Annotated in this window: 101 protein-coding genes (2 of these 101 cut by a window edge); 52 read left to right on the forward strand and 49 right to left on the reverse strand. The window is 71.4% G+C overall.

Going from position 1 to position 112,403, the window contains the following annotated elements; all coding sequences use genetic code 11:
* From AC07EJ_RS19930 to AC07EJ_RS19940, 3 genes are all read left to right on the forward strand, one after another.
* On the forward strand, positions 1–62 hold the 3' portion of the coding sequence (locus AC07EJ_RS19930) for a DUF1906 domain-containing protein (RefSeq protein WP_389482170.1). It extends 1,216 nt beyond the left edge of the window; 62 of the gene's 1,278 nt are visible here — the last part of the coding sequence; the start codon falls outside the window, past its left edge; it ends in the stop codon at positions 60–62.
* Positions 63–151: 89 nt separating this feature from the next.
* Positions 152–574, forward strand: a complete 423-nt coding sequence (locus tag AC07EJ_RS19935) for a DoxX family protein (protein ID WP_389482172.1) — start codon at positions 152–154, stop codon at positions 572–574.
* A complete protein-coding gene (locus AC07EJ_RS19940) occupies positions 571–1,038 on the forward strand; it encodes a peroxiredoxin (protein ID WP_389482174.1) in 468 nt (155 codons plus the stop codon). The genes AC07EJ_RS19935 and AC07EJ_RS19940 overlap by 4 nt, the downstream gene beginning before the upstream one ends.
* 79 nt (positions 1,039–1,117) lie before the next feature.
* Here AC07EJ_RS19940 and AC07EJ_RS19945 read toward each other — a convergent pair whose 3' ends face one another.
* Together AC07EJ_RS19945 and AC07EJ_RS19950 are read right to left on the reverse strand one after the other, a co-directional pair.
* Positions 1,118–2,437 (reverse strand): radical SAM protein, encoded by a 1,320-nt coding sequence (locus AC07EJ_RS19945; protein ID WP_389482176.1) that lies wholly within the window; start codon positions 2,435–2,437, stop codon positions 1,118–1,120.
* A gap of 60 nt (positions 2,438–2,497) precedes the next feature.
* Positions 2,498–3,190 (reverse strand): pyridoxamine 5'-phosphate oxidase family protein, encoded by a 693-nt coding sequence (locus AC07EJ_RS19950; RefSeq protein ID WP_389482178.1) that lies wholly within the window; start codon positions 3,188–3,190, stop codon positions 2,498–2,500.
* A gap of 127 nt (positions 3,191–3,317) precedes the next feature.
* On the opposite strand from AC07EJ_RS19950, the gene AC07EJ_RS19955 reads away from it, so the two are divergent.
* The 6 genes from AC07EJ_RS19955 (at position 3,318) to AC07EJ_RS19980 (ending at position 10,976) form a co-directional block, all read left to right on the forward strand.
* A complete protein-coding gene (locus AC07EJ_RS19955; protein WP_389482181.1) occupies positions 3,318–4,553 on the forward strand; it encodes an ROK family transcriptional regulator in 1,236 nt (411 codons plus the stop codon).
* Between the two features lie 49 nt (positions 4,554–4,602).
* Positions 4,603–7,497, forward strand: a complete 2,895-nt coding sequence (locus AC07EJ_RS19960) for a glycoside hydrolase family 2 TIM barrel-domain containing protein (RefSeq protein WP_478884622.1) — start codon at positions 4,603–4,605, stop codon at positions 7,495–7,497.
* 136 nt (positions 7,498–7,633) lie between these two features.
* The gene (locus AC07EJ_RS19965; protein WP_393582937.1) at positions 7,634–8,554 is read left to right on the forward strand and encodes an SAM-dependent methyltransferase; all 921 of its coding nucleotides are present in this window, start codon (positions 7,634–7,636) and stop codon (positions 8,552–8,554) included.
* A gap of 35 nt (positions 8,555–8,589) precedes the next feature.
* The gene (gene mmuM / locus AC07EJ_RS19970; protein WP_393582939.1) at positions 8,590–9,513 is read left to right on the forward strand and encodes a homocysteine S-methyltransferase; all 924 of its coding nucleotides are present in this window, start codon (positions 8,590–8,592) and stop codon (positions 9,511–9,513) included.
* A 145-nt stretch (positions 9,514–9,658) separates the two neighbouring features.
* Positions 9,659–10,495 carry an oxidoreductase gene (locus tag AC07EJ_RS19975; RefSeq protein ID WP_478884623.1) on the forward strand — a complete coding sequence of 279 codons (837 nt, stop codon included), beginning with the start codon at positions 9,659–9,661 and terminating at the stop codon, positions 10,493–10,495.
* A gap of 67 nt (positions 10,496–10,562) precedes the next feature.
* Positions 10,563–10,976, forward strand: coding sequence for a VOC family protein (locus AC07EJ_RS19980; protein ID WP_389482191.1), 414 nt, complete (start codon positions 10,563–10,565; stop codon positions 10,974–10,976).
* On the opposite strand, the gene AC07EJ_RS19985 is transcribed toward AC07EJ_RS19980, so the two are convergent.
* Entirely contained in the window at positions 10,973–12,157 is a 1,185-nt protein-coding gene (locus AC07EJ_RS19985; RefSeq protein ID WP_389482193.1) for a M20 family metallopeptidase, read from the reverse strand. The genes AC07EJ_RS19980 and AC07EJ_RS19985 overlap by 4 nt on opposite strands.
* A complete protein-coding gene (locus tag AC07EJ_RS19990) occupies positions 12,154–13,602 on the reverse strand; it encodes an MFS transporter (RefSeq protein ID WP_389482195.1) in 1,449 nt (482 codons plus the stop codon). Before AC07EJ_RS19990 ends, AC07EJ_RS19985 begins: the two co-directional genes overlap by 4 nt.
* Positions 13,603–13,714: 112 nt before the next feature.
* Between AC07EJ_RS19990 and AC07EJ_RS19995 the strand changes: the two genes are divergently transcribed.
* On the forward strand, positions 13,715–14,731 hold the full coding sequence (locus AC07EJ_RS19995) for an Lrp/AsnC family transcriptional regulator (protein WP_389482197.1): 1,017 nt from the start codon (positions 13,715–13,717) through the stop codon (positions 14,729–14,731).
* A gap of 14 nt (positions 14,732–14,745) precedes the next feature.
* On the opposite strand, the gene AC07EJ_RS20000 is transcribed toward AC07EJ_RS19995, so the two are convergent.
* Complete coding sequence (locus AC07EJ_RS20000) at positions 14,746–15,438, reverse strand: helix-turn-helix domain-containing protein (protein ID WP_389482276.1); 693 nt, start codon at positions 15,436–15,438, stop codon at positions 14,746–14,748.
* A 51-nt stretch (positions 15,439–15,489) separates the two neighbouring features.
* Positions 15,490–16,665 carry a YihY/virulence factor BrkB family protein gene (locus AC07EJ_RS20005; RefSeq protein ID WP_393582944.1) on the reverse strand — a complete coding sequence of 392 codons (1,176 nt, stop codon included), beginning with the start codon at positions 16,663–16,665 and terminating at the stop codon, positions 15,490–15,492.
* 18 nt (positions 16,666–16,683) lie between these two features.
* Here AC07EJ_RS20005 and AC07EJ_RS20010 point away from each other — a divergent pair, with 18 nt between their 5' ends.
* Positions 16,684–18,330: an acyl-CoA dehydrogenase family protein gene (locus AC07EJ_RS20010; protein ID WP_389482202.1), complete on the forward strand. Its 1,647-nt coding sequence runs from the start codon at positions 16,684–16,686 to the stop codon at positions 18,328–18,330.
* Between the two features lie 324 nt (positions 18,331–18,654).
* Complete coding sequence (locus AC07EJ_RS20015; protein WP_393583135.1) at positions 18,655–19,929, forward strand: GAF domain-containing protein; 1,275 nt, start codon at positions 18,655–18,657, stop codon at positions 19,927–19,929.
* Between the two features lie 50 nt (positions 19,930–19,979).
* On the opposite strand, the gene AC07EJ_RS20020 is transcribed toward AC07EJ_RS20015, so the two are convergent.
* The 6 genes from AC07EJ_RS20020 to AC07EJ_RS20045 form a co-directional block, all read right to left on the reverse strand.
* Entirely contained in the window at positions 19,980–20,864 is an 885-nt protein-coding gene (locus tag AC07EJ_RS20020; RefSeq protein ID WP_389482204.1) for an SIS domain-containing protein, read from the reverse strand.
* 136 nt (positions 20,865–21,000) lie between these two features.
* Complete coding sequence (locus AC07EJ_RS20025; RefSeq protein WP_478884624.1) at positions 21,001–21,786, reverse strand: DeoR/GlpR family DNA-binding transcription regulator; 786 nt, start codon at positions 21,784–21,786, stop codon at positions 21,001–21,003.
* 154 nt (positions 21,787–21,940) lie between these two features.
* A complete protein-coding gene (locus AC07EJ_RS20030) occupies positions 21,941–23,128 on the reverse strand; it encodes a Gfo/Idh/MocA family protein (RefSeq protein ID WP_389482208.1) in 1,188 nt (395 codons plus the stop codon).
* A 60-nt stretch (positions 23,129–23,188) separates the two neighbouring features.
* The gene (locus tag AC07EJ_RS20035; protein WP_478884625.1) at positions 23,189–24,838 is read right to left on the reverse strand and encodes a type 2 periplasmic-binding domain-containing protein; all 1,650 of its coding nucleotides are present in this window, start codon (positions 24,836–24,838) and stop codon (positions 23,189–23,191) included.
* Between the two features lie 52 nt (positions 24,839–24,890).
* Positions 24,891–25,754: a carbohydrate ABC transporter permease gene (locus AC07EJ_RS20040; RefSeq protein WP_389482281.1), complete on the reverse strand. Its 864-nt coding sequence runs from the start codon at positions 25,752–25,754 to the stop codon at positions 24,891–24,893.
* A 104-nt stretch (positions 25,755–25,858) separates the two neighbouring features.
* On the reverse strand, positions 25,859–26,755 hold the full coding sequence (locus tag AC07EJ_RS20045) for an ABC transporter permease (protein WP_389482212.1): 897 nt from the start codon (positions 26,753–26,755) through the stop codon (positions 25,859–25,861).
* Between the two features lie 511 nt (positions 26,756–27,266).
* On the opposite strand from AC07EJ_RS20045, the gene AC07EJ_RS20050 reads away from it, so the two are divergent.
* The gene (locus AC07EJ_RS20050) at positions 27,267–31,151 is read left to right on the forward strand and encodes an endo-alpha-N-acetylgalactosaminidase family protein (RefSeq protein ID WP_478884626.1); all 3,885 of its coding nucleotides are present in this window, start codon (positions 27,267–27,269) and stop codon (positions 31,149–31,151) included.
* Positions 31,152–31,226: 75 nt separating this feature from the next.
* Here AC07EJ_RS20050 and AC07EJ_RS20055 read toward each other — a convergent pair whose 3' ends face one another.
* From AC07EJ_RS20055 to AC07EJ_RS20070, 4 genes are read right to left on the reverse strand one after another with little or no spacing between them, the layout of a single operon-like run.
* Entirely contained in the window at positions 31,227–32,030 is an 804-nt protein-coding gene (locus tag AC07EJ_RS20055) for an ABC transporter permease (RefSeq protein ID WP_478884627.1), read from the reverse strand.
* A 4-nt stretch (positions 32,031–32,034) separates the two neighbouring features.
* The gene (locus tag AC07EJ_RS20060; protein ID WP_389482218.1) at positions 32,035–32,916 is read right to left on the reverse strand and encodes an ABC transporter permease; all 882 of its coding nucleotides are present in this window, start codon (positions 32,914–32,916) and stop codon (positions 32,035–32,037) included.
* Positions 32,903–33,916, reverse strand: coding sequence for an ABC transporter ATP-binding protein (locus tag AC07EJ_RS20065; RefSeq protein ID WP_478884628.1), 1,014 nt, complete (start codon positions 33,914–33,916; stop codon positions 32,903–32,905). The genes AC07EJ_RS20060 and AC07EJ_RS20065 overlap by 14 nt, the downstream gene beginning before the upstream one ends.
* A 3-nt stretch (positions 33,917–33,919) precedes the next feature.
* Complete coding sequence (locus AC07EJ_RS20070) at positions 33,920–34,780, reverse strand: glycosyltransferase family 2 protein (RefSeq protein WP_389482222.1); 861 nt, start codon at positions 34,778–34,780, stop codon at positions 33,920–33,922.
* A gap of 172 nt (positions 34,781–34,952) precedes the next feature.
* On the opposite strand from AC07EJ_RS20070, the gene AC07EJ_RS20075 reads away from it, so the two are divergent.
* The gene (locus AC07EJ_RS20075) at positions 34,953–35,771 is read left to right on the forward strand and encodes a phytanoyl-CoA dioxygenase family protein (protein WP_393582953.1); all 819 of its coding nucleotides are present in this window, start codon (positions 34,953–34,955) and stop codon (positions 35,769–35,771) included.
* Between the two features lie 90 nt (positions 35,772–35,861).
* Here AC07EJ_RS20075 and AC07EJ_RS20080 read toward each other — a convergent pair whose 3' ends face one another.
* Complete coding sequence (locus AC07EJ_RS20080) at positions 35,862–36,608, reverse strand: SDR family oxidoreductase (protein ID WP_389482227.1); 747 nt, start codon at positions 36,606–36,608, stop codon at positions 35,862–35,864.
* Positions 36,609–36,704: 96 nt separating this feature from the next.
* Between AC07EJ_RS20080 and AC07EJ_RS20085 the strand changes: the two genes are divergently transcribed.
* Both AC07EJ_RS20085 and AC07EJ_RS20090 read left to right on the forward strand, forming a co-directional pair.
* Positions 36,705–38,015, forward strand: a complete 1,311-nt coding sequence (locus AC07EJ_RS20085) for an aspartate aminotransferase family protein (protein ID WP_393582954.1) — start codon at positions 36,705–36,707, stop codon at positions 38,013–38,015.
* A 183-nt stretch (positions 38,016–38,198) separates the two neighbouring features.
* The gene (locus tag AC07EJ_RS20090) at positions 38,199–39,395 is read left to right on the forward strand and encodes an RICIN domain-containing protein (protein WP_389482232.1); all 1,197 of its coding nucleotides are present in this window, start codon (positions 38,199–38,201) and stop codon (positions 39,393–39,395) included.
* Positions 39,396–39,451: 56 nt separating this feature from the next.
* On the opposite strand, the gene AC07EJ_RS20095 is transcribed toward AC07EJ_RS20090, so the two are convergent.
* Positions 39,452–41,011 (reverse strand): right-handed parallel beta-helix repeat-containing protein, encoded by a 1,560-nt coding sequence (locus tag AC07EJ_RS20095; RefSeq protein WP_478884629.1) that lies wholly within the window; start codon positions 41,009–41,011, stop codon positions 39,452–39,454.
* A 216-nt stretch (positions 41,012–41,227) separates the two neighbouring features.
* Here AC07EJ_RS20095 and AC07EJ_RS20100 point away from each other — a divergent pair, with 216 nt between their 5' ends.
* The 12 genes from AC07EJ_RS20100 to AC07EJ_RS20155 all read left to right on the forward strand — a co-directional run bounded on the left by AC07EJ_RS20100 (position 41,228) and on the right by AC07EJ_RS20155 (position 51,500).
* Positions 41,228–41,794: a GNAT family N-acetyltransferase gene (locus tag AC07EJ_RS20100; RefSeq protein WP_389482237.1), complete on the forward strand. Its 567-nt coding sequence runs from the start codon at positions 41,228–41,230 to the stop codon at positions 41,792–41,794.
* A gap of 188 nt (positions 41,795–41,982) precedes the next feature.
* The gene (locus AC07EJ_RS20105) at positions 41,983–42,066 is read left to right on the forward strand and encodes a putative leader peptide (protein ID WP_323136396.1); all 84 of its coding nucleotides are present in this window, start codon (positions 41,983–41,985) and stop codon (positions 42,064–42,066) included.
* Between the two features lie 118 nt (positions 42,067–42,184).
* Positions 42,185–43,882, forward strand: coding sequence for a nitrite/sulfite reductase (locus AC07EJ_RS20110; RefSeq protein ID WP_389482239.1), 1,698 nt, complete (start codon positions 42,185–42,187; stop codon positions 43,880–43,882).
* Positions 43,879–44,058, forward strand: coding sequence for a hypothetical protein (locus tag AC07EJ_RS20115; protein WP_326710508.1), 180 nt, complete (start codon positions 43,879–43,881; stop codon positions 44,056–44,058). The genes AC07EJ_RS20110 and AC07EJ_RS20115 overlap by 4 nt, the downstream gene beginning before the upstream one ends.
* Complete coding sequence (locus AC07EJ_RS20120) at positions 44,055–44,777, forward strand: phosphoadenylyl-sulfate reductase (protein ID WP_389482242.1); 723 nt, start codon at positions 44,055–44,057, stop codon at positions 44,775–44,777. Before AC07EJ_RS20115 ends, AC07EJ_RS20120 begins: the two co-directional genes overlap by 4 nt.
* Entirely contained in the window at positions 44,777–45,343 is a 567-nt protein-coding gene (gene cysC, locus AC07EJ_RS20125) for an adenylyl-sulfate kinase (RefSeq protein ID WP_389482245.1), read from the forward strand. The genes AC07EJ_RS20120 and cysC overlap by 1 nt, the downstream gene beginning before the upstream one ends.
* Positions 45,340–46,278 carry a sulfate adenylyltransferase subunit CysD gene (gene cysD, locus AC07EJ_RS20130; protein ID WP_389482247.1) on the forward strand — a complete coding sequence of 313 codons (939 nt, stop codon included), beginning with the start codon at positions 45,340–45,342 and terminating at the stop codon, positions 46,276–46,278. The genes cysC and cysD overlap by 4 nt, the downstream gene beginning before the upstream one ends.
* On the forward strand, positions 46,279–47,637 hold the full coding sequence (locus tag AC07EJ_RS20135) for a sulfate adenylyltransferase subunit 1 (protein WP_389482249.1): 1,359 nt from the start codon (positions 46,279–46,281) through the stop codon (positions 47,635–47,637). It abuts the gene before it with no gap.
* Between the two features lie 239 nt (positions 47,638–47,876).
* Positions 47,877–48,992 (forward strand): aliphatic sulfonate ABC transporter substrate-binding protein, encoded by a 1,116-nt coding sequence (locus AC07EJ_RS20140; RefSeq protein ID WP_389482251.1) that lies wholly within the window; start codon positions 47,877–47,879, stop codon positions 48,990–48,992.
* Between the two features lie 49 nt (positions 48,993–49,041).
* Positions 49,042–49,833 carry an ABC transporter ATP-binding protein gene (locus AC07EJ_RS20145; RefSeq protein WP_266675134.1) on the forward strand — a complete coding sequence of 264 codons (792 nt, stop codon included), beginning with the start codon at positions 49,042–49,044 and terminating at the stop codon, positions 49,831–49,833.
* On the forward strand, positions 49,820–50,743 hold the full coding sequence (locus AC07EJ_RS20150) for an ABC transporter permease (protein WP_389482254.1): 924 nt from the start codon (positions 49,820–49,822) through the stop codon (positions 50,741–50,743). The genes AC07EJ_RS20145 and AC07EJ_RS20150 overlap by 14 nt, the downstream gene beginning before the upstream one ends.
* A 7-nt stretch (positions 50,744–50,750) precedes the next feature.
* Positions 50,751–51,500: a sirohydrochlorin chelatase gene (locus tag AC07EJ_RS20155; RefSeq protein ID WP_389482257.1), complete on the forward strand. Its 750-nt coding sequence runs from the start codon at positions 50,751–50,753 to the stop codon at positions 51,498–51,500.
* A 62-nt stretch (positions 51,501–51,562) separates the two neighbouring features.
* Here AC07EJ_RS20155 and AC07EJ_RS20160 read toward each other — a convergent pair whose 3' ends face one another.
* Both AC07EJ_RS20160 and AC07EJ_RS20165 read right to left on the reverse strand, forming a co-directional pair.
* Positions 51,563–52,150, reverse strand: coding sequence for a TIGR03086 family metal-binding protein (locus AC07EJ_RS20160; protein WP_389482258.1), 588 nt, complete (start codon positions 52,148–52,150; stop codon positions 51,563–51,565).
* A gap of 52 nt (positions 52,151–52,202) precedes the next feature.
* On the reverse strand, positions 52,203–53,210 hold the full coding sequence (locus AC07EJ_RS20165; RefSeq protein WP_389482259.1) for a ketopantoate reductase family protein: 1,008 nt from the start codon (positions 53,208–53,210) through the stop codon (positions 52,203–52,205).
* 92 nt (positions 53,211–53,302) lie between these two features.
* Here AC07EJ_RS20165 and AC07EJ_RS20170 point away from each other — a divergent pair, with 92 nt between their 5' ends.
* A complete protein-coding gene (locus AC07EJ_RS20170) occupies positions 53,303–53,752 on the forward strand; it encodes a hypothetical protein (protein ID WP_389482261.1) in 450 nt (149 codons plus the stop codon).
* An 18-nt stretch (positions 53,753–53,770) separates the two neighbouring features.
* On the opposite strand, the gene AC07EJ_RS20175 is transcribed toward AC07EJ_RS20170, so the two are convergent.
* The 9 genes from AC07EJ_RS20175 to AC07EJ_RS20215 form a co-directional block, all read right to left on the reverse strand.
* Entirely contained in the window at positions 53,771–54,139 is a 369-nt protein-coding gene (locus tag AC07EJ_RS20175; RefSeq protein ID WP_389482264.1) for a nuclear transport factor 2 family protein, read from the reverse strand.
* Positions 54,132–54,683 carry a DUF1697 domain-containing protein gene (locus AC07EJ_RS20180; protein WP_389482284.1) on the reverse strand — a complete coding sequence of 184 codons (552 nt, stop codon included), beginning with the start codon at positions 54,681–54,683 and terminating at the stop codon, positions 54,132–54,134. Before AC07EJ_RS20180 ends, AC07EJ_RS20175 begins: the two co-directional genes overlap by 8 nt.
* A 127-nt stretch (positions 54,684–54,810) precedes the next feature.
* Positions 54,811–56,022 carry a S8 family peptidase gene (locus AC07EJ_RS20185; protein WP_389480473.1) on the reverse strand — a complete coding sequence of 404 codons (1,212 nt, stop codon included), beginning with the start codon at positions 56,020–56,022 and terminating at the stop codon, positions 54,811–54,813.
* Between the two features lie 344 nt (positions 56,023–56,366).
* Positions 56,367–57,329, reverse strand: coding sequence for a CDP-alcohol phosphatidyltransferase family protein (locus AC07EJ_RS20190; RefSeq protein ID WP_393582972.1), 963 nt, complete (start codon positions 57,327–57,329; stop codon positions 56,367–56,369).
* Positions 57,330–57,566: 237 nt separating this feature from the next.
* Positions 57,567–58,778 (reverse strand): macrolide-inactivating glycosyltransferase, encoded by a 1,212-nt coding sequence (gene mgt, locus AC07EJ_RS20195; RefSeq protein ID WP_389480469.1) that lies wholly within the window; start codon positions 58,776–58,778, stop codon positions 57,567–57,569.
* Between the two features lie 62 nt (positions 58,779–58,840).
* Positions 58,841–59,296 carry a MaoC family dehydratase gene (locus tag AC07EJ_RS20200; protein ID WP_389480467.1) on the reverse strand — a complete coding sequence of 152 codons (456 nt, stop codon included), beginning with the start codon at positions 59,294–59,296 and terminating at the stop codon, positions 58,841–58,843.
* An 88-nt stretch (positions 59,297–59,384) separates the two neighbouring features.
* On the reverse strand, positions 59,385–60,872 hold the full coding sequence (locus AC07EJ_RS20205; RefSeq protein ID WP_389480464.1) for an acyl-CoA synthetase: 1,488 nt from the start codon (positions 60,870–60,872) through the stop codon (positions 59,385–59,387).
* A gap of 11 nt (positions 60,873–60,883) precedes the next feature.
* On the reverse strand, positions 60,884–61,756 hold the full coding sequence (locus AC07EJ_RS20210) for an amidohydrolase family protein (RefSeq protein WP_389480486.1): 873 nt from the start codon (positions 61,754–61,756) through the stop codon (positions 60,884–60,886).
* A gap of 5 nt (positions 61,757–61,761) precedes the next feature.
* Positions 61,762–62,709, reverse strand: a complete 948-nt coding sequence (locus tag AC07EJ_RS20215; RefSeq protein ID WP_393582975.1) for an SDR family NAD(P)-dependent oxidoreductase — start codon at positions 62,707–62,709, stop codon at positions 61,762–61,764.
* Positions 62,710–62,897: 188 nt separating this feature from the next.
* On the opposite strand from AC07EJ_RS20215, the gene AC07EJ_RS20220 reads away from it, so the two are divergent.
* Both AC07EJ_RS20220 and AC07EJ_RS20225 read left to right on the forward strand, forming a co-directional pair.
* Positions 62,898–63,323: a MarR family winged helix-turn-helix transcriptional regulator gene (locus AC07EJ_RS20220; protein WP_478884630.1), complete on the forward strand. Its 426-nt coding sequence runs from the start codon at positions 62,898–62,900 to the stop codon at positions 63,321–63,323.
* 10 nt (positions 63,324–63,333) lie between these two features.
* A complete protein-coding gene (locus AC07EJ_RS20225) occupies positions 63,334–64,128 on the forward strand; it encodes an IclR family transcriptional regulator (protein ID WP_389480456.1) in 795 nt (264 codons plus the stop codon).
* A gap of 4 nt (positions 64,129–64,132) precedes the next feature.
* Here the strand turns inward: AC07EJ_RS20225 and AC07EJ_RS20230 are convergent, their stop codons facing one another.
* Positions 64,133–65,737, reverse strand: a complete 1,605-nt coding sequence (locus AC07EJ_RS20230; RefSeq protein ID WP_393582977.1) for an MFS transporter — start codon at positions 65,735–65,737, stop codon at positions 64,133–64,135.
* 241 nt (positions 65,738–65,978) lie between these two features.
* On the opposite strand from AC07EJ_RS20230, the gene AC07EJ_RS20235 reads away from it, so the two are divergent.
* The 3 genes from AC07EJ_RS20235 to AC07EJ_RS20245 are packed head-to-tail and all read left to right on the forward strand — an operon-like array spanning position 65,979 to position 68,160.
* The gene (locus AC07EJ_RS20235; RefSeq protein ID WP_478884631.1) at positions 65,979–67,046 is read left to right on the forward strand and encodes a Rieske 2Fe-2S domain-containing protein; all 1,068 of its coding nucleotides are present in this window, start codon (positions 65,979–65,981) and stop codon (positions 67,044–67,046) included.
* Positions 67,043–67,207 carry a hypothetical protein gene (locus tag AC07EJ_RS20240; RefSeq protein ID WP_393582981.1) on the forward strand — a complete coding sequence of 55 codons (165 nt, stop codon included), beginning with the start codon at positions 67,043–67,045 and terminating at the stop codon, positions 67,205–67,207. The genes AC07EJ_RS20235 and AC07EJ_RS20240 overlap by 4 nt, the downstream gene beginning before the upstream one ends.
* 2 nt (positions 67,208–67,209) lie before the next feature.
* Complete coding sequence (locus AC07EJ_RS20245) at positions 67,210–68,160, forward strand: PDR/VanB family oxidoreductase (RefSeq protein ID WP_478884664.1); 951 nt, start codon at positions 67,210–67,212, stop codon at positions 68,158–68,160.
* Positions 68,161–68,202: 42 nt separating this feature from the next.
* Here AC07EJ_RS20245 and AC07EJ_RS20250 read toward each other — a convergent pair whose 3' ends face one another.
* The 3 genes from AC07EJ_RS20250 to AC07EJ_RS20260 are packed head-to-tail and all read right to left on the reverse strand — an operon-like array spanning position 68,203 to position 71,275.
* Complete coding sequence (locus AC07EJ_RS20250; RefSeq protein WP_478884632.1) at positions 68,203–69,489, reverse strand: ABC transporter substrate-binding protein; 1,287 nt, start codon at positions 69,487–69,489, stop codon at positions 68,203–68,205.
* Positions 69,486–70,319 (reverse strand): carbohydrate ABC transporter permease, encoded by an 834-nt coding sequence (locus tag AC07EJ_RS20255; protein WP_389480482.1) that lies wholly within the window; start codon positions 70,317–70,319, stop codon positions 69,486–69,488. The genes AC07EJ_RS20250 and AC07EJ_RS20255 overlap by 4 nt, the downstream gene beginning before the upstream one ends.
* 17 nt (positions 70,320–70,336) lie before the next feature.
* Positions 70,337–71,275, reverse strand: coding sequence for a carbohydrate ABC transporter permease (locus tag AC07EJ_RS20260; RefSeq protein WP_389480445.1), 939 nt, complete (start codon positions 71,273–71,275; stop codon positions 70,337–70,339).
* Between the two features lie 192 nt (positions 71,276–71,467).
* Here AC07EJ_RS20260 and AC07EJ_RS20265 point away from each other — a divergent pair, with 192 nt between their 5' ends.
* Complete coding sequence (locus tag AC07EJ_RS20265) at positions 71,468–72,355, forward strand: phosphotransferase enzyme family protein (RefSeq protein WP_389480443.1); 888 nt, start codon at positions 71,468–71,470, stop codon at positions 72,353–72,355.
* Positions 72,356–72,548: 193 nt separating this feature from the next.
* Complete coding sequence (locus AC07EJ_RS20270; protein WP_478884633.1) at positions 72,549–75,401, forward strand: glycosyl hydrolase family 95 catalytic domain-containing protein; 2,853 nt, start codon at positions 72,549–72,551, stop codon at positions 75,399–75,401.
* 64 nt (positions 75,402–75,465) lie between these two features.
* Here AC07EJ_RS20270 and AC07EJ_RS20275 read toward each other — a convergent pair whose 3' ends face one another.
* The 4 genes from AC07EJ_RS20275 to AC07EJ_RS20290 all read right to left on the reverse strand — a co-directional run bounded on the left by AC07EJ_RS20275 (position 75,466) and on the right by AC07EJ_RS20290 (position 79,752).
* Positions 75,466–76,188: an exonuclease domain-containing protein gene (locus tag AC07EJ_RS20275; protein WP_478884634.1), complete on the reverse strand. Its 723-nt coding sequence runs from the start codon at positions 76,186–76,188 to the stop codon at positions 75,466–75,468.
* Positions 76,189–76,299: 111 nt separating this feature from the next.
* Entirely contained in the window at positions 76,300–77,556 is a 1,257-nt protein-coding gene (locus tag AC07EJ_RS20280) for an SAV2148 family HEPN domain-containing protein (protein ID WP_389480436.1), read from the reverse strand.
* Between the two features lie 101 nt (positions 77,557–77,657).
* The gene (locus AC07EJ_RS20285) at positions 77,658–78,965 is read right to left on the reverse strand and encodes a copper amine oxidase (RefSeq protein WP_393582989.1); all 1,308 of its coding nucleotides are present in this window, start codon (positions 78,963–78,965) and stop codon (positions 77,658–77,660) included.
* 52 nt (positions 78,966–79,017) lie between these two features.
* Positions 79,018–79,752, reverse strand: a complete 735-nt coding sequence (locus AC07EJ_RS20290) for a Tat pathway signal sequence domain protein (protein WP_393582991.1) — start codon at positions 79,750–79,752, stop codon at positions 79,018–79,020.
* Between the two features lie 214 nt (positions 79,753–79,966).
* Between AC07EJ_RS20290 and glgX the strand changes: the two genes are divergently transcribed.
* Positions 79,967–82,108 carry a glycogen debranching protein GlgX gene (gene glgX, locus AC07EJ_RS20295; RefSeq protein ID WP_389480428.1) on the forward strand — a complete coding sequence of 714 codons (2,142 nt, stop codon included), beginning with the start codon at positions 79,967–79,969 and terminating at the stop codon, positions 82,106–82,108.
* On the opposite strand, the gene AC07EJ_RS20300 is transcribed toward glgX, so the two are convergent.
* Positions 82,062–83,330: an MFS transporter gene (locus tag AC07EJ_RS20300; protein WP_478884635.1), complete on the reverse strand. Its 1,269-nt coding sequence runs from the start codon at positions 83,328–83,330 to the stop codon at positions 82,062–82,064. The two genes, glgX and AC07EJ_RS20300, sit on opposite strands and share 47 nt — an antisense overlap.
* An 81-nt stretch (positions 83,331–83,411) precedes the next feature.
* Between AC07EJ_RS20300 and treY the strand changes: the two genes are divergently transcribed.
* Together treY and AC07EJ_RS20310 are read left to right on the forward strand one after the other, a co-directional pair.
* The gene (treY, locus tag AC07EJ_RS20305; protein ID WP_478884636.1) at positions 83,412–85,871 is read left to right on the forward strand and encodes a malto-oligosyltrehalose synthase; all 2,460 of its coding nucleotides are present in this window, start codon (positions 83,412–83,414) and stop codon (positions 85,869–85,871) included.
* Positions 85,872–86,005: 134 nt separating this feature from the next.
* Positions 86,006–87,256 (forward strand): M14 family zinc carboxypeptidase, encoded by a 1,251-nt coding sequence (locus AC07EJ_RS20310; RefSeq protein WP_389480421.1) that lies wholly within the window; start codon positions 86,006–86,008, stop codon positions 87,254–87,256.
* Between the two features lie 45 nt (positions 87,257–87,301).
* Here the strand turns inward: AC07EJ_RS20310 and AC07EJ_RS20315 are convergent, their stop codons facing one another.
* The gene (locus AC07EJ_RS20315; protein ID WP_389480418.1) at positions 87,302–87,853 is read right to left on the reverse strand and encodes an FHA domain-containing protein; all 552 of its coding nucleotides are present in this window, start codon (positions 87,851–87,853) and stop codon (positions 87,302–87,304) included.
* A 197-nt stretch (positions 87,854–88,050) separates the two neighbouring features.
* Between AC07EJ_RS20315 and AC07EJ_RS20320 the strand changes: the two genes are divergently transcribed.
* Complete coding sequence (locus AC07EJ_RS20320; RefSeq protein ID WP_389480416.1) at positions 88,051–89,001, forward strand: GNAT family N-acetyltransferase; 951 nt, start codon at positions 88,051–88,053, stop codon at positions 88,999–89,001.
* Between the two features lie 136 nt (positions 89,002–89,137).
* The gene (treZ, locus tag AC07EJ_RS20325) at positions 89,138–90,886 is read left to right on the forward strand and encodes a malto-oligosyltrehalose trehalohydrolase (protein ID WP_393582998.1); all 1,749 of its coding nucleotides are present in this window, start codon (positions 89,138–89,140) and stop codon (positions 90,884–90,886) included.
* A gap of 303 nt (positions 90,887–91,189) precedes the next feature.
* On the opposite strand, the gene AC07EJ_RS20330 is transcribed toward treZ, so the two are convergent.
* The gene (locus tag AC07EJ_RS20330; protein ID WP_478884637.1) at positions 91,190–92,116 is read right to left on the reverse strand and encodes an aminoglycoside phosphotransferase family protein; all 927 of its coding nucleotides are present in this window, start codon (positions 92,114–92,116) and stop codon (positions 91,190–91,192) included.
* 5 nt (positions 92,117–92,121) lie between these two features.
* Positions 92,122–93,246, reverse strand: a complete 1,125-nt coding sequence (locus AC07EJ_RS20335) for a M24 family metallopeptidase (RefSeq protein WP_478884638.1) — start codon at positions 93,244–93,246, stop codon at positions 92,122–92,124.
* A gap of 215 nt (positions 93,247–93,461) precedes the next feature.
* Between AC07EJ_RS20335 and AC07EJ_RS20340 the strand changes: the two genes are divergently transcribed.
* On the forward strand, positions 93,462–94,289 hold the full coding sequence (locus AC07EJ_RS20340) for a metallophosphoesterase (RefSeq protein WP_478884639.1): 828 nt from the start codon (positions 93,462–93,464) through the stop codon (positions 94,287–94,289).
* A gap of 278 nt (positions 94,290–94,567) precedes the next feature.
* Here AC07EJ_RS20340 and AC07EJ_RS20345 read toward each other — a convergent pair whose 3' ends face one another.
* Together AC07EJ_RS20345 and cyc2 are read right to left on the reverse strand one after the other, a co-directional pair.
* Complete coding sequence (locus AC07EJ_RS20345; RefSeq protein ID WP_389480402.1) at positions 94,568–95,170, reverse strand: PDZ domain-containing protein; 603 nt, start codon at positions 95,168–95,170, stop codon at positions 94,568–94,570.
* Positions 95,171–95,444: 274 nt separating this feature from the next.
* Complete coding sequence (gene cyc2, locus AC07EJ_RS20350; protein ID WP_389480399.1) at positions 95,445–97,646, reverse strand: germacradienol/geosmin synthase Cyc2; 2,202 nt, start codon at positions 97,644–97,646, stop codon at positions 95,445–95,447.
* A gap of 144 nt (positions 97,647–97,790) precedes the next feature.
* Here cyc2 and AC07EJ_RS20355 point away from each other — a divergent pair, with 144 nt between their 5' ends.
* Complete coding sequence (locus AC07EJ_RS20355) at positions 97,791–98,261, forward strand: universal stress protein (protein ID WP_389480397.1); 471 nt, start codon at positions 97,791–97,793, stop codon at positions 98,259–98,261.
* Between the two features lie 67 nt (positions 98,262–98,328).
* Positions 98,329–100,395, forward strand: a complete 2,067-nt coding sequence (locus AC07EJ_RS20360) for a prolyl oligopeptidase family serine peptidase (RefSeq protein ID WP_478884640.1) — start codon at positions 98,329–98,331, stop codon at positions 100,393–100,395.
* Between the two features lie 61 nt (positions 100,396–100,456).
* Here AC07EJ_RS20360 and AC07EJ_RS20365 read toward each other — a convergent pair whose 3' ends face one another.
* Positions 100,457–101,305, reverse strand: a complete 849-nt coding sequence (locus AC07EJ_RS20365; protein WP_478884641.1) for a pentapeptide repeat-containing protein — start codon at positions 101,303–101,305, stop codon at positions 100,457–100,459.
* Positions 101,306–101,502: 197 nt separating this feature from the next.
* On the opposite strand from AC07EJ_RS20365, the gene AC07EJ_RS20370 reads away from it, so the two are divergent.
* The gene (locus AC07EJ_RS20370) at positions 101,503–101,964 is read left to right on the forward strand and encodes a hypothetical protein (RefSeq protein WP_389480390.1); all 462 of its coding nucleotides are present in this window, start codon (positions 101,503–101,505) and stop codon (positions 101,962–101,964) included.
* 19 nt (positions 101,965–101,983) lie between these two features.
* Here the strand turns inward: AC07EJ_RS20370 and msrB are convergent, their stop codons facing one another.
* The 4 genes from msrB to AC07EJ_RS20390 all read right to left on the reverse strand — a co-directional run bounded on the left by msrB (position 101,984) and on the right by AC07EJ_RS20390 (position 105,297).
* Positions 101,984–102,391 (reverse strand): peptide-methionine (R)-S-oxide reductase MsrB, encoded by a 408-nt coding sequence (gene msrB, locus AC07EJ_RS20375; protein ID WP_389480388.1) that lies wholly within the window; start codon positions 102,389–102,391, stop codon positions 101,984–101,986.
* Between the two features lie 13 nt (positions 102,392–102,404).
* A complete protein-coding gene (murC, locus tag AC07EJ_RS20380; RefSeq protein WP_389480385.1) occupies positions 102,405–103,799 on the reverse strand; it encodes a UDP-N-acetylmuramate--L-alanine ligase in 1,395 nt (464 codons plus the stop codon).
* Between the two features lie 106 nt (positions 103,800–103,905).
* The gene (locus AC07EJ_RS20385) at positions 103,906–104,379 is read right to left on the reverse strand and encodes an indole-3-glycerol phosphate synthase (protein ID WP_389480382.1); all 474 of its coding nucleotides are present in this window, start codon (positions 104,377–104,379) and stop codon (positions 103,906–103,908) included.
* Between the two features lie 144 nt (positions 104,380–104,523).
* Positions 104,524–105,297, reverse strand: a complete 774-nt coding sequence (locus AC07EJ_RS20390; protein ID WP_389480380.1) for a pyrimidine reductase family protein — start codon at positions 105,295–105,297, stop codon at positions 104,524–104,526.
* A gap of 37 nt (positions 105,298–105,334) precedes the next feature.
* Here AC07EJ_RS20390 and zapE point away from each other — a divergent pair, with 37 nt between their 5' ends.
* The 7 genes from zapE to AC07EJ_RS20425 all read left to right on the forward strand — a co-directional run bounded on the left by zapE (position 105,335) and on the right by AC07EJ_RS20425 (position 112,006).
* Positions 105,335–106,426 (forward strand): cell division protein ZapE, encoded by a 1,092-nt coding sequence (gene zapE, locus AC07EJ_RS20395; protein ID WP_389480378.1) that lies wholly within the window; start codon positions 105,335–105,337, stop codon positions 106,424–106,426.
* A gap of 146 nt (positions 106,427–106,572) precedes the next feature.
* Positions 106,573–107,973, forward strand: a complete 1,401-nt coding sequence (locus AC07EJ_RS20400) for an alkaline phosphatase PhoX (protein WP_478884642.1) — start codon at positions 106,573–106,575, stop codon at positions 107,971–107,973.
* Between the two features lie 54 nt (positions 107,974–108,027).
* A complete protein-coding gene (locus AC07EJ_RS20405; protein ID WP_389480374.1) occupies positions 108,028–108,960 on the forward strand; it encodes a polyphosphate kinase 2 family protein in 933 nt (310 codons plus the stop codon).
* 171 nt (positions 108,961–109,131) lie between these two features.
* Positions 109,132–109,995 (forward strand): ABC transporter substrate-binding protein, encoded by an 864-nt coding sequence (locus tag AC07EJ_RS20410; RefSeq protein ID WP_389480372.1) that lies wholly within the window; start codon positions 109,132–109,134, stop codon positions 109,993–109,995.
* A gap of 89 nt (positions 109,996–110,084) precedes the next feature.
* On the forward strand, positions 110,085–110,942 hold the full coding sequence (locus tag AC07EJ_RS20415; RefSeq protein WP_389480370.1) for a polysaccharide deacetylase family protein: 858 nt from the start codon (positions 110,085–110,087) through the stop codon (positions 110,940–110,942).
* A 44-nt stretch (positions 110,943–110,986) separates the two neighbouring features.
* The gene (locus AC07EJ_RS20420) at positions 110,987–111,172 is read left to right on the forward strand and encodes a hypothetical protein (protein WP_393583019.1); all 186 of its coding nucleotides are present in this window, start codon (positions 110,987–110,989) and stop codon (positions 111,170–111,172) included.
* 57 nt (positions 111,173–111,229) lie between these two features.
* Complete coding sequence (locus AC07EJ_RS20425; RefSeq protein WP_393583020.1) at positions 111,230–112,006, forward strand: peptidyl-tRNA hydrolase; 777 nt, start codon at positions 111,230–111,232, stop codon at positions 112,004–112,006.
* A 76-nt stretch (positions 112,007–112,082) separates the two neighbouring features.
* Here AC07EJ_RS20425 and AC07EJ_RS20430 read toward each other — a convergent pair whose 3' ends face one another.
* Positions 112,083–112,403: the end of a peptidoglycan-binding protein gene (locus AC07EJ_RS20430; protein ID WP_393583022.1), read on the reverse strand. It continues 573 nt past the right edge of the window; 321 of the gene's 894 nt are visible here — the last part of the coding sequence; the start codon falls outside the window, past its right edge; the stop codon is at positions 112,083–112,085.

A 112,403-nucleotide genomic window follows, 5' to 3' on the forward strand; every position in this document is an offset into this window, starting at 1 on the left:
TCCAGGAGACCTGGGGCGGCGCCAAGGTGAACATCGACCGCGACTATCTCGACGTCGGATAGGCCAGGGGCGACAGGGGCTCGGTCACGCAGGCTTCCCCAGCGCGCTTACTCCCGAGTAATATCGCGCGCCAGTCATCCGAGGAGGTTCCGTGCCCCGCCCCGCTTCCGGTTCCAGGCCCCGTTCCAGGGCCCGTTCGTCGTCCACACGCAAGTCCCTCGCGCTCGCCGGGCTGCTCGCCGGTGCCGGTGTGACGCACTTCGTCGCCCCGAAGTCCTTCGACGCCACGGTGCCCCGCGCGCTGCCGGGCTCCGCTCGCGCGTGGACGTACGCGAGCGGCGCCGTCGAGCTCGCGCTGGCGGCCGGAATCGCCCTGCCGTGGACGCGCCGCAGGGCCGCCCAGGCCACGGCCGCGTTCTTCGTGGGCGTCTTCCCCGCCAATGTGCAGATGGCGGTCGACTGGCGCGACAAGCCCGCGCCGCTGAGGACCGCGGCCCTCGTGCGGCTCCCCCTTCAGGTGCCGCTCGTCCTGTGGGCGCGCGGTGTGGCCAAGGCCCAGGAGGCCGGATCATGAGCAAGCGCGTCGAAGTGGGCGACACCGTCGAGGACTTCACCCTGCCGGACGAGAGCGGCGTTCCGACGCGGCTGTCCGAGCTGCTGAGCGAGGGGCCCGTCGTCCTGTTCTTCTACCCGGCCGCCATGACGCCCGGGTGCACGGCCGAGGCCTGTCACTTCCGGGATCTCGCGGCCGAGTTCGCGGCCGCCGGCGCGCGGCCCGTGGGCGTCAGCGGAGATCCGGTCGAGCGCCAGGCGGAGTTCGCCGGGAAGCACACGCTCGGCTTTCCGCTGCTCTCCGACCCGGAGGGCGAGGTCCGCGAGCGGTTCGGGGTCGCGCGCGGCTTCTCGATCGCGCCGACCAAGCGGGCCACGTTCGTACTCGGCCAGGACCGCGTCGTCCTCGAAGTGGTCCGCAGCGAGTTCCGGATGAGCGCCCACGCCGACCGCGCGCTCGCGGTGCTGCGCGAGCGGGCGGCCTGACCACGCCCGGACCGACCGCCCGGACAGAACGCCCGGACCGGGCGGGCGTGCGGCAGGCACCCGCGCCCGGTACTCGCGGCTAGCCGGCCGGCGCGGTCTCCGGCGCGAGGCTGTCCATGAAGGAGCTGACGGAGAACACGGCGCGGCCGGCGCCCGCGGGGCCGTAGCCGGGAGGGGAGGAGAGGCCGAACTCCTCCATCGTGGAGCGGTAGGCCTGCAGGAGCCTGATGTGGTACTCCAGCGGCGCGCCCTGCGGGTTGGCCTTGCCGAGCGGGGTGGTCGGCTCGGGGCACCAGGTGGTGAAGCGGGGCGTGATGCCGTGCGACATGAAGAAGCGCAGGCCCTCGGTGGTGGAGGCGATGGCCTCGTCGACCGTCGTGAAGCCGGACGGGGCGGCCATCTCGACGCCCGCGACGAAGTTCGGGATGACGTTGCGCGCGCCGAAGACGTCCGCCGAGTCGAGGATGCGCTTGTGCCACTCGTCGCGGCCGACGTAGCGCTCCTTGCCGGGGCAGTACAGCTCGAACAGGCGGCGGTCCCACACCTCGTAGTTCGGGTGGTAGATCTGCACGCCGTAGTCCTTGAAGCGCTGCACGTCGTCCTTGGGCAGCGCCTGCGCGACGACCTTGCCGATCCAACGGCCGGGGAAGTGCTCCTCGATGGCCTTGGCGTACAGGCCGTAGAAGTCGGCCTCGTCGCGGCCCTGGAGCTTGGAGGTGATCGCGCCGCCGGTGAGCGTGTAGGCGGTGGAGGCCTTCGCGGTGTCGTACTGGTCGATGATCGAGAGCGCTTCGAGGACCTCGTCGACGTCCTTGACGCCCGTGTACGGACGGCCGGCCGCCTTGTGCTGGCGCCAGTTGTGGTTGATGTCGCAGTACTGGCACTCCTCCTTGGCGCCGAAATACTGGCAGACGCGGAAGACGGTCAGGTAGATCAGGTAGCCCCACTGGATGGTGGGGGCCACCTCCATGACCGACTTCCCGTTGGAGAGCTTGTGCCGGTAGTACTCCGGCATCGGCGGGACGCCGACGTCCGAGATCCGCTTCCCGTCGAGGTAGAGGCCGAGCACCCCGCCCTCGTCGGCAGCGACGCGGTAGGGCGACGAGGGGTTCACGCGGACCGAGACGACCGTGCGGCGCAGGTCGTACGGGCCGCCGGTGAGGATGATCTCCTCCGGCGGGCGGCGCAGCGCGGCCTCGCCGAGTTCGGGGAGCGTGCCGTGGTCGAAGGAGAAGATGAAATAGGACTTCGGCTTGACGTCACCGGACTCGTTGTCGCTGAGCGCGGACTTGTCGAAGGCCACGCCGCCGCGCAGCAGGTCCTCCTTGAACACCGCTTCCCGCGGCACGTGCGGGAAGCGCTCCATCAGGTCCTCGACCAGCGCCGTGCGGCTCTGCATCCCGTTCTCCTCGCTCCAGAACCAGTGCTCGAGAACTCACGGTATGCCCCTGCTTGCCGGTCAGCCCTGCCGGGTCCCCGCGCGCGCCACGATGTGTGCCGGGGCGGTGATGCCGGGCGGCAGCAGCGGGTCGGCGGTGGGTGCGCCCCAGCGGGAGGTCAGGGGCAGGGTGCCGGCCCAGAGGCCGAGGGCGGCGTCGGGCCCGTCGCCGTCGTCGGGGGCACCCGTACGGATCTTGACGGAGGCCTCGTCGAGGGACATTACGAGGAGGGCCGTGGCGGCCAGCTCCTTGCGGCTCGGCTGCCGGGCGTACGTCCACTGGCCCGGGGTCGCGTGCTCGGTGAGGCGGCGCAGGCCCGCGAGTTTCTCGTCGGGGTCGGTGACCGTGCGCGGTACGCCGTGGATCATCGCGCTGCGGTAGTTCACGCCGTGCTCGAAGACGGAGCGGGCGAGGACCAGGCCGTCGACGTGAGTGACGGTCACGCATATCGGCGCGTCGGGTTCGGCGGCCAGGCTGCGGCTCGCCACCGATCCGTGCAGATACAGCTGGGAGTCGTCGCGGCCGTAGACGGTGGGGACGACGACGGGGCGGCCGTCGACGAGGACGCCGAGGTGGCAGACGAACCCCGCGTCGAGGATCGCCTCGAGATCGGTGCGTTCCAGGCTGCCCTGCTCGCGGAGCCTGCTGTGGCGGGTGCGGTCGGTCTGCGGGAGCGTGCGCGACAGCGTTGTCGCGTTCTCGGTCTGGGTCATGCGGTCGGACGGTACTCCGTGGCGATCACCCCCTCGCGGGCGGGGACTTTTGACAACCCCTTTTCTAACCCCTTGTCGAAAGGGTCCGGGCAGCCGTAGCGTCGAAGCCGGCCGAGGAGGGAACACGGTGAAGCGCACATCTCGCGACATCAGGACGGCGAACCGGTACGCGGTGCTGCGCCACCTCATCGCCAAGTCCCCTGCTTCCCGGGGCGAGTTGGCGGCGAGTGCCGGGCTCAGCCAGGCGACGGTCGCCACGCTCGTGGGTGAGCTCACCGCTCTAGGCCTGTTGGTCGAGGTCGGCTTCGAGGAGTCCGCGGGCGGACGTCCGCGCTCGCTGGTCGCGGTCGACGCGGCGGGCGGCGCGCTCGTCGGCGTCGACGTGGCCGAGACGTACGTCCACGCGGAGCTCTTCGACCTCGCGCTGGGCGTCGTGGCGCGCGCCGAGGAGGAGTTGCGGCCCGGCGGGTCCGCCCCGGAGGAGGTCGTCGGCCGGATCGCGGCGGCGGTCAGGACCGCGGTCGAGAGCGCAGCCGCCGCGGACGCGCGCCGGCCGCCCCGGGTGCTCGGCGTGGGCGTCACGATGCCGGGGCAGGTCGACCGCGAGCGCGGCGTCGCCGTCCGCGCCGCGAACTTCGGCTGGCGCGACGTGCCCCTGACCGCGCTGCTCGCCGAGCGCCTCCCGTATCCGGTCCACCTCGACAACCCGCTGCGGGCGGCGACGGTCGCGGAGCTGTGGTTCGGCGCCGCGCGCGGGCGCGACGACGCCGTGGTGATCAACCTCGGTACGGGTGTCGGCGCGGGCCTCGCGCTCGGCGGGACCCTGCACCGCGGGGTCACGAACAGCGCCGGCGAGTGGGGTCACACGACGCTCGTCCTGGACGGGCGGCCATGCAGCTGTGGCGACGCCGGGTGCGTGGAGGCGTACGTGGGCGCGCCCGCCATCATGCGGACCCTGCGTGAACTCGCCCCGGACAGCCCGCTGTTGACCGATGACGAGCAGACCGCGACGATCGGCGCGCTCGGCCGGGCGGCCGCCGCCGGCGACCCGGTGGCCCTGCGGGTCGTCCGGGAGACCGCCCGCCATCTCGGCGCCGCCGTCGCCGACCTGGTGAATCTGCTCAACCCCGAAGTGATCGTGCTCAGCAGCTGGGTGGCGGCCGCGCTCGGTACGCCGCTGCTCGCCGAGGTGCGCGAGGCCGTCGCCCGGCACGCCCTGGGCAGCCCGTTCGCGGCCACCGAGATCGTCCTGTCCCCGATACCGACCGACCCCGTGTGCCTGGGCGCGGCGACCTTCGCTCTGGAGGGCGTCCTGTCGTCGCCTGGCCCGACCGGCACCACACTCACCGCGCACACGACCTGACCGTCGCAGCCACGTGACCGTCGCACAGACCTGACCGTCAAGGAGAACGATGTCCCTCCCCGAGGTGTCCCTCCCCGAGGAATCCGCACTCCCCTACTACGAGCAGGTGTCCCCCGGGACCGGCGGTGTCGCGCCGCGTTCCTGGTACGCCGCCTCCGACGCCAAGTCCCTGTCTCTCAACGGCCCATGGCGCTTCCGCCTCTCGGCGACGGCCGACGGCCACGACGAGTCCTTCGCCCGCCCCGGCCACGACGCGTCCGGCTGGGCGGATCTGACGGTGCCCGGACACTGGGTCCTCCAGGGCGACGGGGCCTACGGCGCACCGGCGTACACGAACACCGTCTACCCGTTCCCCGTCGACCCGCCCCGCGTCCCGACCGAGAACCCGACCGGCGACCATCTGCGCGTCTTCGACCTGCCGGACGACTGGCCGTCGTCGGGAGCGACCGTACTGCGCTTCGAGGGGGTCGAGTCGTGTGCGCGGGTCTGGCTGAACGGCGAGGAGCTGGGCGAGTTCAAGGGCTCGCGCCTGCCGCACGAGTTCGCCGTCCAGGGCTTGCTGCGCGCGGAGGGCAACGTCCTGGCCGTACGCGTCCACCAGTGGTCGTCCGGCTCGTATCTGGAGGACCAGGACCAGTGGTGGCTGCCCGGCATCTTCCGTGAGGTCACGCTGCTGCACCGGCCCGACGGCGCGGACGCCGACTTCTTCGTGCACGCCGCGTACGACCACGGCACCGGTCAGGGCACGCTGCGGGTCGAGGCGAGCGCGGGAGGCCGTGTGACCGTGCCCGAACTCGGCGTCGACGTGGCGGCCGGGGAGCCGGTGACGCTGCCGGTGGAGCCGTGGACGGCCGAGGCCCCGCGCCTGTACGCGGGTGAACTGGCCACGCCCGGCGGGGAGATCATCCCCTTCCGCGCCGGTTTCCGCACCGTCGTCGTGGAGGACGGCGTCCTCAAGGTCAACGGGAAGCGGATCCTGTTCCGCGGCGTCAACCGGCACGAGTTCCACCCGGAGCACGGCCGCACCGTGGACGAGGAGACGATGCGCCACGACGTCCTCCTCATGAAGCGGCACAACATCAACGCCGTACGGACCTCGCACTACCCGCCCCACCCCGCCTTCCTCGACCTGTGCGACGAGCTCGGCCTGTGGGTGATCGACGAGTGCGACCTGGAGACGCACGGCTTCACCCATGAGGGGTGGAACCGCAATCCGGTCGACGACGAGCGCTGGACCCCGGCGCTCCTCGACCGGGCCGCCCGCATGGTGGAGCGCGACAAGAACCACGCCTCGGTGGTGATCTGGTCGCTCGGCAACGAGTGCGGCACGGGCGCGGGCCTGACCGCGATGGCCGGCTGGATCCGCGACCGCGACCCGTCCCGCCCGCTGCACTACGAGGGCGACGCGTCGTGCGCCGACACCGACGTCTACTCGCGGATGTACGCGGACCACGCCGAGGTCGAACGCATCGGGCGGTACGAGGACGAGGGCCCCGAGGCGCGCCGCCAACTCCCGTTCATCCTCTGCGAGTACGCGCACGCGATGGGCAACGGACCCGGTGGACTCTCCGAGTACCAGCGCCTCTTCGAGACGTACGACCGGCTCCAGGGCGGGTTCGTCTGGGAGTGGATCGACCACGGACTCGCACACGAGCGGTACGGGTACGCGTACGGCGGTGACTTCGGCGAGGAGCTGCACGACGGCAACTTCGTCTGTGACGGTCTCCTCTTCCCCGACCGCACGCCGTCGCCCGGACTCGTCGAGTACAAGAAGGTGATCGAGCCGGTCCTGATCGAGGGCGACGGGACGGCCGGCACGGTCCGCGTCACGAACCGCCACGACTTCGCGGACCTCGGCGCGCTCGCCTTCACCTGGTCGTACGAGGTGGACGGCGCACCGGTGGAGTCGGGCCCGCTCGCCGTGCCCGCGCTCGCCCCCGGCGGGAGCGCGGACGTCAAGCTGCCCGCCCCGCCGGACGCGGCGCGGGGCGCACAGACGCAGTGGACGGTACGGGCGGCGCTCGCCGACGACACGGCGTGGGCGGACCGGGGTCATGTGGTCGCCTGGGGTCAACTCCCCGTGTCGGGGCGGCAGTCGGTGGCTCCCGCGAGCGGGGTGTCGCCGGTGCGGGACGCGGATGTCATCAGGCTCGGCCCGGCCGTCTTCGACGCGCGTACGGGCGAGCTGCGGACCGTCGGCCAGGTACCGGTCGCCGGGGTGCGCCTCGACGTGTGGCGGGCGCCGACCGACAACGACGACGGCGCCGACTGGCAGGCGGGCCGGCGGTTCGGCCCGCTGTGGCGCGCGGCCGGGCTGCACCGCATGCGGCACCGACTGGACCAAGTCGCTGTGGAATCAGGGGCGTTGACGGTACGGACGCGGGTGGCGCCCGCGGCCGGCCAGTACGCGCTGGCCACGGAGTACCGCTGGACGGCGGACGACGCGGGCCGCCTGACCCTCACGGTCTCGGTGACCCCCGAGGGCGACTGGCAGGTGCCGCTCCCCCGTCTGGGCGTCCGCCTCGGCCTCCCGTCGTCCGCGACGCACGCGCGCTGGTTCGGCGGCGGCCCCGGCGAGGCCTACCCGGACACACGGGCCGCGTCGCAGATCGGCCTGTGGGAGGCGTCCGTCGACGAGCTCCAGACGCCGTACGTGCGCCCGCAGGAGAACGGCGCGCGGGCGGATGTGCGCCGGGTGGAGATCGGCGGCCTGCGCATCGACGGCGAGCCGGAGTTCTGGTTCACCGCCCGGCGCTGGACGAGCGAACACCTCGACGCGGCCGGGCACCGCACGGACCTGGTGGCCGGGGACACGGTCTGGGTGAACCTGGACCACGCCCAGCACGGCATCGGCTCCCAGTCCTGCGGACCCGGCCCACTGCCGCAGTACGTGCTCGACGTGGCCCCGGCCACGTTCGCCTTCACGTTCTCGGCGGTGGACTGATCCAGGAGGCGCACGGCGGCGAAGGCCTGTTCCGTACCCGGGAGTTGAGGGTGCGGGCGGGCCGGAGTCGATCACGAACACATGCGCGTAGGCGCTAGGTTGTCCCCACTACGACCAGCTACGAGGGATGGCCTTCATGGGCGACGACGCTCCCACGCACGACTCCGCCGAGCAGCTGCACAAGCGGATCGACAGCTCGAAGGCGCACCCGGCGCGGGTGTACGACGTCTTCCTCGGCGGCAAGGACAACTACGCGGCCGACCGGAACGCGGCGGCCGCCGCCCTCGCGGCGAACCCGCGCGGCTACCTCGACGTGCGGCACAACCGCGACTTCATGCGGCGCTCGGTGAACTACCTGACGCGTGAGGCGGGCCTGCGCCAGTTCCTCGACATCGGCACGGGCCTGCCGACGCAGGAGAACGTCCACCAGGTCGCCCAGCGCATCGCCTCCGAGGCGCGGATCGTCTACGTCGACAACGACCCGGTGGTCCTCGCGCACGCCCGCGCCCTCCTGGCGAGCGGCCCCCAGGGCGCGACGTCCTACATCGACGCGGACCTGCGCGATGCGGCGAAGATCCTCCAGGAGGCCGCGAACACCATCGACCTGGACGCGCCGCTCGCGCTCGGTCTCGTGGCGATCCTGCACTTCATCGAGGACGCGGAGGCGTACGACATCGTGCGCACGCTGGTGGAAGCGCTGCCCGTGGGCAGTGCGCTGTTCCTGAGCCACCTCACCTCCGACCTGAACGCCGAGAAGATCGCCAAGGTGGCCGAGACGTACCACGAGCGGGGCTTCACGTTCGTCCTCCGCTCGGCGGCCGAGGTCCGCCGGTTCTTCACGGAGAGCGGCCTGGAGATCGTCGAGCCGGGCATCGTGCCCGCCCACCACTGGCGCCCGGACCACGTCGCCGACCACGACACCGACCGCGCCGCCGCCGGTCACGACGAGGCGTACGTGGCGAGCCTGGACCCGATCGAGCAGACGATGTACCGCGACATCAACGACGTCACCGACGAGGACATCAACGTGTACGCGGCAGTCGCCTTCAAGCGCTGACCCCCTCCCGGCTCCACCGGGGTTAGCGTCGGTGTATGACGTCCCCCTCGTCACCCTCGCTCGCCGGAGCCCTCGCCGCAGGACCGGTCGTCCTGGACGGCGGGCTCTCCAACCAGCTGGAGTCCGCCGGGTACGACCTGAGCGACGCGCTGTGGTCGGCGCGGCTGCTCGCCGAGCGGCCCGAGGCGATCGTGGCCGCGCATCTCGCGTACTACGAGGCGGGGGCCTCGGTGGCGATCACGTCGAGCTACCAGGCGACGTTCGAGGGGTTCGCGCGGCGGGGGATCTCCCGTGGGCGCGCCGCCGAACTGCTCGCCCTGAGCGTCGAGTCGGCGCGCGAGGCGGCCCGTCGCGCGGCGGCGAAGGGGGTGCCGGGTCCGCTGTGGGTGGCCGCGTCGGCGGGCCCGTACGGGGCGATGCTCGCCGACGGTTCGGAGTACCGGGGCCGCTACGGCCTGACGGTGGCCGAGCTCGAAGCCTTCCATCGGCCCCGGCTGGAGGTCCTCGCCGCGGCCGGGCCCGACGTCCTCGCCCTGGAGACCGTGCCGGACACGGACGAGGCGCGGGCGCTGCTGCGGGCGGTGCGGGGGCTCGGCGTCCCCGCGTGGCTGTCGTACAGCGTCGCCGGTGACCGGACGCGGGCCGGGCAGCCCCTGGAGGAGGCGTTCGCGTTGGCCGCCGACGCTGACGAGATCGTCGCGGTGGGGGTCAACTGCTGCGCCCCCGAGGACGTGGGGCCCGCGGTGGCGCTGGCCGCGCGTGTCACCGGGAAGCCGGTGGTGGCCTATCCGAACAGCGGTGAGTCCTGGGACGCGGGGGCTCGCGCCTGGCGGGGCGCGGCCACGTTCACGGCGGACCGCGTGGCCGGCTGGGAGCGGGCCGGGGCGCGGCTGATCGGGGGCTGCTGCCGGGTGGGCCCGGACCGGATCGCGGCCCTCGCCGCGGCGGTACGTCACTGAGCGGCGCGGGTGGCCTCCCGTGCGGCCCGCGCATAATCACGGACGAGCGGCCCGCCGGTCGCCGTCGCGCGAGGTCTTGGACGGGCCACCGGTTCCGGCGAGAGGGTTGATCCAACGGGATCACACTTTGCACAGGGAGTTCGAGATGGCGAAGGTATGGCTGGTCACAGGTGCGAACAGCGGCTTCGGGCGGGCGATCACCGAGGCGGCCGTCGCCGCAGGCGACGTCGTCGTGGCCACCGCGCGCAACACGTCGGCCCTGGCCGACCTCGTCGCGGCCCACCCCGACCAGGTCGAGGCACTCACCCTGGACGTGACGGACACGGCCGGTATCGAGGCGGCGGTGGCGGACGTCGTCGCGCGGCACGGCCGGATCGACGTCCTGGTCAACAACGCGGGCCGCAGCCATGTCGGAGCCGCCGAGGAGACCACGGACGCGGAGCTGCGCGGCCTGTTCGACGTGCACTTCTTCGGGCCCGCGGCGCTGGTCCGCGCGGTCCTGCCGCACATGCGGGCGCGCCGTTCGGGGGCGATCGTGCAGATGAGCAGCATGGGCGGGCAGATGTCGTTCGCCGGGTTCTCCGCGTACAGCGGGACGAAATTCGCGCTCGAGGGCTTCTCGGAGGCGCTCGCGGCCGAGGTGGGGCCGCTCGGCATCAAGGTCCTCGTCGTGGAGCCGGGCGCGTTCCGCACGAGCCTGTTCGGCAACACGAGCGTCTCCGCGGAGCTCGACGGCTACGACGACTACGCAGACACGGTCGGCCCGACCCGGCCGATGGTCGGCGCCGGCGACGGCGAGCAGCCGGGCGACCCGGCGAAGGCCGCGGCCGCGATCATCACCGCGCTCGGGGCGGACGTGACGCCGCTGCACCTCCCTCTCGGCGACGACGCCGTGGACGCGGTCGTGGGCCACCTCGACGGGGTGCGCGCCGAGATCGGCGCCTGGGAGAAGGTGGCGCGGGGCACCGCGTTCAGCGACTGAGCGGGGGCGGCGGGCGGTGTCCGATTCGTTCAAGACCCGTGCGGGGGCGCGTGCCTACGGTGGGGCCATGACCGAGATCACCGCACGATTCGATGCCATCGGCGTCGTCGTCTCCGACATGGCGGCCGCCGTCACGTTCTACCGCCGCCTCGGCCTCGCGTTCCCCGAAGGAGCCGAGGAGCAGCCGCACGCGGAGGCCGTCCTGCCCGGCGGCCTGCGCGTGCTGCTCGACACCGAGGAGACCGTGAAGTCGTTCCACCCGTCCTGGCGGGCACCCGCCCGTGGCGCCTCCCGGCACGGGCTTGCCTTCGACTGCGGCGACGCGGCCGGGGTGGACGCCGTGTACGAGGAGCTGCTGGCCGCCGGGTACGGCGGCGAGCTCAAGCCGTGGGACGCGTTCTGGGGCCAGCGGTACGCCGTGGTCCTCGACCCGGACGGGAACGGGGTCGATCTGTTCGCACCGCTGGCCACCACGGGCTAAGAGGCGTCTGCCTGCCGCTTGCGCACCCCGTCGAGCAGCCGGTCGCGCTGTGCGTCGGACGTCGCGAGGTCGACGCCGACGAGGGCGAGGGCCGTGGCCCCGTCGAGCACCGCGAGGTCGGCGCCCGGGGTCTTGCCGTGGGCGGTGAACTCGGGGGTGTGCTGCTTGGCGCCGCCCGTGTCGTAGCCGACCGTGGGGTGGATGGTGGGGATGCGCTGCGAGACGTTGCCCATGTCGGTCGACGCCATCGTCTCGCCGTGCAGCGAGGTGACCGTACGGCCCAGCTCGGCGGCGGCCCGCGCGTAGGACCGGGTCATCTCCTCGTCCTGGCGCAGGTCGGCGAAGTCCCGTCCGTGCGTGCTCACTTCGAGCTCGGCGCCGGTGGCGAGCGCGCCCGCCTCGAAGCACGCCCTGACCCGCTGCCAGGCCTCCGCGAGCTGCTCCACGGTGCGGGCCCTGACCTCGTAGCGGGCGGCGGTGCGGGCCGGGATGACGTTCACGGCCTGGCCGCCGTCGGTGACGATGCCGTGCACGACGACGCCGGGCGGCAGCTGCTGGCGCAGGAGGCCGACGGCGGTCTGCGCGACGGTCATGGCGTCGAGCGCGTTGACGCCCTCCCAGGGAGCGAGCGCGGCGTGCGAGGGCCTGCCCCGGTAGGCGAGGTCCCAGGCGCCGATGGCCAGCGAGGAGGCGCCCACGGTGTCGGCGGGGGCGGCGTGCACCATCATCGCGGCGGCGACGTCGTCGAAGATCCCGGCGTCCATCAGGAGCACCTTGCCGCCGATGTCCTCCTCTGCGGGCGTGCCGATCAGCTTGACCGTGACGCCGAGTTCGTCGGCGACGGGGGCGAGGCCGAGGGCGGCGCCGACGGACGCGGCGCCGTTCACGTTGTGCCCGCAGGCGTGGCCGATGCCGGGCAGGGCGTCGTACTCGGCGCAGAACGCGATGACGAGGTCGCCGGTGCCATACGTGGCGACCACCGCGGTGGGCAGGTCGCCGGCGCCGCGGGTGACGGTGAAGCCGGCCGTTTCCATGAGGTCGGCGATCCGGGCCGCCGCGCGGTGTTCCTCCAGGGCGGTCTCGGGGTCGTCGTGCAGGGCGTGGCTGAGCCCCACGACGGGCTCGCGCCAGTTTCGTACGGCGCCGGTCACGGCCTTGCGCGCGGTCAGGATGTCGCTCATGCGAGGTCTCCGCTCGGGGCGAGGTGCTGTACGGGGGCGGCGTCGGCGCGGGGCGCGCGGTAGCGCAGGGCGAGGGCCGTGCCGACGACGGCGGCGCAGGCGCACGCGCCCCAGCCCCACAGGTAGCCGGACTCCGCGATGCGCGTGGTGCCGCGCACTGCGTGCGCGGTGAAGAAGCCGCCGATGACGGCGGCGCCGATGGCCGCGCCGAGGGAGAGGGCGAGTTCGTTCAGGCCGACGGCGAGCGCGGTCTCGTGCTCCTCGACGACCTCCGCCGACAGGGTCCGGGTGATCGATTCGAAGAGCCCGGTGGCCAGGCCCACGACCAGGGCGGACGTCACGTACTGGGCGAGGCTGTCGTGGAAGAGGGCCATGCCCAGGAAGCCGAGCGCGACGAGGACGCCGCCGGTGGCGAGCACGGCGCGGTCGCCGATGCTCCGGGCGAGGCGTGGGGTCAGCGTGGACCCGGCGAATCCGGCCGCGAGCATGGCGAGCGAGACGGTGGCGATCGCCTGCGGCCCCATGCCCATGCCGTAGCCGTTCTCGGACCGGTCGGAGCCGAGGAAGAGGGCGTTGGCGCCGAGGAAGCCGATCGTGCCGAACGCGGCGCAGAACGTGTAGCCGCTGACCATGGCGAGCCGCGGGTTGCTCAGCATGCGGACGCTGACCAGCGGGTTCTCGGACCGCCGCTCGACGGCCACCCAGGCCGCGAGGATGGCGACGGCCACGACGGCGAGGCCGATCGTGCGCACCGAGCCCCAGCCCCAGGTGCTGCCCTGCGCGAGGACGAGGACGAGCGCGACGAGGCCCGCGGTGAGCAGCGCCGCCGCGCCGTAGTGGAAGCGGCCGCCGCGCGGGATGTCGCTGTCCGGCAGTACGAGACCCGCGACGACGGCGAGCGCGGCGACGGGGACGGCGGTCCACAGCCCGGCCTCCGCGTGTCCCTCGCTGAGCGCGCCGGCCACGAGCCCGCCGACGCCGATCGAGAGGAGCAGGACGCCCACGAGGAGGGAGATCCCGGTGCGGTTCTGCTCGGGTGCGCGGGAGCGGAGGATGCCCACGAGGAGCGGGAAGAAGCCGACGACGGCGCCCTGGAGGCTGACGCCGACGGCGAGGGTCACGGCGGAGGGCCACGCGGCGATCAGGAGCGAGCCGCCCGCCACCATCGCGAGCGCCACCCGCAGCAGCTTGCGGTGTCCGTGCAGGTCACCGAGCCGGGACAGCAGCGGCGTCAGGACGGCGCAGGCGACCTGGAAGAGCAGGTAGATGTTGTTCTGCCCGACCGTCCCGATGTGCAGGCTCCGGCCGACCTCGGGGAGGAGCGGGGTCAGATAGCCCTGGACGATGCCGCTGAACAGGATGACGACGGCCATCGTCGCGACCATGGCCGGGCCGGCGCTCACCACTCTCGGCCCGCGTCCCGCTCCCGTTATGTGTGTGGACACACCTTCACCTCTGGATCTTCTGGTGGCCGGAACCGAATGTGGTGGCTACTGTGCGGGCCGAGGCACGGACGCCCCCGAATATTCATGGATTCGTACGTACGGAGTGCTTGTGATGCGAGAAACGGTCACCGCCAGCGAGCTCGACCTCGCTCTGGTGAACGCCCTCCAGCTGCGGCCCCGGGCGTCCTGGTCGGAGCTGTCACCGCTGCTCGGCGTGACCGCGAGCACGCTGGCGCGGCGCTGGGACCGGCTGACGCGGGCGGGGCTCGCCTGGGTGTACGCGGCGCCGGGCCGTGAGTTCACCCGCAACCGCTGCACGGCGTTCGTGCTGCTGCGGTGCCGGCCTCAGGAGCGGTCGCGGCTGATCGCCCGGCTGACCGCACTGCCGGAGGCGGTGACGATCGAGGTGACCGCTCCCGGCAGCTGCGACCTGCTGCTCGACGTGCTGGCCCCCGACCTCCCCTCGCTCAGCCGCTTCCTCACGCAGGAGCTGGAGCAGCTGCCGGGGATCGAGTCGGTCAGCGCCCTGCTCGCCACGTCGCTCTACGTCGAGGGCAGTCGCTGGCGGCTGCGCTCCCTCGACCCCTCGCAGCTCACTGCGCTCGTCGGTCAGAGCGCGGCGCAGGAGCCGGCGCGCGGGCTGGAACTCGACCCCGTGGACCGGGCCCTGCTCGGCGAACTCGTCCGTGACGGGCGGCTCGGCCTCGCCGAACTCGCCGAGCGCACCGAAACCAGCCCGCCCACCGTGCGCCGCAGGCTGCGCCGCCTCACGGACTCGGCGGTCCTGACGTTCCGCTGCGACATCGCGTCCGCGCTCGCCGGGCATCCGGTCCCGGTGTCGCTGCTCGGCCGGGTCCCCGCGCGGGACATCGGCACCGTCCACCGCACGCTCGCCGCGCTGCCGGAGTGCCGGCTGGTCGCGGCCGTGACGGGCTCCGCGAACATCTTCGCCACGCTGTGGGTGCACGACCTGGGTGACATCCAGCGACGCGAGACGGCGCTGTGCGCCCGGCTGCCCACGCTCACGGTGACGGACCGCGTCGTCGGCCTGCACACGGTCAAGCGCATGGGGCATCTGCTCGACGAGGAGGGGCGCCGGGTCGGGATCGAGCCGATCTCGCCCTGGTAGGGGCGGCGGCTTCGTCAGACGAGGCGGGTCAGCGGGACGCCCGCCAACTCCTTCACGTCGCGCGCCAGATGGGCCTGATCGGCGTACCCTGCCCGCGCGGCCGTCTCGGCGAGCGGCGCTCCCCCGCGGGCGAGCGCGAGGGCGCGCTGCAGACGCAGGACGCGGGCCAGGGTCTTGGGCCCGTAGCCGAACGCGGAGAGGGAGCGCCGGTGCAGGCTTCGGGGGCCGAGCCCCGCGCTGTCGGCGGTCTCGGCGACGGTGCGGCCCGCGCCGAGCGACGTCACGATGTGGGCGAGGACGGGGTCGGGTGGCGCGGCTCCCCGGTCGAGGGCCACGGCTTCGAGGGCGGCGGCCGGGTCCGGTGCCGCGTCGACGCGTTCGATGAGGCGCCGCACCTGGCCGGAGGGCCACAGGTCCGCGAGGTCGACGCGCCGGTCGCGCAGTTCGTGGGCCGGGACGCCGAGGACGGCGGGCGCGGTGCCGGGGAAGAAGCGGATGCCCGCGAACCGGGTGGCGCCGCTGATGCCGGACCGGTGGGCATGCGTGTCCGGTCCGGCGACGAAGAGGCGTCCCCCGGTCCACAGCAGGTCCATGCAGCCGTCGGGCAGGACGTCCGATTCGGGGCTTCGGCCGTCGCCGTCCGGGGTGACGGTACGGGTCCACAGGACCGCGCCCGCCACACTCCGAGCCGCCCTCTCCCGGTACACGTCAGCCACGTCTTCGAGGCTACGCCGCGTGCGCGGGGTGGCGTAGGCCGGTCAGTTGTGGTCGTGGCGGTCGTGGTCGCGCGGGTTGGGGTCCTGCGGATGGTCGCCGTTCTTGCGCACGTGCGTGCGCAGGCGGGACGACACGTCGTCCGGGGGCAGGAACTTCGACCAGCGCTCGGGGAACTCGGACGGCATGTCCGGGTCGTCCGCGTCGTCGGTGCCTCTGTGGCCCTCGCGGGCGGCGGAGCGGGCGATGTACTCCGCGGCCTGGGCGGTCCGCCACCGCTCGTTGGCGGCGCGGGCGACCGAGGTCGCGACGGACGGCCAGACCCGGTCGATGGCCGCGTTCACCGCGGCGCCGACGAGCACCGCGAACGCCGAGACGCCGATCCACAGGAGCACGGCGACGGGCGCGGCCAGGCCCCCGTAGATGGTGGGGCCCTCGATGGTGCTGGTGATGTAGAGGCGGAGCAGGAAGCTGCCCGGCACCCACATCGCGAGGGCCACGAGGGCGCCGGGTACGTCCTCGATCCAGGGCGAACGCACGGGCACGGACACGTGGTAGAGCGTCGTCAGGAAGACCACGGACAGGAGGAGGACGACGGGCCAGTACAGGACCTGGACCACGGTCTCCGACCACGGGACCAGGGCGATCACCGCGTCCGGGCCCGCGATCATCAGCGGCAGCGCGACCGAGCCGACGATCAGCGCGCCGAGGAACAGCAGGAAGGCGAGCAGCCGGGTCTTGACGATGCCGCGCACCCCGTCGAGCCCGTACATGACCGTCACCGTGTCGACGAACGTGGACACCGCGCGCGAGCCCGACCACAGCGAGAACAGGAAGCCGATGGAGATGACGTCCGGGCGGCCCTTCATCGCGTCGTCGAGGATCGGCCGGGCGATCTCCTTCACGCCCTGGTCGCTCAGGACGGCGCGCGACGCCTCCAGGATGTTGTCGCGGACGCCCGCGATCGTATGGGCGCCGGTCCAGGTGTCGACGTAGGCGAGCAGCCCGATGAGGGAGAGGAGCAGCGGCGGCACGGACAGGAGCGTGAAGAACGCCGCCTCGGCCGCGAGCCCCAGGATGCGGTATTCCATGCAGGAGTTGACGGTGTCCTTGAGCAGCAGCCAGGCGGTCCTGCGCTTCGACACATTGCGATAGAGGGCGCGGGCCCGGTGGAGTCGGCCTCTGCGTGGCCGATCGGGTGTTTCTTTTGCCTGGTGCACGTCCTTACCGTATCTGTCATGGCAGCCACCACCCACGCAGTGACCAACCAGGCTCCGCCCCTGGTGGGATATGACGTTTATGCCGCGGACAGGGCTCTCGCCGAGGGCGTCGAGCGACATCTGGAGCCCTCGCTCACGGCCGGGGTCCGCGAGGAACTCGGCGGCCTCGGCCGCGCCGCCGGATCCGCCCAGGCGCAGGAGTGGGGCGTGCTCGCGAACGAGAATCCGCCGCGGCTGCACACCCACGACCGCTACGGACACCGCGTCGACGAGGTCGAGTTCCATCCGGCCTGGCACCGCCTCATGGCGAAGGGTGTCGCGGCCGGACTCACGTCGGCCTGGTCTCGGCCGGGCGGCCATCTGCGGCGCGCGGCCGCGTTCCTGGTGTGGAGCCAGGTCGAGGCGGGCCACACCTGCCCGCTGTCGATGACGCACGCGGCGGTGCCCGCGCTGCGCGCCGATCCGGCGCTGGCCGCCGAGTGGGAGCCCCGGCTGACCTCGACGGTGTACGACGCGGGGTTGCGGCCCGCCGCTCGGAAGGCGGGCGCCGTGTTCGGGATGGGCATGACGGAGAAGCAGGGCGGCAGCGACGTCCGCGCGAACACGACGCGGGCGACGCCGCTCGCCGAGGACGGCACGTACGAGCTGACCGGACACAAGTGGTTCTGTTCGGCGCCCATGTCGGACGGGTTCCTCGTCCTGGCGCAGGCACCCGAGGGACTCACGTGTTTCCTGCTGCCGCGTGTCCTGGAGGACGGCACGCGCAACCCGTTCGCGATCCAGCGGCTCAAGGACAAGCTGGGCAACCGGTCGAACGCGTCGGCCGAGGTCGAGTTCGACGGGACGTGGGCGCGCCGGGTCGGGGACGAGGGGCGCGGGGTGCGCACCATCATCGAGATGGTCGCCGCCACGCGCCTGGACTGTGTGCTCGGTTCGGCCGCGATCATGCGGCAGGCCGTCGCGCAGGCGGTCCACCACTGCACCTACCGCGAGGCGTTCGGCGGCCGGCTCGTCGACAAGCCGCTGATGCGCAACGTGCTGGCCGACCTGGCGCTGGAGTCGGAGGCGGCGACGACGCTGGCGCTGCGGCTCGCGGCGGCCCAGGACGCCGTGCAGGACAGCGGGTCGGAGCAGGAACGGGCGTTCCTGCGGATCGCGGTGCCGGCCGCCAAGTACTGGGTGACGAAGCGGTGTACGCCGGTGGCGGCGGAGGCCCTGGAGTGCCTGGGCGGGAACGGCTACGTGGAGGAGTCAGGCATGCCGCGGCTGCTGCGCGAGTCGCCGCTCAACTCGATCTGGGAGGGGTCGGGCAATGTGCAGGCGCTAGACGTCCTGCGGGCGTTGCAGCGCGAGCCGCAGGCACTGAACGCGTTCCTCCAGGAGGTCGGCAAGGCGCGCGGGGCCGATCACCGTCTTGACGGCGCGATCAAGGGCCTGCTGACCGAACTCGCCGACCTGGAGGGCATCGAGGCGCGGGCACGCCGCGTCGTGGAGCGGATCGCTCTGGTGCTCCAGGGTTCGCTGCTGGTGCGTCACGCGCCGCCGGAGGTCGCGGACGCGTTCTGCGCCTCGCGGCTCGGCGGGGACTGGGGTTCGGCGTTCGGCACACTCCCGCACAGCCTGGACCTGCGGTCGGTCGTCGAGCGGGCGCGCCCCGTGAGCTGAGCAGCCGGCCCTGGGCCATGGTCTTGACGACTGAGGTTACGGGGGTGATGCTGCGCCGACACGGCATCACCCCCGCCCTACAGGCCCCCTTGAGGAGCTCCCGCGCCGCCGGAGCGGCACGGCTTCAGCTTCGACCGACGTACGGCTGTTCGCCAGAGTTGCAGAGGGTTGCAACTGTCGTGCCCGCCTTTCGGCCCCACGCGGGCCGGGGAAGCGGCACGATAGGCGAACGTCCCCACGCACTGGTCTGTTTCAAGAGGACCTGTTTCAGGAGGACCCGTGACGCAGAAGAACTCGACCGTCGATCTGGGCCGGCTGTCCACCATGGACTGCTCACTGGCCGCGCGGCTCCTGAAGGATGTCCGCGCCGCGACGCTGTCGGGGCAGCAGCCGCAGATCCTGCCGCGTCCGGTGATCGGCGAGTCCTGGGGCCGCATGCTCCGCAGCGGCGTCGACCCGGACCGTGACGTGCGGTCGGGGCTGCTGAACGTCGAGGAGATCGAGGAGCGCCGCCAGGCCTCCGGGCTCCTGGAGATCCTGCCGGTGCTGCGCGAGGCGCTGGTGACCGTCGCGGACGCGGCGCACCACATCATGGTCGTCTCCGACGCGGACGGGCGCATCCTGTGGCGCGAGGGCAGCGCGGCGGTCCTGCACAAGGCCGACCAGCTCGGCTTCGAACTGGGCGCGGACTGGGCCGAGGAGACGGTCGGGACGAACGGGGTGGGTACCCCGCTCGTGGCGCGGCGCCCGGTGCAGGTGTTCTCCGCCGAGCACTTCGTGGTGTCCCAGCACTCGTGGACGTGCACGGGGGCGCCGATCACGGATCCGCGCGACGGGCACCTGATCGGCGTCGTCGATGTGAGCGGGCCGCTGGAGACGATGCACCCGGCGACGCTCTCGCTCGTCGGGGCGGTGGCGCAGCTCGCGGAGGCGCGGCTGCGGGAGCGCCATGTGGCGGCCCTCGACCGGTTGCGGGCGGTCGCGGCGCCGGTCCTCGCGCGGATCGGCGGCCGGGCGGTCGCGGTGGACGTCCGGGGCTGGACGGCGGCGGTGACCGGGATGCAGCCGGTGGACCGGATCGCGCTGCCCAAGTCGCTGTCCGAGCTGTCCGAGCTGTCGGACGGGCGGGCCCTGGTGCCGACGCTGGGGATGTGTGCGGTCGCGCCGCTGCCCGGCGGCTGGCTGCTGCGGCCCGACGGGCCGGACGGGGCGGCCGAGCCGCTCGGCGGCACCCGTGTCGTACTGGACGTGAGCAGGCCCCGGCGCTGGTCGGTGACGGTGACGGACGGCACGCGGTCCTGGTCGCACGAGCTCAGCCCGCGCCACGCCGAACTCCTGTATCTGCTGGCCCTGCACCGCGGCGGGCGCAGCGCCTCGGGCCTTGCCCAGGACATGTTCGGCGACCCGACGCGCACGGTGACGGTCCGCGCCGAGATGTCGCGCGTACGGCGCTACCTCGGCAGCCTGCTCGGGCACCGCCCGTACCGCTTCCACGAGGAGGCGGACCTGGAGGTGGTGCTCCCGCAGAGCCCGGTGGACCTGCTGCCGCACTCGGTGGCGCCCGGGGTGCTGAGATCACGTTCGACGCCACCGCACTGAACCGGCCCGACAACAGCGGGTATTTCAAGGGCAGTTGAAGAGTTCGCCCTTCAGACCCGGGCGAGGATGACCGAGCGCGTGAGGTGGCGGGGCCGGTCCGGGTCACGGCCGCCGGCCAGCGCGACCGCCACCGCGAGGCGCTGCGTCCGCACCAGTTCGGCCAGCGGGTCGAGACCGCCGGCCACCCACATGCCGCCGGTGGCGTGCACCTCGTCGGCGAGGCCGGCGGGCGCGTCGCCGAGCATCCAGGTGGCGGTGCCCCGGACCGAGACGCTGATCGGGCCGTGGCGGTACTCGTGGGCCGGATAGGCGCCGGCCCAAGGGAGTTGGCTCTCGCGCATCTTGTGGGCCGCCTCGCCGGCGAGCCCCACGGTCCAGCCCCGGCCGAGGAACGTGAACTGTGTGCAGCCGACGAGCCACGGGGGCAGCGGCTCGGCCAGCGCGTCGTGCGCGTCGTCCACGACATCCTGCGAGTGCAGCCCGAAGTGGGTGCGCAGCACGGTGAGGGCCGAGGTCGGGAAGCGGGTCTGCACGACGGACTTCTCGTCGGCGAAGCCGAGGACGACCACGTCGTCGGCGGCCGACGCCACGGGGGTCGCGGCGTCCGTCGTGATCACGGTGGTCCTGACCCGTCCACGCAGCCCGGCGAGGAGGCGGAGCACCTCGGTGGTGGCGCCCGAGCGGGTCAGGGCGACGACCCGGTCATAGTGGCGTCCGGCCGGGAACTCCGAGGCCGCGTGGGCATGGGTCTCGCCGTGGCCGGCGTCCTCGCGCAGGGCGGCGGCAGCCTGCGCCATGAAGAGCGAGGTGCCGCAGCCGACGATTGCGACCCGCTCGCCCGGCTCGGGCAGCAACGCCCTCTGCTCCAGGGCGAGTTCGGCCGCCCGGTCCCAGCACTCGGGCTGGCTGTGCAGCTCGTTCTCGATATGACTCATGGCGCACCCTCACATCCCAGCGCATGCTTGGTTGTGCAAGTTATAGCGTGCTTTCAAGCATTTGGGATCAGCCAACCGCACCAAACCCGGCCGGGAGTCCATGGACGCGCACCAGAAGTCCATGCACCGGCCCACGTCACACGCAGATGACCTCGATGCCCTGCGCCGTGATCTCCTCGACGAGCGCCTCCGGGGCGTCCTTGTCCGTCACCAGGATCGACACCGCGTTCAGCGCGCACACCTGGGCGAACGCCCGGCGGCCCAGCTTCGAGGAGTCGGCCACCACGATCACCGTGCCCGCGCGTTCGGCGAGCGAACGGTTCGCGCTGGCCTCCGACTCGTCGTGGGTGGCCGCGCCGAAGTGCGGGTGGACCGCGTCCACGCCGAGGATCGTGTAGTCGAGGGCGAGGCTCTGCAGGACGGACGTGACGAGCGGGCCGACGAGTTCGTACGAGCTGGGCCGGGCCACTCCGCCCGTGACGACGATCTTCACATGGGGGCGGATCGCCAGCTCGTTGGCGATGTTGATCGCGTTGGTGACGACCGTGAGCGCGATGCCGCCCGAGGTGCCGCCCGGATCGGTCCGTACGGCAAGTTCCCTCGCCACCTCGGACGTTGTCGTGCCGCCGTTGATGCCGATGACGGAGCCCGACGGGACGAGTTCGGCCACCGCCTTGGCGATGCGCTGCTTCTCGTCCGCCTTGCGGGCCGTCTTGTAGCGCAGCGGCAGGTCGTAGGCGACGGAGCTCACCACGGCCCCGCCGCGCGTGCGGGTCAGCAGGGACTGCCGGGCCAGTTCGTCCATGTCGCGCCGGATCGTGGCAGAGGAGCAGCCCAGTCGTTCGGCGGCCTCAGTGACATCGAGATGGCCCTGATTGCCCAGTATTTCCAGCAGTTGGGTCCATCGGGCAGGTGCGCCCACTTGTTCCTCCTCGCGACGCGCGTAGCGTAACCCGCGCCGTTCTCCGCATCCAGACGTGATCATCCGCGCACGTACACGTGACCGTCTGTGTGCGCACGCAGGCGTGGACGGGCCCGCCCCTCCGACGGGCCCGCCCACGCCTGCGCTGTGGCTGCTACTCCCCCGCCTCGCGCGGCAGTTGACCGCCGTCGAAGTACGCGAGGAGCTCCGGCTCGAGCTCCGGGACGTCGTACGGCACGCCCCCTTCGCGCAGCGAGCGGGTGGCGAGCGCGCCCGCGGCGACGCTCATCCGGGCCGCGACGGGCGAGGTGTCGGTGAGGCCGCCCTCACGCGCGAAACGGCAGAACTCGTCGATGATGCGCTCGTCGGCGCCGCCGTGCGAGCCCTTCGCCTCGGGCACGCGGTACACGATGTCGGCGTCCTTGCGGTAGCCGCTCGGGCCGGTGTTCCAGACCCGGACCTCGTCGCCGGGGCTGTCCCCGAAGTTCTCCAGGCGGCCCTCGGTGCCGATGACCGTGTAGTTGCGGAAGTAGTCGGGGCTGAAGTGGCACTGCTGGTAGGCGGCGATGACGCCGTTGTCCAGCTGCATGTTCATCACCGACACGTCCTCGACGTCCACGACGTGGTGCAGGTCGTGGCGCTCCGTCGGCGGCCAGTCGAACTCCTTCAGCCAGCCGTCGGGGCGCGGGGTGTCCGGCTCGCGGCGCGGCAGGTCCCCGTAGACCATGAGGTCGCCGAGGGCGTTGACGCGCTTGGTGTAGCCGCCGGCCAGCCAGTGCACCACGTCCAGGTCGTGCGCGGCCTTCTGGAGGAGGAGGCCCGTGGTGCGGGTGCGGTCGGCGTGCCAGTCCTTGAAGTAGTAGTCGCCGCCGTACGAGACGAAGTGCCGTACCCACACGGTCTTCGGCTCGCCGATCTCGCCGCGCGCGATGATGTCGCGCATGAGGCGCACGACGCCCATGTGGCGCATGTTGTGGCCGACGTAGAGGCGGGTGCCGGTCTTGTACGCGGTGCGCAGGATGGTGTCGCACTGCTCGACCGAGATGCCGAGCGGCTTCTCGACGTACGCCGGCTTGCCCGCTTCGAGCGCCTCGCAGGCGATGGCCTCATGGGTGTCGTCGGGGGTGGCGACGATGACGGCGTCGATCGAGGGGTCTTCGAGGAGCCTTCGGTAGTCGTCGACGGCGCGGGCGCCCTCGTACAACTCCGGTACCTTCGCCCTGATTTCAGGGTCGAGGTCGGCCACCGCCGCCACGACCGACCCCTTGCCGGGGCGGTGCGCGGCGGTCGCCAGGTTCCGTCGCAGTCCGAGCCCGATGACTCCGATGCGCAGGTCTTCCACGTGCGGGTGTCCTGTTCTGTGTGCGATAAGCCTGGGGATGCGGGGCGGTGCGACGCGGTGCTACTTGCTCGCCGCGATAGCCTTCTCGAACTCGTCACGGATCGCGTTGCCCGCGTCGCGCTGCCACTTGGGCAGAGCTTCCTTCTTGAAGTGGGACAGCGGCTTGCGGCCGGACACAATGTCGATGATGGACACGCGCATCTCATCGGTTGATGAGGCGTACTTGTTCGCGTAGGTGTCCGAGAAGTAGCCCGTGGTCGGATTCGCCTTGCCCAGCTTCATCAGCGCGACCTCGGTCTCGTGGATGGAGCGGGTGGTGTCCGACTTGCCAGGCAGGTAGAGGGTCTGGGGAGCGTTGCCGAAGAAGTTGATGGCCTGCCGGGTGGTGAGGACCTCGGCGTTGCCCTTCTTGTTCAGCAGCACATCACCGTTCTTGGCGCGGGTGTGGTGCGTGCCTTCGAGGCCGTTGTCCAGGAAGAGCCGCTCCTCGGAGCCGAACGGGGCGCTGAGGTAGTTCATGATCTGAAGCAGGGTCTCGATACGGTCCTTGCTCACCTTGTTATTAATGGCGGTGAAGCCGACCGAGCCGTAGCCGTACCAGTAGCTGGGAGTCATGCCTTTCTCTGCGGCAAACGGGACGACGACCTTCTCCGGCCAGTCGTACATGTTGCTGTCGTTGAGGAAGCCCGGGAACGACTGGACGTGCAGTCCGAGGAACCCGCCCTCCATCTTCTCCAGCGTCGTCGGCAGGTTCGGGTCCGGCCAGAACAGCTGCGCCTTCTGGCACTTGATAGCGAACTCAATGGCCGCAAAGTACTCATCCGTCTCGTAGAAGTGGGTGAGCTTGCCGCCGTCCAGGCTCCAGGTGTTGGGCGCCCCGTGCCACATCGCAAACTGAACGATGTGGTTGTAGTAGGCCGGCTCGAGGACGTACTTCTTGCGCTTGACGTCAAGGAGTTCCTTCGCCTTGTCGAGGAAGTCCTGGGCGCTGTCGAACTGGACGCCGCCGACCGGCTTCCAGAAGTCTTCGTTCGCGACGTAGACCTGACCCTGTCGGCCGTACGGGACCGCAAGGCCCCAAATCTTGCCGTTGATTACGGCGGTCCGCCAGGCGAATTCCGGGATGTTGGCCAGGTTCGGGTACTTCTTGACCGCGTCGCCGGAGAGATACGAGGTGAGGTCGTGGAACTTCGCTTCGAGCAGGGCCGGGACGTTCTTGAGGCCTTGGTTCGGCGGGAACCACATCAGGTCAGGGAGGTCCCCGCCCGCGATGGTCGCGTTGAACTTCGCTCGGTAGACGTCGTCGGCTCCGAGGCCGTTCACAATCGTCATCTGCATGTCCGAGCCCAGGCGCTTGTTGAGCTCCTGCCAGTACGCGTTGCGGTTCATCGCCGGAGCCGCGGTGGTGAATGTCTCGGTGAGCGCGGTGAACGGCTTGCCGTCGCCCGGCTTCTTGGTGACGCTGCGGACAGGGTTCTTCGGGTAGCGAAGGTATGCCGGGTCCAGGCCCTGCGCGTTGCCCGCCAGATCTGGAGCCGGCACGTTGGCAGGAACGTACGTGGGCAGTTTGAGCTTGGCCGACGCCTTGGCGCCACCCCCCGACGCCGCGCCGGAACCACAGGCCGTGAGGGAACCCGCGCCTGCGACGGTGAGGCCGGCGACGGTCGCGGCACCGAGGAACCCGCGGCGGTTGAAGTCTCTGGAGGACATGACTCTCCTAAGGGGCGAGGAGCGGTTGAGGGCGGTGGCTCAGGGGGGTGACTCAGGCCTTGATGGCGCCGGTGAGGACGCCCTTGACGAAGTACTTCTGGAGGAACGGGTAGACCGCGATGATCGGCAGGACCGCGAGGATGAGCACGGCCATCGACAGGGAGGTGCTGGCGGGCAGCACGCTCACGCCGAGCGCCTTCGCGTTGAAGGTGTCGCCCTGGAGGACGTAGCTGCGCAGCACCACCTGGAGCGGCAGCTTGTCCGGGTCGTTGATGTAGAGCATCGCGTTGAAGAAGCTGTTCCAGTACGTCACCGCGTAGAACATGCCGACCACGGCGATGACGGCCTTCGACAAAGGCAGCACGATCCGGCACAGGATGGTGAGTTCACCGGCGCCGTCGAGGCGGGCCGCCTCGTGCAGCTCGTCGGGGATGCCCTGGAAGAACGCCCGGACCACGATGATGTTGAACGCGTTGAGCAGGATCGGCGCGATCATCGCCCCGTAGGTGTCGAGCAGTCCCAGCTCCTGCACCACCAGGTAGTTGGGGATGATGCCCGGCGTGAACAGGAACGTGCCGACGACGACAAGGAGCAGCGGCTTGCCCGCGAAGGTCCGCGGCCGGGAGAGGCCGTAGGCGAGCGCGATCGTGCAGAGCAGGCTGAGCGCCGTGCCGACGACGGTGATCCCGACGCTCACGACGGCGGCGCGGGTGATGACGCCGCCGGAGAGGACCACCCGGTACGACTCGAGCGTGGGGTGCGAGGGGAACAGCACGTAGCCGCCGTTCGCGGCGAGTTCGGCCTTGGAGGAGAGGCTGGTGCCGATGGCGAGCAGGAACGGATAGCCGACCGCCACGATCATCGCGACGATGACGATGAACTTCAGCGTCTGGGCCGCCGGGTTGGGCTGTTCCATCCAGGCGGGGCGCTCGGCGGAGCCGCGGCGCTTCCTGCTGCCGGTGCGGGCTTTGCGGCCCTCCTGGCTCTCGGGGCGCAGGGTGGTGGATATGGGCGCGGTGCTCACTGGTAGACCCCCTGCTCGCCGAGGCGGTGCGCGAACTTGTTGGCGAGGACGATCATGACGAAGCCGATGACGCCCTTCATCAGGCCGGCGGCGGTGGACATGCCCCAGTCGCCGTCGACGACGCCGTGGAAGTAGACGTAGGTGTCGAGGACTTCGGAGGCGTCCCGGCCGACGTTGTCGCGCTGGAGGAGGATCTGCTCGAAGCCGACCGACAGGATGTCGCCGAGACGCAGGATGAGCAGCATGATCATCACGGGCCTGATGCCGGGCAGCGTGATGTGCCACATGCGGCGCAGCCAGCCCGCGCCGTCCATCGCCGCCGACTCGTACAGCGAGGTGTCGATGGAGGCCATCGCGGCGAGGAAGATGATCGCTCCCCAGCCGGCGTCCTTCCAGACGCTCTGGGAGGTGATCAGGTAGATGAAGGTGTCGGGGTTGTTCATGATGTTCCCGACGTGCACGCCGTGCTCGTTCAGGTAACTCGTGACCGTGCCGGCGCCGCCGAAGATCTGCTGGAACATGCCGACGACGACGACCCACGACAGGAAGTGCGGCAGGTAGACGACCGTCTGCATGAGGCGGCGGGTCTTGTTGCTGATCAGCGAGTTCAGGAAGAGTGCGAGGGCGATCGGCGCGGGGAAGTAGAGGATCAGCTGGACGGCGCTGATCTTCAGCGTGTTCCAGACGGCCGTCCAGAACTCCGGCTGTTCGAGCAGGGCCTTGAAGTTGTCCCAGCCGACCAGCGGGCTGCCCTTGAAGCCGAGGTAGGGCTGGTAGTCCTGGAACGCGATGCTGTTGCCCGCGAGCGGCAGATAGAAGAACACCGCGAAGTAGAGGATGCCCGGCACGCACAGCAGGAGCAGGGTGCGGTCCTGCCTCAGCCGCTCGCGCAAGGTCCGCCGGCCGGTGGGCTTTCGCCCTTTCCCACCCGACGCCCCCTTCGTGCCGGGCGTCCCCTTCGTGCCGGACGCCTTCTTCCTGCCCGACGTTCCGGGTGCCTCGTGCGTTAGGTCGGGCGGGTTTTGCGATGTGGGCGTGGGCGATGCGGACGCAGCGGCCGACACATTCACCTCCTGCGTCGAGTGGCGAGCGGGGGTTGGTTTTCACAGGGCCCTCGCGGGGGCTGCGGCCCGGCGCGCGAGGTACCGGAATCTTGCGTCAGCCTGCCAACGAATGACAAGACTTGATTGGTAACTATTTAGATCTTGCAGCTTCACGCATGAAACGCGCAGGCAACGAACACGGCCACCTCAGGTTCACGCACCGCCCCCGACCTGGGCGAAGCTGCCGTTCCGTGTTTGGACTAACGCCCGCTGGTGTTTGGACTTTGGTGGAAATTGCTTCCTAGGGCGCTGGATCGCCCACTAGACAGTGCGTGTTCGCACCGTCGCAGCAGGGAGAGACATGAGCAGATCCCCAGGCAGACGCCGCCTCTCGGGAGCCGTCGGCGTTGCCCTCGCGCTGACCCTGGCGGGTGGTGCCGTCCCGGCCCTCGCCGACCCCGCGCACACCTCCTTCTCGGATGCGGAAGCGGCCGGCGACGGCGTGGCGATCACGTCCGGTGCCCTGTCCGTGAGCGTCGCGAAGGACTTCCCGCGCGTGCTCTCGTACACCGACCGGGCGAGCGGGGCGCGGCTGCTCGGCAGTACGAGTCCGGTCACCGAGGTGACGCTGAACGGCAAGGCGTACAAGGTGGGCCTCAAGACGGCGCCGAAGGTCACCGCCCACCGGGCCGCGTACACACTGGTCTTCCCCGATCTGCCCGGCGTCGAGATCGACGCGGCGCTGGAGGTCGCGGGCCGGGCCACCACCTTCAAGGTGACCGCCGTGCGGGACACCGGGGCGTTCCGGCTCGGCACGCTCGACATACCGGGCCACGACCTGATCTCGGTGGGCTCGACGGACACCGGCGCCGAGACCGCGTTCACCCGGCTCGACACCGACTCGACGCGCACGGCCGACGTGTTCGGCAAGGTCACGGCGTCCACCGCGCCCGACGCATCCCCGGTCGGCGCCTCGTACGCGATCGTGAACACCGGCTCGCTCGCGGCGGCCGTCGAGTCCAACTCGACGTACGACAAGCCCGCCGGAGCCACCGACGGCGACAACGCCCGCTTCTGGCACCAGGCCCGCAAGGGCGCCGACGGCAGCGTCCGCGTCGGTGTCTGGTCGGGCCAGTGGACCTACCGCGGTGCCGGCGCGCCCGCCCCGGAGAAGGAACTGCCCTGGGCGAAGGTCGTCGTGACGCCCGACGCCAACGGCGACAGGGCGGTGGACTGGCAGGACGGCGCCGTCGCCTTCCGTGACATCGGCATCAAGGTCAAGGGCGGCGACAAGACCCCGGACCGGGTGATCACCCATATCCCGTACAACTTCGCCAGCCAGGCCACGCACCCCTTCCTGCGCACGCTCGACGACGTCAAGCGGATCTCGCTCTCGACGGACGGGCTCGGCCAGCTGAGCATCCTCAAGGGGTACGCGTCCGAGGGGCACGACTCCGCGCACCCCGACTACGGCGGCAACATCAACAAGCGCGCGGGCGGTCTGAAGGACCTCAACAAGCTGCTCAAGGGCGGCAAGAAGTGGGGCTCCACCTTCGGTGTGCACGTGAACGCCACCGAGGCGTACGCGGAGGCGAACGCGTTCGAGGACAAGCTGGTGGACAAGTCGAAGCCCGGCTGGAACTGGCTCGGGCAGTCGTACTACATCGACCAGCGTCACGACATCAACAGCGGCGACCTGGCCAGGCGCTTCCAGCAGCTGCGCGACGAGACCGACTCCAACCTGTCGCTCATCTACATCGACGTCTACTACACGCACGGCTGGATCGCGGACCGGACGCTGACCGAGCTGAAGAACCAGGGCTGGGACATGGCCACGGAGTTCGGCAACAAGTTCGAGCGCCAGGCTCTGTGGTCGCACTGGGCCAACGACCTCGACTACGGGCCCAAGACGAACAAGGGCCTCAACTCGAAGATCATCCGTTTCATCCGCAACGGTGAGAAGGACGTCTGGAACGACGACCCGGTGCTCGGCCAAACCGCGCTGGTCGGCTTCGAGGGCTGGACCGGCGAGAACGACTGGAACGAGTTCTCCGCCAACGTCTGGGAGCGCAACCTCCCGGCGAAGTTCCTCCAGCACTACCGCATCACCGACTGGGACAAGAACGACGTCACCTTCACGGGCGGCGTCCGCGGCACCGTCTCCGACGGCAAGCGCGAGGTGTCCCTCGGCGGCGCCAAGGTGATCGACGGCGACTCCTACCTGCTGCCCTGGAAGTCGGAGGACAGCAAGCGGCAGGACAAGCTCTACCACTGGTCGAAGAAGGGCGGCACGAGCACCTGGACCGTGCCCCGACCCTTCGCGGGGACACGGCAGTTCACCGTCTACAAGCTGACGGACAACGGCCGCGTCAAGCAGTCCACCGTCAGCGCGAAGGACGGCAAGGTCACACTGACCGCGACCGCCGGACAGCCCTACGTCCTCTACCCCGACCACGCGCCGAAGCAGGCCGACGCCGACTGGGGCCAGGGCGGCAAGGTCAAGGACCCCGGCTTCAACGACATCGCCCTGGCCGACTGGAAGAAGACCGGACCGGTCACCAGTGACCGCGACGGCCTCGGCCACCGCGGGGCGGCGCTCGGCGGCGGCAAGGCGGCCGCGATCGAGCAGCGCGTCACCGGCCTCACGCCCGGCAAGCGCTACAGCGCGTCCGTGAACGTCGAGGTCGAGCCCGGCAGGACGCGGCCCACGACCCTCGCCGTCGGCGGCGCGAAGCTGACGGTGGACCGCTCGACCGCCAAGAACTACATCGCGGGCGACGAGCGGCACGGCACCTACTACCAGCGGGTCAAGGTCCACTTCACCGCGCCCGCCGGCGGCGCCACGACGCTGCGGATCTCCGCGGCGGGCGGCAGCGACGCGAAGGTCGGGCTCGACGACGTACGGATCGTGGAGAACGACCCCGCGACGAAGAAGGGGACGGTCGCGTACGACGACTTCGACGCCGTCGACCAGGGCTGGGGCCCCTTCGTGAAGGGCGAGTCGGGCGGTGAGAACGACCCGCGCACGCACATCGCGCAGAAGCACGCCCCGTACACGCAGGCCGGCTGGAACGGGAAGCTCATCGACGACGTGATCGGCGACGGTGAGTCCCTGAAGTCCCACGAGGAGAACGACGGCCTCGTCTACCGCACCACTCCCGCGTCCGTGCCCTTCGAGGCGGGCCACGCCTACAAGGTGGAGTTCGACTACCAGAACAGCCACGCGGGCGCCTACCAGTGGACCACCGGGTACGACACGGTCACCGGCGGCGAGCCGACCGGCGTGACCACCCGCAGGACCGCACTGCCGCAGCAGCGCACCACCGGCCACTTCAGCGAGCGGGTCGTCGGCGGCTGCGGTGACGTGTGGACCGGACTCACCAAGGCGGAGAACGCCCCCGAGGGCGCCGACTTCGTCCTCGACAACTTCACCGTCACCGACCTCGGCACCACCGACGAGCGCACCGCGTGCGCCACGCTCGGTCTCACCTCGGCCAACGCGACGCTGGAGCCCGGCAGCGCGAACAAGGTGACGGCGGCGTTCGCCAACCACGAGGCGACCGCGGCCAAGAACGTCGAGGTGACGCTCGACGTGCCGGAGGGCTGGAAGGCCGAGGCGGCCGGCGCGACGACGTTCGACTCCGTCGCCGCGGGCGCCAAGGCGACGGCGACCTGGAACGTCACACCGCCGGCGGACGCCGAGTACAAGAGCTACCCGCTCACCGCGAAGGCGTCGTACGAGGCGGGCGACGGCACCAAGTCCCTCACCGACGGCATCTCGATCCACACCCTCGCCCCGCCGCCCACCAAGGACACCTGGGTGAGCGACATGGACTGGGTGTCGGCGGAGAGCGGCTGGGGGCCGCCCGAGAAGGACCTCTCGAACGGCGAGGCCGGCTCCGGCGACGGGCAGCCGATCAGCATCGGCGGCACGGCCTTCCCCAAGGGCCTGGGCACGCACGCGCCCGCCGACGTGAAGTTCTACCTCGGTGGGAACTGCGAGGCGTTCACGGCTCAGGTGGGGGTCGACGACGCCCAGAAGACCGCGGGCTCGGTCCAGTTCAGCGTGCTGGCGGACGGCAAGAAGGTCGCCGAGAGCCCGGTCCTCAAGGCGTCGGACAGCGCGTACAAGCTGGACGCCGACGTCTCTGGCGCGAAGTACGTCGAGCTCGTCGTCGGTGACGGCGGCGACGGGAACGGCAACGACCACGCCAGCTGGGGCGGAGCGAAGTGGCTCTGCGGCTGAGGTGACACCGTGAGGAACGAGGGGCCCCGCATGCTTTCGGCGTGCGGGGCCCCTCACCGTGTCCGTACGGGCCGCTCAACCCGCGCCCTGGTACCGCCGTAGCCCGGCCCGCCAGATCAGCCCGGCCGCCGTCAGCGTCGTCGCGCCGCCGAGCAGCAACAGGGCGATACGGCCGAGGAGTTCGAGGCCGCCGGAGGCGAGGGCGAGCGTCGGGTAGTAGCTCAGGAGGCCGAAGGGCAGGACGAACGTGAAGACGAACGCGACGGCGGAGTCGTAGAGGGTGAGGGGGAACTTGGCGAGGTCGGCGGTGTTGCCGACCAGGAGGGAGACGCTGTTCTGCTCCGCGCCGTCCCAGAAGACGAGGCTGTTCGTGGCGAGGTTGAGGGAGCCGACGACGAGCACGCCGTTGCAGACGGCGACGACGAGTACGGCGAGGGACGCGGCGCTCACGGCGAAGGCGCCGTGCCGGGCCGCGAGGACGAGGAGCGTCAGGCCGAGGACGACGTCCCCCGCGCCCGCCGGGTTCGCCCGCAGCGTGCACAGCTGGAGGAGCGGCGACAGCGGCCGGGTCAGGAACCGGTCGAACTCCCCCTTCACGACGAGGTGCCGCAGCTCCCACACCCCGTCGAAGAGCATGACGCACAGGCCGCGCGGCACGATCGCGAGCGCGTACGTCACGGACAGCTGCCAGATCGTCCACCCGGCGATGTCCGGGACCTGCCGCAGGATGATCCACACGGTCCCGAACCCGGCGGCGTGCAGACAGAACGCGCCGAGCACGCCGATCACGAAGTCCGCCTTGTACTCCAGCTGCGACTGGAGGCGGATCCGGTACAGCTTGGCCACGGACGCCACGTATCTCAGGCTGGGGCTCGGCACCGGTTCATCCTCCGTTGACGGTCAGGTGGTGGCGCGCCGCCCGCCACAGCCGGACCGTGAGGGCCACCATGACCGCGGCCCAGGCGAGTTGACGCGCCAGGGCGAACAGGGCGTCGTCACCGGTGAGCCGGCCCAGGTACATCTGCACCGGCGTGGACACGATGGCGCTGAACGGCAGCCACTCGGCTACGACGCGCAGCGGCGCCGGGAAGAGGGCGAGCGGGACCATGCCGCCCGCCATGAAGGTGGTCACGGCCTGGCGCGCCAGGATCAGGCCGTACGCGCTCTCCGTCCAGAAGCACAGCAGGCTGGTGAGAAAGCAGAGCATCGCGTTGACGGCGACCCCGACGGCCAGGGTGAGCAGGAAGAGCAGGGCGGCGGCCGGCGAGTGCGGGGGCAGGGCGTGCAGGAGTACTCCGCCGATGAACGCGGTCCCCGCGAGGGCGCCCGCCATGTGCGGGGTACCGGCGCCGAGTGCCCTGACGAGTTGCATCACCGGATAGTTCACGGGCCGTACGAGATCGAGGGCGACCTGACCGCTGCGGATGTCCCGGTGCATCTGCATCTCGGCCTGGAAGGCGAGGAGTTGGCCGAGCGCGTAGGAGAGCAGGACATAGGTGCGCATCTGGTCCCAGGTGTATCCGCCGACACTGGTGGCACCGGCGAAGATCGAGCGCCAGAGGTAGTAGAGGACGGCCGCCCAGACGGCGTTGCCCGCGAGGTCGACGAGGACGGCGCGACGGTGGGCGAGGGCCTGCTGGAGGGAGGCGAGGTAGAGCGAGCGGTACGGGGGGCGGACGACGGGGCGTACCGGGTGCGCGGGGGCAGGGTGTACGGGTACGGGGCGTCCGGCGTGCGCGGGCTCGGGTGTCCTAGAGAGCGGCATCCACTCCGCCCTCGTACAGGTTCCGGATGATCTCCTCGATGCTGGGCGCGCCGACCTGGATGTCGTCCACAGGGAGGGTGGCGAGGGCCTCGGCGATGACGTCGCGGGTGGCGAGGGTGCCACGGTCGTGGCTGATCTCCAGGGTGTTGGCGTCTCTTTGACTGACCGTCACCTGCGAGCCGAAGCGCTCCAGCAGCGGCGCCGCGGTGAGCCGTGCGGCGCCGCTCACGGTGACGGTGCGGCGCGTGCCGTAGCGGGCGAGCATGTCGGTGACCGGCATGTCGAGGAGGATCCGCGCGCGGTCGATCAGCACGATGCGGGTGCAGAGCGACTCGACGTCGCCGAGGTCGTGGGAGGTGAGCATGACGGTGACGCCGCGCTCGCGGTGCAGGGTGGCGAGGAACTCGCGGAGCCGCGCCTTCACCGAGACGTCGAGGCCGATCGTGGGTTCGTCGAGGAAGAGGACGGGCGGCGCGTGCAGCAGCGAGGCCGCCACGTCGCACCGCACGCGCTGGCCGAGTGAGAGCTGGCGGACGGGCCGCTCCAGGAGGTCCTCGATGCCGAGGAGTGCGATCAGTTCGTCGAGGCGGGTGTCGAACTCCCGCTTCGGTACGAGGTAGATGTCGCCGAGCAGGCGGAACGACTCGCGCACGGGCAGGTCCCACCACAGTTGGGTGCGCTGCCCGAAGACGACGCCGATGTTGCGCGCGTTCGCGACCCGGTCCTCGTACGGGACGACGCCCGCGACGCGCAGGTCGCCCGAGGTCGGGGTGAGGACGCCGGTGAGCATCTTGACGGTGGTCGACTTGCCGGCGCCGTTCGGGCCGACGTAGGCGACGCTCTCACCGGGCGCGACCGCCAGGTCGACGGCGTCGACGGCGGTCCGGTCCTCCCACTCGCCGCGGACCAGGTGGCGCAGCGCCCCGCGCATCCCGGGCCGTTTCCTCGCGACGCGGAACCTCTTGGTGAGGGCCCGCGCCTCGATGATGTGCTCGGCCACCACTCAGCTCACGGCGCCGAAGTCCGCGCTGATGTCCTCGCCGCGCAGGGTCCTCGCCGGGTAGGAGAGGGCGAAGATCGCGTGCGGCGGTCCCGTCTCGAGGTCGTCGTCGACGTTCTCCCCGGCGAGGATCCGGCGCGCCAGGTACTGGCACGAACTGCCGTACACGTCGGGGTGGTTGGCCACGATCGTGGCGCGCAGCGCGAGGTCGTGGACGCGGTGGCGGGCGAACATGCCGTCGACGCTGGTGCGGTAGTGGAGCAGCGGTTCGGGGACGGTCGTCATATGGCCGCCGTGCTTGCCGACGGCGATCCAGAAGTTCCAGTCCTCGTACGCGGGCATGCCCTCGTGGTAGCCGCCGGCGCGCTGCCACGCGGAGCGGCGGAACATGGCGCAGTACGGCGCCTGGTTCACCGACGTCGACGCGTCGAAGTCGTAGTCCGGGTACTCCCAGATCCGCTCCTCCACGCCGAAGGAGCGCAGAAAGGGCCGGGCGACCTCGGCGGTCGGGTCGCGGTCCAGGGCGGCGGCGAGCTTCTCCAGGGCGTGCGGCTCGTAGTGGTCGTCCGCGTCGAGGCAGGCGACGTAGCGGCCGCGGGCCACGGATATGCCGAGGTTGCGGGCGCGCCCGAGGCCGCCGTTGCGGGTGAACACGAGGGTCACGGCCAGCTCGGGGTGGGCCGCGGCGAAGGTCTGGGCGACGTCGCGCGAGGTGTCCGTGCTGCCGTCGTCGACGATCACGAGTTCCCAGTCGGCCGTCGTCTGGGCGCGGACGCTCTCGAGCGCCCGCGGCAGCATCCGGTCGTAGTTGAAGCAGGTGACGACCACGGAGACGAGTGGGGTGCGGGTTGAGTGCTGCTGCATCTGGCCTTCCTGACCCGGGATGTTGCAGGAACGCACAGCAGTATGCACGAAACTGCTCGATTGAGAGTCCCTGCGTGCAAAAACAAGCAACTATCGCTACGGTTCCTTTCTGTTCGCCACGCGACCACCTCCCACAACAGGGCACAAAAAGCACCAAGTTGAAGGAAGGCCAATGGGGATCACGGGAATCATGGGCAGCGACACCGCGCTCACCGCACAGGACCGCAGACAGTTCGAGGAGGAGGGCTATCTCGTCCTGCCGGGCTTCCTCCCCGCCACCCTCGCGGACCGCGCGAAGGCCGAGGTCGACCACTGGGTGGACTCGGGTGCGCGGCAGCGGTCCATAGCCTCGGCCGTCTCCCCCGACGAGTACGGGCTGCCGCCCCTGATGGAGCTGGAGATGGAGGCGCACGGCCGGATCCTGGCCCACCCGCCGCTGCTCCGCCTCCTCGCCGGACTGATCGGCGGGCCCTTCGCCTTCCACCACCTGCACAGCGACCGCCGCCCGCCGAACGCGCCCGGCAAGGACTGGCACCACGACTACGAGCTCGGCCCGCGGGCGGAGCGCACGCACACGATGATTCACGCCCTGCACTACCTCGGCGGGCTCGACGACTCCGTCGGCGGACTCGCCGTACTGCCCGGCTCGCACCGCGAGACCGCCGCCAAGACGGCCCGCGCCCACCTGGGCACGTCCGAGCTGCCGGGCGAGGTCTTCATCAGCGAACTGCCGCCCGGCTCCACGGTGTTGATCCACTCGGCCCTGTTCCACACCCGCCGCACGGCCCCCCACGGGGAGAGCCGCGAGCGGTACATGGTGGACAGCTCCTACGCGCAGACGGGGGTGCGCTGGCGGCCGGTGAAGCCGTACTGGCGGCACATGCTCGCCCGCGCCCGGGAGCTCGGGCTCGCGGGCGACGAGTGGCCGGAGCTCTTCGCCGAGCGCCACTTCACGGAGTACGAGACCGCGCAGGCCGGGCGCCGGGGATGACGGACGGGACGGGGCGGACGAGAGGGCCTAGGGTCTTTCGTTTGGATCAGGCCAGACCCCGCGAGCCCGGCGTGATCCAAACGAGAGGCCCTAACCGCGGCCGACGTACGGCATCGCGCTCGGCATCACCGTGACGGACTGGATGTTCACGTCCACCGGGAGCTCGGCCATGGCGGCGACCATGTCGACGACATGGCGGATGTCCATGGTCGGCTCCACCCGCCGGCTGCCGTCCGCCTGGAGGACGGCGGGCTGCGGCCGGTCGGCGGGAGTCACGTTGCCTATGTCGATCTGCCCGCAGGCGATGCCGTGTTCGCGGCCGTCGAGGGAGAGCGAGCGGGTCATCCCGGCGACGGCGTGCTTGGCCGCGGTGAACGCGATCGAGTCCGGGCGCGGCACGTGCGCCGACGGGGCGCCGTTGTTGATGATCCGGCCGCCGCGCGGGCTCTGCTCCTTCATCATCCGGAACGCCGCACGCGAGCAGAGGAAGGTACCGGTCGCGATGGATCCCATGACGCGGTGCCAGTCGTCGGCCTCGACGTCCTCCGTGGGGATGTACGGCATCGTCTCCGCGGCGTTGTTGAACAGCAGGTCGACGCGGCCGAACCGCTCGCCCACGGCGGCGAAGAGCCCCGCCACCGCCTCCGGGTCGGTGATGTCCGCGGGGAACGGGACCGCGCGGTCCGCGTGCTCCCCCGCATCCGCGGCCGTCGCCTCGAGGAGCGCCTCGCGGCGGCCCACGAGGACGACCGACCAGCCCCGCGACAGGAGCCCGAGCGCGCAGGCCCGACCGATTCCGACGCCGGCGCCGGTGATGACGGCCACCTTCTCGACCATGTCCGTGTTCCCCTCTTCAACATTTCAGGATCTCTCGGGCATGGAGTCTCACTCCCACCGGAATCTGTGTCAACGCCTTGAAAACAGGAGGAATTGATGGCATATCACAAGAGCCGCGAGCTCTTCGAGCGCGCCCGAGGGTCGCTCGCGGGCGGCACCAGCTCCTCCTCCCGCATCACCACCACCGGGTCGGAGCCCCATCCGCTGTACATGGAGAGCGGCTCCGGTGCGCGCATCAGGGACGTGGACGGCAACACCTACGTGGACTACCTGCTCGCCTACGGCAGCGCCGTCCTCGGCCACGCGAACCCACTGCTCACCGACGCCCTCTCCACGGTCCTGGCGAGCGGCACGATGTTCGGCACGTGCAACGTCCCCGAGATCGAACTCGCCGAGAAGATCCGGGAGTCGGTGCCGTGCGCCGATCTCGTGCGCTACGCCAACTCCGGCTCCGAGGCGGTCCAGGGCGCGATACGGGCCGCGCGCGGCTTCACCGGGCGCTCCCTCGTCGTCAAGTTCGAGGGCCACTACCACGGCTGGACCGACACGCTCGCGGTGTCCAGCAAGTCGACGCGGGAAGAAGTCGGCCCGTACGAGGCGCCGTTCGCGAGGCCGCACTCGCGCGGCATCCCGCAGGGCGTGCTCGACGACGTGGTGGTCTGCCCGTGGAACGACGCCGAGGTCCTGCGTGACGTCCTCGACGCGCACCGCGGCCGGATCGCCGCGGTCATCTGCGAGCCGATCGTCGCCAACAACGCCTGCACGATGCCGGTCCCGGGCTATCTGGAGACCCTGCGCGCGGAGTGCACGCGGCGCGGCATCGTGCTCGTCTTCGACGAGGTCTGCACGGGGTTCCGCACCGGACCCGGCGGCGCGCAGGCCCTGTTCGGGGTCGTGCCCGACCTCGCGGTCTACTCCAAGGCGCTCGGCGGCGGGCTGCCCATCTCGGCGTTCGCGGGCTGCCGGGAGATCATGGAGCAGGTCGGCGACAACCGGATCAAGCAGGGCGGCACGTACAACGGTTCGCCCCTGTGTGCCACGGCCGCCCTCGTGACCGTCACCCGGCTCGCCGACCCCGCGGTCAGCGGCCGGATCGACGAGGCGGGACGGCGCGTCATGGAGGCGGTGCGCCGGGCGTCCCGCGACCACGGCGTGCCGTGCGCGGTCCAGGGGGTCGGCGCGATGTTCCAGATCGTGTTCTGTGCGGACGGCGCCCCGACCCGTCACTACCGCGATCTTTTCGCCGCCGATCTGGACCGCTACGAGCGCTTCCGCCACGAGCTGCTGGTGCGCGGCATCCATGTCAACGTCTACGGCCTCGCCTGCTGGTTCGTCTCCGCCGCGCTGGAGGAGGACGACATCCAGCGCACCTGCGAGGCCGTGGACGAGGCGTTCGCGGCGCTGTGACGACCCCGTGCGCTCCCTCTTGCCCCGCGCCGCCCGATGCCGCAGGATGTGCCCGGCGCGCTTGATCATGCTCGAAGTTCCGAGTTTTCAATCAGCTTCACGCATGGAACTCAGGAACTCCCGCACAGCGCAGCCTTACGCGCTCTCTTCACTCATCCACCTCCATCACAGGCAGGTCTTTCGATGACTGGACGCTTCACCCGTTCCCTCAAGCGGCGGTCCGTGCCGCTCCTCGCGGCGCTCGGCCTCGCCGCCGGAGCCGGCCTGGCCGCCGCCCCCGCGGCGAACGCGGACGACACCACCGGCACGACCCCGGGGACGTACACCTACTACTCGTTCCCGTCGGCGGCCGACGGGCTCAGCGAGGTCACCTGGTCCACGACGGTCGAGAAGGACCCCGGCTACAACGCGAACACCTTCTGGAGCCACCAGTTCGGCTTCAACGTCGGCAACGGCGCCTACATCGGGATGCAGCGCAACGGCGGCGACAAGCCGACGTTCCTGTTCTCGGTGTGGGACAGCTTCGAGCGCAAGCCCGGCTCCGAGGGCAGCTACTGCCTCCAGTTCGGCGGCGAGGGAGAGGGCTCCAGCTGCCGCATGAACCACGACTGGGAGGAGGGGCACACCTACACCTCCACGGTCGCCTACGAGGGCGACGGCTGGTTCGGCGCCACGATCCACGACAGGACCACGGGCGAGTCGTTCAAGCTCGGCAGCGTGCAGACGCCGGCCACCGCCATCAAGTCCACGGGCCTGATCGACTGGGTCGAGTATTTCGAGTGGAACGACCCCCGGGCGACCTGTTACGACCAGCCGTACTCGGACGCCCACTTCGGCCTGCCCACGGGCACTGCCGTCGGCGCCGGCGCGGCCGTCGGCTCGGTGACCAAGACGAAGAGCAACCCGCCGTGCTCCTCCGCCGTGGACGCGCGTCCCGACGGAAGCACCAACCAGCGCCTGTCGCTGGGCAATTCGAAGCGCGCCGAGATCTCCGCGCCCGACGACAAGTGCCTCGCCCCGCGCGGCACGGCGAAGGACGGCACGGCCCTCACGCTCGCCGCGTGCAAGGACAACGGCCCCGGCGCCTTCGAGCAGTCCTGGGTCCTCGCCGCCGACGGCACGGTGCGGCTGCCGTCGGACTACTGCCTGACGGCGAGCGACAAGAAGAGCGTGCGCATCACCGACTGCGGGGGCGACATCACGGTCGGCGGCAAGGTCACCGACCCGGCCAAGCTGTGGAAGTACAACCCGGGCAGGAAGACCCTGGTGAACCAGGCGACCGGGCGCACCCTCACCCGCGACGGCTCCGGCGTGAAACTCGCACCGGCCGGAGCGGGCACGCAGCGCTGGAACGCGCCGGTGCCCGTCAGCGCCCCGTAGGACGCCCCCGACCCGGATCAGGGCGCCCCGACCGGAATCAGGGCGCCCGTCGATCGTCACCGGGCGGACGAACTCCCATTCCACGCGCCGATGTTGGGCGCCGCTCCCGGCACCACCGGGTTGCCCGCGAAGTCGCGGGTGCCCGCGTCGGCGAGCGGCGTGCCCGCGCCGAGTGCGGGCGATCCGGCACGCAGGGCGTAGGCGGCCGCCGCGTCCCCGTAACCCGTGGCCGTGCCCGGCCGGGTGAGGAGCGGGTCGGCGGTGGTGCCGCCCGGGTCGGCCGGCGCCGCCCCGATCCCGTACAGCGCGTTGTGGGACGCGGTGACGCCGCCGGAGCGCAGGGTGAAGGCGGCCGTGCCGGCGCCCTCCTTCACGACGAGGTTGTTGTCGAAGGCGATCTCGTGCCGGCTGGTGGTGTTCTCGTTGACGACGGTCTGGCTGACGCCGTCACCGACGTAGATCGTGTTGTGCAGGAAGCGGACCCCGGAGAACGAGCCGCGGCAGGTCTCGATGCCCCTGAAGTGGTCGTTCTGGCTAATGTTGAAGCGGATCATGGCGTCGCCGAGAGTTCCGTCGGCACTGCAGACGAGGAAGAAGCCGCCCGCGTTGTCGTGGCTGTAGTTGTACTGGAAGACCGTTCCGAACGAGCCCTCGTCCACGTCGTACGCCATGCCGTCGCGGGTCGTCTCACCGCCGGACGTCTCGTTGTACTGGAAGACGGTGCCGTCCGCGTCCCACGGCCACATGCCCGCGTTGTATCCGGCCGAGCGCCGCTGGAAGCCGTGCAGGGTGTTGTGCTCGACCAGGGCGTCCTTGGTGGCGGTCATGACGATGCCGTCCCCGCCGAGGTCGTTCAGGGTGTTGCCGCGCACGACGACGCCGGTGGACGGGACCCAGTGCGGGCCGCTGGGGTCGTAGCCGCTGATGGCGGGCCGCTGGTTCCAGCTGGACGCGAAGAAGATGCCCTCGCGGTCGACGGTCCGCAGGGTGTTGTTCTCCACGCGCACGTCGTCGTAGCGCGTCTCCTTCGCCGACCCGGTGACGGAGAAGAGGATGCCCGCGGAGCCGTCCACGTCCTTGGTGTCGTCCCCGCGGATGTCGTGGATGTCGAGGCCGGTGAGGCGGTAGTGCCTGCCGGTGCCGTAGTCACTGAGGACGACGCGCACGCCGCGGCGCTTCGTGCCCGGGTTCGCCGCGTTGGTGATCTCCAGGTCGGAGACCTCGATCCACTGCGTGTCTTGCAGGAGAACGGTGTCGGGGGCGCCCGCGCCGTCGATCACCGGTTTCGCCCCGGTGCCGTAGGGGGCGATGCGGACGGGGCTGCCGGGGGCGCCCGCGCCGTTCGGGGCGAGCGTGCCCGTGCAGCGGGTGCCGCGCTTGAGGAGCACCTGGTCGCCGGGGCCGAGGTGCTGGGCGTTGACGGCAGCGAGCGTGCGCCAGGGCGCCGCCCGCGTGCCCTTCTGCGGGCCGGCCCCGGCCCGGCAGTCGACGTAATGGGCTCGGGACTTGAGCGGGGAGGCGGCCGTGGCGGCGGGGGCGGCCGCGAGGGCCGTGACGCCGGCGGTCGCGGCTGCGCAGAAGGCGACGAGCGCGGCGCTGACACTGCTGCGTCTCATGACGTACCTCCGTGGGTGGTTGCGGGTGCCGGAGAGGAGGGAGTCGCCCGGCGGGACGGCTCAGAGCGTGCCGCCCGGCCCGGCCCGACTCCATGGACTTACCGAGACGGTTCCTGGACATCCGCCCGGCCGGTTGCGCGTGCGTGCGTGCGGCGGGTCTGCCCGTATCGCGGACCGCCTTGGCCTGCCCGCGGGGCTCGTGATTGCCTGACGCACATGAGCAACATCGCTGTGACCACCTGGTCCCTGGAGCAGACCGCTCCGTCCGACCTCCGGCCGGCCCCCGCACCCGAGGGCGACGACCTGCGCATCGTGCGCGCCGAGGTGCCCTCGCCGGAGTTCAGCCGCTTCCTGTACGCCTCCGTCGGCGGCGACATCCTCTGGACCGACCGGCTGAGCTGGACGTACGCGCAGTGGCAGGAAGTCCTGGCGCGGCCCGGCACCGAGACGTGGGTGGCGTACGAGAAGGGGACCCCGGCCGGTTACGTCGAGCTGGAGGCGCAGGACGACGGCGTGGTCGAGGTCGTCTACTTCGGCCTGATCCCCGCCTTCCGGGGCCGCCACATCGGCGGTCACCTCCTCTCCTACGGCGTCGAGCGCGCCTGGGACCTGGCCGAGCGGTGGCCGGACCGCGCGCCGACGAAGCGGGTCTGGCTGCACACGTGCAGCAAGGACGGCGAGCACGCGATGGCCAACTACGAGCGGCGCGGGTTCCGCCTCTTCGACACGAAGGTGGAGGAGGAGCCCGAGGTGGCGACGCCGGGGCCGTGGCCGGGGGCGTAGCCATCCCGTGGGACACGAGGGGCGTCGCGGGTCACCGCGCCGCCCCTTCGCGTATCCGCCGGCCACTGGCCGGTCCATTCCCGTGCCACCCAGTGACCCAGGACACACCTGTCCGCGATGCGAGACAGTCTCGTCCACTTTATGGACAGTGGTGGACTGGGCCGAAAGTCCCATGACACGCTTCCGCCATGGATCGAGCTGGAATTGCCTTGGTGAGTCGACGACACGTCGATCTCTGCCGCATGTCCAGCGCCATGTGTCCGGTGAGCTGACTCCACCAGCACCGCCGCACTTTCTCCCCGTACAGCACCCTGCGCACCGCCGCGCCCTCGCGCGAAGTGTGCTGGTCAAAGCTGCCAGAGCCTCCGCCCGCCTGAAGGACGTACACCCATGGCTGCCACCCCTGAAAAGCCCACGACCGCCGCGCCGCGCCGCAAGGTGAGCCGTCACCGCGGCGAGGGCCAGTGGGCCGTGGGTCACTTCACGCCGCTCAACGGCAACGAGCAGTTCAAGAAGGACGACGACGGTCTCAATGTGCGGACACGCATTGAGACGATCTACTCGAAGCGCGGCTTCGACTCCATCGACCCCAACGACCTCCGGGGCCGGATGCGCTGGTGGGGGCTCTACACCCAGCGCAAGCCCGGGATCGACGGCGGCAAGACCGCGATTCTGGAGCCGGAGGAGCTGGACGACGAGTTCTTCATGCTCCGTGTCCGCATCGACGGCGGCCGGCTGACCACCGAGCAGCTGCGCGTCATCGGCGAGATCTCGCAGGAGTTCGCGCGCGGCACCGCCGACATCACCGACCGGCAGAACATCCAGTACCACTGGATCCGCATCGAGGACGTGCCGGAGATCTGGCGGCGCCTCGAAGCGGTCGGGCTCTCCACGACCGAGGCCTGCGGTGACACGCCCCGCGTCATCCTCGGCTCCCCCGTCGCCGGGATCGCCGCCGACGAGATCATCGACGGCACGCCCGCCATCGACGAGATCCAGCGGCGCTTCATCGGCAACCCGGACTTCTCCAACCTGCCGCGCAAGTTCAAGAGCGCGGTCTCCGGGTCCCCGCAGCTCGACGTGGCGCACGAGATCAACGACATCGCGTTCGTCGGCGTGAACCACCCCGAGCACGGCCCCGGCTTCGACCTGTGGGTCGGCGGCGGCCTGTCCACCAACCCCAAGCTGGGCCAGCGCCTCGGCGCCTGGGTGCCGCTCGACGAGGTGCCGGACGTCTACGGCGGCGTCATCGGCATCTTCCGCGACTACGGCTACCGCCGCCTGCGCACCCGTGCCCGCCTGAAGTTCCTGCTCGCCGACTGGGGCACCGAGAAGTTCCGGCAGATCCTCGAGGACGACTACCTGCAGCGGAAGCTGGTCGACGGCCCCGCGCCCGAGCAGCCCGCCGGCACCTGGCGCGACCACCTCGGCGTGCACCGCCAGAAGGACGGCCTCTTCTACGTCGGCTTCGCGCCCCGCGTCGGCCGCGTGGACGGCACGACCCTCACCAAGATCGCCGAGGTCGCGGGCGCCCACGGCTCCGGCCGGCTGCGCACCACCGCCGAGCAGAAGATGATCGTGCTCGACGTGGCCGAGGACCAGGTCGAGTCGCTGGTGGCAGCGCTGGAGGCGCTGGACCTGAAGGTCAACGCGTCGCCCTTCCGGCGCGGCACCATGGCCTGCACCGGCATCGAGTTCTGCAAGCTCGCCATCGTCGAGACCAAGGCGCGCGGCGCCTCGCTCATCGACGAACTGGAGCGTCGCGTCCCGGAGTTCGACGAGCCCCTCACCATCAACATCAACGGCTGCCCGAACGCCTGCGCCCGTATCCAGGTCGCGGACATCGGCCTCAAGGGCCAGCTGATGCTGGACCAGGACGGCAACCAGGTCGAGGGCTACCAGGTGCACCTGGGCGGCGCGCTGGGCCTGGAGGCCGGGTTCGGCCGCAAGGTCCGGGGACTGAAGGTCACCGCGGCCGAGCTGCCCGACTACGTCGAGCGGGTCCTCAAGCGCTTCCAGGCGGAGCGCGAGGACGGCGAGCGCTTCGCCACGTGGACCGCGCGCGCCTCCGAGGAGGCACTGTCGTGAGCGAGCGCGCCGCACCCTTCCACTGCCCCTACTGCGGCGACGAGGACCTGCGTCCGAACGAGACCGGTCACGGCGCCTGGGAATGCGCGGCATGCAATCGGGCCTTCCAGTTGAAGTTCCTCGGTCTGCTGACCCGGGGAGTTCAGCGCAACGACGGTGGAGGGGAAGACATATGACGACCACTCGGACCACGCAGGTCACCGACCGGACCGAGCCCGACCTGCGGGAGCTCGCCGAGCGCGCCGGGCGCGACCTGGAGGACGCGTCCGCCCTGGAGATCCTCACCTGGGCGGTCGACACGTTCGGCAAGCGCTTCTGCGTGACCTCCTCCATGGAGGACGCGGTCGTCGCCCACCTCGCCTCGCGCGCCAGGCCCGGCGTGGACGTCGTCTTCCTCGACACCGGCTACCACTTCGAGGAGACCATCGGCACCCGGGACGCCGTCGAGGCCGTGATGGACGTGAACGTCATCACGCTCACGCCCCGGCAGACCGTCGCCGAGCAGGACGCCGAGTTCGGGCCGAAGCTGCACGACCGCGACCCCGACCTGTGCTGCGCCATGCGGAAGGTCAAGCCCCTTGAGGACGGCCTGAGTTCGTACACGGCGTGGGCCACGGGCCTGCGCCGCGACGAGTCCCCGACGCGGGCGAACACCCCGGTCGTCGGCTGGGACGAGAAGCGCCGCAAGGTGAAGGTCTCGCCGATCGCCCGCTGGACGCAGGACGACGTCGAGGCGTACGTCGCCGAGCACGGCGTGCTGACCAACCCCCTCCTCATGGACGGCTACGGCTCCGTGGGCTGCGCCCCCTGCACCCGGCGCCTCCTCGAGGGCGAGGACGCACGGGCCGGCCGCTGGGCGGGAAGCAACAAGACCGAGTGCGGGATCCACGGCTGATGCCCGGGACCACAGAGACTTTGGAGAAGCAAGTGACCGGAGCCACCGTCTGGCTCACGGGTCTGCCGAGCGCGGGCAAGACCACCATCGCCAACGAGCTCGCCGAGCAGCTGCGCAGCGACGGCCGCCGCGTCGAGGTGCTCGACGGCGACGAGATCCGCGAGTTCCTCTCGGCGGGCCTCGGCTTCAGCCGCGCGGACCGCGACACGAACGTGCAGCGCATCGGCTTCCTCGCCGAACTCCTCGCCCGTAACGGCGTGTTGACGCTCGTCCCGGTGATCGCGCCGTTCGCGGACAGCCGCGAGGCGGTACGCAAGCGCCACCAGGCCGGCGGCACCGGCTACCTGGAGGTGCACGTGGCCACGCCCGTCGAGGTGTGCTCCGTGCGCGACGTGAAGGGCCTGTACGCGAAACAGGCGGCGGGCGAGATCTCCGGGCTCACCGGCGTCGACGACCCGTACGAGGCGCCCGAGTCGCCCGACCTGCGCATCGAGTCGCACACCCAGACCGTGCAGGAGTCCGCGGCGGCGCTCTACGCGCTGCTCACCGAGAGGGGTCTCTCATGACGACCGTCGCACCCACCACAGGCGAAGAGACCGACAGCCCGTACGCGCTCTCGCACCTGGACGCCCTCGAGTCCGAGGCCGTGCACATCTTCCGCGAGGTCGCGGGCGAGTTCGAGCGGCCGGTGATCCTCTTCTCCGGCGGCAAGGACTCCATCGTGATGCTGCACCTGGCGCTCAAGGCGTTCGCGCCGGCGCCGGTGCCGTTCACGCTGCTGCACGTCGACACCGGGCACAACTTCCCCGAGGTCCTGGAGTACCGCGACCGCGTCGTGGCCGAGCACGGCCTGCGGCTGCACGTCGCGTCCGTGCAGGACTACATCGACCGCGGCGTCCTCAAGGAGCGCCCGGACGGGACGCGCAACCCGCTGCAGACGGTGCCGCTGACGGAGAGGATCCAGGCGGAGCGCTTCGACGCCGTGTTCGGCGGCGGGCGCCGCGACGAGGAGAAGGCGCGCGCCAAGGAGCGCGTGTTCTCCCTGCGCGACGAGTTCTCCCAGTGGGACCCGCGCCGCCAGCGCCCCGAGCTGTGGCAGCTGTACAACGGCCGGCACGCCCCCGGCGAGCACGTGCGCGTCTTCCCGCTGTCCAACTGGACCGAGCTCGACGTGTGGCAGTACATCGCCCGCGAGGGCATCGAACTGCCGGGCATCTACTTCGCCCACGAGCGGGACGTCTTCAAGCGCTCCGGCATGTGGCTGACCGCCGGTGAGTGGGGCGGCCCCAAGGAGGGTGAGAGCGTCGAGAAGCGCCTCATCCGCTACCGCACGGTCGGCGACATGTCGTGCACCGGCGCCGTCGACTCGGACGCGGCGACGCTGGACGCCGTGATCGCCGAGATCGCCGTCTCCCGGATCACCGAGCGGGGCGCGACCCGCGCCGACGACAAGATGTCCGAGGCCGCGATGGAAGACCGCAAGCGCGAGGGGTATTTCTAAATGAGCACCACCACAGAGCAGTTGGCCGATCTGTCGGCCACCACCCTGCTGCGGTTCGCCACCGCCGGTTCCGTCGACGACGGCAAGTCCACGCTCGTGGGCCGCCTGCTGCACGACTCCAAGTCGGTCCTCACGGATCAGCTGGAGGCGGTCGAGCACGCGTCGCGCAACCGCGGCCAGGAGGCGCCCGACCTGGCGCTGCTCACCGACGGCCTGCGCGCCGAGCGCGAGCAGGGCATCACCATCGACGTCGCCTACCGCTACTTCGCCACGTCCCGGCGCCGGTTCATCCTGGCCGACACCCCGGGCCACGTGCAGTACACCCGGAACATGGTGACCGGCGCGTCCACGGCCGACCTCGCCGTCGTCCTCGTCGACGCCCGCAACGGCGTCATCGAGCAGACCCGCCGGCACGCCGCGGTCGCCGCGCTCCTGCGCGTCCCGCACGTCGTGCTCGCCGTTAACAAGATGGACCTCGTCGACTACGCCGAGTCCGTCTTCGCGTCGATCGCCGAGGAGTTCACGGCGTACGCGTCCGACCTGGGCGTTCCCGAGATCACCGCGATCCCGATCTCCGCGCTCGCCGGTGACAACGTCGTGGAGCCGTCCGCGAACATGGACTGGTACGGCGGCCCGACCGTCCTGGAACACCTGGAGACGGTCCCGGTCAGCCACGACCTGACGAGCTGCCACGCGCGCCTGCCCGTCCAGGTCGTCATCCGCCCGCAGACCGCCGACCACCCCGACTACCGCGGCTACGCGGGCCAGATCGCGGCCGGCACGTTCCGCGTCGGTGAGTCCGTCACCGTGCTGCCGTCGGGCCGCACGTCGAAGGTCTCCGGGATCGACCTGCTGGGCAAGGCGGTCGACGTGGCGTGGACGCCGCAGTCGGTGACCCTCCTCCTGGAGGACGACATCGACATCTCGCGCGGCGATCTGATCGTGCCGAGCGGCGACGCGCCCGCCACCTCGCAGGACGTCGAGGCGACCGTCTGCCACGTGGCCGACCAGCCCCTGGCCGTCGGCCAGCGCGTACTGCTCAAGCACACGACGCGCACGGTCAAGGCGATCGTCAAGGAGATCCCCTCGCGGCTCACCCTGGACGACCTGTCCCAGCACCCCGAGCCGGGGCAGCTGGTGGCGAACGACATCGGCCGCGTCAAGATCCGCACCGCCGAGCCGATCGCGCTCGACGACTACGCCGACTCGCGCCGCACCGGCTCGTTCCTGCTCATCGAGCCGGCCGACGGGACGACGCTCGCCGCCGGCATGGCGGGCGAGGCGTTCGGGGGCAAGCCGCAGGCCGCCCGCGCGGAAGAAGCCGCGCAGGCGACGGACGAAGACGGCTGGGACTTCTAGTCATGACCCCCATCACCCTCGTCGACGTATACGCGACGTTCGCGAAAGAGGGCGGCCGCGTCGGCAGCGGCACCCTCGGCGCGGGCCAGGGCGGGGTCGGGCGATGTGCGCGATGACGTACGCGCACTGCCTGCGCGCCCACACCCCCCGCGACCTGTTCGTACGAAGACGAAACCCTGCCGACCTCCCGGCCACGCCCTGAGAGCGTGACCGCCGGGCCAACGAGAGGACCACCTCCCGTGCCTGCCAACTCCGCCTCCTGGCGCCGCGGCCTCGCCGCCGTCGCCGCCCTGCCGCTCCTCGCGCTCGCCGCGACGGCCTGCGGCTATGGCTCGCAAGCCAAGGACGACACGTCCGACAAGACGAACGTCGCCGCCAAGGGCAAGAAGCTCTCCGCCGACACCGTGAAGATCGGTTACTTCGGGAACCTGACGCACGGCACCGCCCTGGTGGGCAACCAGAAGGGCTTCTTCCAGAAGGAGCTCCAGGGCACGCAGGCCAAGTACCAGATCTTCAACGCGGGCCCGTCCGAGATCGAGGCGCTCAACGGCGGCTCCATCGACATCGGCTGGATCGGCCCGTCGCCGTCGATCAACGGCTTCACCAAGTCCCAGGGCAAGAGCCTGCGCATCATCGGCGGTTCGGCGTCCGGCGGGGTGAAGCTCGTGGTCAACCCCAAGAAGATCAAGTCCCTGGACGACGTCAAGGGCAAGAAGATCGCCACCCCGCAGCTCGGCAACACGCAGGACGTCGCGTTCCTCAACTGGATCGCCGAGAAGGGCTGGAAGGTCGACGCCAACAGCGGCAAGGGCGACGTCTCCGTGGTCCGTACGGACAACAAGATCACCCCGGACGCCTACAAGTCCGGCTCCGTCGACGGCGCCTGGGTGCCGGAGCCGACCGCGTCCAAGCTCGTGGCCGAGGGCGGCAAGGTCCTCCTCGACGAGTCGGATCTGTGGCCCGGCAAGAAGTTCGTGATCACGAACATCATCGTGTCGCAGAAGTTCCTCAAGGAGCACCCGGACGTCGTCGAGGCCGTGCTGCGCGGCTCGGTGAAGACGAACGCGTGGATCAACGCCAACCCGGACGAGGCGAAGGCCGCGGCCAACAAGCAGCTGGCCGCCGACTCCGGCAAGGCACTGCCCGCGGACGTGCTCGACCCCGCCTGGAAGTCGATCCAGTTCACAGACGACCCGCTGGCCTCGACCCTCGACACCGAGGCGGCGCACGCGGTGAAGGCGGGCCTGCTGGAGAAGCCCGACCTGAAGGGGATCTACGACCTCGCGCCGCTGAACAAGGTCCTCAAGGCCGAGGGCAAGGGCGCGGTCGCCGACGCCGGCCTCGGCGTCAAGTAACCGCGTCAGGCAAGCCCGTAATCGCTTGAGTTCCCAGGAGGTGACGACCATGGCAACGACCCTCGCCAAGGCCGCGGACGGCGGCACGCAGACCACCGGCCACGCCGCGCGGATCGAGCACGTCTCGAAGTCCTTCGCCACGCCCGCCGGGCAGCAGCTGGTACTGGACGACATCACGCTCGATGTCGCTCCGGGCGAGTTCGTCACCCTCCTGGGAGCCTCGGGCTGCGGGAAGTCGACGCTGCTCAACCTGGTCGCGGGGCTCGACCGGCCCTCGTCCGGCGAGATCAGCACGCAGGGCCGGCCGGCCCTGATGTTCCAGGAGCACGCCCTCTTCCCGTGGCTGACCGCGGGCAAGAACATCGAACTGGCCCTGAAGCTGCGCGGCGTCCCGAAGGCGGACCGCCGCACGCGGGCGGAGGAGCTCCTGGAGCTCGTCCGCCTGAACGGCGCGTACGGCAAGCGGGTCCACGAGCTGTCCGGCGGCATGCGCCAGCGCGTGGCGATGGCGCGGGCGCTCGCGCAGGACAGCCAACTGCTGCTGATGGACGAGCCGTTCGCCGCGCTCGACGCCATCACGCGTGACGTGCTGCACGACGAGCTGACCCGCATCTGGCGCGAGACGAACGTCTCCGTCCTGTTCGTCACCCACAACGTCCGCGAGGCGGTGCGGCTCGCCGAGCGGGTCGTGCTGCTCTCGTCGCGGCCGGGCCGGGTGGCGCACGAGTGGCGGGTGGGCATTCCGCAGCCGCGCCGCATCGAGGACACCGCCGTGGCGGAACTGTCCGTCGAGATCACCGAACAACTGCGTGGGGAGATCCGCCGCCATGGCCAGCACTGAGACGACGACCGCGAGCAAGGACACGGGCGCCGTCAAGGACACGGCCCCCGGGCAGGACCTGGCCGGTCTCGAAGCGGGGCTCGACGCCCTGGAGACCGTGCACACCGCCCGTACCCCGCTGCGCCAGACGCTGGTCCAGAAGGTGCTGCCGCCGCTGACGGCGGTGCTCCTGGTCCTGGTGGTGTGGCAGGGACTGGTCTCGTTCAAGATCGTCGACGACCCGAACAAGCTGCCCTCGCCGTCCGCGGTGTGGGACGAGGTGTCCGCCGCGTGGATGCAGGGGACGCTCCTCGACTACATCTGGACGAGTGTGTCGCGCGGCCTGCTCGGCTTCCTGCTGGCGCTGGTGATCGGCACCCCGCTCGGCCTGGTCGTCGCCCGGGTCCGGTTCATCCGGTCCGCGATCGGCCCGATCCTGTCCGGCCTCCAGTCGCTGCCCTCGGTCGCCTGGGTCCCGCCGGCCGTGATCTGGCTGGGCCTCGACAACAAGATGATGTACGCCGTGATCCTGCTCGGCGCGGTCCCCTCGATCGCCAACGGCCTGGTGTCGGGCGTCGACCAGGTGCCGCCGCTGTTCCTGCGGGCCGGCCGCACGCTCGGCGCGACGGGCCTGCGGCACACCTGGCACATCGTGCTGCCGGCCGCGCTGCCCGGTTATCTCGCGGGTCTTAAGCAGGGCTGGGCGTTCTCGTGGCGCTCGCTGATGGCCGCGGAGATCATCGCCTCGTCGCCGGACCTCGGTATCGGCCTCGGCCAGCTCCTGGAGAACGGCCGCAACGCCAGCTCCATGTCCATGGTCTTCCTGGCCATCTTCCTGATCCTGATCGTCGGCATCGCCATCGACCTGCTGATCTTCAGTCCCCTGGAGCGGCGCGTCCTGCGCAGCCGCGGTCTCCTGGTGAGGAGCTGACCCAGCCATGTACCAGCGCCCCGCCCGCCCGGTTCTGCTCGTGATCGCACACGGCAGTCGCGATCCGCGCCATGCCGCGACGGTCCACGCGCTCGTACGCGAAGTGCGGGCGCTGCGGCCGGGGCTTCGCGTGGAGACGGGGTTCCTGGACTTCAACGTTCCATCGGTGAACGGCGTCCTGGAGTCCCTGGCGGCCGAGGGTGTGCGCGATGTGGTCGCGCTCCCCCTGCTCCTGACGCGCGCGTTCCACGCGAAGGCGGACATCCCGGCGGTCCTGCGGCAGGCCCCGGCCCGGCTGCGGATCCGCCAGGCTGAGGTGCTCGGCCCCTCCCCGCTCCTGACGGCAGCGCTCGAACGCCGTCTGTACGAGGCCGGGCTCACCCCGGCCGACAAGCCCACGACCGGGGTCGTCCTGGCCTCGGCGGGCTCCACAGACCCGGAGGCGATCGCAGTGATCGCTGAAATCGCGCGGGAGTGGCGGCACACCGGTTGGTGCGCCGTGCGACCTGCGTTCGCCTCCGCATCTCTGCCCCGCACGGAGGACGCCGTGGCCGGGCTGCGCGCCGACGGCGTCCGCCGGGTGGCGGTGGCCCCCTACGTCCTGGCCCCCGGCTTCCTCCCGGACCGCATCGCCCGCGGCGCCTTCGAAGCGGATGTCCTCGCGGACGTACTGGGCCCGGCGCCGGAGGTGGCGCGGCTGCTCGTTCGGCGCTATGAGGCGGCGACGGTACGGGAGTTGGCGGCGGTGGGCGCCTGACGCGACGCGTCAGATGCCCGGACCGCTGCCCCTTGTCCCCGTCCCTCTCTTCCCGGAGTGACTCAGCGCGGATCCCGCCCGCTCAAGGCCACCACCCGGTGGAACAAAGGTGCGTCGTCCGGCACCGGGACCGCGTCGGCGAAGCCGTCGTACTTGCGGTATTCCTCCGCGTTCGCCTCGACGACGTCGAGCAGGAGGCGGGCCGTGTCGCCCGGGACCTGGAACTTCTGGCCGGTGGCGTGGGCCACGTCCCAGCCGTGGAGGGCCAGTTCCGCGACGAGCAGGCGGGCGACCTCGGGCGCGGGCGTCTTCGCGAAACCCAGGTCGATCTCGCCCTCCCACGCCCGCGGGTCGGACCAGGCGGCGACGGCCCGTGCGAGCTGTGCCGCGTAGGCCTCGGCCCAGTCGGCGTTCGCGGTGAAGTCGCGGGCGGTGAGGTCGTCGGGGAGCTGCTTGCGCAGCGCCCGGTGCTCCAGGCCGTGCGAGGAGTAGAGGACCCAGTGGTTGACGAGGGTGCGGACGTCCCAGTCGCCGCATCCGCTCGGCTCGGGCAGGCGCACCGCGTCGACGCCCCGCGCGACCCTGGCGGCCTCCGCGGCGCATTCCTTCATCGACGTGTACTCGATCATGGAGGTGTACTCGTTTTCCATGCGGAAAGCGTCTCGCGCGGGGGCCGCCGGCGGCTTGAAGAAATGCGACAGGTCAGCGAGTCGCCGCGTCGGCCGCCGCCACGAGGTCCGCGACCGTCATCGACCCGGCCGGGCGGCGCTCGCGGGCGAAGCGGTCGGCGAGCGACTGCAGCATGTCGTTGACCGGGGTCGGCACCCCGTACAGCCGTCCGAGCAGCCCCATCTCGCCGTTGAGGTAGTCGGACTCGATGGTGCCCGTGCCCCGGCTGAGGGACTGCCACGACGAGCCGCCGCTGCGCTCCGAGCCGTCGAAGGGCTCGAAACAGATCTTGTCGCCGCGGGACTCCTTCTCCTCCTCCTGGGAGGCGAACGCGATGCCCGCCGCGGCGAGCACGGCCTCGCCCTCCGCTCGGGCACGCCGATGGAGGGCGATCCCCTCCTCGCTGGTGAGCACCCCGGACACGGCCTCGATCGCGTTGGCCAGGTTGCCGAGGAGCTTGGCGTACTTCCAGCGCATCACGTCGGGCACGACGGGCGACTCGAAGAGGGACTTCTCCAGGTCGGCGGAGATGCGGCGGGCCGTCTCGTCGGTGCCTCCGGGGAACCGGCCGATGTGCAGGATGCCGGTGAGCGGAGTGCCGGCGGCGGACACGACGCCGGGCTCGACGAAGGTGGCGGGCAGCCACACGCACATGCCGTACACGCGCCGGAAGAGCCGCAGCGCAAGGCGCTCGCTCTCCACTCCGTTCTGTGCGCAGACCAGCGGCAGGCGCTCGGCCGCGGTACCGCCCCCGGCGACCGGCCGCCCTGCCCAGGCGTCGAGCGCGGCGACGCTGTCCTGTGTCTTCACGGCGAGCACGAGCACGTCGTCCGGGCTCAGTTCGCCGAGCTCCTCGGGCCCGGCGACGACCGGGAGGCGGTGGATGTGCGGGCCGTCGGGGGTGACGAGCCGCAGCCCGTGGTCCCGCAGTGCCTCGTACTGCGTGCCGCGAGCGACGAGGATGACGTCGTGCCCGGCCTGGGCGAGCCGGCCGCCGATGGCGCCGCCGACCGCTCCTGCTCCGACAATGAGATAGCGCATGCCAACGAGCCTGTCACAGAAGGCTGTAGGGGCCATTCACGATCAGGTAAACCCTCGCGCCGCTCGCACGCCGGCGTGCGAGCCTGCTCCCCGTGCGCACCCGATTGGCTCTCTGGGGGGCCGGACTCCTCTGTCTGCTCGTGGCGGTTCTGGGCGGCTGTTCGGCCTCCCGGCAGTGGCGGCAGGCCGAGCGGATCGACGCGGCTCCGGTCCGGGTCACCGGAGTCGTCACCGCCGTCGAGCACGTACCGAAGAGCGACGACGAGCAGGTGATCGCCTACGAGGTGCGAGGTCACCGGCACACCGTCAGGAGGTCGCTGGGTACGGGCCCCGGCACCCCCGGGATCGGTCACCGGGTGTGTCTGGAGGCCGACCGCGGCCGCCCTGACGTGGTGCGGCTCTGCGGCGAGCGGTACCCGTCGGGCGACGACATGTATCCCACGTACGTCCTGGTCGCGGTCGCCGGAGCCATCGGGGCCTGCGTCGTCGCGGGCGTCGCCGTCGGCCTCCGCCGCGGCTCCCGCGCACAGCCCGCGCCCTGACCTGACCGCCCGCCGCGCTCACTCCCGGCTGTACGGCGTCCCCTGATGGAAGTACAGCAGCCAGTCCTCGTCTGACTGCCGCCACAGTGAACTGCGGTGCGCACAGGCGCCGTTGCGGTCGGTGTCGAAGGTCAGGTGGACGAGGCCCGGGGCGAGTCGCACGCCCTTCATCCGCGAGACGGTGAGGGGCCGTACGCCCGGTTCGGTCGTCGCGGAGAGCTCGGCGATGATCGAGGCGCGGTCCCAGCGGCGGCCCGAGGCGCCGAACTCGAAGTAGTCGGGGTGCAGCAGCGCGCCGAGGAGCTCCGCGGAGCGGCGCACCTCCGGGTCGAGCAGCCGCAGTTCCCCCTCGATGGCGGCCTCGACGGCGGTGTCCAGCTCAGGCACCGGTCATCTCCACGAGCTTGACGACGGTGTTCCAGTTGCGGGAGGTGGCGATGAGGCCCTTGTTGAGGGCCGGCCGGGAGAGCACGGCGCCGAGCTTGGAGCGGCCGAGACCGTCGGGGGCGTACAGGTACAGCTCGCGCGGGCCGAGCCGGAAGTCCTCGGGGGCGAACTCGGCCGGGTCGACGGAAGCGAACCGCTCGGGGTCGACGGGACCGGAGAAGTAGGTGACGTGCAGTTGCCTGCCTTCGAGCGAGTCGGCGGGGAAGGGGCACGCGTCCGCGACCGACGCGAGGTAGGCGTGGTCGCGCACGATCACGTCCACGGCGAAGCCGAAATCCTTCTCGATGGCCGCGCTCAGCTCGGCCGCGAGGCTCTCCTCGTCACCGTGGCCGCTGGTGAACGTCGCGTTGCCGCTCTGGAGATACGTCTGTACGTCGCCGTGCCCGAGCCCTTCGATCAGGGGGCGAAGCCGCGCCATCGGGACCTTTTTGCTGCCGCCCACATTGATGCCGCGGAGCAGTGCCGCGTACGCCTTTGTCGCCATGGGGACACGATAGAGCCTGCCTTCGGGCCCCGACCGGATCAGCGCGGGGCCCGAGGACAGGCACTGGGCGGCCGCCGCGCCCCGTGGGGGAGGGCGCGGCGGCCGCCGGTCAGGGGTGTTGCTCGTGCTACTCGACGATCTTGAGGAGCTTGTTGGGCGTGCCCTCGCTCGCGTTGGAGATCTTGTCGGGGGTCGCGCCGTCGGTCAGCGCCTTGGAGACGTCCGCGGGGGTCGCGTCCGGGTGACCGCTCAGGTAGACGGCGGCGGCGCCCACGACGTGGGGGGTCGCCATCGAGGTACCGGAGATGGTGTTGGTGGCGTCGTCGCCGGTGTTCCAGTCGGAGGTGATGTCCGAGCCGGGGGCGTAGATGTCCACGACGGAGCCGTAGTTGGAGAAGTCGGACTGCTCGTCGTCCTTCGTGGAGGAGGCGACGGTGATGGCCTCCTTGACGCGGGCCGGGGAACCGGCGGACGCGTCGGTCGACTCGTTGCCCGCCGCGACCGCGAAGGTGACGCCGGAGGCGATGGCCTTCTGGACGGCTGCGTCGAGCGCTTCGTCGGCGCCGCCGCCGAGGGACATGTTGGCGACGGACGGGCCCTGGTGGTTCTTGGTGACCCAGTCGATGCCCGCGACGACCTGCTCGGTGGTGCCCGAGCCCTCGTTGTCGAGGACGCGGACGGCGACGATCTTCGCCTTCTTCGCGACGCCGTGCGCGTCACCGGCGATGGTGCCGGCGACGTGCGTGCCGTGGCCGTTGCCGTCGTCGGCGTTGTCGTCGTTGTCGATGGCGTCGAAGCCGGAGGTGGCGCGGCCGCCGAAGTCCTTGTGGCTGATGCGGACGCCGGTGTCGATGACGTACGCGGTCACGCCCTCACCGGCGCTGTCCGGGTAGGTGTACTTGTTGTCGCCCGCGGTGTCGGCCTGGTCGATGCGGTCCAGACCCCACGACGGCGGATTGTCCTGGGTCGCGTCGATGTGGAATTTCTTGTTCTGGACGACCTTGGCGACCGACGAATCGGCGGCGAGGCGCTTGGCCTCGGTCTCCGAAAGGTCGTTCACGGAGAATCCGTTGACGGCGGAGGAGTAGGCGCGCTTCAGCTTGCCGCCGTACTCCTTGGCGAGGTCCTGCTTGCCGTTCTTGTCCGTCTTCTGGTCCAGCAGCACGATGTAGCTGCCGGAGACGGCGCCCTTGGCGTCGAGGCCGTAGACCTTGCCCTCGGCGGGGGTCGAGGCGCCGGCCAGGGAGCCCGCGAAGAGGGTCACTCCGACCGCGGTGGCAGCGGTGGCTATCGCCGCGGTGAGCTTGACCGTGCTGCGGGCACGCTTATGAGTTGCCATGAAGAGGGGTCTCCTCGTGGTTTCTGTGGGGGGTTTGTGGGGGGTTTGCTGATGGTTCTCAACGATCCCCCGGCAATCTCCGGAAGATCTCCGGGGGTTGGCACGAAACACTGTCCGATTGACGCGACCAGATCAAGACCTACATACAGCTGTGACTTGTTCAACAAGTCTTCGTAATAACAATTCGGGCTTCGGCCGACACTTCGGACCCCGGGAATTCCCCATAGATGTGGACGAGAGCGTGAGGGTGTGACGACGGCGTACGGCTGAGGTACGCGTCGGGGGTGCCCCGCGGGACCGTCAGGTCCGGCGGGGCACCCCCGTAGGTTCGAGCACCCTCGCGTTCAGGCCGCCGCGGCCTGCCGCCCGCGCGCCGCGAACGAGTCGATCGTGCGCGTGAAGTCGCGGGTCGACAGCAACAGCTTGTAGATGATGGCGAGTTCGAAGACGAGCAGCAGCGCTCCGGACACGACCGTCGCCCACAGGACCTGGTCGATCAGCGGGCCGATCATGAAGACGCCCATCTGGAACTCGATCCCGCTGATCAGATGGGTCCGGATGCGGTGCCGCAGCAGGAACGAGCGCATCCGCAGGTATACGGGGAAGCGGCTCCTGAACTCCTGGTGCAGGTCGACCACTTGGGGTGCGGGCCTGGGTGCGGCCTCCTCCACGATCCCCTCGGCCGAACGTGCCTTCTGGAGGTCCTGCTCGATGTCCGCCTCGGGGTTGTCGCGCAGCAGGTCCTCCATGAAGGCGAGCTCGGCCTCATTCTCGGCGCGCCGCGCCTCCTTCACCCGTTCCTTGATCTGCTTGCGCATGGAGTGGCGGATCTTGAAGATCTCCAGGGAGTTGATGTAACGCAGGGTGTCGAGGCCGACGACGGCCAGGGCGAGCCAGATGTAGAGCTCGTCACCGGTGCGTTCGTACTGGCCCGCCATGAGCGCGACCCCGCACACCATGACGCGGATGCGGTCGAAGACGAAGTCCAGCCAGGCGCCGAAGACGGACCCCTGGCCGGTGAGCCGGGCGACCTTGCCGTCCATGCAGTCGAGGATGAAGGACAGGTGGTAGACGACGGCGCCGGCGATGAGCCAGCGCCAGTCGCCCAGCCAGAAGAAGACGGCGGAGCCGAGGCCCAGGACGAAGGCGCCCCAGGTGATCTGGTTCGGGGTGATCCTGGTGCGCATCGCGGTGAGCCGCACCAGCGGCGTGGCCACCGGGTCGACGAGCAGCACGGTCCACCACGCGTCGCGTTTCTTCTGGGTGATGCGGCGCACCTCGTGGAGGGGCGGTATGTCTCGGCGCATGGCTGGTCAACTTCCTGGCGTTCGAGGTGAGTTCATCTCACGCTAGAAAGCCCTTCACGCAAGGTTCAAGTAGCGCAGCGTGCAACCTTTGACCGGGGGTAACGGTCGAACCCCGTGACCAAGTCGATGACTCCACCAGGCACCACCTGCGTTACCCGAGCGTTATGGAATGACCCGACCGTTACCTGATGTGCGCGATCGCTTCACGCCTGACGTGGAACCGGACCGCCCTTCTCTTCACGCCTCCCGCGCCACCAAGCCGGCTTCCTGCTCGACGAGGTCGGCCGCACGCTGCGTACCGCCCTCTCCCGCCATCTCCGTCTTGATCTCCTGGAGGCGGCGCGCCACCTCGGGGTCGGACACCAGGGCGAGCACCGTTTCCCTGAGCTTTTCGGGCGTGGCCTCCTCCATCGGTACGTGGCGTGCGACGCCGAGCGCCTGGAGCATGTCGGCGTTGCCGAACTGGTCGACGGCCTGCGGGACCGCGACCATCGGCGTCGCGGTGCCGAGGCCCTCCTGGCTGCCGCCCGCGCCCGCGTGCGTGATGAAGGCGTCGGCCTGCCTCAGGATCGCCAGCTGCGGCACCCAGGAACGCACCTCGACGTTCGCGGGGATCTCCCCGAGCTCCTTCTCGTCGGTGAACTTGCCGACCTGGAGGACCATGTGCCAGCCGGGGAGCCCGCCGAACGCCTCGATGCAGGCGCGATAGAAGGCGGGCTGCTTGGTGAAGGTCGAGCCGAGCGAGACGAGGAGCACCTTCTCCGCGCCGGCCGGTCGCTGCCAGCCGCCCTGCGCCGAGCGGTCCCCCTGGCAGGCGCCGACGAAGGTGTAGCGGCGCTCGTCGACCCGGTCGGCGTTCGGCTGGAGCGCCTTGGGGATGAGGACGAGGCAGCGGTCGGGGCGGCCCATGAAGTCCTCCACCGAGATGTCGATGCCGTTCGACCGGATCCAGTGCTCGAAGTTCTCGTAGAACGCCTTGCCGCGCGGCGTCTGCTTCAGCGGCTCGAACATCGGCTTGCCGACCTCTTCCTCGTAGCCCTCCCAGGCGACGAGGTTCGGTGAGAACTGCACGATCGGGACGTTCCACCGGTGGGCGAGCACGCGGGCCGGGTACGCGGTGATGTCGTAGAGGACGAGGTCCGGCTCGTCGTTCTCGTAGAGGTCGACGATCTGTGGCAGCGCCTGGATCGCGTCGGTGAGGAAGGGTTCGATGTTGTCGATCAGCTCCGTGCCCCACGCGTCCGGGTCGCCGTCGGTGGGCAGCGTCGATTGCCAGATCTTGGGCTCGGCCCCCGCCTCGGCGACCTTCTCGGCGAACTGCGGCGGGATCGCGTACGTGACGCGGTGCCCACGGGCCACGAGCTCCCGGATCACCTCGATGCTCGGGTTCACGTGCCCGTGAGCGGCGATGGAGAACATGGCGATATGGGCGTTCCTGGGGACGGTCATGACGTCACCGTAAGCGAGACGAACCGTCTCGTGCAAGTAAATTACGCCGCCCTCGCCGACCTCTACGCGTAGAACCGGGAGACGCTCTGCAGGACGCACGCCGGCTTGGCCGCTCCCTCGATCTCGATGGTCCCGTCGACCGTGATCTGCACACCGCCCGGCACGTCCTCGACCGCGGAGAGGCGCGCGGCCAGGCGGATGCGGGAGCCCGCGGGCACGGGGGCGGGGAAACGGACCTTGTTCAGGCCGTAGTTGACCTTGGTGGTCACGCCTTCGACGTCCAGGAGCTCGGTGAACATCGGGATGAAGAGGGAGAGCGTCAGATAACCGTGCGCGATGGGCGCGCCGAACGGGCCCTCCTTGGCCCGCTCGGGGTCGGTGTGGATCCACTGGTGGTCGCCGGTGGCGTCGGCGAAGGTGTCGATCCGCTCCTGCGTGACGTCGATCCATTCACTGGTACCCAGGTCGCTTCCGGCGAGCTTCTTCACTTCGGCCAGGCCGTTGACGGTGATGCCCATGCGGGGCTCCTTCGATGGGTGGTGATGAGGGGGCTGATGCGGGTGCTGATGCCGGCGTCGCCGAGGTGGCGATGAGGGTGCTTCAGGGTCATGAAGTGCCGTGCAGGCGGCGGACGTCGGCCTTGACGAGCTTTCCCGAGGCGGTGCGGGGCAGGGCGTCCACGACGACGGCGGTCTTCGGGATCTTGTAGGGGGCCAGGCGCCCGGACAGCGACGCGAGGACCTCGTCCGGGTCGGGCGCACGGCCTTCGCGGGCGACGAGGACCGCCCTGCCGACCTCGCCCCACTTCTCGTCGGGTACGCCGATGACCGCGCACTCCGCGATGTCCGCGTGGGCGAGCAGCGCGTCCTCTACCTCGGCGGGGTAGATGTTCTCGCCGCCGGAAATGATCATGTCTTTGAAGCGGTCGACGATGGTGACGTAGCCGTCCGCGTCGATCCGGGCGGCGTCCCCCGTCCGGAACCAGCCTTCGGTGAACGCGGTGGCGCTCTCGTCGGGCAGCCCCCAGTAGCCGGGCATGACGTGCGGCCCGCGCACGAGGACCTCACCGGTCTCCCCCGGCTCCACCGGCGCGAGATCGGGCCGCGCCACGCGTACGTCGCTGAAGAAGTGCGGCACGCCCGCCGTGCCCGCTTTGCTGACGGCGTGCTCGGCGTCGAGGAACAGCGTGCCGGGCGCCGCCTCGGTCATCCCGTAGCCCTGCAGGAAGGTGAGTCCGCGCTCCTGGTAGGCCGCGATGAGCGGGGTGGGGACGGGCGAGCCGCCGCAGTTGAGCATCCGCAGCGAGGACAGGTCGGCGTCCGGCCAGCCCGGTTGCCTTGTCAGCTGGTCGAACATCGTAGGGACACCGAACATGAAGGTGACCCGGTGGCGCTCGACGAGTTCCAGGGTCGCCGCCGGGTCGAACGAGCCCACCAGGACGCAGGTGCCGCCCTTGAGCAGCACCGGCAGGGTGAGCATGTTCAGGCCTGCGGTGTGGAAGAGCGGCGCCGCCACGAGCGCGATCTCGTCGGCGATCAGGTCCTGGTCGACCAGGACGTTGACCGCGTTCCAGGTGAGGTTCCCGTGCGTGAGCATGGCGCCCTTGGGGCGGCCCGTCGTCCCCGAGGTGTACATGATGATGCACACGTCGTCGGGTCCGACCTGCTCGTCGATCGGGAGCGCGGGCGCGGCGGCCAGCAGGTCCTCGTACGCCGGTCCGTCCGCCGCCACGGCGGTGCGGATGCCCGGCAGGTCACCGGTGCGCGCGGCGGCGTGCAGCAGCACCGTGGCGCCGGAGTCCCGTACCTGGAAGGCGAGTTCGGGCTCGGCGAGCCGGGTGTTGAGGGGTACGAAGACTGCGCCGAGGAGCCCCGTGGCGAACAACGCCTCAAGGAACGACGGGTGGTTGGGGCCGAGGTAGGCGACCCGGTCGCCGCGCCGGACGCCGAGCTCCCGCAGGGCGTGGGCGAGCCGGGTGGTGCGCTCGTGCAGCACGGCATAGCTGACGGTGGTGGTGCCGTGGATCAGTGCGGTGCGGTGCGGGGTCTTGCGGGCCCGGCGTGCGGGCCACGACCCCAGTCCCTCGTTGCGCATGTCCGGCCCCTTTACGGTTTCGCCAGCCCGAGCAGCCTGGCGGCGTTCTCCTTGAGGATCTTCGGCCGGACCTCGTCCTTGATCGGGAGCTTCGCGAAGTCGGCGAGCCAGCGGTCGGGGGTGAGGACGGGATAGTCCGAGCCGAAAAGGACCTTGTCCTTCAGCAGGGTGTTGGCGTACTGGACCAGCTGCTGCGGGAAATACTTCGGCGACCAGCCGGAGAGGTCGATGTGCACCCCGGGCTTGTGGGTGGCCACGGCGAGCGCCTCGTCCTGCCAGGGGAACGACGGGTGCGCGAGGATGATCTTCAGATGGGGGAAGTCGGCGGCGACGTCGTCCACGTGCATCGGGTTGGAGTACTTCAGGCGGATGCCTCCCCCGCCGGGCACGCCCGCGCCGATGCCGGTCTGGCCGGTGTGGAAGAGCGCGACGGCGCCCGTCTCCTCGATCACCTCGTAAAGCCCGTACGCCATACGGTCGTTGGGGAAGAAGCCCTGGATGCTGGGGTGGAACTTGAAGCCGCGCACCCCGTACTCCTCGACCAGGCGCCGGGCCTGCCGGATCCCGGCGCGGCCGCGGAAGGGGTCGATGCTCGCGAAGGGGATCAGCACGTCGGGGTTGGCGTGCGCGGCCTCGGCGACCTCTTCGTTGGGGACGGGCTCGGTGCCGGTGGCGGACTCGGCGTCGACGGTGAAGACGACGGCGGCCATGCGGCGCTCGCGGTAGTAGGCGGCGGTCTCCTCAAGGGTGGGCTTCCGGTTCCCCTCGACCTTGAAGTAGGCGCTGGACGCGGCGTGCAGCTCGTCGTCGAGCGAGGCCCGTCCCTTGGACGACACCTCGGCGTGCGTGTGGACGTCGATCGCGGTGAGTTCCGCCAGGTCGATGCCGCTCATGCCGTGACCACGCCCTCGGGGGCCTTCGGGAGGCGGGGCGCGGGGATGCCGACGGTCTGCGGCTCGCGGCCGACCGACGTGTGCCAGGTCTCGGCGATGGTCCGCGGGCTCCAGCCGCCGTCCGCGTAGGCGACGGACACCTCCTGCGGGTGCGACCACAGGGTGAGCTTGTCGCCGCCGATGCCGATGCACTGGCCCGTGACGTCCCGGGCCGCGTCAGAGGCGAGGAAGGGGACGAGCGCGGCGCAGTCCTCCGGCGTGCCGAAGCCCTCGCCCCGGCGCAGGAAGCCCGGCAGCGGTTCGCCGCCGCGCAGCGCGTCGACATAGGGGGCGAAGGCGGGGATGGTCTCGGTCATCGCGGTCGCGGCGACCGGCACGACGGCGTTCACGGTGACGTCCGCGCGGGCCAGCTCCATGGACCAGGTGCGCACCATCGCCGCGATCCCGGCCTTGGCCGCCGCGTAGTTGGTCTGCCCGAAGTTGCCGCGCTGGCCGGCCGGCGAGGCGACGAGCACCAGGCTGCCGCCCTCGCCCTGCTCCCGCAGGCGCACGGCGGCGGCTCGGGCGCAGGTGAAGGTGCCCCTGAGGTGGGTGGTGACGACGGCGTCGAAGTCGTCGTCGGTCATCTTCCACAAGACCCTGTCGCGCAGGATTCCGGCGTTGGTGACCATGACGTCCAGCCGCCCGAACTCCGAGACGGCCCGGCCGACGAGGCGCTCGGCGGCCTCGGTGGTGCCCACGGGGACGACCTCGGCGACGGCCCGGCCGCCGGCCTCGGTGATCGTCTTGACGGCCTGCGCGGCGACGTCCGCGTCGATGTCGTTGACGACGACGCTCGCCCCGGAGCGGGCGAGGGCGGTGGCGTAGGCGAGACCGAGTCCGCGGCCGCTTCCGGTGACGACGGCGACCTTGCCGGAGAGGGAGATTGAGGGTGTGTCAGGCACTGGGTGGGTCCTTCCAGGTACGGGTACCGGCCGACGAGAAAGACGCTATGGCCAATCATTGTTGTCGTCAATAGTTGCCGTGAGCCTTGAAGTCCTTCATGCTGGAGCCTCACGCACGACCTCACGCACCCCCGTGCCCGCACGGACCGACCCCGGAGCCCGACATCACTGACGAAGAGGCGCCCTGGATGCGCGCGCTGCACGCCGACACCGGCTATCTCCTCTACCGGCTCGGGCTGCACTCGGGCCGGCTGTTCAACGCCACGCTCGAAGAGTTCGGCCTGCGGCTGCGGCACTACGCGCTGCTGCGCTACCTCGCCACCGTGGAGGGCGCCCTGCAGCGCGAGCTGAGCGAGCGGCTCGGCTACGACCCGAGTGCCATCGTGAGCCTCGTGGACGACCTTCAGGAACTCGGCCTGGTGGAGCGCGGACCCGCGCCCGGCGACCGGCGCAGCCGCATCGTCGCCCTCACCGGCCGCGGCAAGGACGTCCTGCGCGACACCGACAAGGGCAGTCGGCGCGTCACCGACGAACTGCTCGCACCCCTCGCTCCCGGGGAACGGGCCACGTTGCAGGCCCTGTTGGCGCGGGTCGCGGAAGCGGACCGGGGCTGACCCTCCGGTCATGACAGAGCCGCCGGACATGACAGAGCCGTCGCAGGACTCCGCGGGCGCGGCGCGCGGCCGTTCCGCGGCGGAGCGTCTCCTCGCGGTGCTCGGCGCGTTCGACCACCGCAGACCCGCGCTGTCCCTCACCGAGATCGGCCGCAGGGCGGGACTCCCGCTGGCCACCGCCCACCGTCTGGTGGGCGAACTCACCGCGTGGGGCGCCCTCGAACGTGACGCTGCGGGCAGTTACCACGTCGGGCTGCGGATCTGGGAACTCGCGGCGCTGGCCCCGCGCGGCCCCGCCCTGCGCGAGGCAGCGCTGCCGTTCCTGGAGGACCTCTACGAGGCGACCCACGAGAACGTGCATCTCGCGGTGCGCGACGGCCTCGACGTCGTCTACATCGAGCGGCTGTCCGGCCGCCATGCGGTCGGCGTCCGCAGCCGGCCCGGGGCGCGCTGGCCGCTGCACGCGACGGGCGTCGGGCTCGTCCTCCTCGCCCACAGCGCCAAGTCCTTCCAGGACCAGGTCTGCGGACGGCCGCTCGCCGCCTTCACGCCGCACACCCTGTCCGACCCGGCCGGCCTGCGCCGCGCCCTGGCCGAGGTGCGGCGCACCGGCTGCGCGGTGGCCGACCGTCAGATCACCGACGACGCGGTCTCGGTGGCCGCGCCCGTGCGCGGGCCACGCGGCGACGTCGTGGCCGCGGTCTCGCTCGTGGTCCCCTCGGCCGGGACGCAGCCGCACTCGCTGGTCCCGGCCGTACGGCTCGCGGGGCGCGGCATCTCGCGCGCGCTGGGCTGGCGACCCTGACGCGTCAGGAGGAGACGGCGGCGGCCGGACCGTCGGCATCCCGGACGGCCGTGTCCGCGCCTTTCTCCAGGCCCTTCCCCAGGCGCTTGCCCCGGGCCGGGCGCAGGGCGACGAGTACGAGCAGCGCCGAAAACGCCGCGGCCGTCCCGCAGACGACGAACCCGATCGCGTAGCCGTGGCCCAGCGCCTCCAGGGCGTAAGGTCCCGCCGCCCCGGGTGGTGAGCCGGCCGGTACGGAGTTCAGGGCGAGCGGGCCGCCCTCGGCGAGGACCTCCCCGGCCGCCGCTCGCGCGCCCGGCGCCAGGTCCGATGCACCGATCGCGCCGTCCAGGTGGGACGCCGCCCGGCTGAGCGCCACCGCGCCGATGACCGCGGGACCGAGGGTGAAGCCGAAGTCGCGCAGCAGGTTCGTCGAGGCGCTGGCCATGCCTGCGAGGTGGGCGGGGGCCGCGTTGACGGCGGTCGCCGTCACGGAGGAGACGGTGAAGGCGAAGCCCACCCCGACCAGGCCGAGCGGCAGGATCAATGAGGGCAGGGCCCGGTCGGTCACGCGCAGCGAGGCGGCGACGAAGTCGCCCGCGGCCATCAGGACCAGGCCGCCGGCGAGCAGCGTACGCGGCGCCACCCGGGCGAGCAGCCGGGTGGTCAGCGGGGTGAGGAACGGGGTGATGCCGTTGAGCAGCAGGAAGGCGAACGCGGTGCGCAGCGGGCTCTGGTGCTGGATCGGGCCGAGCCGGATGCTGGCCGCGTAGGCGGTGCCGAGGAAGGCGAACATGCCCACGACGGTGACGGCGGAGGCCACCGCAAACGACCGGTCGGCGAACAGGTCGAGGCGCAACAGCGGTGAGCGCGCGCGCAGTTCGGCCACCACGAACAGACCGAGAAAGACGGCGGCGACCAGGAAGGCGGTCACCACGGGCACGGAGGCCCAGCCGTCGTCCGGCCCCTGGATCACCCCGTAGAGCAGGGCGAACGCGCCGACGCCGATGGTGATCTGGCCTCCGATGTCCAGCGAACGGCCCTCGGGCGCGCGGGAGTCGTGGGCGAGCAGGAGGCTGGTGAGGGCGCTCACCGCCGCGATGGCCGTCACCACGGCGAAGGCCCACCGCCAGGAGCCGTAGGTCCCGGTGATCCCCCCGAGCAGCGGGGCGAGGAAGCCGCCCGCGGACAGACTGGACGCCCACAGGGCGATGGCGCGGGTGCGGCCCGCCGCGGTGGTGCTGCCCGCGGCGATCATCGCCAGCGAGGTGGGGAACAGGGCCGCGGCGCCGAGCCCGGCGAGCGCCTGCCCGGCCCAGAGCTGGTGCACCCCCGCACTGGCGGCGGCCACCGTCTCGCCGATACCGAGGAGCACGGCGCCGCCGACGAGCAGCCGTTTACGCCCGAAGAGGTCACCGAGGACACCGAAGGTCAGCTCCAGGACGGTGACGGGGAGCAGGAACGCGTCGGATATCCAGGTCAGTTGGGAGCCCACCGGGTGCAGATGCTCCTGGAAGAGGCCGTTGAGGGTGGCCGGAAGGGCGATGCCGATCTGGGCGAGGCAGACCGCGAAGCATCCGGCGATCAGAGTTCCGGCGGTGAAGCGGCCGGTGATTCTCCGTGCGCGCATGGGACATCCCTGGGTCGAAGGTTCAGGGGAACGGAGTGCGGGGGTGCCGCCGGGAGTACCGGCGAATGCGTGGAATGTAGAGCGCAATAATTGCGGAGGTCAATAATTAGAGCCCGCCGGAATTCTCCGGCTTCCGCCCGGCGGAAGAGCCGTTGCCGCGACCTCGCCCCCGTCACGACGCTGGTGGCACACCACGGCACGGCGAAGCAGAGCCGCTTCGCCCTTCAGGGACGGGAGTGCCATGTCCGAGTTCGCGCGCAACCAGTGGTACGTAGCGGCGTACGGGACGGAGGTCGGGCGGGAGCTGCTCGCCCGCACCGTCCTCGGCGAGCCGATCGCCTTCTACCGGACCGAGGACACGGGCGAGGTCGTCGCCCTGGCCGACCGCTGCGTGCACCGCCGCTTCCCGCTCTCGCAGAGCAGGCTCGACGGCGACAAGGTGGTCTGCGGCTACCACGGCTTCACCTACGACACGACCGGCACCTGCGTGTACGTCCCCGGCCAGAAGCGCGTCCCCCGTACCGCCAGGGTGAGTTCGTACCCGGTGGCCGAGCTGGACTCCTTCGTGTGGGTGTGGATCGGCGACCCGGAGCTCGCCGACCGGACGACGATCCCGCGGGCCCCGCACCTGGCCGACTCCGCGCACTGGACGACGGTCGGCGGCATGGAGCCCATCGACGCCGACTACGGCCTGCTCGTCGACAACCTGATGGACCTCTCCCACGAGACGTATCTGCACGGCGGCTACATCGGCACGCCCGAGGTCGCCGACACCCCCATGACGACCGAGGTCGACGAGGGCGCGGGCGTCGTCCGCGTCAGCCGGCACATGGACGACGCCGAGTGTCCGCCGTTCTACGCCAACTCCACCGGCATCAAGGGCCGCATCACGCGCTGGCAGGACATCGAGTACCACGCCCCGTGCCTGTACCTGCTGCACAGCCGCATCGCCCCGCAGGGCGTCCTGCCGCGTCCGGACGGCACCGACCCGGACGCCTTCCACGTGGAGATCACCTACGCGATCACCCCCTCCACGCGGAACCAGGTCTACGACTTCTGGGCCGTCTCCCGCGACTTCGGCCACGGCGACGAGGAGATGTCCACGTTCCTGCGCGACTTCAACCACGAGGTCGTCATGCAGGACGTGAACGCGCTGAACCTGCTCCAGAAGACCCTGGACACCGAGCCCGTCGGCTACCAGGAGCTCAGCATCAACATCGACACGGGCGGCCTCGCCGCCCGCCGGATCCTGTCCCGCCTCGCCGCCGAGGGCGACCGGTCCCAGGCCCCCGACACCGTCGCCCGATGAGCCGCCCGCCCACCGCCGAGGTGTACCGCGTCGACTGGGTCCCCGGCACCGACGAACTGCACGGCATCTGCCACTGCGGGGCCGAGCACGACACACAGGATCCCGAGGCGATGTGGCAGTGGATGCTGTCCCACCCCGATCACCAGGAGGACGACCGGTGACCGTGACCCCGCCCTACGAAGCCGACCTCGTCGTCGCCGCTCGCACCGAAGAGGCCGACGGCGTCGTATCCCTGATGTTCCGTCACCCCGAGGGGGCGACACTGCCGCCCTGGGAACCGGGTGCCCACGTCGACCTGGTCCTGACGGACGACATGGTCCGCCCGTACTCGTTGTGCGGCGACCCGGCCGACCGCACCACCTGGACGATCGCGGTCCTCCACGAACCACTCGGACGCGGCGGATCGGCGTACGTCCACGAGAAGCTGACCCCGGGCGCGGTCGTCCGCGTCCGGGGGCCGCGCAACCACTTCCCGCTCCACGACGCACCGGGATACCGCTTCGTGGCGGGCGGCATCGGGATCACCCCGATCCTTGCGATGGTCGCCGCCGCCGAAGCGGCGGGCGCCGAGTGGAGCCTGCTGTACGGCGGCCGGACGCGCGGCTCGATGGCGTTCCTCGATCAACTCTCCGCCTACGGCGCGAAGGTACGCGTCGCGCCGCAGGACGAGACGGGCCTTCTCGACCTCGACGGGTATCTCGGCCCGCCCGACACGGACGGCGACGGCACCCTGGTCTACTGCTGCGGCCCGGGACCGCTCCTCGACGCCGTCGAGGCCCTGGGCGCCGCCCACACCGAGCGTTTCCGTCCTGCGCAGGACGGACCGGACGGCTCCGGCGGCACGGACCACGCCTTCGAGGTCGAGCTGCGGCGCTCCGGCCGCACCCTGACCGTGCCGCCCGGCCGCAGCATCCTGCACACGGTCCAAGAGGCGGGGATCGAGGTGCTGTACTCCTGCGCGGAAGGCACCTGCGGGACCTGTGAGACCGACATCGTGGAGGGCACGGCGGACCACCGGGACTCGGTGCTCACCGCCGACGAGCGGGCGGCGGGCGAGACGCTGATGATCTGCGTCTCGCGCTGCCGGGGCCCCCGCCTCGTCCTCGACCTGTGACCCTCTCTCCCTCTCCCTCCCTCTTTCCCTCCGCGTCCCGCCCTACCGCTGATACCTCGCGAGGACCAGATTCCCGTCGTTCACCAGGCGTTTGCGCAGTTCACCGAGGCCGATCGAGCCGCTGTAGTACTCCTGGAGCGCGGGCGTCGCGACCTTGTCCTTCCACTCCGCGTAGCCGCGCACCGACTGCGCGGGGGCCGAGCGGAGGTCACCGGCGAGGGCCGTGCCGGTCGCCCAGTCGTTCTTCTGTGTGCGCAGGGCCGGGTCCTTGAGGGCCTCGGTGCCGGTGGGCAGCATCCAGTCGCCGAGCGCGAGGCGCACCATGTTGGGCGGCCGCAGCAGGAAGTCGATGAACTGCGCGGCCTCCTTCTTGTGCGGGCTGTCCTCGGCCACGGACAGGGTCTGCGGGGAGACTCCCTGGGCGAGACCGTCACGTCCCGCGGGCGCCGGGAGGACCTGCCAGTCGAAGCCCTTCGGTGCCTGCTGGACGATCTGCTGACGGTAGGAGAAGCCGAGCGGGACCATGGCGTACTTGCCGGCGAAGAAGCCGGGGAGCGTGTCGGAGCCGCCCATGCCGAGCGTCGCGCCCGAGGCGCTGCCGTCGGTGTCGACCTGGTCGTGGACCGTGCGGGGCACGACCTGGTCCGCAGCGTCGAAGCGGACCGTCACCTTGCCGTCCGCGCCGCGGTGGAACATGCGCCCGCCGGCCGAGAGGGAGAGGTTGAGGGTCGCCGAGACGGGCTCCTTCAGCGGCCACGCGACGCCGAACTTCTTCTTCCCGCTCAGCTTCTTCGTGATGGTCCTGAACTCGTCCCAGGACCAGGGCTTCGCGGGTGTCGGGATGCGCACGCCCGCCGCCTTGAGGATCTTCGCGTTGGCGATGAGGACGCGCGGCTCCTGGAGGAACGGCACGCCGTAGACGCCGTCGCCGAAGGTCGTGGTCTCCCAACTGTGCTGCGGGATGTCGGACTTGAGGCGGGCGGGCAGCAGGTCTCGCAGGTCGGCGAGGTAGCCGCCGTACGCGAAGTCCGCGAGGTCGTCGGAGGCGTCGTGGATGACGTCGGGCGCCTCCCCTCCCTCGAAGGAGGTGAGCAGCTGGTCGTGAACGCTGTCCCAGCTGCCCTGGACGTACTTGACCTGGATGTCCGGGTGGGTCGCGTTCCACTCCTTCACGAGCTGCTTGTTGGCGTCGACGGACTCCTTCTGCCAGGCCAGGGACTGGAATTCGAGAGTGACCTTGCCGTCGTCGTCCGTTCCGCCCGAGGAACAGCCGGTGAGCAGCAGGGCCACGGCCGCGGTGACGGCGGCCAGCCGGGATACGCGCCTCATGACTTCACCGCCCCGGTCAGCATCCCGCCGGTGAGTCTGCGCTGGATCAGCGCGAAGATCACCAGCGAGGGCAGGGTCGCGAGGAACGCGGCGGCGGCCAGCGGCCCCAGGTCGGCGACGCCCTCCGCGCCGAGGAAGTGCGTCAGGATCACCGGCAGCGTCTGCCGCTCCGGGGTCTTCATCAGGACGAGCGCGAAGAAGAACTCGTTCCACGCGGTGATGAAGGCGAACAGGGACGTCGCCACCAGGCCCGGCGCAAGCAGCGGCGCCGTGACGGAGACGAGCGTGCGCAGCTTTCCGGCTCCGTCGACGGCGGCCGCCTCCTCCAGCTCGGGCGGCACGGCCCGGACGTAGCCGACGAGCATCCACAGCGCGAAGGGCAGCGACCACACGACGTAGACCATGGTCAGGCCGGGCAGCGAGTTGATCAGGTGCAGGTTCTTCAGGATCAGGAAGAGCGGGATGATCAGCAGGACGAACGGGAACGCCTGGCTGACCACCACCCAGCCCGTCGCCGCACGGGACAGCAGCGAGCGGTGGCGGGCCATCACGTATGCCATCGGGGTCGCGATGACGACGGCGATCAGGGCCGCGCAGACCGCGACGAGCACGGAGTTGGCGGCGGCCCGCAGGAGGGGCTGCTCGTCGAAGGCCTGCCGGAAGTTGGCGAGCGTGGGGTCCTTGGGTATCCACGTGGGGTGCAGGCTCGCGAGTTCGCGGGGCGGCTTGAACGCCGTGGAGATCAGCCACAGGAACGGGAACGCGAGGAAGACGAGATAGGCGAGCAGCGCGAGGTACTGGCCCGCGCGCGCCGGCCTGCTCGGCCGGATGCCTGTCCGGGTACGGCTCACTGCTCGTCGCCTCCCTTGAGCCGGCCCACGAGGTAGAAGGCGAGGATGATGGAGATGACCGCGACCATCACGCAGCCCATCGCCGCCGCGTAGCCGAACTGGCCGTAGCGGAAGGCCTCTTCGTAGGCGAAGAGCATGGGCAGCCGGGTGCGGCCGCCCGGACCGCCGTTGGTCAGGACGTAGACCAGGGCGAACGAGTTGAAGTTCCAGATGAAGTTGAGCGCGGTGATGGCGAGGGCGACCGGCCTGAGCGCGGGCCACGTCACGGCGCGGAAGCGGCCCCAGGCGCCGGCGCCGTCGAGGGCGGCGGCCTCGTGGAGTTCGCGTGAGGTGTTCTGGAGTCCGGCGAGCAGGGCGACGGTGGTCTGCGGCATGCCCGCCCAGATCCCGACGACGATCACGGCGGGCAGCGCGGTCGCCAGGCCGGTGAGCCAGTCGCGTCCGTCGCCGAGGCCGAGGTCGCGGATGGTCTCGTTGAGGATGCCCGCGTCGGGGTTGTAGACGAGGCGCCACATGATGCCGACGACCACCTCGGGCATCGCCCAGGGAATGATCGCGAGCGCCCGTGCCAGCCAGCGGAAGCGGAGGTTCTGGTTGAGCAGGAGCGCGAGGCCGAGCGCGAGCAGGAACTGAGGGACGGTCACCCCGACCGCCCACAGCAGGCCGATCCGGAACGAGTCCCAGAACAGCGTGTCGTGCAGCAGGTCCTGGAAGTTGAGCGCGCCCACCCATTGGGTCGGCGCCGTGCGGCCCGCCTGCGAGTCGGTGAACGCCAGCGCGATGCCGTAGAGGAGGGGCCCGACGCTGAGCACCAGGATCGGGATGAGGGCGGGCAGGACCAGGAACCAGGCGGCGCCTCGGTCCGCCGGGCGCCCACCGCCCGGTGGCCCTGGCGCGCGCTTCCCCGTCCGCGTCGTTGCGGTCGCCAATGTCACGTGTCCGGCTCCTTCGGGCGACTGGGTGTGGCACCGGCCGCCCCGGCGGCCTCCGTCATCGTGCTGAGGGACCCGTGACTCGTCAAGCCGGTGCGCACGACGTTGTCCGTTACGGCGTGGACCGGGGCGTATGCGCATGTGGAACGGGTGCGAGACTGGGCCCGGACCAGGGGAATCGGCGGGAGGCAAGTGATGGACGAGGCGCAGGCGCGGAAGGTGCTCGCGGCGGCGGGGATCCCCGGCGGGCAGCGGGGCGACGGGGCGGAGGGCGGCGGGCGGGAGGCCGAGCTGCTCGCGCTCGGCGAGAACGCCGTGTTCGCGCTCGGCGACCTGGTGGTCAAGGTGGGCCGCGACCCCGAACTCCTGGAGCGGGCCCGGCGCGAACTCGCCGTCGCGGGCTGGCTCGCCGGCCAGGGAGTGCCGGCCGTACGGGCCGCCGAGCCCGAGCCGCTCCTCGTGGACGGCCACCCGGTGACGCTGTGGCACCGCGTTCCGGCCGCGCTGCGCCCCGCCGAGCCGCGCGACCTGGCCGAGCTGCTCCGCCTCGTGCACGCCCTGCCCGCGCCGCCCTTCGCGCTGCCGCGCCGCGAGCTGCTCGGCGGCGTCGAGCGGTGGCTGCGGCTCGCGGGCGACGCGATCGACCCCGCCGACGCCGCGTATCTGCGCGAGCGGCGCGACGGCTTCGCGGACGCGGCGGCGGCGCTCGTCCCGCACCTGACGCCGGGCCCGATCCATGGGGACGCGCTGCCGCGCAATGTGCACATCGGCCCCGACGGGCCCGTCCTCGTCGACCTGGAGACGTTCTCCGCCGACCTGCGCGAGCACGACCTGGTCGTCATGGCGCTCTCCCGCGACCGGTACGGCCTCGACCCCGAGGCGTACGACGCGTTCACGCGGACGTACGGCTGGGACGTGCGGGAGTGGGACGGGTGCGCCGTGCTGCGCGGCGCGCGCGAGACGGCGAGCTGCGCCTGGGTCGCCCAGCACGCGCCGACCAACCCCAAGGCGCTCGCGGAGTTCGGGCGCAGGGTGGCGTCGCTGCGGGACGGGGATCCGGCGGTGCGTTGGTACCCGTTCTGAGGGCGGCCGCCGGGGGCGCGTGACTGAACCTCCGCCCGGGAGTGGGTCGTTGGGGTCCCACCCAGGAGTGGGTGGTTGGACTCCCGGGCGGGAGTTGTTGGACTTTCGCTCCGAATTCATCCGATCTCTTTCCTGCGGTGGGGTCCTGGAGCAAGGTACGGCGGAGTTGGCCGACCCTTGCTTGGAGGACCTGATGCCCACGCACCCCGAACCTGGCTCCACCGAACCCGGCTCCCCCGTCTCCCGCCGCTCCGTCCTCAAATACGGTTCAGCCATCGGATCTCTCCTGGCCCTGAGCCAGGTCCCCGCCTTCACGGCGCAGGCGGCGCCGAGACCCGGCGGGCACCCGGCCACGCCTCGCCTCGTCCCCGAGGCCGACGCGCTCGCGCTGCGGTACGGGTCCCCGGCCGCCGAGGACCAGCTCATGCGGGAGGGGCTACCCATCGGCAACGGCCGCCTCGGGGCCGTCGTCTCCGGACACCCCTCCCGCGACGTCCTGTCCGTCTCGGACATCACCCTGTGGTCGGGCGGGGCGAACGACGCACTGGAGTCGGACGGCCAATTCCCCTACGACACGGCCCACTTCGGCTCGTACGGGGTCCTCGTCAAGGCGTATCTGGAGGTGCCGGGGCACGACCCGTCCGCCGTGAGCGGCTACCGGCGCCGCCTCGACCTCAGCAACGGCCTGATGACGGTGGAGTACGAGCTCGGGGGCACCCGCTTCCGGCGCGAGGTCTACTGCAGCCACCCCGACGACGTGATCGTCGTCCGGCTCACCCGTGTCGGCGGCGGCACCTGGAGCGGACGCCTCACGCTGACCGGGACGCGCGGTGAGCCAGTCGCCGTGGAGCCCGCCACCGCGTCCGCCGGTTTCGCCGCGAAACTCGACAACGGCCTCGCGTACGCAGCTGTCGCGCGGGCCGCGACGCACGGCGGCGGCACGGTCGGCGCGAACGGCTCCTCGGTCACCTTCGAGGGCTGCGACGAGGTCCTCCTCGTCCTGAGCGGCGGCACCTCCTACTCGCCCGGGGCCGAGGGGTTCATCGACCGCGACGCCGACCCGCGCGCCACCGCCACCGCGCGTACCGCCGCCGCGGCGAAGCTCGGCGCGCCCCGTCTCCTCGCCGCCCATGTCGCCGACCACCGCGCCCTGTTCGACACCATGAGCGTGGACCTGGGTGCGTCCACCGACGCGCAGCGGGCCCTGGACACCGACAAGCGGCTGCTGGCCCGGCAGGCCTCCGGCGGCCGCCCCGACCCCGAACTCGAGGCCTCGTACGTCCAGTTCGGCCGCTACCTCACCGTGTGCGGCTCGCGCTCCTCGCTGCCGCTCAACCTCCAGGGCCTGTGGATCGACCGGAACGACCCGGCGTGGATGGCGGACTACCACACCGACATCAACCTCCAGATGAACTACTGGCCCACCGACAGGACCGGCCTGCCCGACTGCTTCGACGCGCTCGCCGACTACTGTCTCGCCCAGGTCCCGCACTGGGAGAAGCGCACCCGCGAGCTGTTCAACGACCCCCGCAACGGCTTTCGCAACACGAGCGGCGCGATCGCCGGCTGGACCACCGCGATCTCCACCAACACGATGGGCGGCCCCGGCTGGTGGTGGCACCCGGCGGGCAACGCGTGGCTGTGCAACTCCCTTTTCGAGCACTACGAGTTCACACTCGACCGGCGCTACCTGGCGAAGATCCTGCCGCTCCTGGAGGGTGCCTGCGCGTTCTGGGAGAAGCGGCTCGTCACGACGACGGTGAAAGACCCGAAGACCGGGGCGGACGTCGAGGTCCTCGTCGACGACCACGACTGGTCGCCGGAGCACGGCCCGACCGACGCGCGCGGCATCACGTACGCCCAGGAGCTGGTCTGGCAGCTCTTCGAGAACTTCCGCACCGCCACGGCGGCCCTCGGCACGTCCAAGGCGTACGCCCGCCGCGTCACCGCCCTCCAGGACAGGCTGTACCTGCCGCGCGTCAGCCCCGCCACGGGCTGGCTGGAGGAGTGGATGGGTGGCGCGAACCTCGGCGAGACGCAGCACCGGCACCTCTCCCCCTTCGTCGGCCTGTTCCCCGGCGACCGCGTCAGCCGCGACCGCAGCCCGCACGACGTCCTCGTCGGCGTCGACAAGGGGCTCACGGCCCGCGGGATGGACTCGTTCGGCTGGGCCTGCGCGTGGCGGGCGCTGTGCTGGGCCCGAATGAAGGACGCGGAGAAGGCCTATCAGCTCCTGGGCACCGTCCTGCGCCCCTCCGTCAACCACAGCAACGGCACCGCGCCCAACTTCTTCGACATGTACCAACTGGGCGGCGACAGCTCGGTGTTCCAGATCGACGCCAACTTCGGCGCGACGGCCGCCGTGATCGAGATGCTGCTCTACTCCCGGCCGGGCCTCGTCGAGCTGCTGCCCGCGCTGCCGGTCGCGTGGGGCGCGTCGGGCAAGGTCACCGGGATCGGCGTGCGCGGCGGGTTCACGGCCGACCTGGAGTGGAAGGACGGCGTGGCGACGAAGCTCCGGCTCACCTCGACCGGCGGCCGCACCACGCGCGTACGGGCCGGCTCCTGGTCGAAGGACGTCACCCTGAAGCCGGGGGCGAGCATCTCCCTGACCCCCTCGTACGCGTCTCAGCGCTACGTCCTCGTCAACCGGGCCGACAGCCGCCTGGCGATCGAGGTGTCGGGGACCGCCGAGTCCGCGCCCCTGGTCCTGGGCGCGCGCACGGGCGGCGCGGCGCAGCAGTGGAAGTTCGCCGAGACCCTGGACGGCGGCCACCGCCTCACCAACGTGCACTCCGGACTGACGGCGGACGTCAGCGGCGGCCAGGCCACGGAGAACGCCCCCGTCGTCCAGTACCGGGCCACCGGCGCCGACAACCAGCACTGGCGCCCGGAGCCCACCGACGGCGGCCATGTCCGCCTGGTGTGCGTCCGTACGGGCAAGTCCCTCGGGGCGGCGGGCGGTTCGGCTGCGGCGGGGGCGGCGGTCGTCCAGCAGACGTACACGGGCGCGGCGTCACAGCAGTGGCGACGAGTGGCCGTGTAGGCGGCAAGGGGCGGGGGCTTCATCTGGCCCGGCCGGTGGCGCCGTGAAGCCCCCGCCCCACCACTCAGACCCCGGGCCCCGTCAGCTCCCGCATCGGCCACGTCGCCTCGACCACCGCCTGCGCGTCCCCCTTGCGGCGCAGGAAGGACTGGAAGTCCGTCGCCCACTGCGCGTACCACTCGATCTGGGATGCGTGGAGCCGCGCCGGCCCGAGGGAGGCGACCTTCGGGTGGCGGCCGGCTATCGCGGCGGCGAGGCGCGCGGCGGCGAGGGCGTCGGCGGAGGCGTCGTGCGCGGATTCGAGCGTCACGCCGTACTCCTGGCACACCGCCTCGAGGTTCCGCTTGCCCTTGCGGTAGCGGTCCACGGAGCGGTCGATCGTGTACGGGTCGATCACGGGCGCCGGGTCCACGCCGCCGAGCCGCTCCCGCAGCGACGGCAGGCCGTGGCGGCGCAGCTCGGCGGAGAGCAGGGTCAGGTCGAACGTGGCGTTGTACGCGACGACGGGCACGCCCGTGCGCCAGTACCCGACGAGCGCCTCGGCGATGGAGTCCGCGACCCGGTCGGCCGGCTCACCCTCGGACGCCGCTCTCTCGTTGCTGATCCCGTGCACGGCGACCGCGTCGGCCGGGATCTCGACCCCCGGGTCGGCGAGCCACTGCCGGTGTCCCAGCGGCCTCGCGTCCTTGACCTCTATCACCGCGCCCGTGACGATGCGCGCCTCGCGCGGATCCGTCCCCGTGGTCTCCAGGTCGAAGCCGACCAGCAGCTCCTGGTGCCATCCCATCGCGGCCCCCTTCTTCATGGTGCGTCCCCGTGTCTCCCCCAGTGGTCACCACGATGACATGGGGCACTGACAACGGGCCGGGGACCTTCCGCTTACCGCCGCGCGGCGGGGTCAGGACACGGGCCGGGCGTCCGCCCACGCCAGCTCGAATTCCTCGCGATACGTCGGGAAAAGTCCGGCTTCCTCCCCGTCGCGGGGAGCGTTCGCCTTCAGCACGCGTCCGGGGCCGCGCAGCACGAGGACCGGCGCCTCCATGCCCCTGGCCCGGCGCAGATACGACTGGACGACCCCGACGCCGTCCGACCCGTCGCCGTCGACGAGATACGCGGTGAACCGTGGCGTCTCGTCGTAGACCTGGATCTCGAACGCGCCCGGGTCACGCAGCCGGGCCCGGACCCGGCGCATGTGCAGGATGTTCATCTCGACGGCGCGGCTCAGCTCGCCGCGCTTGAGGCCCAGCTCCCGCTCCCTGCGCTTGACGGCGCTGGAGGCGGGATTGAGGAAGAGCAGCCGCACCCGGCAGCCGGACTCGGCGAGCCGGACGAGGCGGCGGCCCGAGAAGTTCTGCACCAGCATGTTCAGGCCTATGCCGATGGCGTCGAGGCGGCGGGCGCCGCCGAAGATGTCCTCGGCCGGGAACTGGCGAAGGAGCCGCACCCGGTCCGAGTGCACGCCCACGACGTCGGCGTACCGGTCGCCGACGAGTTCCTCGACGGCGTCCACGGGGAGCCTGCGGGCGGACGGCACGTCGGAGCCCGCGCCGAGCATCTCCAGGAGCCGCCCGGAGGCGCGCTCGGCCTGAGCGAGGACGGCCTCGGACAGGGCACGGTTGCGGGAGACGACGTTCCGCGTCACCTCTAGCTCGTCGAGGGCGAGTTCGACGTCGCGGCGGTCGTCGAAGTACGGCTCGAAGCAGGGCCAGTGCTGCACCATCAGCTCGCGCAGCTGCGGCAGGGTCAGGAAGCTGAGGACGTTGTCGTCGGCCGGGTCGAGGAGATAGCCCTTGCGGCGGCTCACCTCACGGACGGCGACGGCCCGCTGGACCCACTCCTGACCGGCGGGCCCGGCGGCGGCCACGACCCAGTCGTCGCCGTGGACGGGTTCGTAGATGGGGCGCAGCACGGCGGCCACCACGGCCCGCAGCCGCTGTTCGACCAGATTCAGCCAGATGTAGGCGCGGCCGGCCCGCTGCGCGCGCGTGCGCACCTCGCTCCAGGCCTCGGCGCCCCAGGCGAACTCCGACTCCGGTCCGATCTGGGATCCCATGTCCATGGGCCGCGCCAAGGACACCGCTCCGGGCGGGACGTCAGCGGAGCTCCCCTCGTGACCTGCGTCACCAGGGGGCAGCTCCAGCCCACCCGAGCTCACCCACGCACCGCCTTCCGCTCCCCCGAGCACTCCCCAGCAACGATCAAGGAAGGGTACTCCGGTAGCGGTCGGCGGTGCAGCCGGATGGGCAGGGCAGTTTCTCAACTACCGTTTCTGGGCACGCCGTTCTGGTCCGCGAGGTCGGCGGGAGTGAGCGGATTCATAGCGGTCACGTCCCTGGGGGCCAGTGAGAAGCCCTGCCAGTGGACCGGCATGGGCTGCTGGTCCTCGTCCCGGGCGATGTGGTGGAACCCGATGTTGACCCAGGTGATCGGGTGCGTGAGCGTCTGCCCGCCGACCCACTTGTCGACGCTGGCGCCGCCGCAGTGCCCGGCCGGGTTGTCGCTCGCGTACTGCTCGCACTTCTTGTACTCGGTGAAGTACACGTCGTGCTTGGTGAACGAGCGGCCGGGGAACTTGGCCGTGCGGCCGGGCACGAACTCGTAGGACCTGGGGTGGCCGTCCTTGTTCTTGCCCGCGGTGCTGACGACCCGCCACCAGCGCATGTCCTTGGCGTCACCGGCGAGTTCCTTGGTGACGGGGGTGCGGGTGGTCTTCGTGGTGGGGCTGCCGTTGCCGCGCGGCGCGGTGACCTTGGAGTCGTACTGCTCGACCTTGCTCTTGGGGGAGCCGTCGAGGCCGAAGTTGAGCCGCCAGAAGACGTTGTGGGCGTGGCTCTCGGCATAGGCACGGGCGCCCTTGCCGATCGGCCAGCCCTTGCCGTCCGTGCCGTTGTAGTCGTACGGGGAGAGGCTGCCGGTCGCGCCGACGTTCGACGTGATCGTCCCGTCCGAGGAGAACCGCCACTCGGTGATGTACTCGTACCAGGACGCCTTGTTGACCGTGTAGACGAGGAGGTCCTTGCCCTGGGCGGTGTAGACCTTGCCGCTGCCGCCGGTGCTCTCGTCGTCGTTGAGCCGGTACGCGTGCCCACGCGCGCGCGTGGTGGTGCACAGGCCCTGCACGTTGCCCCGGTCGGGCACCTTGACGGTCTTGATGGTGCCGCCGGGGCACTCGCCGGGCTTCAGGTTCTGCAGGGCGTACCCGAAGTCGGTGCCGGTGACGTCGTCGTACTCGTTCGCGCCGTCGTCGTAGGGGACGTGGACCTGCGCGAGGCGGGCGCTGGTGAGGACGGCGATCGGCTTGGGCTCGTCCTTGGGCTGATAGCTGACGTTGTCGAGGACGAGCCCGGACAGCGTGTTGTAGTGCCAGCACATGCGCCAGGTCGTGCCGCCGTCGAGGACCTGCTCGATCTTGTACGCGGTACTGCAGGCCGGGGCCGCGGCGGCGGGGGCCTGCGGGGCGGCGGTGGCGGGGCCTGCGGCGCTGACGGCGGTGCCGAGCAGCGCGAGGGTCGTGAGGGCGACGGCGGCCCGGGAGCGGGCGCGCCGAAGTCTGTTGACGTGCATACGGAATGGCTCCTTCAAGCAGGAGGAGAGGGAAAGGTCGAGGGCCTGCGGCTCAGCCGAGGCGGCCGACGGTGCGGGCGCTGAGGTCGACGACCAGCGCGCGGGTGTCGATCCACGGCCCGTTCCTGACCTTGGTGACGACGCGCAGGCACCGGTGCTCGCCGCAGGCGGTGAGGCCGGACGGGACGTGCGCGACGGTCTCCTTGCGGAAGACCATGCCGCTCAGCTCGAGCTGGTCCGTGCCCGTCAGCTGCTTGCCGGTGGCGTCCTTGTAGTCGTTCTTCAGGCCGGCGCCGAGCGGGTTCGCGATGAGGAGCTGGGTGGCCTCGCGCAGTTCCCCGGGGCTCGGCGGCGGCTGCACGCCGTGCGCCGTGTCGGTGTTCTCGACCTTGCCGCTGTCGAGGTTCACGGTCCGGGTCACGACCGTGTCGGCCTTGTAGTCGTAGTAGACGACCTCGGCGCGGCGCTCGGCGGCCTGCGCGCCGCTCTGCGTGGGGTCCACCTCGCTGAGGTTCGTGGACAGGTGCTGCGGCCCCCGGTCGCCCTCGACGTCCCGCGCGCTCCTGCGCAGTCCGTTGCTCGCCACCGCGATCTGTTCGGCGCGCTTGATCTCGTCGTCGGTGAGCGGGTCCCTGCCGACGCCCTTGTCGCCCTCGTGTGGCGCGGCCTCCACCACGCCGTCCTTCGGGATCGCGTCCTGCTGGGCGGAGCCGGCCTTGGCCTGGTCACCCGCGCCCGCCTCCCCCGGCAGGGTCACGCCCAGCAGCACGGCGGTCGCCGCGGCCACGACGGCCGCTCCCGCCATCATTTTCCCCAGATGGCGTCTTGCGAGCTCTCGCACATCTTCCCCCTGTTGTCCCCGCGGCCCCACCTGTGGGCGGACGGGTATGCGTGGTCTTCCTGTAAGAGGGGCCCAATTCCTAGGTGGTTCCGTCACTTTCGGGAAGACTCTGGCGGAAGTCGCCCGGGGCATCCGGGCCGGAAGTGGAAGAGTCGTACCCATGCAGGTCTGGCCTGGACAGGCGTATCCACTCGGTGCCACTTACGACGGCGCCGGCACCAACTTCGCGGTCTTCTCGGAGGCCGCCCGGCGCATAGAGCTGTGTCTGCTGCACGACGACGGGTCGGAGACCGCGGTGGAACTGCGGGAGACCGACGCCTTCGTGCGGCACGCGTATCTGCCCGGCGTCATGCCGGGCCAGCGGTACGGCTTCCGCGCGCACGGCGCGTACGCCCCGGAGCGGGGGCAGCGGTGCAACTCCTCGAAGCTGCTCCTCGACCCGTACGCGAAGGCGATCAGCGGCCGGATCGACTGGGGCGAGGCGGTCTACGGGTATCCCTTCGGGTCGCCCGACAAGCGCAACGACCTGGACTCGGCGCCGCACACGATGTCCTCGGTCGTGGTCAACCCGTACTTCGACTGGGGCGACGACCGTTCGCCGCGCACGGAGTACCACCACACGGTGATCTACGAGGCCCACGTGAAGGGCCTCACGATGACGCACCCGGCGCTCCCGGACGAGCTGCGCGGCACCTACGCGGCGCTCGCGCACCCGGCGATCCTGGAGCACCTCACGGAGCTGGGCGTGACGGCCCTCGAACTGATGCCGGTCCATCAGTTCGTCAACGACCACCGGCTGGTGGAGACGGGCCTGAACAACTACTGGGGCTACAACACCATCGGCTTCTTCGCGCCCCACAACTCCTACGCCTCCTGGGGCGACCGCGGGCAGCAGGTCCTGGAGTTCAAATCGGCCGTACGCGCGCTGCACCAGGCCGGGATCGAGGTCATCCTCGACGTCGTCTACAACCACACGGCCGAGGGCAACCACCTGGGCCCGACACTGTCCTTCAGGGGCCTGGACAACGCCTCGTACTACCGCCTCGCGGACGACCGGCGCTACTACATGGACACGACGGGCACCGGGAACTCGCTGCTCATGCGGTCGCCGCACGTCCTCCAGATGATCATGGACTCGCTGCGTTACTGGGTCACCGAGATGCACGTCGACGGGTTCCGCTTCGACCTGGCGGCCACGCTGGCACGGCAGTTCCACGAGGTGGACCGGCTGTCGTCGTTCTTCGACCTCGTGCAGCAGGACCCGGTGGTCTCCCAGGTGAAGCTGATCGCCGAGCCGTGGGACGTCGGCGAGGGCGGCTACCAGGTCGGCAACTTCCCGCCGCTGTGGACGGAGTGGAACGGCAAGTACCGGGACACCGTCCGGGACCTGTGGCGGGGCGAGCCGCGCACCCTCGCCGAGTTCGCCGGGCGGCTGACCGGTTCGTCCGACCTCTACCAGGACGACGGCCGCCGCCCGCTCGCCTCCATCAACTTCGTCACGTGCCACGACGGCTTCACGCTGCGCGACCTGGTCTCGTACAACGAGAAGCACAACGACGCGAACGGCGAGGACAACCGCGACGGGGAGAGCCACAACCGGTCGTGGAACTGCGGCGTGGAGGGCGACAGCGACGACCCCGGGGTGCTCGGTCTGCGGGACCGTCAGGCCCGCAACTTCATCGCCACTCTGATGCTCTCCCAGGGCGTGCCGATGCTCAGCCACGGGGACGAGCTGGGGCGCACGCAGAACGGCAACAACAACGCCTACTGCCAGGACAGCGAGCTGGCCTGGGTGCGCTGGCCCGAGAACCCCGAGAACCCCAAGAACCCCAAGAACACCGGGCAGGACTCCCTGCTGGCCTTCACGCGCGCGATGGCGCGGCTCAGGCGGGACCACCCGGTGTTCCGCAGGCGCCGCTTCTTCCACGGGCGGCCGGTCGAGGGCACCCACGACGATCTGACCGACATCGCGTGGTTCACGCCGGAGGGCGAGGAGATGACGCGGGACGACTGGGGCGCGGCGCAGGCACGGGCCCTGTCGGTGTTCCTGAACGGAAACGCGATCTCGGAGCCGGGCCCCAGGGGCGAGCGCATCTTCGACGACTCGTTCCTGCTGCTGTTCAACGCCTCGCCCGACGCGTTGGAGTTCCTCGTGCCGGTCAATCACGGGCGCCAGTGGGAGGTCGTCGTGGACACGGCGCTGCCCGAAGGGGTGCCGCAGGGGACCGGCGCGAAGGTGCAGGCCGGTGACCGTCTCACGCTCCTCGACCGGAGCCTGACGGTGCTGCAACGGCCGGCGTGACTCCCGGTCCCGCGGGGGTCTTGACGAGGAGCGCGACGCCGAACGCGAGGGCCGCGGCCACGCTGCCGACCGTGAACGCCGCGGCGGGGCCGTGGGACTGGGCGAGGCGGCCCGCCACGGCGAGTGTGACCGCCTGCCCGCCGACGAAGGCGCTCGAGGCGAACGTCATGCCCTCGGCGATCCGTTCGCCGGGCACGGCGCGTTCGGTGAGTCCGAAGCCGGTGATCAGATTCGGCGCGAAGACGGCGCCGAACACGGTCACCGCCACGTACAGGCCCGTCATGCTCTGTGCGCCGATCAGCAGGAGGGACAGGAGCGCGGCGGCGGCCGTGGTGACCCGCCAGCGCAGCGCGAGCCCGAAGCGCTCCGGCACGGCGGCCATGGACAGGCCGACGACGGCGCTCATGACACCCATGGCGGCGTAGACGAGGCCCGCCTGGTCCTCCTGGCCGAGCTTCTGGGTGAGCGCCGTGATCCCGGCCCCGCAGCCGCCCAGGAGGACACCGAGGAAGACGAGGCCGAGGCGCACGAGCCCGACCTCGCGCGGCATGCGGGGGCGCCGGTCCCTCGGCTCCTTCAGGGCGGGGGCCGCCACGGGGCGGACCGCCGTCGCCGTCGGGTGCAGCGCGAACGCCGTGCCGCAGCCGGCGACCAGGAGAGCGGCGGCCCCGAACGCGTACGCGGGGTGGCCGACGAAGGCCGCGACGCCGATCAGGGCGGGCCCGATGACGAACGACAGCTCGTCCATGGTGCTCTCCAGCGAGAGCACCGTGTTCACGACGCGCTCGTCCGCACCCCCGCGGCGGACGAGCGCGACGCCCCGGGCCCTGGCCAGCGGACCGATCCCTGGCACCGTGGCCCCGGCGAGCACGCCGAGCGCCATCAGGAGCGGCGTGGAGAGCCCCGCGAGGGCGCCGAGCGTGTAGCAGGCGATCGCGAGGGCGTTCAGCAGCGAGCAGCACAGCACGACGCTCCGCTGACCGTGCCGGTCCGCGAGCCGGCCGACGACGGGCCCCATGGCCACCTGGCCGAGCGCGAGCGCGCAGGCCACGGTCCCTCCGGTCGCGAGGGAACCGCTCGTCCTGGTGACCAGCAGGACGCTGCCGAACAGGATCACCGCCAGCGGCAGCCGCCCGAAGAACGAGATCACCGGGAGCAGCGCCCCGGTCGCCCCGAGCACCTCGCGGTATGTCGCCGACGTTCCCCCCACTGCCTGTGCCATCGTTCGAAACTATCGACGGCGCCGGTGACATATGCATGCGGCGATGACACGAAAGACGCCGGGGCGGGTACGTAGGTTCGCATGACGCGCATGACACCGGACCATCACGGGGGCGAGGTCCCCGCCCCGCCCACGGCCACGTACCGGCTGCAGCTCCAGCCGTCCTTCCCGTTCGCCGCGGCCGCCGGCGCCGTCCCGTATCTGGCCTCGCTGGGTGTCTCGCACCTGCATCTGTCGCCGGTCCTGGAGGCCGTCCCCGGTTCCACGCACGGGTACGACGTCGTGGACCACGCGCGCGTGCGGGACGAGCTGGGCGGTGAGGAGGGGCTGCGGGCGCTCGCGCGCACGGCGCGGGAGCACGGGCTCGGCCTGATCGCCGACATCGTGCCCAATCACATGGCGTCGGCGGCCGGGCTCAACCGGCCGCTCCAGGAGGTACTGCGGGACGGGCCGCACTCCCCGTACGCCCACTGGTTCGACATCGACTGGGAGGCGCAGGACGGGCGGGTCCTGCTGCCCGTGCTCGGCCACCGGCTGAGCCACGAGCTGGACCACCTGGAGGTGGACGGCCGTGTGCTGCGCTACTACGAGCACGCGTTCCCGCTGCGCGAGGGCACGGAGACGCTGCCCCTTCCGGAACTGCTCGACGCGCAGTGGTACCGGCTCGGCTGGTGGCGCCTGGCCCGCACCGAGCTGAACTACCGGCGCTTCTTCACCATTTCGGACCTGATCGGGGTCCGCGTGGAGAACCGGGAGGTGTTCGACGCCACGCACGAAAAGATCGTCCAGCTGCTGCGCGAGGGCGTCCTCGACGGGCTGCGCGTCGACCACCCCGACGGCCTGGCGGACCCCGGCGCGTACCTCAAGGACCTCGCCGACGCGACCGCCGGGCGCTGGACCGTCGTCGAGAAGATCCTCGGCGAGGACGAACAGCTGCCCGCCGCCTGGCCGGTGGCCGGCACGACGGGCTACGACGCGCTGCGCCGGATCGACGGCCTGTTCACCGACCCGTCGGGCGCGGACGAACTGCTCGGCCTGTTCCGGCGCTTCACGGCGGCGCCCGCCGACCGGGGCGGCGACTGGGACGCCACGGCGCGCCGCGCGGCGTACAAGGTCGTCACGCACGAGCTGGCGGCCGAGGTGGACCGCCTCACGCGCGAGGCGGTCAGGTTGTGCGCCGCCGACGCGGCCCTGCGCGACCACGCTCCGTGGGCCCTGCGCGCCGCCGTATCCGAACTCCTGGTGCGCCTCGACGTGTACCGGCCGTACGTGACCGGGGGCGCGGACCCGGAGAGCGTGCTCACGCCCGGGGACGCCGAGGACGCGAAGGGGGTGTTCGCCATCGCCGAGGAGGCCGAGGCGGTGGACACCGTGCGCGAACTGGCACTCGGCAGGCGCGGGTCGGGCCCCGAACACGACGCGTTCCGGGCGCGGTTCGCGCAGACGGCGTCCGCGCTGCGGGCCAAGGCGGTCGAGGACACGGCTTTCTACCGGCACGCGCCCCTCCTGTCCGCGACGGAGGTCGGCGGTACGCCGCAGAGCCCGGCGGTGGACCCGGAGTCGTTCCACGCGTACTGCGCGCGCGTGCAGCGCGACTGGCCGTACACGGGCACCGTCCTGTCGACCCACGACACCAAGCGCAGCGCCGACGTGCGGGCCGGGATCTCCGTGCTCACGCAGTGTCCCGGGCGCTGGGACGGGCTCCTCGCGGACGTCACCGAGCGGACCGCGCGCGAGGGCGGCGCGAGCGCGCCCGATCCCCAACTGGCCTGGGCGGCCTGGCAGACGGCGGTCGGGTTCGATGACCGGGACGGCGAGCGGCTCCAGGGCGCGATGCTCAAGCACGTGCGCGAGGCGGGGCTGCACACGAGCTGGACCGAGCCGGACGCGGACTACGAGAAGGCGGTGCGCGACTTCGTGGCGGCGGGCCCGTGCGGGCCGCCCAGTCAGGCCGTGGCCGCGTTCGCGGACTCGTTGCGGCCCCATGTGCGGGCGAACGTCCTGGGGGCCGCTCTCGCCCATCTGACGATGCCGGGGGTGCCGGATGTCTACCAGGGGACGGAGCGCGAGTACCGGGCGCTGGTGGACCCCGACAACCGGGCGCCGGCCCACTTCGACCTGGAGCTACTGGAGCGGCTCGACTCCGATGAGGGGTCCGAGCCCGACGACCTGCCCGGCGAGCTGTGCGAGGAACTGTCCGACGAGCTGTCCGACGAGAAGCTGGCGCTCACTGTCGCCGCGCTGCGGCTGCGCCGGGCGCATCCGGACTGGTTCGGCGGCGAGTCGACGTACGAGCCGCTGGCCGCGCGGGGGGCGGGCGCCGCGCACTGTGTGGCGTTCGCGCGCTCCGGGGAGGTCGTCGCCGCCGTGACCCGGCTGTCCCTGCGCCTCGCGGAGGCGGGCGGCTGGCGCGACACGGAACTGTCGCTCCCGGAGGGTCACTGGGTCGACCTCCTGGCCCCGGGAAGGGAGTTCACGGGCCACGCGCGCGTGGATGACCTGTTCACCCGGCTTCCGGTGGCGCTCCTCGTACGGGCGTAGACGGTCGACCGAGGAGCACCGGCGGCGGCTTCGGGCCGGGGCCGCACCAGCAGTGAGGCACTGGATGCCGCCTTCTTGACAGGTGCCGCGCAGCGTGGGGTACTGCGGATGCGACGCGGGGAGCACCAACGGGGGTGAGTCACCTGACGGAGCAGCGCTACCCGAATGTGGCCGAACTGGTCCAGTCAGCACGGGAGCTGGCGACTCACCGACCCGACCTGTGCGTTCTACGCCAGGTCGGTACCTCACGCGCGGGCCGGCCGCTGCACCTGTTGTCGGTGGGGCACGACCACCGCGCGGTGCTCGTGGTCGCCGGTGCCCACGCGAACGAGCCGACCGGTGGTTCCACCCTACAGCGGCTTGCCGAACGCGCCTTGTTGGAGCGGGAGTTGCGCACCGACTGTTCCTGGCACTTCCTGCTGTGTGCCGACCCGGACGGCGCGGATCTGCATCGCACCCCCGCGCCGCGCACCCTGCTCGACTACCACCGGCACTTCTTCCGCCCCGCGGGCCCCGAGCAGCCCGAGTGGTCGCCCTCCGTACTGCCGCCGGACCGGCTGCCGCCCGAGACGCGGGCCCTGACCGCAGTCATCGACGAGCTGCGCCCCTTCCTCCAGGTGTCGCTACACGGCACCGATCTGGGCGGCAGCTGGGTGCAGTTGACGCGCGACATACCGGGGCTCGCGGAGCCGTTCGCCAAGTCGGCGGCGGAGCTGCACATCCCGGTGGAGACGGGGGCGTCGGACGCGGCGGGCTGGCCCGCTGCGGGCCCCGGCGTCCATGTGATGCCGGAGCCCGGCGCCGAGGCCGCGTTCCCCAGCCTGCCGGACGACGCCCGGCACAGCACCTGGCACCACGCCCACCGCTACGGCGGCCGCACCGCGATCGTCGAGGTGCCGATGTGGGCGAGCGACCTCGTGGACGACCCGGCGCCGCACCCCGCCCCCGACCGGGCGCTGCGGCGCCTCGCGCACCGGCTGAGCCGGGACACCCTCCTGGTGGAGGAGATCCTCCGGTCGGCGCTGCCCCGGCTTCCCGAGGTGGACGTGCCGCTGATGCGGGCGGCGCGGTGGGCCGTCGCGCTGGTGCCGGGCCTCGCGGACGACTGGCTGAAACCGCCGCCGCCGGACGCCACGATGGCGTACGTGGGGAGCATCGACGCGTTCTCCAGACGGCTGCCGCTGCGGGCCGCCGCGATGCTCCTGCGGGTCCTGAAGGAGGCGGACGACCCGGACGCGGAGCGTCTTGAGCAGTTGGTGACGCACTGGTGCGATGCGTTCGCGGAGCGGTTCAGGGCGCGGTGGGTGCCGCTGGAGCACCAGGTCGAGCATCAGGCGCGTACGACGGTCGCTGCGGTGCGGCACACGCTCGCGGCGGGCGACTGAATGCGGACATCCCTTGAATCGACCGGAGTCGACAGTGCTCGCGGCCTAGTCGGCGGACAGCCGGAACGACATCCGTCCGAAGGCGACCTGGTCGCCGTCCTGGACGACTGCCGCCCCGACGACCCGCCGCCCGTTGACGGACGTGCCGTTGGTGGAGCCGAGGTCACGCAGCACCCACATGCCGCCCTGCCTGCTCAGTTCGGCGTGCACGCGCGAGACGGTCTCGTGGCTGAGGCGCAGCCCGTTGGCCGGGTCGCGCCCGATGCGCAGCGGGTACGGGCTGTCCGGCCGCGGCAGTTGAAGCTTCGGGAGCCGCTCGCCCTGCCACGCCCCGCGCAGCCGCACAGTGAACCCCGAGACCGCTGCCACGGTGCCGAAGACCATCCGGGACCAGCGGCCCTCGGTGTGCAGATCGGCGGTGAGCGCGGCGAGTTCGTCGGACCGGCGGGCGGCGAGGGCGAGTTCCATGCGCCGTACGAACGTGTCGTGCGACAGCCTGCCGAGTGCGGCGCCCTCGCGGAGTTCCCGCAACGCCCTGTCGCGCTCGGCGTCGGACAGCCGCGCGGGATAGGTCTGGTGCTCGGACGAGGAGGCCACGTACGTGATTGTCGGGCAGCGCGGCCGGGGTGTCCAGAAAACCACGAACTTCAACCCGTCCCCCGTACGGCCTTGACCAGCAAGGACGGTGGCCGGACGCGGTGGAGGGGAAAACCGGGCGCGTACGGCGCGTGCCCGCTGCTACGTTCGGCGGCCCGGACCGCCGCCGGGCGCGTTCGCGTAGACCAGGAGAATTCTTGACCACTGCACCGCAGGGAAGCCCGCACCCGACGCACGGCGACGCGGATCTGGTCGTCCGCGCGCTGGCCGAGGAAGACGTTCCGCTTTTCCGTACGTTCGACGATCCGGGCCTCGTGGGCCGTGTCATCACCGGCGTCGGCTTTTCCACCGTCGCCGAGGGCGGCGACTACCGCCCCGAGTGGACCTGGGTCGCCCTGCGCGAGGGGCGCGTGGTCGCGCGTGCCGCCTGGTGGGGCGGCAAGGACGACACGGAACCGGTGAACCTGAACTGGTTCGACGTCCTGGAGGACGACATCGAAGCGGGCACCGAGCTGCTGCGGCGGGCCCCGTTCGACGTCGAGTACGAGCTGATCCTGCCCGCGGGCTGGCGCGAGGACCCGCGGACGCGGGCGGCCGCCGAGGTGCGGATGGAGGCGGTCACCCGGGCCGGGAAGAAGCTCCTCGTGGAGCGGCTGCGCTACCGGTGGACTCCGGAGAACGGCCTGCCGGAGCGTCCCGGCCGCCTGGAGTTCCGGGCGGAACCCGACGACGAGGTGATCCTCGACGTGCTGCGCCGGGTCCACTCGGCGACGCTCGACGCGCACGCGCTGCGCACCATCGAGGAGTCGGGCCTCGCCGCGGCCGCGCAGGAGGAGCTGGACTTCTTCCACTGGTGCCCGTCACCGCGCGAGTGGTGGCAGCTGGCGTACACACCGGAGGGAGACCTGGCCGGCCTGCACATCCCCGCCCACAACCCCGGCGGGCCGTGCATCGGGTTCATCGGCGTGGTGCCGGAGCAGCGCGGCCACGGCTACGCGTACGACCTGCTGGTCGAGTCGACCCACCTCCTGGTGGAGCACGGCGCCGAGTTCGTCGCGGGGGCGACGGACGACGGGAACTTCCCGATGGCGGCGAACTTCACGAAGGCCGGGTACCCGGTCACGGAGAAGCGCATCAATTTCGTCTGAGGTTCACCGGCCCCTTCGGCCGGCGGGTCCGATCCGGCGAGGAATGCGCGGAACCCTCGCCGAATCCCGGCGGATCACTGTCCGCTGACGCAGGATGGACGGGTCGTCACTGTCGGCAGACAAGGGGGAACCGTCCGTGCAGTTCGAGGTGTGGGCACCACAGGCCGAGCGGGTCGCGCTCCACTGCGAGGGCACCACGCGCGCGTTGGAGCGCGACCCGGACCGGGAGGGGTGGTGGTCGGGCGAGGCGGACGCGCAGGACGGTACGCGCTACGGGTTCGCGCTCGACGACGGGCCGGTGCTGCCCGATCCCCGATCGCGCCGCCAGCCGGACGGGCCCGACGGCCTGAGCGCGGTCGTCGACCACGAGCGGTACACGTGGCGCTCGGAGTCGGGGCCGGGGCACGGCCTCCCCGGCGCGGTCCTGTACGAGCTGCACGTGGGAACGTTCACGCGCGAGGGCACGCTCGATGCGGCGGCCGAACGTCTGGGTCACCTCGTCGAATTGGGCGTCACGCACGTGGAACTGATGCCGCTGTGCCCGTTCCCCGGGCAGCACGGCTGGGGCTACGAGGGCGTCAGCCCCTGGGCGGTCCACGAGCCGTACGGGGGCCCCGAGGCACTGAAGCGCTTTGTCGACATGGCGCACGGGCTCGGGCTCGGCGTCGTCCTCGACGTGGTCCACAACCACCTGGGCCCTTCGGGCAACCATCTGCCCGCGTTCGGGCCGTACTTCACCGAGACCCACCACACGCCGTGGGGCGCCGCGGTCAACCTCGACGCGCCCGGTTCCGACGAGGTGCGCGCGTACTTCGCCGGCAGCGCGCTCGCCTGGCTGCGCGACTACCGGCTCGACGGGCTGCGCCTCGACGCGGTGCACGCGCTGCGCGACACACGCGCGGTCCATTTCCTGGAGGAGCTGTCCACGGCCGTCGACGCCCTGGCGGAGGAGCAGGACAGGCCCCTGTTCCTGGTCGGCGAGTCGGACCTCGGCGACCCGCGCGTGATCACCCCGCGCAGCCACGGCGGCCTCGGGCTCCAGGCGCAGTGGAGCGACGACTTCCACCACGCCCTGCACACGGCGGTGACGGGCGAGTCCCAGGGCTACTACGCGGACTTCGCGAAGGCGCCGATGGCCGCGCTCGCCAAGACCCTGAGCCGGGGCTACTTCCACGACGGCACGTACTCGACGTTCCGGGGCCGGCATCACGGGCGTCCCGTCGACCGCACCCGCACCCCCGCGCACCGACTGCTGGGCTACGCCCAGACCCACGACCAGATCGGCAACCGCGCGCAGGGCGACCGGCTCTCCGCGACCCTCTCCCCCGGGCTCCTGGCGTGCGCAGCCACGCTCGTGCTGACCGGGCCCTTCACACCGATGCTGTTCATGGGCGAGGAGTGGGCCGCCGGCACCCCGTGGCAGTTCTTCACGGACCACACCGACCCGGCGCTCGCGGACGCCGTACGCAAGGGCAGGCGGCGGGAGTTCGCGTCGCACGGGTGGGCAGAGGAGGAGATCCCCGATCCCCAGGACCCGGCGACCCGTGAGCGTTCCTGCCTGGACTGGTCGGAGCCGAACGACGGCGCTCACGCGCGCGTGCTGGCTTGGTACCGCGAGCTGATCGCGCTGCGCCGCGGCCGGGCCGACCTGACGGACTCCGACCTGGCCGCCGTGCGGGTGGCGTACGACGAGGGGGCCCGCTGGATCGCGTACCGGCGGGGAGATCTGCGGGTGGCGGTGAACCTGTCGGACGAGCCGGCGGCGGTGCCGGTCGGCCGGAACGGCTACCGGGTGCTCGCCGCGTGGGAGCCGGTGGGACTGCCCGGCGAGGACGGTCTGCTCACCGTCCCGCCGCAGTCGTGCGCGGTGCTCGTCGGACCGTAGGGGGTTTTGGCCCGTCCCCGGGACGGGCCAACTCGGCGCGCCGGGGGTCGTGGTCGAAGGTCGGACCGCAGAGGTCCCAGCCCGTCCCCGGATCCTTGTCGGCCACCCCCTCACGAGCCCTCGGCCGAGGAGGCGTCGGACCGTAGGGGTTCCCACCCGTACCCGGGCCATCGTCGGCCACCCCCTCACGAGCCCTCGGCCGAGGAGGCGTCGGACCATAGGGGTTCCCACCCGTACCCGGGCCCTCGTCGGCCACCCCCCTCACGAGCCCTCGGCCGAGGAGGCGTCGGACCGTGGCCGGTCTCAGCCCGCCTCCGGGTCCTTGTCGGCGAGCTCCGTCACAAGTTCGAGGAGGATCGCCTCCCACGCGCGCTCCAGCTGGGTGCGCAGGAGCGGCAGGGGGCTGTCGTCCGTGCCGTGGAGGCGCTCACCGAGGCGTACGAGTGTGTCGCAGCGGGCCAGCCACAGGCCGCGCAGGCTGGCGCGGGCGCCGTAACCGGCGAGGGTCGCCGCGCGGACGGCCGCGCGGGCGCCGACCGCGATGCTCAGGCCCGCGATGTCCTCGGCCGGGTCACCGAGGACGGCGTCGGTCCAGTCGAGCACCCCGCGCACCCGGCCGTCGGGCGTCACGGTGAGGTGTTCGCCCTTGAGGTCGTGGTGGACCACGACGGCGCCGGGCTGCGGGGCGAGCTGGGCGGCGGCCTGCGCGGCCAGCTGCGCGAGGCGCGCGGGTTCGAACTCGCCGTCGCGGCCGAGGAGTTCGGCGGACCGAGCAGCCTCCCGACGCAGCACATCGAGGGAGCGCGGCGGCGTCCTGACGAGGCCGAGCGCCTCGGCCCGCGCGGCGGGCACCTCCCGCAGCCCGCCGAGCAGCCCCGCGAGATCCTCCTCGCCGGCGGCGGTGACGTCGACGACGTCGCCCGACGCACCCTGCAGCCGGGTGTCGAGGGTGTAGGTGCGCCCACTCGCCCACTCGCCGGACGCGAGAGAGGCGGGCACGGCAATGCCGACGTGCTGGCGCACGAGGTCGCGGAGCCTGATCTCGCGGCGCTGGCGGGCGGACGACGACGCGTCGAGGGCGAGGCGCAGCACATAGCGGGTGCCGACCCACCACGTGGAGTGCTCGCCGCCTTCAGCCACTGGTCTGGCATCGAGCTGCTCGCCGTCGGGGAGGAGGGCGCCCATCAGTCTGCGTACGGTGTCCTGGGTGGGCTGCGGAGCGTCGGACATGGCGTCTAGCTCACGATCGCCATGTCCCGAGGCGTGCTGTTCAGCCGTCGTCCGCCGTCCTCGGTGACCGTCACGATGTCCTCGATCCGCACACCGAAGCGGCCCGGCAGATAGATGCCCGGCTCCACGGAGAAGCACATTCCGGGAACGAGGGGCTGCTCCTCGCCCTCGATCATGTAGGGCGGTTCGTGCGTGGTGACGCCGATGCCGTGGCCGGTGCGGTGGATGAAGAACTGGCCGTAGCCGAACTCGGTGATCACCGCGCGGGCGGCGCGGTCGACGTCCTGACAGGCGGCGCCCGGCTTGACCGCCGCGCAGCCCGCCGCCTGCGCCTCGCGCACGACGTCGTGGACACGCTGCTCTTCGGCGGTCGGCTCGCCCACGTGCACGGTGCGGGAAGTGTCGGAGCCGTAGCCGTGCTTGAGGCCGCCGAAGTCGAGGACGACCATGTCCCCGTTCTCAATGACTCGCTCGCCCGCCTCGTGGTGCGGGTTGGCGCCGTTCGGGCCCGATCCGACGACGGTGAAGTCGACCTGGGAGTGCCCGAACTGCCGCAGCAGGTCGGCGAGATCGCCCGCGACGTCGCTCTCCCTGCGGCCCGCGAAGGACACCTTCTTGATCTCCTCGTACGTGGCGTCGGCGGCCTCGCCCGCGGCCGTGAGCCGTTCGAGTTCGGCCGCGTCCTTGACGGCGCGCAGCATCGGCAGGGCCTCGGTGAGGGAGGCGTACGACGTGTCGGGCAACGTCTTCTGCAGTCCGATGAGGTGCATCGCCCACGCGTTGTCACTGATGCCGAAGCGCCCGGAGACGTCGAGGAGGGGCGCGGTCACCGCGTAGGGGTCCTTGCCGTCGATCCAGTCCCGCAGGGTGAGGGCGTCCGCCCCCACCGCCTTCGCGGCGTCCGGGGCCTCCAGGGTGGGCACGACGAGTACGGGGTCCCGGCCCGGGGCGAGGACGAGCATCGTGAGGCGCTCGGTGTCCGCGGTGGGCGCGTAGCCGGTGAGCCAGACCATGTCGGGGCCGGGGGCGACGAGGACGCCGGCGAGTCCCGCGTCGGCCGCGGACCGGGCGGCGCGCTCCATACGGGCCTTGTAGTCGTCGGCCGTGAACGGCGCGGGCGTGGCGGTCATCCGGTCCTCCGGGTGCTCCGAGCTGAACCTTGCTTCTCCGAACAGGACGTACGGGCAGCATCCTGCCCGCCCGACGGGCCTGACGCGAGTCTGTTCCCGCATGGGCGCGCCCCCTGACCCGACCGTCACCTAACGCCTTCCCCTTGATCAACCATTATAACTAATGGTTAGATCGGGTACATCCATTACTCCCCTTCTCCGGAGGTCGTACGACCATGCTTGTACTGGCCCAGATCAGCGACCTGCACCTCGACGGGACCCCGCGTGCCACGGAGCGCGCCCGGCGCGTGATCGACCACCTCCGGGCGCTACCAGGACCGCTCGACGCCCTTCTGGTCACCGGCGACATCGCGGACCACGGAGCGGAGTCCGAGTACGAGGAGGCCGCGGAGCTGCTCGGGCTGCACGCGGGCGAGCTACTGGAGGGCGAACTGCACGACGGCGGGCCACATCAGGGTGGGCCCCGCGACGGCGACCGCCCCTTCCCCGCCCTGCCGTTCCCGGTCCTCACCTGCCCCGGCAACCACGACCGCCGTGAGCCGTACCGCAAGGTGCTGCTCCGCGAGCCCGCCGTCCCGGGGCCGGTGAACCGCGCCCACCGCGTGGGCGGCGCCGTGGTCCTCATGTGCGACTCCAGCATTCCGGGCGCCGACGAGGGCCGGCTCGACGAGGAGTCGTACGGCTGGCTGGAGGACACCCTCGACGGGCTCGACGGCGAGAGCCCCGTCCTGCTCGCGTTCCACCATCCGCCGGTGGCACTGCACCACCCGCTGCCCGACGCCTACCAGCTGGCCCAACCGCGGGCGCTGGCCGCCCTGTTGGAGCGGCGGCCCGAGATCGCCGGGATCATCGCGGGGCACGCGCACACCCCGGCCGCCACGGTGTTCGCGGGCCGCCCCCTGGTGATCGGTCCGGGCGTGACCTGGACGCTGCGGCTGCCCTGGGAGGGCGAGGGTGCGGCGGACCGGGACGCCCCGGTGGGCCTGGCCTTCCACATCCTCGACGACGAGCAGCGGCTGACGACGCACTTCCGGGTCGTGTGATCCCCGGCCGCCCGGCCTGATCCGAACGAGAGGCCCTGGGGTCTTTCGTTCGGATCAGGCCGGATCAGGGAGCGGGGGCATGGGGGTCCCCCTGCTCGAGCGCAGTCGAGAGCTTGGGGGAGCGTGCATCGCAAGGCGGAGGAGGGAGTCGACGCGATGGGGGCCCCTGCTCGAGCGAAGCCGAGAGCTTGGGGGAGTCGGGGACCGACGACAACGCCGCGAGGTGCGGTGCCAGACCTCGCAAGCCCGGCCTGATCCGAACGAGAGGCCCCGGCCCCCTAAGTCACCACTCCAGGGGTCACCGCCAGCGCCTGGCGCACGCCCGACTCGTGCCGGACCGTCAGCGTGACCTGCCGGCCCGGATGTGCGGACTCGACCGCCTGGGCGAGGTCGCCCGCGGAGCCGATCCGGGTCCCGCCGAAGGCGATCAGCACATCACCGCGAACGAGACCCGCCGTGTAGCCGGGACCGGGCACGTGCACGCCCACGAGCAGTGCCCCCGCGTCCTTGGGCGCGTCCACCGCCTCGACGCCGAGCGCCGCCCGCACGGGGCGTGCCGACGGCGACGGCGACGGCAAGCCCGTGGGAGCGGCGGACGGCGCGGGCACCGCCGAAGGCCGCGGCGCCGCCCCCGCCTGCTGCTGCATCTCGGCCAGCTTGCTCATGCCTATGACGGCCGCACCGACCGTGCCGAGGCCGACGCCCGACAGCACGAGCACCGCCCCGAACAGCAGCCCGAGCAGCAGGGTGACGAGGCGCTTGCCGCGGCGCCGCGCCGCGTGCGGGCGGCGGCCGCCCGAACCGTTCCCCCGGGCGGCGGCCGACGCCTCCCGACGCGGGGCTCCTGGCATTGACTTGGGGCGCAACGCGGTCTGTTCCATGGCCCACCTCCGGCCAAAGCTCTACCCGTCCGCACCCGGCGCGACGATCCCCGAACGAGTGAGACTGAACCGGGCATTTCTGGCATCGGGCGATCTCGGTCTCCCCCAGGGCGTCCGTGGAGTCGGCACGCAGGACGGGCGGAACGGCCAACGGCGCGACGTACGGCCTCGGTTCACCGTCCGCCACGGCGGGCGCGGAGTCCCGCACCGCGCCCGCCAGCCCTTCCATGATCCTCGTTGTATCCCCCGTGGCCCGGCCGGTCAGTGGCCGCCTTCACCCCACAGGACTCACCACACCCCACGAAGATCCCGCGAATCCCGCATTCCGGGTGACAGGGGTCGGCAACTGTCCCGGCACGAAGCCATGCGCGCGCCGGGCCAGGTCATCGGCTCCGTAACGGCGGCATTCGGCGTGCCAGTTGAGGATCCCGGCCATCCAGTTCTGCAGCTCCACCACGTAGCCGTCCATGGTCTCCCGGGCTTCCCGCGACAGCTTGAAGTCGTCGTACAGGACGGGGAATTCATGGCTGGCGACATGCTCGAACTGCTGCATGCGCTGTGTCATCAGGTCGTGTACGACGCCGAGTCCGGTCGGGTAGTCGCAGCCGAAGAAGTTCTGTACGACGAGGATGCTGTTGTGGATCTCGCCCTCGTACTCGATCTCCTTCTGGTACGAGAACACGTCGTTCAGGAGCATCGCGTAGTCGACGGCCGCGTTCTCCAGGGAGCGGACGGGGCCGCTGCGGTAGACCTCGGGCGGCACGGCGGGGCCGTGGCCCATCCGGCTCAGGCTCATGGTGAGGTCGGCGCCGAAGGTGGCGCGGCGCATCTCCAGGTAGTCGACGGGGTCCGGGATGCGGTTCTGGAGCTGGTTGGACAGCTCCCACACCCAGCTCTCCGTCATCACGTCGATGGACGCCTTCAGGGTGCGCCGCTGCTCGGTCGTCATGCCTGCGGCGGTGCGGATCCACAGGTCGGCGAGGCCGCGCTCCATCGCGTTCACCGGCGGCGGGATCTCGCCGCCCTCGACGGGCATGCAGGCGGAGAGCCGCTCGGTGCACAGCTTCGCCGCGGCGAGGTCACGCCGGTGCCCGAACACGAGCGGGTAGTAGTCGTCCCCGTACGTCCCCCAGGCCAGCCAGGCGGCGCTCAGGTCCAGGGCGTCCTGGTCCCCGTCGGGGTCGATACCGGCCGAGCACAGGGGCAGGTCGTAGGCAGCGAGCTTGTCCTCGTCCCAGACGCCTTCCTCCAGGATGCCCATGGCGTGCGCCCAAGGGGTGATGCGCCGGCGGGCCTCCTGAAGGCCGGAGTTCAGCCGGAGCCGGAACGGCATGTAGAAGTCGGGGAGCAGGGACGGCCCCACCTTCTGGTACGGCACGTGCGTGTAGGCGCGCAGGCGTTCGGCGCCGGCCGCGGCGAGCAGCGCGCCGATGTCCGCGCCCGACGTGCCGATTCCGGTGGGCCCCGCCAGGGGATTGCTCCCGGTCGCCCCCTCGTTCATGTAGCGGCTGGAGCGCAGGTGCCATTCGTGGCCGCCCGACTGCCAGTCCTGCAGACCCCGTGTGTACGCGGCGACAGCGGCGAGCTCGGACGGCGTGAGCCCCTTCTCCACGGCGAGGGCGGGCACTTCGGTGAGCGCGGTGTGCTCGAACTGGTGGAGGCGCGAGGTGAGGATGTCGTTGACGGCCTGCGCCGCCTCCTGTGTCGTGCACCCGAAGAAGGTCTCCAGGACCAGCACGCCGTTGCTCAGCTCGCCCTCGTCCTCGACCTCGCGCTGGTACGAGAAGAGGTCGTTGCGCAGGTGCACGGCGTCGGAGAACGTCTCCATCAGGACGCGCAGCGGCCTTGACCCGGCGACGGGCGCGGGCACTTCGGAGGTCGCGTACTCGACGAGCCCCGCCGACCAGGGCGCGCCGCCGACCTTGCGGCGCATCTCGATGTACTCGACGGGATTGGAGATCCGCCCCTCGTTGATGTTGGACAGCTCCCACATCGACTCGTTGAGGAGGTGTTCCGTCGACTCGGCGAACCTTCTGCGCCAGTCCACCGACATGGCGGGCACGGTGCGCGCCCAGAGGTCGGCGAGGCCCGCCTCGACCGGGTTCCGCGGCTCGGGCACGGGGGTCGACAGGTCCATCGGCATGAACAGGGGCAGGCGGTCCAGATAGGCCTTGCCGCCCTCGCGGTCCTGGGTCCGCTTGAACGTCTCCAGGAAGTGGTCGTCGAAGAAGAAGACCCACACGTACCAGTCGGTGACGAGCGACAGGGCGGGCCCGTCGCAGTCGGGATGGGTGTACGCGCACAGCAGTCCGTAGTCGTGCGCGTCGAGGTCGCTCTGCTCCCAGATGCCCGACCCCTCCAGCATGCCCATCTCGCGGGCCCACTGTGTGGAGTGCGCCCGCGCCTCGTCGAGGTGTGGATTGAGCCGCGCCTGGTACGGCATGTAGAAGTGCGGCAGTTCGAACGGCTGCGTCATGGCCCGGCCCTACCCGTGGCCCTCGGCGGGCATCCGGACGGCGGCACATGATCGCACCTTCGCGTGAACCTTCGGCCGAGAGGCCCCCGGACGGGGAAAAGGGCGGTACCCGATCCCACCCGATCCCCATCTGAGGAGTCTTCGGTGAGCCAGGCCACGGAGCCGTTGATCGTCGTCGGTGTCGACGGTTCGAAGCACTCGAAGGAAGCCCTCCGCTGGGCCGTGCGGCAGGCCACGCTCGTCGGCGGCCGGGTGCACGCCGTCATGAGCTGGGAGTGGTCCACGAACCCCTTCAGCCTCGGCGGTCCGGCGGACGGGGGCACGGTGGCCGGCGGCCGTGAGCTCCTCTCCCCCGCGGAGACCTCGCGCGGCAAGCTCCTCGACGTCGTCACGGAGACGGTCGGCGAGAGCCCGCCCGTCCCGGTGCACAGCCGCATGGTGCACGGGCCCGCGGCGAGGGTCCTCGTCGAGGCGTCCGGCGCCGCCGACCTCCTGGTCGTGGGCACCCGCGGCTACGGCGGCTTCAAGGGGGCGCTGCTCGGCTCGGTGAGCCAGCAGGTGACGCAGCACGCGCACTGCTCGGTCGTGGTGGTGCGGACGAAGTCCGACAGCTGACGCGCGCGGGGGCCCGCCCGCGTTGCCCACCGGACGGGGTGTCAGCGGGGCGTGCCAGAGTGCCCTCATGGACGATGCCCGAGGGTTCCCACGCCAGTACGCCCGTACGCGCCGCTTCGCCCTGGGCGCGCCGAGCCGGTTCACGGTCTCGGCGGACGGCGAGCGCGTCCTGTTCCTGCGCACGGGCGGCGGCGCCGACCCCGTGAGCGCGCTGTGGCTCTACGAGGACGGTGACGAGCGCGTCCTCGTGGACGTCTCACGCACCGCGCGCGCGGGAGACGTGCCGGCCGCCGAGCGCGTGCGCAGGGAGCGGGCGCGCGAGAGCGCGGTCGGGCTCGTCTCGTACTCGGCCGACGCCGAGTGCCGCACCGTCGCGTACGCCCTGTCCGGTGCGCTCTGGGCCGTCCGCGTCGCGGACGGCGTCCCGTTCCCCGTGTCGGCGGCCGGCCCGGTCGTGGACCCGCGCCTGTCCCCCGACGGCCGCTCGGTCTCATACGTCACCGGCGGCGCCCTGTACGTCGTCACGCTCGACGGCGAGGACCGGCTGCTTGCGGCGCCCGAAGGCCCGGACATCACCTACGGGTTGACCGACCACGCGTCTTCGGAGTCGATGGGCCGGGCGCGCGGTCACTGGTGGGCGCCCGACGGCGGCGCGCTGCTCGCCGCGCGCGTGGACACGTCGCGCGTGCAGCGCTGGTATCTCTCGGACCCGGCCGACCCTTCGGCGCCGCCCCGCGCCGTGCGCTACCCGGCGGCGGGTACGGCCAACGCCGACGTGTCCCTCCATGTGCTGCGCCTGGACGGCTCGCGGGCCGAAGTGGACTGGGACCGCGGGGCGTTCGAGTACGTGCCCGTCGCCGGGTGGGACGCGCACGGCCCGTTCGCCGCGGTGCAGAGCCGCAACCAGCGGACGCTGCGCACGCTGGCCGTGGACCCCGCGACGGGCGCCACCCGCGTCCTGGACGAGCAGCGCGACGCGGCCTGGGTCGAGCTGGTCCCCGGCGCTCCGTGCCGCACGGCGTCCGGCGCACTGGTGACCACCCGCGACGAACAGGACACACGCCGTCTCGTCGTGGCCGGGAAGCCGGTGACCCCGGTGGGCCTGCAGGTCCGTCAAGTCCTCGGCGCGCAGGGCGAGTCGGTGCTGTTCGAAGGCGGCGACGAGCCCACCGAGACCCACGTGTGGACGTGGGCACCCGACGCGGGCTGCGTCAGGCTCACGGACACTCCGGGTGTGCACACGGCGGTCTCCGCGGGCGGCACCACGGTCCTCGTGAGCCGTCGGGAGGACCGGGTGACCGTGGAGGTGATGAAGAAGGGCCGGCCCGACGGGGAGATCACCTCGCTCGCCGAGCGTCCCGTCGTCCCCACGCTCCCCGTCCATCTGCGGCTCGGCGAGCGGGAGTTGCGCAGCCAGCTGTTCCTGCCGTCGTGGCACACGCCGGGCAGCGCCAGGCTCCCCGTCCTGGTCAACCCGTACGGGGGCCAGCACCTGCTGGTCGCCACGCGCGGCCTCGGCTGGCCGGCGCACCTGTCGCAGTGGTTCGCCGAGCAGGGCTTCGCGGTCCTGGTCACGGACGGGCGCGGCTCCCCGGGGCGCGGTCCCGCGTGGGAGAAGGAGATCCGCGGCGACATCCTGACGCACGCGCTGGACGACCAGGTCGCCGCCGTGCACGCGGCCGGGGCGGACTTCCCCGACCTCGACCTGACGCGGGTCGCGATCCGCGGCTGGTCGTTCGGCGGTTTCCTTGCCGCGGGCGCCGTCCTGCGCAGGCCCGACGTCTTCCACGCGGCGGTGGCGGGCGCGCCGCCCACCGACCAGCGGCTGTACGACACCCACTGGAAGGAGCGCTATCTCGGCCATCCCGACGAGGAGCCCGAGAACTACGACCGCTGCTCCCTGATCGCCGACGCGCCCCTGCTGCGCCGGCCGCTCCTGCTGGTGCACGGGCTCGCCGACGACAATGTGGCGGTCGCGCACACCCTGCGCCTGTCGGCGGCGCTGCTCGAGGCGGGCCGCAGCCACCAGGTGCTTCCGCTGCCGGGCGCGACGCACATGGTCACGCAGGAGGACGTCGCGGAGAACCTTCTGCTGTTCCAGCTCGACTTCCTGAAGAAGTCCCTGGGGATCTGACCCAGCGCCGAGCGGCGAGGGGCGCGTGCCCACCAGTGCGCATGCTCACCAGTGCACGTGCCTACCAGTGCGCGGGACGGCTCAAGGTCTTCGGGATCCTGGTCGAGCCGTCCCCGCGGGCCGCGTTGACCTGCGCCTGCGTCAGGAAGATGCTGCCGGTCAGGTCGGCGCCCTGAAGGCGCGCGTCGCGCAGGTCGGCCCCTATCAGGTCGGCCTCGCGCAGGTCGGCGCCGGTGAGGTCGGCCGCTATCAGGTAGGCGCCGCGCAGGTTGGCGCCCCGCAGATCGGCGCCCTTGAGCCGGGCGCCCATCAGGTCGGCGCCCCGGTGGTTCTTCTTGCGGCCGGGCACGGCTGCCCGTACGAGCTCGCTGACCTTCAGGAGCGTCTCGCTGACCTCGCCGCGGAGGGTGGGGACGTCGGCCGCGGCGAGGGTGGCGGCGTCGGCGCGGGTGAGCTCCTCGATCCCGTCGAGGGCGCGCCGCACCTCCGCGTGCGCCGGGCGGGCCCGGTCGAGCTCCAGCGCCTCGGTCAAGTACCAGAGCAGTTCGTGCAGTTGGCGCATGACGGGGAAGACGTCGAACATCGTTCGCGCGGTCCCGCGCGACGTACGCCAGTCCTCGCCGCCGAACGTGACCTGTGACACCTGCTGACCGGCGCCGAAGCAGTCGAAGACCGTGCAGCCCGAGTAGCCCTTGTCACGGAGCGTGGCGTGGATGCCGCAGCCGAAGTCGTCCTGGAGGTTGTGGCACGGCCGGCCCGCGGCCTTGTCCGCGGCGAAGTCGGAGGACTTGGCGAAGGGCAGCGCGACGCAGCACAGGCCGAAACAGCTCCCGCAGTCGGCGCGCAGGTCGAGCCGGCGGCGGTGCCCGGCCTCAGGGACGGCGCCGGGGCCGAAGCCATCGGTCGCCACGGTCTCAGGACGGGTTTCGCGCTTCTGGGACAACGGGCCCGGTCTCCTACGTGGTGTCTTCGAGGTGGGCCCCATACTCCCTGATGGCGCGGGCGGCGGACCCTCGCGGGCCCAGGTCACCCGCCGGGCCCGGTACCGTGGGGGAGGAACGATCTCGTGGGCCTCCTGGCGGGCTGCGTGAACCCAGGAGGAATCAGATGACGACGAACCGCGGACGCAAGCACGTGATCCGGCACCGGATGACGTCGACCGGAGAGTCGTACGTCGTCGCCGCCAAGAATCTCAAGGCGATGAAGGACATGGGCGCCACCGCGGAGGCCGTGCGTACCCAGCGCTGGCGGCCCGCGGACTCCCTCGACGTCCCCTGCCCCTGCGGCGGCACGTGCGAGCCCGGCGAGAAGTGCGACCGCTGCCACGCCCGCCACCGCCACGTGGGCCGCGCCCCCGGCAGCCTCACCGACGTCGAGACGTGGCTGGACAAGTACGACTGCATGGGCTGCGCGTCCTCGTACACGCTGACCGTCGTCCTGCCCGGCCGGCCGTGGGGCATCGCCGAGACGGTCGTGCAGGGCGGCTCCGCGGAGCCGGTGGTCCGGGCCCGCGTCTTCCCCGGCGTCGTCCACCCGCTGATGCGCCCGGAGACGCCGGCGGAGGACTGAGCCTCCGCCGGAGCCCCGGTCAGCCCGCTTCGGGCGCCAGCTTCAGCGAGATCGAGTTGATGCAGTACCGCTGGTCCGTCGGGGTGGGGTAGCCCTCACCCTCGAAGACGTGCCCGAGGTGCGAGCCGCAGCGGGCGCAGCGCACCTCGGTGCGGACCATGCCGTGCGAGCGGTCCGCGATCAGCTCGACGGCGTCCGTGTCCTTCGGGTCGAAGAAGGACGGCCAGCCGCAGTGCGACTCGAACTTCTCGCCCGAGGTGAAGAGCTCCGCGCCGCACGCGCGGCAGGAGTAGACACCCTCGGTCTTGGTGTCCGTGTACTCACCGACGAAGGCGGGCTCGGTGCCGGCCTGGCGCAGTACCGCGTACTCCGCCGGGGTCAGCTCCGCGCGCCACTCCTCGTCCGGCTTTTCGACGTCGTACGACATTCAGCTCAGTCCTTCACTTGGCAAGGCGTTCCAGGATCTGCGGGCCGAGCTCCGTGACGTCACCCGCACCCATGGTGAGAACAAGGTCGCCCGGCTTGGCCATTCCCGCGATCACGTCGGGCACGGTCGCCTTGTCGTGGACGGCGTCCACGTCGGCGCCCGCCGCGCGGGCCGCGTCGATGATGAGGCCGCTGGTGATGCCGGGGATCGGGTCCTCGCGGGCCGGATAGATGTCCAGGACCACGGACGCGTCGGCGAGGGCGAGGGCGTCGCCCATCTCCTTGCCGAGCTCCTGGGTGCGGGAGAAGAGGTGGGGCTGGAAGACGACGAGGATCCGGGAGTCCCCCGCGGCCGAGCGCATCGCCTCGAGGTCGGCGGACATCTCGGTGGGGTGGTGCGCGTACGAGTCGATGACCTGTACGCCGTTCTCCTCGCCCTTGAGCTGGAGGCGGCGCTTGACGCCGGTGTACGACTTCAGCGCCGCGGCCAGGTTGCGGGAGGGGATGCCGAGCGCGACGCCGGCGGCGAGTGCCGCGACCGCGTTGTGCGCGTAGTGGCGGCCGGGGACCGAGACGGTGAAGGTGAGCAGCTTGCCGTCGAGGAGGACGGTGACCTCGCTGGTCAGGCCGCGCGGGGTGACCTTGTGGATGCGGACGTCGGCCGCCTCCGACTCGCCGTATGTGACGACCTTGAGGGACGTCGTGTCGCGCAGCCGGCGGGTGAGCTCGACCGCGCCGGACTGGTCCGCGGCGATGACGAGGGTGCCACCGGGGACGATCTTGGAGGCGAAGGTCTCGAAGGACTCGTAGATCTCGTCGATCGACGCGTAGTTGGCGTGGTGGTCGAGCTCGACGTTGAGGACGATGGCGACCTCGGGCGCGTACTTGTGGAAGCTGCGGTCCGACTCGTCGGCCTCGGCGACGAAGATCTCGCCCTCGCCGTGCAGCGCGTTGGAGCCGGGGGCGTCGAGGTCGCCGCCGATGGCGTACGAGGGGTCGAGGCCCAGGGAGGAGAGCGACACCGCCAGCATCGACGTGGTCGTCGTCTTGCCGTGCGTGCCGGCCACCGCGATGGGGCGCAGGCCGTCCATGAGGGAGGCGAGCGCGTCGGAGCGGTGGACGACCGGGATGCCGAGCTCGGCGGCGCGGGCCAGCTCGGGGTTGTCGGCGCGGATCGCGGAGGAGACGACGACGCAGGTGGCGTCCGGCGCGAGGTGCGCGGCGTCGTGGCCGATGTGGACCGTGGCGCCGAGCGAGCGCAGCGCCTCGGCCGTGGCGGACTCCCGGGAGTCGCTGCCGGCGACCTGGGCGCCGCGCTGCGCGAGGATCTTCGCGATGCCCGACATTCCGGCGCCGCCGATGCCGATGAAGTGCGGTCGGTCCATGGCGGTGGGCAGGCCGGGTGCCATTGGTTTCTCCCTGGGACGGTGTGCTGCTGCGTGCCCACTGTGCGGGCAGGCTCAGCCTACTTTCTCCGCGCACCCGGCCTGCGCAACCCTGTTGCCGCCCCGGCGGCTACACCTTGCTGTACGAGAAGAGCTTCAGCACCGGGACGCCCACCTTGTGCCGGGCGCGCGAGGCCCAGTCGCGGTGGAAGAACTCCTCCACGTAGTGCGGGTCGGTCAGGACGATGACCTCGTCGGCGCTGATCTCGTCGACCAGGGACTTCAGCGCGTCCAGGGGGTGATCCTCGACGAGGCGGCCCTCCGCCTGGCAGCCGGCCTGGTGGAGTGCGGTGAGGGAGACCTGGAGAGCTTGTTCGCCGGGTTCCGCGGCGTCCTCGCCCTCGGGTACGTCTCTTTCCTTCGCCGCGTCGTCGAGCTCTCCCATGGCGACGTCGTCGATGGCCCGCAGCAGGCGGTCGGCCTGGTCGCCGCGGGGCTGGAGCAGCACATGGAAAGCGACTTCCTCGTCACCGTGCAAGGTGGTGACGAACTCCACGTCGGCGGACGTCAGGGCCTTCTCGATCATCAATACGCTCGTGAACACGACAGGCGCCCTTCTTCTCTCCTCCGTGGGCCGTCGACTCTCGACCGGTCCCTGCGGAAACCATCCTGCCCCGTGACCGCACGGGGTCTGCGAGATTTAGTGTGCCCAGCGGAAGGAAAACGGAACGGCATATTCCGCTGATTGTCAGCCCCGACGGTATCGGGTGAACAGGAACCCGGCCTCTTCCAGCACAGAAGCCATCTCGAAACGTTCGGGAACGGTCAGGGACGGTCCGCCGGCAATCCGCTGCGCGTCTCCGGCGGCGAGCATCGGCGACAGCGTCAGGCAGAGTTCGTCGAGCACCTGTGCGGCCACGAACTGGCCGAGCATGCGGGGTCCGCCCTCCGTGAGGAGCCGGCTGAGCCCGCGCTCCGCGAGCGCCCGGACCGCACGCTCCGGCTCCACCTTGGCGCCCTCGCCGGCGATCAGCACCTCGGCGCCCGCCTTGCGCGCTGCCGCCATCCGGTCGGGCGGCGCTCCGGCGCCGGTGACCACGAACGTGGGGACGAGGGGCGAGGTGAAAAGCGGAAGGGAGAAGTCGAGGTCCAGGCTCGCGGTGATCACCGCGATGGCCGGGGCGGGGCCCTGTCCGGCCGCCTCCCTGCGCGCGGCGAAGGCCTCACGCGCGCGTGCCGGGCGATAGCCCTCCAGACGGACCGTTTCCGCACCGACCAGCACGGCGTCCGCGAGCCCGCGCAGGGTGCCGAAGATCCGCATGTCGGCGGGGCACGAGATGCCCTGCGAGCGGCCGTCGTGCTGGGCGGCACCGTCGAGCGTGGAGACCATGTTGGCGCGCAGCCATACGTCCTGCCCGGCGGGGTACGCGTAGGCGTCCGCGAGCTCGTCGAGACTCCACTCACGGGGTTCGTGGGCCGCGTGATCTGCTGTTTCGTACGTCACAGGGAACAGGCGTCGCATGTCACGCAGTGTCCCACGGCGTCTAGAGTTGGGTGCTGTGTCGTCCTCCACCACCGCCCCGGCCCAGAGTCCGATAGCCGACGCGGCCCCGCTGTCCCTGTGCGCCCGTGAGCCGCTCGTCCCCGCGGACCGTCTGGTCGCCGAGATGGTGCCCCCGCCGCGCTTCGACTCGGTCCGCTTCGAGACGTACATCCCGGACCCCAATCAGCCCAGCCAGACCGAGGCGGTGCAGGTCCTGAGCGGCTTCGCGGCCGGGCTCGGCGGCGCCCACGCCAGCGGTTCGGGCAAGCGGAGGTGGTTCGCCAAGAAGCCCGCGGCCCCCACCGGGCCCCGCGGCGTCTATCTGGACGGCGGCTACGGCGTCGGCAAGACCCACCTCCTCGCCTCCCTCTGGCACGCCGCCCCGGCGGCCCCCGAGCAGAAGGCGTTCGGCACGTTCGTCGAACTGACGAACCTGGTGGGCGCGCTCGGCTTCCAGCAGACCGTGCGCACCCTGGGCGAGCACCGGCTGCTGTGCATCGACGAATTCGAGCTGGACGACCCGGGCGACACGGTCCTGGTCTCGACCCTGCTCGGCAAGCTCGTCGACGCGGGCGTCGCGCTCGCCGCGACCTCGAACACGCTGCCGGGCAAGCTCGGCGAGGGCCGGTTCGCCTCCGCCGACTTCCTGCGCGAGATCCAGGGCCTGTCCGCCCACTTCCGCCCCTTGCGCATCGACGGCGAGGACTACCGCCACCGCGGCCTGCCCGAAGCGCCCGCCCCGTTCTCCGACGAACAGGTGACGAAGGCGGCGTACGCGACCCCGGGCGCCTCGCTCGACGACTTCCCGCATCTGCTCGACCACCTCGCGCGCGTGCACCCCAGCCGCTACGGCGCGCTGACGGACGACCTGAAGGCGGTCTGCCTCACGGACGTGCAGCCGGTCCCCGACCAGTCGACGGCGCTGCGCCTCGTCGTGCTCGCCGACCGGCTCTACGACCGTGAGGTCCCGGTGCTCGCCTCCGGCCTCCCCTTCGACCGGCTGTTCAGCGAGGACATGCTGAACGGCGGCTACCGGAAGAAGTATTTCCGTGCGATCTCCCGGCTGACCGCGCTCGCGCGGGACGCCAAGGGGCTCGTGGGCGAGTAAGGCGCGCGGGCTCACGCACGTGCGGGGGTGGCGTGTGACGGCCGGGACACGAGGGACAGGCCGTCGCACGCGTGGTTCCGGTGAACCATGCCGCGTGATACACACGACCGGGTCACCGTTCCTGTCCGCCAACAGGAGGTTGCCCCATGTCTGAAGCACGTACCGCACGTACCGCTCAGTCCTCCGCAACACGACGTCAGGTCCTCGCGCGCAGCGGCGCTTCCGTCGCCGCGATCGCCTTCGCCGGAAGCTTCTCCGAGCTGTTCGCGGGCACGGCCGCCGCGCAGAGCCCCGGCAAGCAGGGCTACGGCCCGCTGGTGCCCGACCCCGCCGGACTGCTCGACCTGCCCGCGGGTTTCCGCTACAAGGTCCTCTCGCGCGAGGGCGACCCGCTGCGCTCCGGCGAGGGCAAGGTGCCCAGCAACCACGACGGCATGACGGCCCTGAAGGGCAGACACGGCCGGGTCCACCTGGTCCGCAACCACGAGAACCGCGTCACCGCGAAGATCGCCGTACCGGCCGTCGAAGGGCTCACCTACGACCCGATGGGCAAGGGCGGCTGTACGGCGCTCACCCTCGACCAGCACAACAACGTCCTGTCCGAGCGCGTCGCCATCGCCGGCACGGCCGTCAACTGCGCGGGCGGACACACCCCTTGGGGCACCTGGCTGACCTGCGAGGAGACCGAGGACAAGGCCGGCACGAACGGCTACACCAAGGACCACGGCTTCATCTTCGAGGTCGACCCGGCCGACCCGCGCCGCTCCGGAGCCGTGCCGCTGACCGCGATGGGCCGCTTCCAGCACGAGGCGATCGCGATCGACCCGAAGCGGGGCGTCGTCTACGAGACCGAGGACGCCTTCGAGAAACCGTTCGGCCTCTTCTACCGCTTCCTGCCCGAGAAGCCCGAGGGCGGCCTCGGTTCCCTGCGGGCGGGCGGAACGCTCCAGGCGATGCGGGTCCCCGGGGTGCCCGACCTCTCCGTGATCCAGGAGACGGGCGCGGTCTTCGACGGCATCGAGTGGGTCGACGTACCCGACCCGCTCGCCGCGCAGACCCCCATCCGCCTCCAGGACTTCGGCCCCAAGGGCATCACGCACGCGCAGAAACTGGAGGGCTGCTACTGGGGCGGCTCGTCCGTCTACTTCGTCTCCTCCTTCGCCCACAGCGCGGAGGGCTCGGCGGCCGATCACTTCGGGCAGATCTGGCGCTACGACCCGAACAAGCGCCGGCTCACGCTGGTGATCGTCTTCGGCCCGAGCACCGACGTCCAGCTGCCGGGCGAGGAGCCCGACAACATCTGCCTGGCGCCCAGCGGCGGGCTGATGGTGTGCGAGGACGGCGAGGGCGCGCAGCACGTCTTCGGGGTGACCCGCCGCGGCGACGTGTACGCGATGGCGCGCGGGCGCCAGAACATCGGCACGGCGCAGGAACCGGCGTGGGGCGAGTTCGCGGGCGTCACGTTCTCTCCGGACGGCGACACGATGTACGTCAACTGCTACACACCCGGGACGACCTTCGCCGTGACGGGCCCTTGGCAGCGGTAGCGCCGCGGCCCGGTCCGTCGCACGATCGAGGGACCTGACGGGAAGGGGTGCGTGGTGGCCGAGGCCGACAAGGGCACGAAGCGGAAGGGCAAGGGCGAGACGGCCAAGGGCGCCGGGAAGTCCCGGGGCAGGGCCGGAGACCAGCCCGTCGCGCTTCGTGAACTGCTGCGCATCCCCGCCGGCAAGCCCGTGAGTCTCGCCTCCTACGACGCGCGGGCGACGCCCGCGGGCCCCTCGGGCAAAGCCGCAGGCCGGGAGGCGACCGCCCAAATGGGTGAACGCCTTGCCGACCTCCAGGAACGCCTGTGGGCCTCCGGCACGGCGGGCGACCGGCGCCGGATCCTGCTGATCCTCCAGGGCATGGACACCAGCGGCAAGGGCGGCACGGTCAAGCACGTCATCGGCCTCTTCAACCCCTCCGGCTGCCGCATCAAGGCGTTCAAGGCGCCGACGTCCGAGGAGCGCGGCCATCCGTTCCTGTGGCGCATCATGCGGGCGCTCCCCGAGCCCGGCGAGATCGGCATCTTCGACCGCTCGCAGTACGAGGACGTCCTCGCCGCCCGCGTCCGCGGCCTCGCCCCGCGCCGTCAACTGGGCGGCCGTTACGGCCAGATCAACCGCTTCGAGGAGTCGCTGGCCGAGGACGGCGTGACGGTCGTCAAGTGCTTCCTCCACATCTCGTACGAGGAGCAGCGCGAGCGGCTGCTCGAACGGCTCGACAACCCGGAAAAGCACTGGAAGTTCACCATGGGCGACGTCGAGGACCGCGCCCTGTGGCCCGCGTACCAGGAGGCGTACGAGATCGCGCTGGAGCGCTGTTCGACGGACGCCGCGCCCTGGTACGTCGTGCCGGCGGACCGCAAGTGGTACCGCAACTGGGCTGTCAGCAAGCTGCTCCTGGAGCATCTGGAGGCGCTGGACCCGCGGTACCCGAAGGCGGACTTCGACGTGGCCGGGGCGAGGGAGCTGTTGCTGGCGCGGGGGTAGGCGCCTGCGCCGTGGCGTCCGGCAGCCGGGCGGCGCACAACTGCGCACGGCCACCTGGCGTGCCGTCCCGGCGCCTTGGGAAGGGTCCTATGGGTTCCGTTGCGGGACCCGTACGACCCTTCACGGCTCCCTCTTCGGAGGCCGGCCCCCTCGGACAAGGACACGGGACACATGGAGCGACACGCAGCCTGGGAGTTCACCGACGACCGCGGGCATGTGGCGGCCGCGGGGGACGTGCCGTTACGGGTGGTGGCCTACATACAGGCCGGCGCCACGCTGTGGGACCACGGGATACGACCGGTGGGGATCTTCGGTTCGTTCCACGACGGGGACCTCGCCGACCCGGCCAAGGCGGGGACGCTGCCGCTCGGCGAGGTCCGTTACCTGGGGGCGGGCCACAGTGTGGACCTGGAGGCCGTGCTCGCGGCCGAGCCCGACCTCGTCGTCGCCGTCACCTACGGCGGCGGTCAGGTGTACGGCGTCGATCCCGACGTGGCGAAGCACCTGGAGGAGCACGTCCCGGTCGTCGTGGTCGACGTCGGGCAGGGCCGTTCGCTCACCGCGGTCAGGGAGCGCTTCGCCGAGCTGGCGCGCTCGCTCGGTGCGCGGGACCGGACCGGGACCGAACTGGAGCGCGCCATGCGGGAGTTGGAGCAGACCGCGCGGGACAACCCGGGGCGGGTGCTGGCCCTGTCGCCGGGAGGACCGGACAGCGTCCATCTGGCCCGGCCCGCCAAGTGGCCCGACCTGAGCGCGCTGACCGCACTCGGCGTGCGGACCGTCGAACCGCCACAGGGGCCGGGCGCCAACTGGAACACCGCCGGGTGGGCAGAGGCCGCCGCGCTCACTCCCGACATCGTGCTCGTGGACTCCCGCGCGAACGCCGCCCCGCGCGAGCAGTACGCGGCGGACCCGCACTGGCAGCAGGTCGCGGCCGGAGCACGCCTGCTCCCCTGGAACCCCGAACTCCCGGCGAGCGAGTCCGCGCACGCGCGGTTCTTCGACCAGGTGGCGAGGGCACTGCGGGACACCTGAGCCCCGCCCTTCGCCCACCTGGCCCGACGCCGCACCGCACACGCGGCACGATGCGCAATTCATCGCATTAGTACGTTTATTGTCGCCGCGTGATGACCTATGTACGGAGATTTGCACTGGTCTGCGCCCTGGGCGCGCTGGGGGTCGGAGCCGCCGCATGCGGTGGGAGCGGTGGATCCGCCGGGCACCCGGGGCGGGCGGTGGTGGGCGCGTCCGCCTCCGCCGATCCCTCGCGCCCGCCCACGCTCGCGCCCGGACCCGCCGGTCTCACCCCCGTGTTCAAGAACGCGCCCCACCCGCGGGACCGCACCGTCGCCCTCACCTTCGACGCCGACATGACCGCCGACGAGGGCCCCCGCGCGGCGGCCGGTGAGCACTTCGACAACCCGGCCCTGATCGCGACACTGCGCCGCCTGAAGGTGCCCGCGACCGTGTTCATGACCGGGCGGTGGGCCGAGGAGTACCCGGCCGAGGCCAGGTCGATCGGGAGCGATCCGCTCTTCGAGGTCGCCAACCACTCGTACAGCCACTACGCCTTCACCGGTAAGTGCTACGGCCTGCCCACCATGGCGCCCGCGCAGATCCGGTCGGACGTGGAGCGCGCCTTCACCGCGTTCCGCAAGGCCGGTGTGAAGCGCACGGTGCCGTACTTCCGCTTCCCGGGCGGGTGTTACGACCAGGAGGTGCTGCGGAGGCTGACGCCTGCGGGCGTCACGGCCGTGCAGTGGGACGTGGTGAGCGGGGACGCGTTCGCGACGGACTCGGACGCGGTGGCGCAGCAGGTGCTCGACGGGGTGCGGCCCGGTTCGGTCGTCATCATGCACTGCACCCGCAGCGCGGCCCCGGCGACGGAGCGCGCGGTGCGCGCCGTCGTCCCGAAGCTGCGGGAGCGCGGGTACCGGTTCGTGCGGGTGTCAGAGCTGATCGGGTCGACGGCGGGCCGCTAGCGGAGGCACCGGGGGGCTGGTTCGGGTCCTATTAGGCTGGCCGCATGGCTGCTGACGACTGCGACGGTACGAGCCACGCCAACGGTACGAGCCCGGATAACGGCCCGGAACCGTTCGCCGAGTGCGTGCTGTGCCGCGAGCCCACCGAGTACCCGGAGTCCCGCAAGGGCGTGACGCTGTGCCCCGTCTGCGAGTGGCAGGAGGCGCAGCGCACCGCCTGCTCAGGGTGATCGCGGCGGCCGCGAAGGCCCGCGAAGAACCGATCTTCCGCCTGGCAGACTGGTCCGGTGAGCAGTGACGACCAGACCCTCCCGAACGACGCCGCCGACGCCTCTGCCGAGGTGCCGCAGGACAGCCCCTTCCGGTCCGAGCGGACCGCGCGTGACGAGTCGCCGCAGTTCGTGCTGCCTCTCGTGGCGCGGATCGAGCGGGCCGCTCCCCCGGCCCGCACCGACGCACTGGAGACGGCGGCCCGCGCGGTCCTCGTGATCCTTTCCGATCCGCGCGCGACCGGCGAAGGCGAGTGGGCGCAGGTCATGCGCGACTGGCAGGACGCCCGGATCCGCAAGGTGGTGCGGCGGGCCCGCGGCGCCGAGTGGCGCAGGGCGGAGGCGCTCGACGGCATCACGGTGACGGGGAAGTCGGCCGAGGTACGGGTGTTCCCGCCGGTCCCGCTCGACGGCTGGCCCAAGGATCTGGCCCGGCTCCAGGTGTCGGGAACGGAGCTGGACGACCCGGAGCCCCCGGCGGACCCGGACCGCACGGCACCCGTCCTGTGGCTGAGCCCCGACCTCGACATGACGGCGGGCAAGTCGATGGCCCAGGTGGGCCACGGCGCGCAGCTGGCCTGGTGGGAGCTGTCGGACGAGCAGCGCGCGGAGTGGCGCGACGCCGGTTTCCCGCTCTCCGTGCGCACTGCGGACGCGGACCGCTGGGCCGGCCTGACCACGAGCGGTCTTCCGGTGGTCCGGGACGCCGGCTTCACGGAGATCGCCCCCGGGAACACGGTGGTGGCCGAAGGGGGAAGTCACTTCTGTCCTCTCCCGCGCGCACCACGGCCGTAGGCGGGCTGCTCCGCGCCGGCGTCCGGGGCAGCCCGCCTGCGCCGGACCGGCGCAGGCGGGCAGTCCGGTCAGGCTCTCAGGACGCCGGGACCTTCAGCTTGTCCCAGCTGGTCTTGCCGGGAATGCCGTCCGCGTCCTTGCCCTTGAAGCCGAGCTTCTGCTGCCAGGCCTTGTAGGACTTGCGGTCGGCGTCGGTCCACTCGGGGCTGGGCCCCTCCTCGTAGTGGTCGCAGTCCTCGGCGACCAGGCGGCGGCCCATGGCGGTGATGAGCGCGGACTTCTGGCCGTTGTGGAAGAAGCCGCTGCCCGGAAACGGGGCGTGCGACGGCTTGGACGGCGTGGGCTTCGGGTCGGGCCCGGGGTCGGAGCCCTGGGACTTCCCGGCGAGCCGGTCGGC

The organism is Streptomyces sp. NPDC045026, from assembly GCF_056432625.1.

What these genes read in the sequence shown, in the direction of transcription:
- AC07EJ_RS20200 (WP_389480467.1), bottom strand. Translation starts at nt 59,296, where the DNA reads ATGGGCATCACCGTCAACGGCCTGGCCGAAGTGAAGAAGCTCGCCGGA.
- AC07EJ_RS19940 (WP_389482174.1), top strand. Translation starts at nt 571, where the DNA reads ATGAGCAAGCGCGTCGAAGTGGGCGACACCGTCGAGGACTTCACCCTG.
- AC07EJ_RS20100 (WP_389482237.1), top strand. Translation starts at nt 41,228, where the DNA reads ATGAGCAACATCGCTGTGACCACCTGGTCCCTGGAGCAGACCGCTCCG.
- AC07EJ_RS19975 (WP_478884623.1), top strand. Translation starts at nt 9,659, where the DNA reads ATGGCGAAGGTATGGCTGGTCACAGGTGCGAACAGCGGCTTCGGGCGG.
- AC07EJ_RS20225 (WP_389480456.1), top strand. Translation starts at nt 63,334, where the DNA reads ATGACAGAGCCGCCGGACATGACAGAGCCGTCGCAGGACTCCGCGGGC.
- AC07EJ_RS20095 (WP_478884629.1), bottom strand. Translation starts at nt 41,011, where the DNA reads ATGAGACGCAGCAGTGTCAGCGCCGCGCTCGTCGCCTTCTGCGCAGCC.
- cysD (WP_389482247.1), top strand. Translation starts at nt 45,340, where the DNA reads ATGACGACCGTCGCACCCACCACAGGCGAAGAGACCGACAGCCCGTAC.
- AC07EJ_RS20340 (WP_478884639.1), top strand. Translation starts at nt 93,462, where the DNA reads ATGCTTGTACTGGCCCAGATCAGCGACCTGCACCTCGACGGGACCCCG.
- AC07EJ_RS20035 (WP_478884625.1), bottom strand. Translation starts at nt 24,838, where the DNA reads ATGTCCTCCAGAGACTTCAACCGCCGCGGGTTCCTCGGTGCCGCGACC.
- AC07EJ_RS20180 (WP_389482284.1), bottom strand. Translation starts at nt 54,683, where the DNA reads ATGGCGACAAAGGCGTACGCGGCACTGCTCCGCGGCATCAATGTGGGC.
- AC07EJ_RS20060 (WP_389482218.1), bottom strand. Translation starts at nt 32,916, where the DNA reads ATGCCGCTCTCTAGGACACCCGAGCCCGCGCACGCCGGACGCCCCGTA.
- AC07EJ_RS20265 (WP_389480443.1), top strand. Translation starts at nt 71,468, where the DNA reads ATGGACGAGGCGCAGGCGCGGAAGGTGCTCGCGGCGGCGGGGATCCCC.
- AC07EJ_RS20105 (WP_323136396.1), top strand. Translation starts at nt 41,983, where the DNA reads ATGGATCGAGCTGGAATTGCCTTGGTGAGTCGACGACACGTCGATCTC.
- AC07EJ_RS20235 (WP_478884631.1), top strand. Translation starts at nt 65,979, where the DNA reads ATGTCCGAGTTCGCGCGCAACCAGTGGTACGTAGCGGCGTACGGGACG.
- AC07EJ_RS19950 (WP_389482178.1), bottom strand. Translation starts at nt 3,190, where the DNA reads ATGACCCAGACCGAGAACGCGACAACGCTGTCGCGCACGCTCCCGCAG.
- cysC (WP_389482245.1), top strand. Translation starts at nt 44,777, where the DNA reads ATGCCCGGGACCACAGAGACTTTGGAGAAGCAAGTGACCGGAGCCACC.
- AC07EJ_RS20075 (WP_393582953.1), top strand. Translation starts at nt 34,953, where the DNA reads ATGGGGATCACGGGAATCATGGGCAGCGACACCGCGCTCACCGCACAG.
- AC07EJ_RS20190 (WP_393582972.1), bottom strand. Translation starts at nt 57,329, where the DNA reads ATGCGCCGAGACATACCGCCCCTCCACGAGGTGCGCCGCATCACCCAG.
- AC07EJ_RS19965 (WP_393582937.1), top strand. Translation starts at nt 7,634, where the DNA reads ATGGGCGACGACGCTCCCACGCACGACTCCGCCGAGCAGCTGCACAAG.
- AC07EJ_RS19960 (WP_478884622.1), top strand. Translation starts at nt 4,603, where the DNA reads ATGTCCCTCCCCGAGGTGTCCCTCCCCGAGGAATCCGCACTCCCCTAC.
- AC07EJ_RS20220 (WP_478884630.1), top strand. Translation starts at nt 62,898, where the DNA reads ATGCGCGCGCTGCACGCCGACACCGGCTATCTCCTCTACCGGCTCGGG.
- murC (WP_389480385.1), bottom strand. Translation starts at nt 103,799, where the DNA reads ATGGCACCCGGCCTGCCCACCGCCATGGACCGACCGCACTTCATCGGC.
- AC07EJ_RS20165 (WP_389482259.1), bottom strand. Translation starts at nt 53,210, where the DNA reads ATGCGCTATCTCATTGTCGGAGCAGGAGCGGTCGGCGGCGCCATCGGC.
- AC07EJ_RS20370 (WP_389480390.1), top strand. Translation starts at nt 101,503, where the DNA reads ATGACGACGAACCGCGGACGCAAGCACGTGATCCGGCACCGGATGACG.
- AC07EJ_RS20145 (WP_266675134.1), top strand. Translation starts at nt 49,042, where the DNA reads ATGGCAACGACCCTCGCCAAGGCCGCGGACGGCGGCACGCAGACCACC.
- AC07EJ_RS20020 (WP_389482204.1), bottom strand. Translation starts at nt 20,864, where the DNA reads ATGAGTCATATCGAGAACGAGCTGCACAGCCAGCCCGAGTGCTGGGAC.
- AC07EJ_RS20150 (WP_389482254.1), top strand. Translation starts at nt 49,820, where the DNA reads ATGGCCAGCACTGAGACGACGACCGCGAGCAAGGACACGGGCGCCGTC.
- AC07EJ_RS20110 (WP_389482239.1), top strand. Translation starts at nt 42,185, where the DNA reads ATGGCTGCCACCCCTGAAAAGCCCACGACCGCCGCGCCGCGCCGCAAG.
- AC07EJ_RS20270 (WP_478884633.1), top strand. Translation starts at nt 72,549, where the DNA reads ATGCCCACGCACCCCGAACCTGGCTCCACCGAACCCGGCTCCCCCGTC.
- AC07EJ_RS20090 (WP_389482232.1), top strand. Translation starts at nt 38,199, where the DNA reads ATGACTGGACGCTTCACCCGTTCCCTCAAGCGGCGGTCCGTGCCGCTC.
- mgt (WP_389480469.1), bottom strand. Translation starts at nt 58,778, where the DNA reads ATGACCGTCCCCAGGAACGCCCATATCGCCATGTTCTCCATCGCCGCT.
- AC07EJ_RS20410 (WP_389480372.1), top strand. Translation starts at nt 109,132, where the DNA reads ATGGAGCGACACGCAGCCTGGGAGTTCACCGACGACCGCGGGCATGTG.
- AC07EJ_RS20360 (WP_478884640.1), top strand. Translation starts at nt 98,329, where the DNA reads ATGGACGATGCCCGAGGGTTCCCACGCCAGTACGCCCGTACGCGCCGC.
- AC07EJ_RS20185 (WP_389480473.1), bottom strand. Translation starts at nt 56,022, where the DNA reads ATGGCAACTCATAAGCGTGCCCGCAGCACGGTCAAGCTCACCGCGGCG.
- AC07EJ_RS20040 (WP_389482281.1), bottom strand. Translation starts at nt 25,754, where the DNA reads ATGGAACAGCCCAACCCGGCGGCCCAGACGCTGAAGTTCATCGTCATC.
- AC07EJ_RS20420 (WP_393583019.1), top strand. Translation starts at nt 110,987, where the DNA reads ATGGCTGCTGACGACTGCGACGGTACGAGCCACGCCAACGGTACGAGC.
- AC07EJ_RS20080 (WP_389482227.1), bottom strand. Translation starts at nt 36,608, where the DNA reads ATGGTCGAGAAGGTGGCCGTCATCACCGGCGCCGGCGTCGGAATCGGT.
- AC07EJ_RS20345 (WP_389480402.1), bottom strand. Translation starts at nt 95,170, where the DNA reads ATGGAACAGACCGCGTTGCGCCCCAAGTCAATGCCAGGAGCCCCGCGT.
- AC07EJ_RS20240 (WP_393582981.1), top strand. Translation starts at nt 67,043, where the DNA reads ATGAGCCGCCCGCCCACCGCCGAGGTGTACCGCGTCGACTGGGTCCCC.
- AC07EJ_RS20250 (WP_478884632.1), bottom strand. Translation starts at nt 69,489, where the DNA reads ATGAGGCGCGTATCCCGGCTGGCCGCCGTCACCGCGGCCGTGGCCCTG.
- AC07EJ_RS20135 (WP_389482249.1), top strand. Translation starts at nt 46,279, where the DNA reads ATGAGCACCACCACAGAGCAGTTGGCCGATCTGTCGGCCACCACCCTG.
- AC07EJ_RS20390 (WP_389480380.1), bottom strand. Translation starts at nt 105,297, where the DNA reads ATGCGACGCCTGTTCCCTGTGACGTACGAAACAGCAGATCACGCGGCC.
- AC07EJ_RS20155 (WP_389482257.1), top strand. Translation starts at nt 50,751, where the DNA reads ATGTACCAGCGCCCCGCCCGCCCGGTTCTGCTCGTGATCGCACACGGC.
- AC07EJ_RS20335 (WP_478884638.1), bottom strand. Translation starts at nt 93,246, where the DNA reads ATGACCGCCACGCCCGCGCCGTTCACGGCCGACGACTACAAGGCCCGT.
- AC07EJ_RS20015 (WP_393583135.1), top strand. Translation starts at nt 18,655, where the DNA reads ATGGACTGCTCACTGGCCGCGCGGCTCCTGAAGGATGTCCGCGCCGCG.
- AC07EJ_RS20300 (WP_478884635.1), bottom strand. Translation starts at nt 83,330, where the DNA reads ATGGCACAGGCAGTGGGGGGAACGTCGGCGACATACCGCGAGGTGCTC.
- msrB (WP_389480388.1), bottom strand. Translation starts at nt 102,391, where the DNA reads ATGTCGTACGACGTCGAAAAGCCGGACGAGGAGTGGCGCGCGGAGCTG.
- AC07EJ_RS19995 (WP_389482197.1), top strand. Translation starts at nt 13,715, where the DNA reads ATGCGAGAAACGGTCACCGCCAGCGAGCTCGACCTCGCTCTGGTGAAC.
- treY (WP_478884636.1), top strand. Translation starts at nt 83,412, where the DNA reads ATGACGCGCATGACACCGGACCATCACGGGGGCGAGGTCCCCGCCCCG.
- AC07EJ_RS20400 (WP_478884642.1), top strand. Translation starts at nt 106,573, where the DNA reads ATGTCTGAAGCACGTACCGCACGTACCGCTCAGTCCTCCGCAACACGA.
- AC07EJ_RS20120 (WP_389482242.1), top strand. Translation starts at nt 44,055, where the DNA reads ATGACGACCACTCGGACCACGCAGGTCACCGACCGGACCGAGCCCGAC.
- AC07EJ_RS19985 (WP_389482193.1), bottom strand. Translation starts at nt 12,157, where the DNA reads ATGAGCGACATCCTGACCGCGCGCAAGGCCGTGACCGGCGCCGTACGA.
- AC07EJ_RS20330 (WP_478884637.1), bottom strand. Translation starts at nt 92,116, where the DNA reads ATGTCCGACGCTCCGCAGCCCACCCAGGACACCGTACGCAGACTGATG.
- mmuM (WP_393582939.1), top strand. Translation starts at nt 8,590, where the DNA reads ATGACGTCCCCCTCGTCACCCTCGCTCGCCGGAGCCCTCGCCGCAGGA.
- AC07EJ_RS20230 (WP_393582977.1), bottom strand. Translation starts at nt 65,737, where the DNA reads ATGCGCGCACGGAGAATCACCGGCCGCTTCACCGCCGGAACTCTGATC.
- AC07EJ_RS19945 (WP_389482176.1), bottom strand. Translation starts at nt 2,437, where the DNA reads ATGCAGAGCCGCACGGCGCTGGTCGAGGACCTGATGGAGCGCTTCCCG.
- AC07EJ_RS20010 (WP_389482202.1), top strand. Translation starts at nt 16,684, where the DNA reads ATGGCAGCCACCACCCACGCAGTGACCAACCAGGCTCCGCCCCTGGTG.
- glgX (WP_389480428.1), top strand. Translation starts at nt 79,967, where the DNA reads ATGCAGGTCTGGCCTGGACAGGCGTATCCACTCGGTGCCACTTACGAC.
- cyc2 (WP_389480399.1), bottom strand. Translation starts at nt 97,646, where the DNA reads ATGACGCAGCCGTTCGAACTGCCGCACTTCTACATGCCGTACCAGGCG.
- AC07EJ_RS19980 (WP_389482191.1), top strand. Translation starts at nt 10,563, where the DNA reads ATGACCGAGATCACCGCACGATTCGATGCCATCGGCGTCGTCGTCTCC.
- AC07EJ_RS20070 (WP_389482222.1), bottom strand. Translation starts at nt 34,780, where the DNA reads ATGCAGCAGCACTCAACCCGCACCCCACTCGTCTCCGTGGTCGTCACC.
- AC07EJ_RS20160 (WP_389482258.1), bottom strand. Translation starts at nt 52,150, where the DNA reads ATGGAAAACGAGTACACCTCCATGATCGAGTACACGTCGATGAAGGAA.
- AC07EJ_RS20275 (WP_478884634.1), bottom strand. Translation starts at nt 76,188, where the DNA reads ATGGGATGGCACCAGGAGCTGCTGGTCGGCTTCGACCTGGAGACCACG.
- AC07EJ_RS20050 (WP_478884626.1), top strand. Translation starts at nt 27,267, where the DNA reads ATGAGCAGATCCCCAGGCAGACGCCGCCTCTCGGGAGCCGTCGGCGTT.
- AC07EJ_RS20085 (WP_393582954.1), top strand. Translation starts at nt 36,705, where the DNA reads ATGGCATATCACAAGAGCCGCGAGCTCTTCGAGCGCGCCCGAGGGTCG.
- AC07EJ_RS20285 (WP_393582989.1), bottom strand. Translation starts at nt 78,965, where the DNA reads ATGCACGTCAACAGACTTCGGCGCGCCCGCTCCCGGGCCGCCGTCGCC.
- AC07EJ_RS20205 (WP_389480464.1), bottom strand. Translation starts at nt 60,872, where the DNA reads ATGCGCAACGAGGGACTGGGGTCGTGGCCCGCACGCCGGGCCCGCAAG.